This is a genomic window from Streptomyces sp. NPDC002889, from assembly GCF_042888425.1.
In the GTDB taxonomy this organism is placed as follows: Bacteria; Actinomycetota; Actinomycetes; order Streptomycetales; family Streptomycetaceae; genus Streptomyces.
On sequence record NZ_JBIAPT010000010.1, the window covers coordinates 223,556 to 315,425 of the forward strand.

At 68.8% G+C, this 91,870-nt stretch carries 72 protein-coding genes, 10 pseudogenes and 1 riboswitch; of the genes and pseudogenes, 31 read left to right on the top strand and 51 right to left on the bottom strand.

Annotated elements, in window-relative coordinates:
• Window positions 1-381: 381 nt before the first annotated feature.
• From ACFYWI_RS17470 to ACFYWI_RS17480, 3 genes and pseudogenes are all read left to right on the top strand, one after another.
• Window positions 382-1,467: a zinc-dependent alcohol dehydrogenase family protein gene (locus tag ACFYWI_RS17470; protein WP_389232399.1), complete on the top strand. Its 1,086-nt coding sequence runs from the start codon at window positions 382-384 to the stop codon at window positions 1,465-1,467.
• Window positions 1,464-1,697: pseudogene (locus tag ACFYWI_RS17475) on the top strand (hypothetical protein); the annotation flags it as partial. The gene ACFYWI_RS17470 and the pseudogene ACFYWI_RS17475, both read left to right, overlap by 4 nt.
• Window positions 1,698-1,958: 261 nt before the next feature.
• On the top strand, window positions 1,959-2,834 hold the full coding sequence (locus tag ACFYWI_RS17480) for a universal stress protein (protein WP_389232640.1): 876 nt from the start codon (window positions 1,959-1,961) through the stop codon (window positions 2,832-2,834).
• Window positions 2,835-3,340: 506 nt separating this feature from the next.
• On the opposite strand, the gene ACFYWI_RS17485 is transcribed toward ACFYWI_RS17480, so the two are convergent.
• Both ACFYWI_RS17485 and ACFYWI_RS17490 read right to left on the bottom strand, forming a co-directional pair.
• On the bottom strand, window positions 3,341-4,330 hold the full coding sequence (locus ACFYWI_RS17485; protein WP_389232402.1) for an Acg family FMN-binding oxidoreductase: 990 nt from the start codon (window positions 4,328-4,330) through the stop codon (window positions 3,341-3,343).
• Between the two features lie 22 nt (window positions 4,331-4,352).
• Window positions 4,353-4,640 carry a universal stress protein gene (locus tag ACFYWI_RS17490; protein ID WP_389232405.1) on the bottom strand — a complete coding sequence of 96 codons (288 nt, stop codon included), beginning with the start codon at window positions 4,638-4,640 and terminating at the stop codon, window positions 4,353-4,355.
• A gap of 87 nt (window positions 4,641-4,727) precedes the next feature.
• Here ACFYWI_RS17490 and ACFYWI_RS17495 point away from each other — a divergent pair.
• Window positions 4,728-5,053, top strand: a pseudogene (locus ACFYWI_RS17495) (IS701 family transposase); the annotation flags it as partial.
• Between the two features lie 62 nt (window positions 5,054-5,115).
• On the opposite strand, the gene ACFYWI_RS17500 reads toward ACFYWI_RS17495, so the two are convergent.
• Window positions 5,116-6,834, bottom strand: a complete 1,719-nt coding sequence (locus ACFYWI_RS17500) for a SulP family inorganic anion transporter (protein ID WP_389232408.1) — start codon at window positions 6,832-6,834, stop codon at window positions 5,116-5,118.
• Window positions 6,835-7,287: 453 nt separating this feature from the next.
• Complete coding sequence (locus ACFYWI_RS17505) at window positions 7,288-8,007, bottom strand: response regulator (RefSeq protein WP_389232411.1); 720 nt, start codon at window positions 8,005-8,007, stop codon at window positions 7,288-7,290.
• Between the two features lie 315 nt (window positions 8,008-8,322).
• Between ACFYWI_RS17505 and ACFYWI_RS17510 the strand changes: the two genes are divergently transcribed.
• Window positions 8,323-10,044 carry a GAF domain-containing protein gene (locus tag ACFYWI_RS17510; RefSeq protein ID WP_389232414.1) on the top strand — a complete coding sequence of 574 codons (1,722 nt, stop codon included), beginning with the start codon at window positions 8,323-8,325 and terminating at the stop codon, window positions 10,042-10,044.
• Window positions 10,045-10,076: 32 nt separating this feature from the next.
• Here ACFYWI_RS17510 and ACFYWI_RS17515 read toward each other — a convergent pair.
• A pseudogene (locus ACFYWI_RS17515) lies at window positions 10,077-10,534 on the bottom strand (pyridoxamine 5'-phosphate oxidase family protein).
• 323 nt (window positions 10,535-10,857) lie between these two features.
• Here ACFYWI_RS17515 and ppk2 point away from each other — a divergent pair.
• Window positions 10,858-11,679 carry a polyphosphate kinase 2 gene (gene ppk2, locus ACFYWI_RS17520; RefSeq protein ID WP_389232417.1) on the top strand — a complete coding sequence of 274 codons (822 nt, stop codon included), beginning with the start codon at window positions 10,858-10,860 and terminating at the stop codon, window positions 11,677-11,679.
• Between the two features lie 42 nt (window positions 11,680-11,721).
• Here the strand turns inward: ppk2 and ACFYWI_RS17525 are convergent.
• Together ACFYWI_RS17525 and ACFYWI_RS17530 are read right to left on the bottom strand one after the other, a co-directional pair.
• Window positions 11,722-11,875 (bottom strand): annotated as a pseudogene (locus tag ACFYWI_RS17525) (RNA-guided endonuclease TnpB family protein); the annotation flags it as partial.
• Window positions 11,876-11,954: 79 nt separating this feature from the next.
• Window positions 11,955-12,824 carry a universal stress protein gene (locus ACFYWI_RS17530; protein ID WP_389232420.1) on the bottom strand — a complete coding sequence of 290 codons (870 nt, stop codon included), beginning with the start codon at window positions 12,822-12,824 and terminating at the stop codon, window positions 11,955-11,957.
• 283 nt (window positions 12,825-13,107) lie between these two features.
• Between ACFYWI_RS17530 and ACFYWI_RS17535 the strand changes: the two genes are divergently transcribed.
• Window positions 13,108-13,980 carry a universal stress protein gene (locus ACFYWI_RS17535; protein ID WP_389232423.1) on the top strand — a complete coding sequence of 291 codons (873 nt, stop codon included), beginning with the start codon at window positions 13,108-13,110 and terminating at the stop codon, window positions 13,978-13,980.
• A 247-nt stretch (window positions 13,981-14,227) separates the two neighbouring features.
• Window positions 14,228-14,390 (top strand): annotated as a pseudogene (locus ACFYWI_RS17540) (pirin family protein); the annotation flags it as partial.
• Window positions 14,391-14,467: 77 nt separating this feature from the next.
• Here ACFYWI_RS17540 and ACFYWI_RS17545 read toward each other — a convergent pair.
• Window positions 14,468-15,244 carry an MBL fold metallo-hydrolase gene (locus tag ACFYWI_RS17545; RefSeq protein WP_389232426.1) on the bottom strand — a complete coding sequence of 259 codons (777 nt, stop codon included), beginning with the start codon at window positions 15,242-15,244 and terminating at the stop codon, window positions 14,468-14,470.
• An 89-nt stretch (window positions 15,245-15,333) separates the two neighbouring features.
• Here ACFYWI_RS17545 and ACFYWI_RS17550 point away from each other — a divergent pair, with 89 nt between their 5' ends.
• Window positions 15,334-15,933 (top strand): CGNR zinc finger domain-containing protein, encoded by a 600-nt coding sequence (locus ACFYWI_RS17550; RefSeq protein WP_389232429.1) that lies wholly within the window; start codon window positions 15,334-15,336, stop codon window positions 15,931-15,933.
• Between the two features lie 259 nt (window positions 15,934-16,192).
• Here ACFYWI_RS17550 and ACFYWI_RS17555 read toward each other — a convergent pair.
• Window positions 16,193-16,504 (bottom strand): annotated as a pseudogene (locus tag ACFYWI_RS17555) (transposase); the annotation flags it as partial.
• Between the two features lie 14 nt (window positions 16,505-16,518).
• Here ACFYWI_RS17555 and ACFYWI_RS17560 point away from each other — a divergent pair.
• Window positions 16,519-16,774: pseudogene (locus ACFYWI_RS17560) on the top strand (transposase); the annotation flags it as partial.
• 175 nt (window positions 16,775-16,949) lie between these two features.
• Here the strand turns inward: ACFYWI_RS17560 and ACFYWI_RS17565 are convergent.
• The 3 genes from ACFYWI_RS17565 to ACFYWI_RS17575 form a co-directional block, all read right to left on the bottom strand.
• Entirely contained in the window at window positions 16,950-18,746 is a 1,797-nt protein-coding gene (locus ACFYWI_RS17565) for an acyl-CoA dehydrogenase (RefSeq protein WP_389232432.1), read from the bottom strand.
• A gap of 62 nt (window positions 18,747-18,808) precedes the next feature.
• Entirely contained in the window at window positions 18,809-19,579 is a 771-nt protein-coding gene (locus ACFYWI_RS17570) for an SDR family oxidoreductase (RefSeq protein WP_389232435.1), read from the bottom strand.
• 1,063 nt (window positions 19,580-20,642) lie between these two features.
• Window positions 20,643-21,323, bottom strand: a complete 681-nt coding sequence (locus tag ACFYWI_RS17575; protein ID WP_389232438.1) for a TetR/AcrR family transcriptional regulator — start codon at window positions 21,321-21,323, stop codon at window positions 20,643-20,645.
• Between the two features lie 84 nt (window positions 21,324-21,407).
• Here ACFYWI_RS17575 and ACFYWI_RS17580 point away from each other — a divergent pair, with 84 nt between their 5' ends.
• Both ACFYWI_RS17580 and ACFYWI_RS17585 read left to right on the top strand, forming a co-directional pair.
• Window positions 21,408-22,649 carry a choice-of-anchor Q domain-containing protein gene (locus ACFYWI_RS17580; RefSeq protein ID WP_389232441.1) on the top strand — a complete coding sequence of 414 codons (1,242 nt, stop codon included), beginning with the start codon at window positions 21,408-21,410 and terminating at the stop codon, window positions 22,647-22,649.
• 547 nt (window positions 22,650-23,196) lie between these two features.
• The gene (locus tag ACFYWI_RS17585) at window positions 23,197-23,604 is read left to right on the top strand and encodes a RidA family protein (RefSeq protein WP_389232444.1); all 408 of its coding nucleotides are present in this window, start codon (window positions 23,197-23,199) and stop codon (window positions 23,602-23,604) included.
• A gap of 81 nt (window positions 23,605-23,685) precedes the next feature.
• Here ACFYWI_RS17585 and istB read toward each other — a convergent pair whose 3' ends face one another.
• The 4 genes and pseudogenes from istB to ACFYWI_RS17605 form a co-directional block, all read right to left on the bottom strand.
• Window positions 23,686-24,483 carry an IS21-like element helper ATPase IstB gene (gene istB / locus ACFYWI_RS17590; protein ID WP_389232448.1) on the bottom strand — a complete coding sequence of 266 codons (798 nt, stop codon included), beginning with the start codon at window positions 24,481-24,483 and terminating at the stop codon, window positions 23,686-23,688.
• Complete coding sequence (locus ACFYWI_RS17595; protein ID WP_389232643.1) at window positions 24,480-25,358, bottom strand: hypothetical protein; 879 nt, start codon at window positions 25,356-25,358, stop codon at window positions 24,480-24,482. Before ACFYWI_RS17595 ends, istB begins: the two co-directional genes overlap by 4 nt.
• Window positions 25,355-25,537 (bottom strand): hypothetical protein, encoded by a 183-nt coding sequence (locus tag ACFYWI_RS17600; protein ID WP_389232645.1) that lies wholly within the window; start codon window positions 25,535-25,537, stop codon window positions 25,355-25,357. Before ACFYWI_RS17600 ends, ACFYWI_RS17595 begins: the two co-directional genes overlap by 4 nt.
• Window positions 25,538-25,586: 49 nt before the next feature.
• Window positions 25,587-25,988: pseudogene (locus ACFYWI_RS17605) on the bottom strand (helix-turn-helix domain-containing protein); the annotation flags it as partial.
• Between the two features lie 361 nt (window positions 25,989-26,349).
• Here ACFYWI_RS17605 and ACFYWI_RS17610 point away from each other — a divergent pair.
• Complete coding sequence (locus ACFYWI_RS17610) at window positions 26,350-27,459, top strand: FAD-dependent monooxygenase (RefSeq protein ID WP_389232451.1); 1,110 nt, start codon at window positions 26,350-26,352, stop codon at window positions 27,457-27,459.
• 410 nt (window positions 27,460-27,869) lie between these two features.
• Here the strand turns inward: ACFYWI_RS17610 and ACFYWI_RS17615 are convergent, their stop codons facing one another.
• Window positions 27,870-28,133 (bottom strand): hypothetical protein, encoded by a 264-nt coding sequence (locus ACFYWI_RS17615; protein WP_389232454.1) that lies wholly within the window; start codon window positions 28,131-28,133, stop codon window positions 27,870-27,872.
• A 505-nt stretch (window positions 28,134-28,638) separates the two neighbouring features.
• On the opposite strand from ACFYWI_RS17615, the gene ACFYWI_RS17620 reads away from it, so the two are divergent.
• The 5 genes from ACFYWI_RS17620 (at window position 28,639) to ACFYWI_RS17640 (ending at window position 34,073) form a co-directional block, all read left to right on the top strand.
• Complete coding sequence (locus ACFYWI_RS17620) at window positions 28,639-29,352, top strand: alpha/beta hydrolase (RefSeq protein ID WP_389232457.1); 714 nt, start codon at window positions 28,639-28,641, stop codon at window positions 29,350-29,352.
• A gap of 147 nt (window positions 29,353-29,499) precedes the next feature.
• The gene (locus ACFYWI_RS17625; RefSeq protein ID WP_389232460.1) at window positions 29,500-30,126 is read left to right on the top strand and encodes a TetR/AcrR family transcriptional regulator; all 627 of its coding nucleotides are present in this window, start codon (window positions 29,500-29,502) and stop codon (window positions 30,124-30,126) included.
• Between the two features lie 265 nt (window positions 30,127-30,391).
• Entirely contained in the window at window positions 30,392-31,429 is a 1,038-nt protein-coding gene (locus ACFYWI_RS17630) for an AraC family transcriptional regulator (RefSeq protein WP_389232463.1), read from the top strand.
• Between the two features lie 100 nt (window positions 31,430-31,529).
• A complete protein-coding gene (locus ACFYWI_RS17635) occupies window positions 31,530-32,552 on the top strand; it encodes an aldo/keto reductase (RefSeq protein ID WP_389232466.1) in 1,023 nt (340 codons plus the stop codon).
• Window positions 32,553-33,578: 1,026 nt separating this feature from the next.
• Complete coding sequence (locus ACFYWI_RS17640) at window positions 33,579-34,073, top strand: sigma-70 family RNA polymerase sigma factor (protein ID WP_389232469.1); 495 nt, start codon at window positions 33,579-33,581, stop codon at window positions 34,071-34,073.
• A 692-nt stretch (window positions 34,074-34,765) separates the two neighbouring features.
• On the opposite strand, the gene ACFYWI_RS17645 is transcribed toward ACFYWI_RS17640, so the two are convergent.
• The 8 genes from ACFYWI_RS17645 to ACFYWI_RS17680 form a co-directional block, all read right to left on the bottom strand.
• The gene (locus ACFYWI_RS17645) at window positions 34,766-35,242 is read right to left on the bottom strand and encodes a C40 family peptidase (RefSeq protein WP_389232471.1); all 477 of its coding nucleotides are present in this window, start codon (window positions 35,240-35,242) and stop codon (window positions 34,766-34,768) included.
• A gap of 3 nt (window positions 35,243-35,245) precedes the next feature.
• Window positions 35,246-35,407: riboswitch (cyclic di-AMP (ydaO/yuaA leader) on the bottom strand.
• Window positions 35,408-36,199: 792 nt separating this feature from the next.
• Complete coding sequence (locus tag ACFYWI_RS17650) at window positions 36,200-37,171, bottom strand: SAM-dependent methyltransferase (RefSeq protein WP_389232475.1); 972 nt, start codon at window positions 37,169-37,171, stop codon at window positions 36,200-36,202.
• Window positions 37,172-37,670: 499 nt separating this feature from the next.
• Window positions 37,671-38,750, bottom strand: coding sequence for an ABC transporter ATP-binding protein (locus tag ACFYWI_RS17655; protein WP_389232478.1), 1,080 nt, complete (start codon window positions 38,748-38,750; stop codon window positions 37,671-37,673).
• A 1-nt stretch (window position 38,751) separates the two neighbouring features.
• Window positions 38,752-39,834, bottom strand: a complete 1,083-nt coding sequence (locus tag ACFYWI_RS17660; protein ID WP_389232482.1) for an ABC transporter ATP-binding protein — start codon at window positions 39,832-39,834, stop codon at window positions 38,752-38,754.
• Window positions 39,835-39,836: 2 nt separating this feature from the next.
• The gene (locus ACFYWI_RS17665; RefSeq protein WP_389232485.1) at window positions 39,837-40,646 is read right to left on the bottom strand and encodes a carbohydrate ABC transporter permease; all 810 of its coding nucleotides are present in this window, start codon (window positions 40,644-40,646) and stop codon (window positions 39,837-39,839) included.
• A gap of 32 nt (window positions 40,647-40,678) precedes the next feature.
• Entirely contained in the window at window positions 40,679-41,557 is an 879-nt protein-coding gene (locus ACFYWI_RS17670; protein ID WP_389232489.1) for a carbohydrate ABC transporter permease, read from the bottom strand.
• 80 nt (window positions 41,558-41,637) lie between these two features.
• Window positions 41,638-43,236 carry an extracellular solute-binding protein gene (locus tag ACFYWI_RS17675; protein ID WP_389232492.1) on the bottom strand — a complete coding sequence of 533 codons (1,599 nt, stop codon included), beginning with the start codon at window positions 43,234-43,236 and terminating at the stop codon, window positions 41,638-41,640.
• A gap of 17 nt (window positions 43,237-43,253) precedes the next feature.
• Window positions 43,254-44,279: an NAD(P)-dependent alcohol dehydrogenase gene (locus ACFYWI_RS17680; protein ID WP_389232495.1), complete on the bottom strand. Its 1,026-nt coding sequence runs from the start codon at window positions 44,277-44,279 to the stop codon at window positions 43,254-43,256.
• Between the two features lie 266 nt (window positions 44,280-44,545).
• On the opposite strand from ACFYWI_RS17680, the gene ACFYWI_RS17685 reads away from it, so the two are divergent.
• Window positions 44,546-46,237 (top strand): sigma-54-dependent Fis family transcriptional regulator, encoded by a 1,692-nt coding sequence (locus tag ACFYWI_RS17685; RefSeq protein ID WP_389232498.1) that lies wholly within the window; start codon window positions 44,546-44,548, stop codon window positions 46,235-46,237.
• 617 nt (window positions 46,238-46,854) lie between these two features.
• Here the strand turns inward: ACFYWI_RS17685 and ACFYWI_RS17690 are convergent.
• The gene (locus ACFYWI_RS17690) at window positions 46,855-47,046 is read right to left on the bottom strand and encodes a hypothetical protein (RefSeq protein ID WP_030931808.1); all 192 of its coding nucleotides are present in this window, start codon (window positions 47,044-47,046) and stop codon (window positions 46,855-46,857) included.
• A 163-nt stretch (window positions 47,047-47,209) separates the two neighbouring features.
• Between ACFYWI_RS17690 and ACFYWI_RS17695 the strand changes: the two genes are divergently transcribed.
• Window positions 47,210-48,343 (top strand): glutathione-independent formaldehyde dehydrogenase, encoded by a 1,134-nt coding sequence (locus ACFYWI_RS17695; RefSeq protein WP_389232501.1) that lies wholly within the window; start codon window positions 47,210-47,212, stop codon window positions 48,341-48,343.
• Here the strand turns inward: ACFYWI_RS17695 and ACFYWI_RS17700 are convergent.
• The 10 genes and pseudogenes from ACFYWI_RS17700 to ACFYWI_RS17745 all read right to left on the bottom strand — a co-directional run.
• Window positions 48,337-48,489, bottom strand: a pseudogene (locus ACFYWI_RS17700) (cation/H(+) antiporter); the annotation flags it as partial. The gene ACFYWI_RS17695 and the pseudogene ACFYWI_RS17700 overlap by 7 nt on opposite strands.
• A 140-nt stretch (window positions 48,490-48,629) precedes the next feature.
• Window positions 48,630-50,288 carry a cation acetate symporter gene (locus tag ACFYWI_RS17705; RefSeq protein ID WP_389232504.1) on the bottom strand — a complete coding sequence of 553 codons (1,659 nt, stop codon included), beginning with the start codon at window positions 50,286-50,288 and terminating at the stop codon, window positions 48,630-48,632.
• A complete protein-coding gene (locus ACFYWI_RS17710) occupies window positions 50,285-50,683 on the bottom strand; it encodes a DUF485 domain-containing protein (RefSeq protein ID WP_389232507.1) in 399 nt (132 codons plus the stop codon). The genes ACFYWI_RS17705 and ACFYWI_RS17710 overlap by 4 nt, the downstream gene beginning before the upstream one ends.
• Complete coding sequence (locus ACFYWI_RS17715; RefSeq protein WP_389232510.1) at window positions 50,680-51,021, bottom strand: hypothetical protein; 342 nt, start codon at window positions 51,019-51,021, stop codon at window positions 50,680-50,682. Before ACFYWI_RS17715 ends, ACFYWI_RS17710 begins: the two co-directional genes overlap by 4 nt.
• A gap of 49 nt (window positions 51,022-51,070) precedes the next feature.
• Complete coding sequence (locus ACFYWI_RS17720; protein ID WP_389232513.1) at window positions 51,071-52,717, bottom strand: long-chain fatty acid--CoA ligase; 1,647 nt, start codon at window positions 52,715-52,717, stop codon at window positions 51,071-51,073.
• Between the two features lie 38 nt (window positions 52,718-52,755).
• Window positions 52,756-54,051 carry an ABC transporter substrate-binding protein gene (locus ACFYWI_RS17725; RefSeq protein WP_389232516.1) on the bottom strand — a complete coding sequence of 432 codons (1,296 nt, stop codon included), beginning with the start codon at window positions 54,049-54,051 and terminating at the stop codon, window positions 52,756-52,758.
• 74 nt (window positions 54,052-54,125) lie between these two features.
• A complete protein-coding gene (locus ACFYWI_RS17730) occupies window positions 54,126-55,448 on the bottom strand; it encodes a branched-chain amino acid ABC transporter permease (RefSeq protein ID WP_389232519.1) in 1,323 nt (440 codons plus the stop codon).
• A complete protein-coding gene (locus tag ACFYWI_RS17735; RefSeq protein ID WP_389232522.1) occupies window positions 55,441-56,337 on the bottom strand; it encodes a branched-chain amino acid ABC transporter permease in 897 nt (298 codons plus the stop codon). Before ACFYWI_RS17735 ends, ACFYWI_RS17730 begins: the two co-directional genes overlap by 8 nt.
• A 1-nt stretch (window position 56,338) precedes the next feature.
• A complete protein-coding gene (locus tag ACFYWI_RS17740; RefSeq protein ID WP_389232525.1) occupies window positions 56,339-57,226 on the bottom strand; it encodes an ABC transporter ATP-binding protein in 888 nt (295 codons plus the stop codon).
• The gene (locus ACFYWI_RS17745) at window positions 57,226-58,059 is read right to left on the bottom strand and encodes an ABC transporter ATP-binding protein (protein WP_389232528.1); all 834 of its coding nucleotides are present in this window, start codon (window positions 58,057-58,059) and stop codon (window positions 57,226-57,228) included. Before ACFYWI_RS17745 ends, ACFYWI_RS17740 begins: the two co-directional genes overlap by 1 nt.
• 198 nt (window positions 58,060-58,257) lie before the next feature.
• On the opposite strand from ACFYWI_RS17745, the gene ACFYWI_RS17750 reads away from it, so the two are divergent.
• From ACFYWI_RS17750 to ACFYWI_RS17760, 3 genes are all read left to right on the top strand, one after another.
• The gene (locus ACFYWI_RS17750; RefSeq protein WP_389232531.1) at window positions 58,258-59,403 is read left to right on the top strand and encodes a GAF domain-containing protein; all 1,146 of its coding nucleotides are present in this window, start codon (window positions 58,258-58,260) and stop codon (window positions 59,401-59,403) included.
• Window positions 59,400-60,032: a response regulator gene (locus tag ACFYWI_RS17755; RefSeq protein WP_389232534.1), complete on the top strand. Its 633-nt coding sequence runs from the start codon at window positions 59,400-59,402 to the stop codon at window positions 60,030-60,032. Before ACFYWI_RS17750 ends, ACFYWI_RS17755 begins: the two co-directional genes overlap by 4 nt.
• A 1,024-nt stretch (window positions 60,033-61,056) precedes the next feature.
• On the top strand, window positions 61,057-64,839 hold the full coding sequence (locus ACFYWI_RS17760; RefSeq protein WP_389232537.1) for a DNRLRE domain-containing protein: 3,783 nt from the start codon (window positions 61,057-61,059) through the stop codon (window positions 64,837-64,839).
• 84 nt (window positions 64,840-64,923) lie between these two features.
• Here ACFYWI_RS17760 and ACFYWI_RS17765 read toward each other — a convergent pair whose 3' ends face one another.
• Window positions 64,924-65,550 (bottom strand): hypothetical protein, encoded by a 627-nt coding sequence (locus ACFYWI_RS17765; protein WP_389232540.1) that lies wholly within the window; start codon window positions 65,548-65,550, stop codon window positions 64,924-64,926.
• 116 nt (window positions 65,551-65,666) lie between these two features.
• Here ACFYWI_RS17765 and ACFYWI_RS17770 point away from each other — a divergent pair, with 116 nt between their 5' ends.
• The gene (locus tag ACFYWI_RS17770) at window positions 65,667-65,966 is read left to right on the top strand and encodes a hypothetical protein (protein ID WP_389232543.1); all 300 of its coding nucleotides are present in this window, start codon (window positions 65,667-65,669) and stop codon (window positions 65,964-65,966) included.
• 420 nt (window positions 65,967-66,386) lie between these two features.
• Entirely contained in the window at window positions 66,387-67,034 is a 648-nt protein-coding gene (locus ACFYWI_RS17775; RefSeq protein ID WP_389232546.1) for a TetR/AcrR family transcriptional regulator, read from the top strand.
• A gap of 180 nt (window positions 67,035-67,214) precedes the next feature.
• On the opposite strand, the gene ACFYWI_RS17780 is transcribed toward ACFYWI_RS17775, so the two are convergent.
• Complete coding sequence (locus ACFYWI_RS17780) at window positions 67,215-68,867, bottom strand: carboxylesterase/lipase family protein (protein WP_389232549.1); 1,653 nt, start codon at window positions 68,865-68,867, stop codon at window positions 67,215-67,217.
• Window positions 68,868-69,284: 417 nt separating this feature from the next.
• Between ACFYWI_RS17780 and ACFYWI_RS17785 the strand changes: the two genes are divergently transcribed.
• The 3 genes and pseudogenes from ACFYWI_RS17785 to ACFYWI_RS17795 all read left to right on the top strand — a co-directional run bounded on the left by ACFYWI_RS17785 (window position 69,285) and on the right by ACFYWI_RS17795 (window position 71,265).
• Window positions 69,285-70,541 (top strand): cytochrome P450, encoded by a 1,257-nt coding sequence (locus ACFYWI_RS17785; protein ID WP_389232552.1) that lies wholly within the window; start codon window positions 69,285-69,287, stop codon window positions 70,539-70,541.
• 30 nt (window positions 70,542-70,571) lie between these two features.
• A pseudogene (locus ACFYWI_RS17790) lies at window positions 70,572-70,823 on the top strand (hypothetical protein); the annotation flags it as partial.
• 229 nt (window positions 70,824-71,052) lie between these two features.
• A complete protein-coding gene (locus tag ACFYWI_RS17795; protein WP_389232648.1) occupies window positions 71,053-71,265 on the top strand; it encodes a hypothetical protein in 213 nt (70 codons plus the stop codon).
• A gap of 269 nt (window positions 71,266-71,534) precedes the next feature.
• Here ACFYWI_RS17795 and ACFYWI_RS17800 read toward each other — a convergent pair whose 3' ends face one another.
• From ACFYWI_RS17800 to ACFYWI_RS17825, 6 genes are all read right to left on the bottom strand, one after another.
• Window positions 71,535-75,035 carry an NB-ARC domain-containing protein gene (locus ACFYWI_RS17800; RefSeq protein WP_389232555.1) on the bottom strand — a complete coding sequence of 1,167 codons (3,501 nt, stop codon included), beginning with the start codon at window positions 75,033-75,035 and terminating at the stop codon, window positions 71,535-71,537.
• Window positions 75,036-75,274: 239 nt separating this feature from the next.
• On the bottom strand, window positions 75,275-75,616 hold the full coding sequence (locus ACFYWI_RS17805) for a CU044_2847 family protein (RefSeq protein WP_389232558.1): 342 nt from the start codon (window positions 75,614-75,616) through the stop codon (window positions 75,275-75,277).
• A 295-nt stretch (window positions 75,617-75,911) separates the two neighbouring features.
• The gene (locus ACFYWI_RS17810) at window positions 75,912-78,173 is read right to left on the bottom strand and encodes an ATP-binding cassette domain-containing protein (protein ID WP_389232561.1); all 2,262 of its coding nucleotides are present in this window, start codon (window positions 78,171-78,173) and stop codon (window positions 75,912-75,914) included.
• A gap of 72 nt (window positions 78,174-78,245) precedes the next feature.
• The gene (locus ACFYWI_RS17815) at window positions 78,246-79,013 is read right to left on the bottom strand and encodes an ABC transporter permease (RefSeq protein ID WP_389232564.1); all 768 of its coding nucleotides are present in this window, start codon (window positions 79,011-79,013) and stop codon (window positions 78,246-78,248) included.
• Window positions 79,003-79,986: an ATP-binding cassette domain-containing protein gene (locus tag ACFYWI_RS17820; protein ID WP_389232567.1), complete on the bottom strand. Its 984-nt coding sequence runs from the start codon at window positions 79,984-79,986 to the stop codon at window positions 79,003-79,005. Before ACFYWI_RS17820 ends, ACFYWI_RS17815 begins: the two co-directional genes overlap by 11 nt.
• A 79-nt stretch (window positions 79,987-80,065) precedes the next feature.
• Window positions 80,066-80,953 (bottom strand): siderophore-interacting protein, encoded by an 888-nt coding sequence (locus tag ACFYWI_RS17825; protein WP_389232570.1) that lies wholly within the window; start codon window positions 80,951-80,953, stop codon window positions 80,066-80,068.
• A 114-nt stretch (window positions 80,954-81,067) separates the two neighbouring features.
• Between ACFYWI_RS17825 and ACFYWI_RS17830 the strand changes: the two genes are divergently transcribed.
• From ACFYWI_RS17830 to ACFYWI_RS17840, 3 genes are all read left to right on the top strand, one after another.
• Entirely contained in the window at window positions 81,068-81,904 is an 837-nt protein-coding gene (locus ACFYWI_RS17830; protein WP_389232573.1) for a TetR/AcrR family transcriptional regulator, read from the top strand.
• Between the two features lie 228 nt (window positions 81,905-82,132).
• On the top strand, window positions 82,133-82,780 hold the full coding sequence (locus ACFYWI_RS17835; RefSeq protein ID WP_389232575.1) for an LmbU family transcriptional regulator: 648 nt from the start codon (window positions 82,133-82,135) through the stop codon (window positions 82,778-82,780).
• Between the two features lie 33 nt (window positions 82,781-82,813).
• Entirely contained in the window at window positions 82,814-83,029 is a 216-nt protein-coding gene (locus ACFYWI_RS17840) for a ferredoxin (RefSeq protein ID WP_389232578.1), read from the top strand.
• A 75-nt stretch (window positions 83,030-83,104) separates the two neighbouring features.
• Here ACFYWI_RS17840 and ACFYWI_RS17845 read toward each other — a convergent pair whose 3' ends face one another.
• The 7 genes from ACFYWI_RS17845 to ACFYWI_RS17875 all read right to left on the bottom strand — a co-directional run.
• On the bottom strand, window positions 83,105-84,397 hold the full coding sequence (locus tag ACFYWI_RS17845) for a cytochrome P450 (RefSeq protein WP_389232581.1): 1,293 nt from the start codon (window positions 84,395-84,397) through the stop codon (window positions 83,105-83,107).
• A gap of 26 nt (window positions 84,398-84,423) precedes the next feature.
• A complete protein-coding gene (locus ACFYWI_RS17850) occupies window positions 84,424-85,464 on the bottom strand; it encodes a methyltransferase (protein ID WP_389232584.1) in 1,041 nt (346 codons plus the stop codon).
• Between the two features lie 65 nt (window positions 85,465-85,529).
• Window positions 85,530-86,792 (bottom strand): kynureninase, encoded by a 1,263-nt coding sequence (gene kynU / locus ACFYWI_RS17855; RefSeq protein ID WP_389232587.1) that lies wholly within the window; start codon window positions 86,790-86,792, stop codon window positions 85,530-85,532.
• A 96-nt stretch (window positions 86,793-86,888) separates the two neighbouring features.
• The gene (locus ACFYWI_RS17860; RefSeq protein WP_389232590.1) at window positions 86,889-87,743 is read right to left on the bottom strand and encodes a tryptophan 2,3-dioxygenase; all 855 of its coding nucleotides are present in this window, start codon (window positions 87,741-87,743) and stop codon (window positions 86,889-86,891) included.
• On the bottom strand, window positions 87,740-88,651 hold the full coding sequence (locus tag ACFYWI_RS17865) for an alpha/beta hydrolase (RefSeq protein WP_389232593.1): 912 nt from the start codon (window positions 88,649-88,651) through the stop codon (window positions 87,740-87,742). Before ACFYWI_RS17865 ends, ACFYWI_RS17860 begins: the two co-directional genes overlap by 4 nt.
• 4 nt (window positions 88,652-88,655) lie before the next feature.
• On the bottom strand, window positions 88,656-89,288 hold the full coding sequence (locus ACFYWI_RS17870) for a DUF6875 domain-containing protein (RefSeq protein ID WP_389232596.1): 633 nt from the start codon (window positions 89,286-89,288) through the stop codon (window positions 88,656-88,658).
• 5 nt (window positions 89,289-89,293) lie between these two features.
• Window positions 89,294-91,870 (bottom strand): alpha/beta fold hydrolase (locus ACFYWI_RS17875; protein ID WP_389232599.1); only part of this gene is annotated, 2,577 nt, incomplete at its 5' end.

Consider the following 91,870-nt stretch of genomic DNA (forward strand, 5'->3'; position numbering starts at 1 on the left):
CCACCCCGTCACCTTTTCCACCGCGTACGTGAGGCGGTCGGCGACGCGGATGAGGTCAGTGCCGCTGACGGTGCCGGTGAGCGTAACCACGCCGTCGGTGACGTCCACTCGGATAGCGCGGTGGGAGACAGGGCCAGTTGCGGCGGCGCACGTCGGCGAGACCCTGGAAGGGTCCGCAGAGGACAGCACACGGGCGTGGTCGCTCTCGACGAGGCATGACGAGGCTTCCTCCGATGGAGTTGCGTTTTCATCGTCACATTCCGAGACGTTCCTCCGGAGGGGCCGACAGGCACCGGAAGAGGGCCGTCCGGCCCAAGCGGCCAGGCCCCCAGGGGGACAACCTGGGGTGAGGCAGGAGTGAACAGGGAGGAGGACAGCCTCATGAAGGCACTCGTCTTCCAGGAGCCGGGACAAACAGCATGGCAGGACGTACCGGACCCCGGTGTCACGGACGCCGGGGACGCGATCATCCGGGTGGATGCGGTCACGATCTGTGGCACCGACCTGCACATCATCAAGGGGGACGTCCCCGAAGTGACACCGGGACGGGTCCTCGGACACGAGGCCGTGGGCGAGGTCATGGAGGTGGGCGGCGACGTACGTACCGTGCGTCCGGGCGATCGTGTGCTGGTGTCGTGCATCGCCGCGTGCGGACGATGCCGCTTCTGCCGCGAGAACCGGTACGGGCAGTGCCGCGGGGGAGGCGGATGGGTTCTCGGGCACCTGATCGACGGCACTCAGGCCGAGTACGTCCGGGTGCCCTTCGCCGATCTCTCCGTGCACCCGCTGCCCAGCGCCGTCGACAGCTACGACGCGGTGCTGCTGGCCGACATCTTTCCCACGGCCTATGAGGTGGGCGTGCTGAACGGCCAGGTGCAGCCCGGCGACACGGTCGTCGTGGTGGGCGCCGGCCCGATCGGGCTCGCCACCATCGCGACCGCTCGTCTCTACACCCCTGGGCGGATCATTGCGGTCGACCTCGCAGACTCGCGGCTGGCCGCGGCCCGTTCCCTCGGCGCGGACGCCACGGTCAACGCGGCTGAGGGCCCGGAGCCTCTGGTGGAGGACCTCACCGAGGGGCTCGGTGCCGATGTGGTCGTCGAGGCGGTCGGTGTGCCGGAATCGTTCGAGATGTGCACGCGCATGGTGCGCCCGGGCGGTCGCGTCGCCAATATCGGTGTCCATGGCAAGCCCGCGGCCCTGCACCTCGAAGACCTGTGGATCAAGGACGTGACGATCACGACCGGGCTGGTCGACACCTACTCCACGCCCCTGCTTCTGCGCATGATGGCAGCAGGCAAGCTTCCGTCATCTTCTCTGGTCACGCACCGCTTCGAGCTCGGGCAGATGGAGGAGGCGTACGAGGTGTTCTCGCGCGCCGCCGCAACCGGCGCGCTCAAGGTGGTGCTCGGCGGCCCCCAGCACACCGCCGTCACGCTGCCCATCCAGCCACCTGAGGAACCGTGAGGACAATCCCGACGCCGGCTGCCCGATCACTCGCGCTGGCAGCGCCATGTCGGTCCGCGATCGCCCACAAGGTATGGCGGTACTGGCAGGCCAACGACGACACCGGATTCGTCCACGGCCCGGGCGCCGAACTATGGCTCCAGACCGCTCACTTCTGGGCCGGAGCCGCAACGTACGACACGACGCTGGGCCGCTACTTCATCCAGGGCGTCATGGACCCGGACGGGTACCACGGACAAGTACCCCGATGCGGCCGACCCGGGGCTGGACGAATACGCGTACACCGACGTGACCGCCGCATGGGTCATCGCCGGTGCTTTCGAGCTGGTGGAGCAGCTGCTTCCCGCACGCAGGGACGAGCTGCTCCACCAGCTGGGCATGGATCCCAGCCGGTCCTGCTGCTCCCCAGTCGGTGTGCGTACCGTGAAGTCACGGGTTGCGGCGGCAGGCGATGGCTGCCGCCAGAGCGCTCGTGGACCGGTGGAGGAGTCATGACATCTGCCAGCGACCATCTCCCGATCGTGTTCGGGGTCGACGCGATCGAACCTGCCGAGGCGGCCGTGGCCTGGGCCGCTGACGAAGCCGCCCGTCGCGGGGTACCTCTGCGGCTGGTGCATGCCGTGCTGCCGGTGGCCCATCATGTCCGTGGGGTGGAGGAGTCCGCACATCACAAGGCCTTGCGGCTGCTCGGGGACGAGGCGCTCGACAAGACGACAGTGCGCGCGCACGAACGGCAGCCGGGTATTGAGGTGACGACCCTCATCGCGGACGGCACTCCGGCCCAGGTTCTGGTCCGACAGTCTGCGCACGCCCGCCTGGTGGTCCTCGGCTCGCGCCGACTGGGCAGACTGGCGGGGGCTCTCAGCGCCTACTCCGCGACGCAGCCGGTCAGCGCGCTCGCCCGCTGCCCGGTGGTCGTGGTGCCGGAGGCGGAGCGGACTGTTGAGCAACCGCCCTGCCTGGTGGTGGGTGTCGACGGCAGCCGAGGGGCCGATGCCGCATTGGACCATGCGCTGGAGGCCTCTGCCGTGCGCGGCGCCTCGGTGCGTGCGGTCTGGGTGTGGCAGCCCCCGCTGCTGGGTTTTGCCGACGAGGGTACAGCCCTCGAGCTGTGCCACAGGCAGCTGCACGAGGCCACCGCTGGAAGGCTCGGTTCCTATCGCGACGTACCGCTGAGCCATGCGGTGTTGCCGGGGCATCCTGTGGAGGCATTGGCCGAGGCCGCCGAGCATGCGCTCGCCGTGGTCGTCGGCCGCAGGGGCAGGGAGGGTTTCACCGGCATGCGGCTGGGGTCCGTCCCGCACGGACTGCTGCACCGGGCCGTCTGCCCCGTGATCACTGTGCCACCGGCGGACGAGATGACCTGAGAACTGCCGCAACGACCGGAGCGGTATGTCCTGCCCGCGAGCCGCCCGGCGTCTGCGCCGGGTCCTCGTGCTCCGCCTGCCCAGGGGGCCACGTCCACCGCGGCCCTTTCGCGAGTCAGGCTTGAGAGGGAGACGGTCGGTTCTACGGGCGTGTCGGGTGGTCGTACATGACCAAGGCCGCACGCGCCGGAGTCGTCCGAATCGGCAACGATCATGCTGTCAAGCGATGGCGTCGTCGTCCCGAGCGCGCTGTGTCATTGAAACGCCGAGTGGATCTCCTACTGCCCGCTGCAGTCCCACGGACGCGGATGTTCCGAGATAGGTGACGAACTCACGGCGGGGCGCGCCATCAGTGACCTCGCCGGGCAGCTGATGCGGGTGGTGGACCGTGATCTGCAGGCGGTGAACCCCGAGGGGACGAGCGGACGGCCCGGCACCCGCGTACGGGTGACCGGAGGCGTCGACGTAGGCGGGCGGGCACGGCGACGGATGGGCAGGACTTTCTGTCACACGACGTCGAGGACATCGTCCACCGGCCGACGCGGCGTGCTGGGGCCCACGGGCCCGTATCCCAGGCGGATCACCATGTGCACGTGGCCCACCGCCGAGCTCGGGTCACGGACGGCCCATCGCAGCTCGGGCCACTCCAGTGCCTGCGACGTGAGGGAGGCGACCAGCCCGTCCTGGGTGGCCTGGAGAAGAACGCGTTCCATGGCCTCACCCGCCCTCAGCCAGTCCACCGGGCGGTCGGTGGTCGTGCCCAGCAGGGCGAGACGGGGCCACTTCTCGAATGTGGCCGTCTCGCGGCCCGGCAAGGTACGCCGCCCGGCGAAGTCCCGCACCGGAGCCGTGACGTCCCGTTGCCGGGGACCGAACGCCTCGGCGGGGATTCCCTCCCGCAGCGAGGCACCCTCATCGCTGCCCGTCTGTGTCCAGCGGGCCGTTTCCCCGCGGACGTCGGGGTCCAGCGCCTCACGGCCTTCGGCATCGTGGACAAGATCGAGCACCGCCTTCAAGTGCCAGGCGTCGGGAAAGGTCAGCCTGGCTCCTTCCAGCAACGCTGCACCACTCAGCCCGCCCATGACTGCTTCCGGAATCTCCTCGTCGGTGAAGGGGAACCGGCTGGTGTGCCGACGGCGGACAGCGGGATGAAGGAGAGCCAGGTCGTCGTCGGCAAAAAGCGGCCCTGAAAGGTCCACCGAGGCGAGCAACCAGGGATCGGCGGGGTCAGGGAGCAGCGTGGTGACCGGCTCCCAGCCGGCATGCGCTGCCGCCACCCGCAGGTTGAACAGGGCAGCGCCGCATCCGAGGTGGAGCGCACGGTTCGTCGGGTCCGCCTTCGGCATGGTGCACGTGGGATCGCCGCGTAGGTGCAGCGCCCCGCTGTCGCGCAGGAAGCGGAACTTCCACGGCTGTGCGTTGTGCATCGACGGAGCGGCCGTGGCGTCCTCGACCACGGCTCTCACGGAAGCCGTGTCGCGTGGAGCTGAAGGCACGACAACCTCCTGCAGGAAACGATCAAACGTGGGACACGACGGCCACCGGCGTGGCGCAGTGGTGCATCACCGCATGGGTGATGGAACCGACGTGCGCACCCACGGGGGAGCTTCGGATGCGTCGCCCGACGACCACCAGGCCCGCGTCGGCCGCTGCGGCCTCGTGCAGCAGCTGTGCGGCGGCCGGACCGACGACGGCCTTCTCCACCACTGTCACCCCGGGGTACCTCTGCCGCCACGGCAGCAGTGTGTCGCCGAGGTAGAGCGTCGGCGCGTAGTCGAAGACCAGGGGAAGCGTCCAGCCGTGCACGGCGTGGAGCGCGCGGCCACGTCGTGAGCCTCGTCGAACGCGAAGCCGAGCACAGCGTCGCGTTCCTCGCCGTGAAGCACCGCTTCCTACGTTCTGGCCCGGCGAAGCGTCAGCCGGCCCGATCAGATCTCCTACTGCATCGCCATTGCCCCACCGACACCACACTGGACGAGTTGATCCGCATCGCGGGCAGCCGGTGGGCCGTCGAGGAATGCTTCCGGACCGCCGAGAACGAATGCGGCCTCAACGAGTACCGGTCCGCCGCTCACCCGGCCGGTAGCGCCACATCACCCTCGCCGTGGCCGCCCACGCCTGTCCCACCGTCCTCCGCGCACGCGAGCTGGACGCCGGGAAAGCAGAAAACGGATCCTCCCAGCTCATCCCGCTCGGCCTCCCCGAGATCAGGCGGCTGATCACCCGCCTCGCCGACCGCACGTCGGCACCGACCGCCCATGACTGTGTCGGCCGTGAGGGTCTACGTGGGACGGTGGCGGTGCCACTCACGGTAGGCGGCCACCGCAGTGGGCAGGGTCGGGAAGATCAGGTCGGGTCCGACGGACTCGGTCAGCCCGTAGGCGTCGAGGTCGTCGCGCAGGTCCTGTTTGACCCGTGCCAGGGCGAACACGATTTCGCGCGCGGCCAGTTCGCGTCGCAGTGCATCGACGGCGTCCAGCGCGGTGATGTCCACTTCCACGTTGGCCTCGGTGTTGAGCACGAACCAGTTCACGGGACCCTTTTGCTCCGCCAAGGCGACCAGGGCGCGGCGCCGGAAGTCCTCGGCGTTGGCGAAGAACAGCGGAGAGTCGTAGCGGTAGACGAGCAGACCGGGAATGGTGCGGGCCTGCGGATAGTCGTCGATGTCGTGCATGCCGGCCACTCCGGGCACCAGGCCTTGGACGGCGTCGTGCGGGCGGGCCACGCGGGTCAAAAGTTCCCCCACCGACAGGCCGACAGCCACCAGCACCCCGTACAGAATGTCCAGGGCCAGCACCCCGCACAGACAGCCGAGCGCCAGCAGGAGTTCCCGGCGCCGGAAGGCGGCAAGGCGCCGGAAGCCCGCCAGGTCGATCATACGGACGGCGGCGTAGACGACGAGGGCGCCCAGCACGGCCACCGGAATGCCGGTCAGCAGCGGGCTGAGGAACAGCAGTACGGCAAGGACGGCCGCGCCTGCAGCGAGTGAGTACACCTGACTGCGGCCGCCCGCCGATTCGGCCAGCGCCGTACGGCTGGCGCTGCTGCTCACCGGGAAACCGTGCAGCACACTCGCACCGAGGTTCGCCGCGCCCAGGGCAAACAGCTCCTGGTCGGCGTCGAGCGGCCTGCCCTCGTCGCGGGCGGCAAAGGCGCGCGCGGTCAGGATCACATCGGTGTAGCCGACGAGGAGGAGGCCCAGGGCCGGCAGGAGCAGCGCCGACAGTTCGCCGAGGTCCGGCAGTTGAGGGTGAGGCAGCCCCGCCGGGACCTCGCCGATCACCGCGACACCGTGCTCCTCCAGACCGAATGCCGCCGCCGCGGTGCCGAGCACGACGGCCGCCAACGGGCCGGGAACGGCACGCAGGAAGCGCGGCGCGGCGAAGAGCAGAGCCAGGGTTGTGACGGCGACGATCACGGTTCCGGGCTGGGCCTCGGGTAGGTTCCGCACGAAGGACAGCAGCTGAGGGACGAAACCCGAGCCCGTCGTCCGTATGCCAGTGAGCTTGGGCAACTGATCCACGATCATGATCAGCGCCACGCCTGCCAGATAGCCGACCAGGACCGGCCGCGACAGAAGATCGGCGACGAAGCCTAACCTCGCCACCCACGCCACCAGGCACAGCAGCCCGACCGCGAGCGCGAGCGTGGCCGCCAGCGCGGCATACCGCTCAGGGTTGCCGGCGGCCAGCGGTCCGACCACGGTGGCGGTCATCAGAGCGGTCGTCGACTCGGGACCGACCGACAGCAGTCGCGACGAGCCGAGCAGCGCATACAGCACAAGCGCGGGCAAGATCGCCCACAGGCCGGCAACCGGCGGCAGTCCCGCCACGCTCGCGTATGCCATGACCTGCGGCACGAGATACGCCGCGACGGTCACTCCGGCCAGCAGGTCATCACGCAGCCAGGAGCGCTGGTAACGAGACAGCACTGCGATCCCGGGCGCGCCGGGCACCAGGCGACGCCACCACGAGTCGTGCGCTCGGGCGGGATGGGACATGGATCTCCTTCCGACGCCCCTTCAGGATCCGTGCGACGGTCTCGGGGCCACGGCCGACAGGCACGTGCCGCGGCGCCCGTCGCCATGATGCCTCTGGGCGCCGCTGCAAGTGGCATCCGGTGCGCGACCGACCCCAATGGACCCCGCACACAGTGCCGTTCAGCCGATGCATACGGGCCCTCGGCCCCCGGCGGAACTTGCCGCGCGCAGGGGATGACGTCCAAGGTAACTGCCTTACTGCCGCCGATCCCCGGCCCGCGGCGGCCAACGGCCAGCTGGTGCACAGACTGTGTGCCGCAGGTGCGGGATTCCTTTCGGAGCGCTCTACGACCGCTGGTGGTTGGCCTGCCCCACTGCCGGTGGCCGATGAAAGTCACTCTCAACCGGTCGCACCCCGAGCACCGGGAACGTGAGGGCTTCCACCCCTCCCACTCGCGGAGCGTTCGCCGTCGGCTACGCGTGTTCGCCGCGACTGCGACCGGGCGCGGGGGGCGCCGGGTGTCCGTGGGTTTGGGCTTGGGTGGCGATGACGGCGGCTTGAACGCGGCGTTCCACTCCAAGTTTGGCCAGGAGGCGGGAGATGTGGTTCTTGACGGTTTTCTCGGCGAGGTAGAGGCGTTGGCCGATCTGGCGGTTGGTCAGGCCTTCGCCAATGAGGTCGAGGATCTCGCGCTCGCGGTCGGTCAGTCCGGGCAGGGGTCCTGGTTCTGTTGCCTGTGCCTCGCCTCCGCGCAGCCGGGCCATCAGGCGTGTGGTGGCGCTCGGGTCGAGCATGGACTGCCCGGAGGCAACGGTGCGTACCGCTGCGACGAGGTCCGATCCGGTGATCTGTTTGAGCACGTACCCGGAGGCTCCGGCCATGATGGCGTCCAGGAGTGCTTCCTCGTCGTCGAAGGAGGTGAGCATCAGGCAGGCCAGTTCCGGCATGCGGGATCGGAGCTCGCGGCAGACACTGACGCCGTCCCCGTCCGGCAGCCGTACGTCCAGCACTGCGACGTCCGGGCGTAGTGCCGGCACACGGGCGAGCGCTTGCTCGACGGTGCCGGCCTCACCGATAACATCGAGGTCGGGTTCATCGTTGAGCAGGTCGTGCACGCCGCGCCGTACCACCTCGTGGTCGTCGAGCAGGAAGACGGTAGTGGGGGTCGTCTCGGTGGGCCGCTCGTCCGGCATGTTTGCTCCTCATCCTTGCCCCGGGACTCCTGGGGCGGAGCCGCTTTGACCTGTGCAGGGGGAGTCTGAGGTATGGGTGGCTCGGCGGCCAGGGCCGCAGGTCCTCATTTTCCGCGTACTGCCGGCGTATCGGCCCGGGTTGCTCACGGCCGCCGATGCCGGCGGCCGTGAGCTGGGGGCTGGGGGCTGGGGACGCTGGGGCGGGAGCGGTCGGCTCGGCTCGTTCTCGCCCTGCTGGGCCCGCTACCGTGGCATAGGCGGATCCGGGGGCCTGCCAGGAGTTCCCCGGCGGCTCGGTTCGGAGGAGAGCACGCGGTGTCGAGCGCCCAGGAAAGTGGTCAGGTGCGGTTGCCGCAGCTGAAGCTGGACGAGCTGCTTGAGGAGCTCCAGGCCCGGCTGGATGCGGCGCGCGGAACTCGGGACCGGGTGCACAGCCTGCTGGAGGCCGTGTTGTCGGTCGGCCGTGAGCTGGATCTGGAACAGGCGCTGCAGCGGATCGTCGAGGCAGCGGCAGCCTTGGTCGATGCCGAGTACGCGGCTCTGGGCGTGATCGGCCCGGACGGGCAGCGGCTGGTGCAGTTCCTCACCGTCGGCCTGAGCCAGGAAGAGATCGCCGCGATCGGCCCCTACCCGTCGGGAAAGGGCATCCTCGGCGAACTGATCCGCAACCCGGAGCTACTTCGGCTGCCCAAGCTCTCCGAACACTCCGCCTCTCATGGCTTCCCCGCCAACCATCCGCCGATGAACACCTTCCTGGGCGCACCGATCCGGGTGCGCGAGCAGGTGTTCGGCAACCTCTACCTGACCGAGAAGCGCGGCGGGGCGCAGTTCGACGCCGAGGACGAGACGGTGCTCTCCACCCTGGCAGTTGCCGCAGGGGTGGCGATCGACAATGCGCGGCTGTACGAGGAGTCCAGGCGGCGCGAGCGCTGGCTCCAGGCCAGCGCCGAGGTTACCCACGGCCTGCTGTCCGGCAGCCCCCGCAGCGAAGTGCTCGGCCTGATTGCCGAGCGCGCCAGGGACATCACCGGCGCGGAGCTGGCTGCGGTCGCGCTACCCGTCGGCGAGGGCGGCAGTCTGGCGGTAGAGCTGGCCATCGGGACCGACGCGGCCAAGCACCGCGGCCTGGTGCTGCCGGTCGAGGACAGTCTGACCGGCGCGGCATTCCGTGAGGGAGTTCCCGTCACCAGCCCGGACATCTCCAAGGACGCGCGGGCCTTCGCCGGGACACAGCAGTTCACCGGGATGGGGCCCGCGGTGGCCGTCCCCATTGGCACTGCCGCCGGGGTGCGTGGTGTTCTGCTCCTGGCCCGTGCCGTAGGACAACCGGACTTCGCCGCGCCGGAGACCGAACCTTTGCTGGGATTCGCCGGACAGGCGGCGGTGGCCATGGAGCTGGCCGAGCGGCAGCGTGACGCCGAGCAGATCGCCCTGCTCGAAGACCGCGACCGGATCGCCCGCGACCTGCACGACCTCGCCATCCAGCGGCTCTTCGCGACCGGAATGACGCTGCAGAGCGCGGCCCGCTTCATCGAACACGGCCAGGCCTCGGAACGGGTGTTACGAGCCGTCAGCGACCTCGACGAGACCATCAAGATCATCCGCTCGACAATCTTCAGCTTGCGCTCACGCGAGACCGGCGTCGGCCAGAACCTGCGCTCGCGCGCCGTCCAAGCGGTCGGACAAGCGGGCGGGCTGCTGGGTTTCGCACCAAGCCTGCGTATGGAAGGCCTGCTCGACACACAGGTCCCCAGGGAGATCGCCGACCACCTGGTGGCTGTCCTGGGTGAAGCGCTGACCAACATCACCCGGCACGCGCAGGCCACCCGCACCGATATCGTCCTCCGGGCCACCGCACACGAGGTCGTGCTGACCGTCTGCGACAACGGCGTAGGCATCCCGCCCGCAGGCCGCCGCAGCGGACTGCGCAACCTCGCCGAGCGAGCCGAACAGCTGGGCGGCGCGCTGGAACTGACCGGCCCGCCCGCCGGAGGTGCCACCCTGACGTGGCGGGTACCGCTGGTCGGCGCATCCTAGACGGGCAGGCTCAAGGGTGCAGCCATCGCGGATCAGATCACCTCGGCCTGAGGCGCTGCTTGTTGCCCGGGCGCAGGATCCCGCCGGCCGTCCAGCATGCGGCCCGTGACCAGCTCCGGCTCGATCCGGACAAGGACCGCCTCACCCGTCGGAACCCAGGAACGCGGAACGCACAGATGCGGGCGACCGACTTCGCCGGGATCGGCGACCAGCGCAGCGCGGCCCGTGACGACCACACTCCAGCCCGTGCGCGCCTCCTCGTCGAACTGGTCCACTTCGAAGGCGACCACGCTTTGTCCACGGCACCGGCCATCCGGGAGGCGGCCGAGGCGCGCAGGAGCACGGCTCGGCCGTCATCGAGGCAGAAGTTGACAGGCAAGACGGCAGGCAGCGCGTCCTCGGTGTAGACGATGCGACCCAGCGGCACCTGCGTCAGCAGGCGCAGACACTCCTGCCGGTCGAGCTCGCGGAATCCCTCGTATCGGTGCATCCGGCCATGGTGGATGCGCTCCCGCCGCCGTGGTAGGGCCAGTCGGCCCATCAACGGGCCGGCAAGTGGCAAGCACACCGCCGCACTGCGCAGGACACGTGGCCCCGCGGCGCAGCACCGAAGCGCCGAGGAGGTACGGAGGGCGCTGATCGAGTTCGACGCAGCTGGCCTCTCCCCGCCCCAGGGGGCGCAGTGTGCCGTTGGCAGCGGCGGGGTGGTCGGCGGACCGCCAGTGAGCCTCGATCGTCCTCGGCTCGTCGGCGCTCAACACTGAGCGGCCTGTCGCTCGACCCTGTGCGTAGATTCCTCCGTAACGTCGTTGCATGGCAGACAAGAAGGGCACCAGAGAGCCGGCGGCACTGCCGCGGTCGCTGTACGAGCGGGAGCTGCTCCGGCTGCAGACGGAGCTGGTGAAGCTTCAGGAGTGGGTGCGCGCCGAGGACGCCCGCCTCGTTGTGGTCTTCGAGGGACGCGATGCGGCGGGCAAGGGAAGCACCATCAAGCGGGTCGCGGAGCACCTCAATCCCCGGGTGGCACGGATCGTCGCGCTGCCGCAGCCCACCGAGCGCGAGCGCACCCAGTGGTATTTCCAGCGTTACGCCGAGCATCTTCCCGCTGCGGGCGAAATCGTGCTGTTCGACCGGAGTTGGTACAACCGTGCGGGTGTCGAGCGTGTGATGGGCTTCTGTACCAAGGAGGAGCATCAGCGGTTCCTCAACCAGTGCCCGATCTTCGAGCGGATGCTGGTCGAGGACGGGATCCTGCTGCGCAAGTACTGGTTCTCGGTGAGCGACGCGGTGCAGGAGCAGCGGTTCCGGCGCCGGTTGGAGGACCCCACGCGGCGTTGGAAGCTTTCCCCGATGGACCTGGAGTCGATCACTCGTTGGGAGGCGTACTCCCGGGCGAAGGACGAGATGTTCGTCCATACGGACATCGCGGAGGCGCCCTGGTACGTCGTCGAGAGCGACAACAAGCGCAGGGCGCGGCTCAATATGATCGCCCATCTGCTGTCCACGGTGCCGTACCGCTCGGTGTCGCCACCGGCTCTCGAACTGCCGCCACGGCCGCCTGCCACCGGATATCAGCGGCCGCCGCGCGACCTGCAGACCTACGTGCCCGACCATGCGGCAGGGCTCGGGGATTGAAGCGCTCTCCTCCCTTCGCAAGCTCCGGAAGGAGATTCCGCCCTACCTTGCGGTGGGAGGCTTGACGCGACGAGCGCGTCTGGCGACTGCTGCTTCCAGCAGCCGGGATGGCCACGAGGCCGATCCGGTACAGGTGCAAGATGTTCCGGGCTGCGTGGTGGTCGGCGTTGCCGAACCAGCCGCAATCGGGGTTCCTGCTGGCATGGACCGGGCTCGCGCGGGTATCGCACGGAGCGGTCCTGGGGAGCTCCGTCCTGGCACGGGCCGGGCGGTTCTCAGATGTGCGGCACTATTGCGACGGGGCAGGCGGCGTGGTGCAGAGCGGCATGAGCGACCGAGCCGATACGGGTACCGATGGGAGAGCGTCGTATCTGGCGGCCCAGCACGAGCAACTGGGCCTGGGAGGCGGCTGACAGCAACACCTGTCCCGCGCTTCCGATTTCCACGTGCTCGATCACCGGCACGGCGGGGAACTTCTCGCGCCAGGGAGCGAGCGCCTGCTCCAGCGCCTTCCTCTCAAACGGTTCCAGCCCTCCCGCCTCGTCGGCGAGGTGCATTGAACCCGGGCTGTACGCGAAGATGGGCGGCAGACTCCAGGCCCGCACGGCTCGCACGGCCGCGCCTTGTGCGGCAGCCGTCTCGAAGGCGAACTCCAGAACGGCGTCACTGTCCTCGGCCCCACCCTGCTGGCCGACGACGACTTCTCGGTCCGGCTTCGGCGCCTGTCCTTCGTGGGTCCGGACCGACACCACAGGGCATTTTGCGTTCGCGATCACTTGCTGACCGTAGGAGCCGAGCAGGAAACCGGTGAAGGCCCCGTGCCCGCGTGATCCGAGCACCAGCATGCGGGACCGCTCGGCCTCATCCAACAGAGCGGACACTGGTGTGTCCGGCACCACCTCGGAAGTCACCAACACGTCCGGGTACTGTCCGGCCACGCGTGTCTCGGCCTCCCGCAGCACGAAGTCGGCCGACTGGGCCTGTGCGTCCCTGTCCTGGACGATCGGTACGTCCAGGGGTTGCCAGAGCCAGGCGTGCACGATGTGGAGCAGCGCCTGGCGGAGCGTGGCTTCACGGGCCGCCCAGTCGGCCGCGGCCAGGCTTTCCGGGGATCCGTCCACTCCCACAGTGATGACTCGGATCATGGGCTGCCTCCATACGGGTTCTCGCGCCGGTCATTGAGCCGGCGCCGGTCTTTCCAGCATGGGTGGTCCGGGGCGGTGGGAGGAGGGCCGCCCGGCCCCACATGCGTACCCGTTCGGCCCCGTCGCCCGCCGCGGTGCTGCTGCATCACGGGCGTTCCCCCGGGCGCGCTGTCGGGAGGGCCGACCGTCGCCGGGCAGGGACGTATGGCCCCTCACGAAAGTCGGCGCGGGTCGGTCAACATGAGAGGCGTCGGCCCGCCCCCATTCCTGTCAGGAGCGAAGCATGTCCAGCACTGTCACCGTCGGCATTGACGGGTCCCGGGAAAGCCTGGCCGCCACGGTCTGGGCCGCCGACGAGGCGCTGAGCCGCGGACTGCCGCTGCGGCTGCTCAAGGTGTGGGGCAGCGACGACGACATCCGCTCCCGCCGTATCGACCTGGACACAGCACGCGTCTGGGGCGAGCGGTCGCTCCATACGGTGGAGAGGCGTCTGCGGCGCAGGCGCCCGGGCCTGCAAGTGGAAACGGCATGGATTTCCGGGGACCCGGCCGACGCCCTGTGCACTGCGGGGAACGACGCGGAACTGCTCGTGCTGGGTTCGCGCGGCCTGAGCGGTCTGACCGGCTACCTGGCCGGGTCCGTGTCACTTGCGGTGCTGTCCCGCATGCGGCGGCCTGGCGTGCTCGTCCGCCCGCAGGCCACCTCGGTGCCCAAGGAGCACGGCCCGGCCGGCGACATCGTGCTCGGGCTGGACCTGGCCCGACCGAGCGAGGAGATGCTGGAGTTCGCCTTCGCCGGCGCAGACCGGTACGGCTGCGCAGTGCGGGTGCTGTACAGCTGGGCGATGCCGCTGGTGCACGGACCCGACATGGCGGGCGCCTTGCCGCTGCTACGGGCCGAACTCGAGGAGGAGTGGCACCAAGCGCTTGACGGTGCCCTCGCGCCCTGGACGAAGAAGTACCCCGCCGTGCCTGTCATCCGGCAGTGCCAACAGGGGCGCCCGGCGCAGGATCTGGTCAAGGCCACCCACGAAGCCCGGCTGGTCGTCGTGGGGCGCAGGAACCGCCACTCACGGATCGGCACGCACATCGGTGCCGTCACCCATGCGGTTGTGCACCACTCGTCGGCTCCCATCGCGGTCGTACCGCACGACTGATGAACGAGCCGCATCAAGACCGTGCCCGAGACCCGGGAACCACCGAAGGCCGGATCGACCTGCCACAGGAGCTCCCCCGCACACCTCCAACTCCGCAATGGTGACGGTATGCCCGGGCCCTGAGACGCAGCGGGTAATGCCGAGCCATGGCCCTCAGGGAGCTATCCGGTCGCGAAAGCTGACCCTTTGCTGACGCCCTGAGGGCCCGATGGGCGCCTGACCTGGGGAAACATCGGAACTGCCTGACATGTGGTGGAATTTCGTGGGCCGTTCGCATGAGGAGACCGAACAGGTCCGCTCGGACTGGAGGACCGGCTCCCGCTTCGGCGAGGTGAAGGGGTACGACGGGGGCGCTAGCTGCTCCCGAACTCCCGCCGGTGGCGCTGAAACCGCGGGGTCGGGTGCGCTGATCTGGGGTTATGGGCATTGCTTCGCGTTGCCGAAAGGTGCGGGTGTCGGCCCCTTCGCCTGCCATGCCGGAGCTCGCTCAGTTCAGCTGGAGGCGGTCGGCCAGTCCCGCGGCGGTGAAGGCGGCCACCAGGTCGTCGCGACCTTCAGTGAAGTGGGCCCAACTGTCGAAGTGGACGGGGACGACCCGGCGCGCCCCGAGGAGCTGAGCGGCCTCGGCGGCCTGGGCGCTGTCGAGCACCACCGTCGAGTCGAAGATGGGCAGGCGCGGAGCACCTGCGAAGAGAACGGCGGTGTCAATCGGGCCGAACCGCTCGGCGATCTCCTTGACCAGGGCGAGCGAGGCGTTGTCGCCGCTGACGTACACCGTGGCCAGGTCGGCTGCGGTGAGGACGAAGCCCACGACCTCGCCCGATATCGGTTCGACCTCCTCGCGCGCCCCCGGGCCGTGTATGGCGGGCACGCCTGTCACGGTCACGGTGCCGCCGTCGGGACGGTCCAGCTCGACGGACTTCCAGTCCTCAAGACCCTTTGCGGCTGCGCCCAGGCGGCCCGCGCCGCTGGGGGTGGTGAGGGTGACGGGCACGTCGGCGAGGAGGGCCCGGCCGGAGTGATCGAGGTTGTCGGGGTGCTCGTCGTGGGAGAGCAGGACCACATCGATGCGGCCGAGGTCCTCGGGCGAGGCGGAAGAAGGCGCGGTCTTGGTCAGGACCAGGCCGGGGCCGAGGGGGTAGTCGCCGGGGGCGTCGAAGGTGGGGTCGGTCAGGAACCTCAGCCCGCCGTACTCGATGAGCGCGGTCGGGCCGCCGAAGACTCGGACGGGGATCTGCTCAGGGGGCGTGCCGGCAGCAGACATGCAAGAACACCTCACGGATCGCAAGCGGTTTATCCGTGAGGGACGTTAATTGCTTCTCACGGATGAATGCAAGCCGTACCATGAGAGTCATGGAGGAGACCGTGACCGCCGAGCCCGTGCTCCCGCCCGCACCGGGCGCGGAGCAGTACTGCGCCCTCGACTTCGCCAACAGCGCCGTCGCTCAGCCCGGCGGCCGGTTCCTCGACCTCCTCGGCACTCCCGCCGCCGCGAACCAGTGGCTCACCGAACACGACCTCGCCCCGGCCGGCGCCGGACTGCAGGAGACGTGCGCGGCGCAGCTGCGGACGCTGCGTGAGCAGATCAGGGCGCTACTTGCCTCCCGGGTGGACGGGCGCCCCGCCCCGCCGAGCGCTCTCGCAGCCGTCAACGGCGCCCTTTCCAGGGCTCCCGCGACCTCCCTGCTGTACTGGGACCCCACCCGCGGCCTATTCCGGGCCGACTCGCACCCGATCACCCACATCGTCGACCACGCCTTGGCCGCCCTCGCCGACAACGCCGCCGACCTGCTCACCGGCCCCGACGCAGAACGCCTCGCCGCCTGCGGCTCCAGCCCCTGCATCCGCTACCTGCTGCGCCACGGCCGCCGCCAATGGTGCTCCACCCGTTGCGGCGATCGCGTCCGCGCAGCCCGTGCCTACGCCCGGCGCACTCGACTCGAGTCGCCCTGAGACAGCTCGGTCTCCGGTCGAACCGGGCCCGGAGGTTCAGCTGTGCCCGTCCTCGAACGTCAGGGCGCCGAGTATCCGGGTGCGCATCTCGTCGTCCTCGGGGTGGGCAGTGCCGCCGACCTCTCTCAACGTCGTAGACGCGCGGGCCCTTGGCGCCGTCGCCGCAGGACAAGGTCTGCCAGGCGTCGGCCGGGCCCTGGTCAATGACCTCGTCGATGCGCCAGACGCCGGCCAAGGACTTGATCTGCTGGGACTTGGGGACTGCCACGACATAGCCCAGGCCGTGCTGTTCGAGCATGCGGCGGAAGGACCAGTCCTGCCCGTAGGCCTCATCCGCGGTCACCCAGCAGGCCGGCAGTCCGGCGGCGAGGCAGCGGCGCACGACACCGCGGGCGAGTTCGCCCTTGGTCTCGAAAGTCCGCTCGTCAGGGACCTTCGCGGCATGGCACCGCTCACGGTCCTTCGTCCAGCACTTGGGCAGGTAGAGCTCGCGGTCCACCAACGCCCGGCCGCGGGCGGTGGCGTAGGCGGCGAACACCCCGATCTGACAGTTGTCGATCTTCCCGGAGGTGCCGGTGTACCGAGCTGTTCCAACCGGTGGTTCCGGAGGCGCCGACGCGGCCGCAGGGAGGCGGCCGGCGTCGGCACGGTGACTGGCAGGTCCCTGGCTGCGATCGTGTTCGTTGCCACCTCGGGCTGCACGTGACAGCAGCTGCCGGCCGCGTCGTTCGGGCCGTCCGGAGCAACCGCTCACCGGCGTGTTACCGAGTGGTCGAAGGCGAGGGTGTGGGCGAAGCCGCACTGCCTGGTCCTTGAGGAGCTCGGATCCCACGGCGAGATGGGCGTGTCGGACTCATACAGCCAGCCATAGTCTGCGGCGGCCAGTAGTCGGTCCCAGTGATCGAGCACACCGTGTCCGTGTAGGGCGCACGTAGATGTAGCCGTACCCAGAGCCCCTGGGGCCGCCGATCTTACGAATGACCGGCTCAGACCCACGCTTGGAAGGTAGGACAAGCTCAGAAGGAGTCTGCGGGCATGTCGAGGGTGGTGCGGTCGAGGCTTTCCAGCAGCGCGAACTGCGCCTGCGTCCTGGGCAGTTCGTACCGGAAGAAGTACTGACCCGCCCGGCGCTTGCCCTCGTAGAAGGCGCCGCTGCGTCCGGCGGCGGCCAGCATCTGCTCCAGCCACATCCAGGCAACCACGACGTGCCCCACGGCCTCCAGATAGACCGAGGCGTTGGCGAGGGCGGTCTCGGCGTCCCCGGCCTCCCACAGGCGCCGCGTCACGGCGGCGACGCGGGCGACGGAGGCGTCCAGCTGCCGTCCGAAGCCGGCGACCTGGTCCTCCGCGGCCGCCGCGCGGGCGGTCGTCATGGAGATGGTCTCGATGAGCAGGCGGAGCCCCGCGCCGCCGTCCATGACGACCTTTCGGCCCAGCAGGTCGAGGCCGTGGACGCCGTGCGTCCCCTCATGGATGGGGTTGAGGCGGTTGTCCCGGTAGAACTGCTCGACGTTGTACTCGCGGGTGTAGCCGTAGCCGCCGTGGACCTGGATGGCAAGGTTGTTGGCCTCCAGGCACCACTGGGAAGGCCAGCTCTTGGCCATCGGGGTGAGCATGTCCAGCAGAAGCCCGGCCCTGGCCCGCTCGTCGGCCGTCGGGGCGGTGCGCTCGTCGTCCAGCAGCCGCCCGCAGTACAGGGTGAGAGCAAGCGCGCCTTCGACGTACGACTTCTGGGCGAGGAGCATGCGCCGGACATCGGGGTGCCCGACGATCGGAATCTGGGGGGTGGTGGCGTCCCTGGCCATGAGCGGGCGCCCCTGGGGCCGGGTGCGCGCGTAGTCCAGGGCGTGCAGGTAGCCGGTGTAACCGAGCGCTGTGGCACCGAGTCCGACACCGATGCGGGCCTCGTTCATCATGTGGAACATGTAGGACAGTCCGTGGTGGGGCTCCCCGACCAGGAAGCCGACGGCACCGGGGGCCCCGCCGGGCCGGAAGGCGCCCTCACCGAAGTTCAGCAGCGTGTTGGTCGTCCCTCGATACCCCATCTTGTGATTGAGGCCGGCCAGGGCGACGTCGTTGCGCTCGCCGAGCGTCCCGTCGGCCCCCACCAAAACCTTGGGGACGATGAAGAGCGACAGTCCCTTTACCCCGGGCGGGCCGCCGGGGATCCTGGCCAGGACCAGGTGGACGATGTTCTCCGTCAGTCCGTGGTCGCCACCCGAGATCCACATCTTGTTACCGAACAGGCGGTAGGTGCCGTCGTCGGCCTGTTCCGCGCGGGTGCGCACATCAGCCAGTGAGGAGCCCGCCTGTGGCTCCGACAGGCACATGGTCCCGGAGAAGCGGCCCTCGACCATCGGGCGGACATAGGTGTCGATCTGCCCGGGGGTGCCGTGGGCCAGCAGCAGGTTTGCGTTGCCGATGGTGAGGAGGGGGTAGGCGGCCGTTCCCACGTTGGCTGCCTGGAACCAGGCGAAGCAGGCGTTGGCCACCACGCTGGGCAACTGCATGCCGCCCACCTCGTGGTCCATGCCGCCGCCGATCAGCCCGGCGCCGGCGAAGACCTTCAGGGCCTCTTCGACTTCGGGGATGATGTGCACCCGCTCGCCGTCGAAGCGCGGCTCCTGGGTGTCGTTCTTCTTGTTGTGCGGGGCGAAGTGCCGGGCGGCGATCGTCTCGCTGAGGTCCAGTACCGCGTCGAAGGTTTCGCGCGAGTGGTCGGCGAAGCGGGGGCGGGCGGTCAGGGATTCAACGTCGAGCCACTCGTGCAGCAGGAAGTCGAGGTCTCGGCGGGAGAGCAGGAGGGAGGCCATGGTCCTCTTCTTCTCAGGTTCGGGTTGCTTGTGCGAGGGGGAGTGGAGCTGTTGCCGGCCGGTCAGACCGTGGTGCCGAGGCCGCCGTCGACGGGGATGACGGCGCCGGTGACGTAGGCGCCCGCACGGCTGGCCAGATAGACGGCGACGCCCGCCATGTCGTCCGGCCGCCCGATCCGGCGCAGCGGAGCCGCCTCCGCGATCGCCTCGCCCATGGCGTCCAGGGTCGCGGCCATCATCTTCGACTCGAAGGGGCCGGGCGCGATGGCGTTCACCGTGATGCCCTGTGGCCCGAGCTCCTTGGCCAGCACGCGGGTCAGGTGGTGCAGGCCCGCCTTGCTGGCCGCGTAGGAGTAGGCCGAGACCGGGCTGACGTGCAGGCCGTCGATGGATCCGACGTTGATGATCCGCGCAGGGTCCTCCGTCGAACCGCCGGCGCGCAGCTTCGGCAGGAGGGCTTGGGTGAGCAGGAAGGGGCTGCGCAGGTTGAGGTCCATCACCTTGTCCCAGCCGCTGACCGGGAACTCGTCCAGGGGCGCGCCCCAGGTGGCGCCGGCGTTGTTCACCAGGATGTGCAGCCGCTCCTCCCGCTCGCCGATGTCTTCGGCGAGTCGGTAGCACTCCTCCTCGCGCGACAGGTCGGCGGGCAGCGCGACCGCCTGGCCGGGACCGGAAAGCCCGCGCACGGCCTCCTCGCAGGCTTCCGCCTTGCGGGAGCTGACGTAGACCTTGGCTCCCGCTTCGACCAGGCCCCGGGCGATCATCAGGCCGATGCCACGGGAACCGCCGGTCACGAGGGCGGTTTTGCCGGAGAGGGAGAACAGTGAGATCACGGTGGACTCCTGAGGGGGAGGGGCACGGGCAGGCTGTTCCCGGCCCAGGCTAGATACTAAGCAGTCGCTTAGCTGCTGTTCAAGCCTTGCGCCCCACGGCACCCCATCCGTGCCTCCGCGCCTCGACTGTGGCGGAGTACACCGGCAGCGGATCCCTCGTCGTCGCCGACGGTGCCGCCCGCGCCTTCCACTGCCGGCTCGGCCTCACCCTCAAATCGACGAACTCATGCCCACCCACGCCGCGTGCGACCTGCCCAACGGCCTTCACCTCATGCTCGACACCCAGGACTTCGCTGCCGCGCCGGGGACATCAGTCGGCGACCGCCGACCGCAGGCGCTCCCGATGTGCCCGCGCCATGGTCATCAGCCCGGCGAGGGCGTCCCGGGTGCGTACGAGGTCGGCGATGCGCTCGTACTACCAGGGCGGCGACGCGGGGTACCTGACCTACCCCGCATACCAGTACACGGCCTGACACCGCCCCCGCGGCGTCCGGCCCCCGACGCATCCGGCGCCCCGGCGAACAGCCCTCCTCACCGCTTCAGAGGGCATCCAGGCCCACGGCGGAGGGGCAGGATGGTATCGCCGACGGCCTTGACCCCGCGAGCGCGGGCCACGCGGATCGGCTTCTGGTGGGCCTCGATGAGCTGACGTGCGGTCACGCGGTGTGCTGATCCCATGCAGAGGTCGCCCATCTCAGGGGACCCGGTCGTTCGCGCTCGTGTGGATGATCACCGTGTGTACGCCGGGGCGGTCGGTCGAGTACTTCGCGCCGGAAGCGGTCGGCCGCCTTGTCGACGTCAGATCACATCTCCTTTCTGCAGGTCACAGCGCTATGAGGTGCGCTCGTGATCTGGCCCTGGGGCCTGCGGGTTGCGCGGAGCTCCGCTCGTTGGTCAGGCCGTTCAGCATCGCCCTGGCGAAGGAGCTGTTGCCGTGGACGGTCGGCAGCCTCGTCGAAGAGAACTGACGGGCTGACACGACCCCGCGTGGCGCTTCACAGCGGCGGGCATCTTGAGGCGACCCGCACGGCGGTCGGCCTCCGGTGCTCACGCGCCTCCCGGCTCACCCTCCGGCGTCCTCTGCCGGATTGGCCACGCCCAGCAGGGCGAGGCAGATGTGCAGTACGGCGTCCTCCAGGGCGGGGACCTCGCCGATGCGCCCCTGGCGCAGGAGGCGGCAGACGGCTTCGTGTGTAGCGTCAGCCGCGGCCATGTAGGTCTCATGGGGGACACGGCGGTGACCGGGGATCCTGTTGTGCCAGGCGCGCATCGACTCGGCGAACCAGGAGCGGCAGGCGTCCTGGTGCTCCCGCGCCCGGCCGCCGGCCGCCGCCGTCTCCAGGAAGAACGCTTTGGCGAATTCGGGCTCTTCGGCGATCAGCCCGAGAAAGGCACGGATCGAGGCACGAAGCGTCGCCACAGGGGAGAGCGACTGCGTCGACGAGCGGGCAAACGACGCCTCAAGCCGCTTGACCATCAGCTCGCGGCCCGTCTCCGCAGCGGCGATGAAGCACTCCTCCTTGTCCGCGAACAGCTCGTAGAACGTCTTGCGGGACACGCCCGCCCGTGCCGTCACATCGGCCACGGTCGCGGTGATGTAGCCCTTTTCAGCAACCACGGCCGTCATCGCGTAGAGCAGCCGCTGGCGCTGCGAACCCGTCACACGCTCCCGTGCGAGCCCGTGCGGCCCGCGGGGAAGGTCGGTCAGGCTCGGCTGCAGCAGCGGCCGGATTGGCTCTCTCATGAGTGAGAAACAGTCTGGTACATGTTATAGACGCAAGCGTTTCTCACCCGACGTCATCTTACGAGGAAGCAGGAGCGCACCTTCATGAGGAAACCAACTTCCCTTTCGGCGCTCGCCGCCTTACTGGTGGCCCTCGCAGGGATCGTGGCCGCCGCCCCGACCTCTGAGCAAGCAGCCTCCGCGTCGGCGACCTTCACGGTCGACTCCACCGAAGACGCCGTGGATGCGGATGCGTCCGACGGCCTCTGCCGTACCGCCGGAGGCACCTGCACCCTGCGTGCGGCGGTCATGGCCGCAAACGCCCAGCCCGGCAGCACCATCGAGCTACCCGCCGCCCACTACCGGCTGACCATTCCCCCCAACCCCGACCAGCTCAACGGGCGCACCGCCGACCCGACCAAAGGCGACCTGAACATCCTCGAGCCGACCACCATCCGGGGGGCCGGCGCGCGGGAGACCATCATCGACGCCGACCACATCGACCGGGTCTTCCGCATGGGCGCCGACACGCAACTGTCCGACCTCACCATCACCGGAGGAGACGCCAAGCAGCGGGAGGTGCCCATCACCGACCCCGGCGGAGGCGGCATCGCCAACAGCAAGAACATGACGCTGCGCCGGGTAACGGTAACGGGGAACCGCGCCGGCTACGGAGGCGGCATCTTCAACATCCCCAACTCCCACCTGACGCTGATCGACAGCACCGTCAGCCGCAACACAGCGGGCGAGGCCGGAGGCATCCGGTTCGACGACACCGGCACCGTGGTCAATTCGACGATCGCGGACAACCGCGTGACCGACGACTGGGACCGGCCGGGCAGCCTGTCCGGATACGGCGGCGGCATCGACATACGCGGCACCGGCCTGGTGGACATCCGCAACTCCACGATCACCGGCAACACCGCCACCGACGGCGGCGGCGGGATCAACATCGCCCCCGCCTACCTGGACAGCCTGCCGGGACCCATTACCGACCCCGTCAATCTGCCGCTGGGTCACCTCGCCCTGAAGAACACCATCATCGCCGAGAACACCATCGGCCGGACCACCAGCGACTGCAAGAACGTCTTCGCCACCATCGAGTCACGGGGCAACAACCTCGACAGCGGAAACAACTGCCACCTCACGGCCGAAGGCGATCTCCCCAGCCGTGATCCCCACCTCGCACCCCTCGGCGAAAACGGCGGTCCGACAGACACCGTGGCCCTACTGCCCGGCAGCCCCGCCCTCGACGGCGGCGCTGACTGCCCCTCCACCGACCAGCGCGGCGTGCTGCGGCCTCAAGGCCCGGCGTGCGACATCGGAGCCTTCGAATACCGGCCCTGACCTCCGCCCCACACCTCGAGGACTCTCCGTGCGCGCAGAGTCCTTGAGGCGCGGATCTCCCGACAGAAGCGGCCGAGGTGTGACCGTGGGGCAACCTCGACGGTGCCGTCGTCGGGACCACCGTCCTTCCGCCGACGCGGCATGAGCGGTCGTCCGGCGCGCCGCCCGGAGACCCGGCGCGGGCCAGGCGCCCCGGGGAGGCGCTGCGGAGCGACCCCACGACGCTCCCAGCCTGTGGCGACCACTACTGGCTCGAGGCCACCCGGCTCGCCGAAGAGGTCTTCGCGCACCTCACCGCACCCGACGTGGTGATCCTCCTAAGACCGTCCTACATGGTGAGGTTGCGGAAGCGTTTGTATGGTTTCGTTGATGTCTAGGAACAGCGTTTGTCGACTGGTTCCGGAGTCAGTTGGTGATCATGCGGTTCGTGAATGTCGAGCAGAAGTGACGGCGTTCTCGCGGGGCGGCGAGAAAGGGAAGGCGGAAGCCAACTGGCCGTTGACAGGATGTCCGCGCTGAACCCCCGAGGGGAAAGGACCCCACGACCGTGGCTCGTGCCATCACTTTGATCCGCTCCACCGCCCTGTCCGACGTCGCCGAGTACGCCTACGCGGCCACGGCGCCCGCCGAGTCACGCCTGATCTTCCTTGCAGGGGCGTGTCCGCTGAACGATGACGGCTCCACAGCAGCGATCGGGGACTACGCGGGCCAAGCGGCGAAAGCCATCGAGAACATGCAGGCCGCTCTTACTGCCTCAGGCGCGTCACTCCAGGACGTCATTAGCACACGGGTTCTCGTCGCATCGGCCCGGCGGGAGGACCTGGTGGCTGCCTGGGAGGTTGTCCGGGACTCGTTCGCTGACCATGACGTCCCCAGCACGTTGATGGGCGTCACCGTGCTCGGTTACAAGGACCAACTCGTCGAGATCGAGGCCGTCGCCGCCGTGCTCGATTGAGACATCTTCCAAGGACACCGCAAACGCGGGATGGCCAGGCGTCCGCCAGGACGGCTGGCCATCGAGGAACGTAGGCTGCGGTCAGCCGGCCTTTGCAGGATCCTCGGCTCGGGCTCGGGTGCTGGCGAGGCGGTAGGAGTCGGTGCCGGTCTCGATAGTGGTGCCGTTGAAGGTGAGGCGGTCGACGATGGCCGCGCAGAGGCGGGGATCGGTGAAGGTCTTGGTCCAGCCCCCGAAGGACTCATTGGAGGCGATGGCGACGCTGTTCTTCTCCTCGCGCTCGGTCAGGACCTGGAAGAGGAGTTCAGCGCCGCGGCGGTCCAGTTCCATGTAGCCCAACTCGTCGATGCACAAAAGATCGACGCGGCCGTAGCGGGCGATGGTCTTGTTGAGCTGCTTCTCGTCGGCGGCCTCGACCAGCTCGTTCACCAGCTTCGTGGCGAGCGTGTAGCGGACTCGGTAGCCCTTTATGGCCGCCTCGGTGCCCAGGGCGATGAGCATGTGGGACTTGCCGGTGCCGGAGTCGCCGATCAGGCAGAGCGGCTGGCTCTTCTTGATCCATTCACAGCTGGCGAGTGTGTGGATGGTCGCCGCGTCGATGTTGGGGTTGGCGTCGAAGCCGAAGGCCCGCAGGGATTTCTCTCGCGGGAAGCCGGCCGCCTTGATCCGTCGTTCCGAGCGGCGGCGGGACCGGTCGTCGCACTCGGTCATCAGTAGTTCGGCAAGGAAGCCGCGGTAGGTCATCTGGTCCTTCATCGCCCGGTCGGCGATGTCGGAGAACTCGTTGCGGATCGAGGGCAGTCGCAGCATTCGGCAGGCGGTGTCGAGGGCGGCGTCGGCGGCCTGCTCGGTCAAGCCTCGCTGGCGGGGCAGGGTCACTGGGCTTCTCCCTCACGGTGGTCACCGCCGCTGATTCGGCGGTGGCGGAGCAATTGGTCATAGGGGGTCACCGACGGCAGCGGCCTAGTGTCCGCAGGAAGGTGCGCGAGCCGCCATTCATGCAGGGACGTCACCGTCGCCGGCGGGTTCCCGGAAATCATCTGGCCTGCCGCAGGGACGGGTTCGGTCTCGGCCTGGGCAGCCTTACGGGCCTCCAGGGCGACTGCGTCTGCGGTCATGGCTCCGGCTCGCAAGGCCGCGGCTAGGCCAGCGACGACATGCTCGTGAGGCAGGTGACGGCCCAGCAGGAGGACCTCGATCAGGGCCCGGGTGCCGTCCCGCTCACCGTGGATCTTGCGGGCCTGGTCCCACCAGGCGTCGTGGACCGGGGTGAATCTTCCTGCCGAGCGGGCCTGTTCGAGGGCTGTGGAGCCGGGGAAGGCGCCGGGTTTGCGGACCAGGACTTCCAGGTAGTGGTCCAGGTCCAGACGGACGGCACCCTTCGCGATCAGCCGCTCGTGCCGGGCCACTTCCACGTTCTGGTCGTAAACCACCAGATGGGAAGCGTGCAGCACGACGCGCACGCGTTTGCCGATCAGCCGGATCGGGACCGAGTAGCGGTTGGTGCGGACCGGGATCTGTCCGTAGCGGTCGACCCGCGGGGTGAAGAGCCGGCCCGTCTCGAACGGTTCCTCGGGCAACGGCATGAGCAGCGGCTGTTCGAGTGCGAAGTACTCCGCGACCGTCTTGGGCCTGGACCCGATGCGGCGGGCGTCGTCCTGCCGGTCCCACTGTTCGACCATTTCGTTCAGTTCGGCGAGAGAGGAGACTTCGGGGACGGGGACGAAGTGGTTGCGGCGGAAGTAGCCGATCATCCTTCGACGCCGCCCTTCTCGTGGGCGCCTTCGATTCCGGGTCGGCAGTAGAAGCTCTCGATGCCGAAGTGCGAGCGGAAGGCGATCCACCGGTCGGCCTCGACTCTTCCCCGGCTCTGCCCCAGCACCCTGGCGACGGCGGCTTTCAGATTGTCGTAGCGGACCTTGGTCCCCGGCACTCCGCCCAGAATCCGCAGTAGCCCAGTAGCGGTCGAGGACCGCGGCCGCGAAGGCGTTCTTGCTTCTGTAGTAGCTGTAGAAGGAGCCCTTCGGGACGCCGGCCGTATCGGTGACCTCTTTGATGCCCACCGCGTTGAAACCGCGAGCGTGGAAAAGGGCCAGTCCCGCGTCGAGGGGATTTTCGCGGACCAGCGGATTGGCAGGTCGAGGCACGTGCACAGCCGAACCGCCGGGACGGACCGGCTTGGGAGTGCGTGGGGTGAGGGGGCCGAGGCTGTCGGGTCGGCCACCGAGAGAACGCTGCAGCAGCGAATCGGCGGCATCGGTGGGTCCTCCATCCGCGGTGGGCCGAGTCCCCTCCTGGTGCACAGCACGGAAGCGCGTCAGGTCGCGCGAGTGGAGTTGGGCCCCACATCCACGCGGTAGCCGCCGGAACTGCGCGCCAGCCATCGTTAACGACGCCCATACGCTGCGAGCCTGGGTGGACAACCTGGAGGCGAACTGGTGCGCAGAGCCTTCGCCTCACCAGCCCCGGCAAGGCGCCTTGGTGTGGCGGCTGTACGTGGCCGCTTTCGGCACTCGGTTTTCGGACACAGCGCGGCGGGTGTCAACGGTGTCGGTCGTGAGGACGACGCCGGACGGCGTGTCCGGCATCCTGCTGGTCGGGCAGTCGTGATGCCGCTGGCGGTACCCCCTTGGCAGAGCTGGATGACAGGGGGAGCGCTTGGTGGCCCGCGGCCGTGAACCTGGCCGCTGAACGGGCCGTAGTGCACGACGTACCACCCAAGGCCACCACACTACGGAGATCCGAATGCCCACCCCCCTTGACGTCCTTGTGGTCGGAGCCGGCATCGCCGGCCTGGCGACCGCCACCGCTCTGCACCGCGAGGGAATGTCCGTCGACGTCATCGAGCTTTCCCCCGAGCGCCGTGCCACGGGAGCCGGGCTCTTCCTGCCCGGGAACAGTGTCCGCGCGCTGACCGCACTCGGGCTGGGGGACCACCTCACCGCGCTCGGAGCGCCCATGCCGGGGCAGCGGCTGATGGACCACCAGGGCCGCGTGCTGGCCGACATCGCCATGGCCGAGCTGTGGAGAGGCACGGCCCATTGTGTCGGCATCACCCGCGCCAACCTCCATGCGGCCCTGCACGACATCGTGCCGGTGCCCGTCCGCCACGGGGTCACCCTGGTCTCGCTGAAGCAGGCCGACGACGGTGTGCACGTTGAGTTCAGTGACGGCGGGACCGGCCGGTACGACGTGGTCGTGGGAGCGGACGGCATACGGTCGGACCTGCGGGAGTCGGTCGATCCGGCGACCGGTGCCCGCTACCTCGGGCAGGTCTGCTGGCGCTTCCTGGCCGACGCTCCCGACATCGACCGGTGGACCGTGTGGCTGGGCCGGGGAACGACCTTCCTGGCCTACCCCGTCGGCGGGGGCCGGGTGTGCTGCTACGCCGACGTGGCGGCCGCCTCACCCGAGGACCCGACCACACCCGCCGGTCTTCTTGGGCTTTTCTCCGGCTATGACCAGCGAGTACGGGACCTGCTGGCCACACCGACTGCCGGTGAGGCGTACTTCTCACCGGTGGAGGAGGTCAGCGGCGAGACATGGGCGCACGGACGCGTCGTGCTCGTCGGAGACGCCGCCCACGCCAGCTCGCCCAACATGGCCCAGGGCGTTGCCATGGCCGTCGAGGACGCTCAGGTCCTCGCCGAGGTGCTGGCCACCGGGGGAGACACCGGACACCTCCTGCAGCAGTACGTCCAGCGCAGGCTTCCGCGCACCCGGTGGGTGCAGCAGCAGACCCACCGGCGCGACCGGACCAGGTCCATGCCGCCCGCCGTTCGCAACATCGCGTTCCGCTACGGCGCCAAGGCCTTGTTCGAGCGCGGCTACGCCCCGCTGCGCGACCTGCCCTGACGCCGGCCTGCCGCCGCCTTGTCCGGGCACGGCGTCGTGCCCGGCCTCAGGAGGAGGCGGGCCCCGGCGGCGGGGAGCCGCGGCTGTGGCGGGGCGCGGGGGATGTCACGTTGTGTATCGGGCCGTTGGGGGAGATCGGCGCCGGGACCGGCGCCGTAGCGGGGGTGTCGGCTTCACCTTCGAGGCCGCAGCTACCTGTCTCGTTTCAGCCCGACCCGGCGTGACTACGTAAATGACCGCGCCACTGCAGTCGGTGCGCTCGGACGTTGTGTGCCTGCCGACGAAGAGGTGCAGATTTTGGGCGGCACCTTGCCGACGAATCAGATACTCCCCGGGAGACGTGCTGAAACTGCCGCTGGTCCGCCGTGTGACCGGGGACAGAGCAGCGGCTTCATGTATCTGGCAGTGCTTCACCCGACCTTCGCGCTGTTGTGCGGCTGCTCGTTTGCGGCTTCCGGGACGGTGGGCTGCGGCAAGGAAGCGGGATGACGCAGTGCTGTGAGGGCGAGGACCACCGCGGCGAGCATGATCGTGGTGCTGATCAAGCCGAGGCTGGACGGGCCCCGGGCCCCCAAAGCTGCTCCGCCGACCGCGCGGCCGATGCCCATCCCGAGGTACTGGGCGGAGGCGTTCAGGCCCAGCAGCAACGGCGTGGCGTGTGGGACGAGCTCCACGAGGAGCTTCAGGTGTGAGACGTACTGGGTAACAACGGTTCCGTTGCAGCTCCCTGGTCGGCCGTCAGATGTCTCTCCGATGGCGTGCCTTCGCTGGACGGGGCGTTGGACATCATGTCCAATCCGATCTAGCCTTGGCACTACTGAGGCTGCTGCGGGCATCGGGCAGCCCTCGGTAGGTGCTGCAACGGCGGCCAGCCCCCGTCCGGCTGCCGGATGCGCATCCACCATCACTGATACGGGGTCTCGCGAGGGCCGAGAAGGCGGAGGAAACGCGACGCTGCCGGGGGACTGTCTCAACGGTTCGAGGCAGCTGACGTCCTGTGCGTATGCCGGCCTGCGAGCCGGCGCCCAGAGTGCCGCTTGTCATGCACGGCGCCCACGCTCGCCTCGCCGATGGGGTGTGTGCCAGCGCTGCTTGTCCGAGCAGACTCGCGCTGCGGCTTCTTGGCGATCTGCAGCTCTCTGAAGTCACTGGTTTGCTGGAACAGCTAGGAGATTCGACTTGGTTACCACCGAAGCATCCCGTCCCACTCTGCTCCTGGTGCACGGAGCATGGCACGGCCCCTGGTGCTGGGAGAAGCTGGAGTCCGCGCTCGAGGCCGAGGGTTGGGCGACTCGAACGGTTGAACTGCCCAGTGCCGTGAGGCCGGAAGCCCCAACCACCGAACCGCTCCCCGGTATTCATGAAGATGCGCGGGCCGTCCTGGAGACCCTTGAAGGCATCGAGGGCCCCGTGGTGGTCGTCGGTCACTCCTACGGTGGCATTCCGGTAACCCAAGCCATCGCCGACGCCCCTAACGTCTCGCACACCATCTATCTGACGGCTTATCAACTGGACGTCGATGAGAGTCTGTTCGGCTTCCACGGTGCTCTTGAACCAGAGGAGCCGAAAGGCGTCATCCCGCCTCTGGAAAGGAGTGATACGGAGCTCTACGCCGATGTGTTGGAGGAGGAGACCGTGCGAGCGGTCCGGCAGCTCGTGCCGCAGAGTGTGAGATCGTTCAGCGAGCGGGTGACAAAGGCGGGGTGGCGAACCACGCCCTCCACGTACATCATCTGTGAGCAGGATGAGGCTCTGCCGCCCCAGGTGCAGGAGAAACTCGCTGCCCGAGCAAATGCCGTTCATCGGCTGAAAAGCAGTCACTCACCGTTCCTGTCGATGCCCGCAGAACTTGCTGCCCTTCTCGCGAACATCGCCCTCGGAGAAGCTGGGTAACTCCGGTTCGCCGTCCGGGACACGGTCGGCGACTACGGCACCTCTCGGGGCCCGTCCAACGCCCGACACCGGTTGCTGCCCGTTCGGAAGCGGATCTCGAACCAGGGGTCAGCGAAACCTGCGTCCGGACGCTCGTAGGATGGGTGCATGGCATCAACCACCCGACGGCCCTCCACTGCCGCTGAGCGGCGCGCCGCAGTGGAGAGGCGGATTCTGTCCGCGATCGGAGAATTGCTGCGCGACGGCAAGACCTACACCGAACTGGGGGTGGAGCAGATCGCGGCTGCCGGAGGAATCTCCCGCTCGGGGTTCTACCTTTACTTCCGCGACAAGGTGGATGTGCTCCTGCGGCTGAGTGCTTTCCTGAAGGCAGACAGTTTCGAGATTGCACAAGGCTGGCAGCCTTGCGGCCTCGGCGGCGGACTTGACGGGCTTGCCCACACGTATGAGCAACTGTTCAGGCACTACCGCAAGCACGCGGCGCTCCTGTCAGCGATCAACGAAGTGGCTGCATACGACCCTTCCGTACGTGAGTCGTGGACATCGACTCAAGACCAATTCATCGACAACACCATGAAGCTGCTGACCCAGGAGCAGTTGGCCGGTCGCACACCAGCTGATATCGATCCACTGTGTGCCGCCACGGTGATGGTGCGAGGCGGCGCACAGGTGATCGCCCAGCAGGTAGCCACAAGCGATGGCCATGATGATGCCTTGGTCGCCCGAGAGATGGCTTGCGGCTACTGGTATGGCCTCTTCCGGCGTCCTGAGTAGCGCCGCCGGTTACGCAGCAGGACGACGTTCCGGCGGATTGCCCTGGCGCCGGGGAGGTTGGGCGAGCCGTTGCAGAGCTTGCGCGCCGCCGCCCTGCCTCGACGGTCTCAGCCCTCGCCGGCCACCGCTTCAGCGGTGGCCGGCTCGTCGAAGCTCTCCGCTCGGGGAGTGGTGTGTTCCACCGGGCGTCTCGGAGCACGATTGAGCAGAAGGTGGGTCACATCGGGGCGGGAGCATGGGCAACCGCTCCGCTAGCGTGAATGACATGAAAACACCGGCTGAGCCGCTGTCCGATGTCCTCGCCTCGTTGAACGTCCGGACGGGATCGCTGTCCGGCCTGGAGGCGTGGGGCAGTTGGGCACTTCGCTTCGGCGTCCACGAGCACATCAAGATCGGGGCCGTACTTGACGGCTCCTGCTGGCTGGGTGTCGACGGAGCCGATCCGGTGCGCTTCGAGACCGGCGACTGCTTCCTGCTGGCAGCGCGTGAGTCGTTCGCGGTCTCCGGGGACCTGGACACGCCGTACCGCAGCGCGGAGGAGCTCTACAAGCGATCCGACAGCCGCATCGTGCGGCTCGGGGAGACGTGCAGCACTGCCGACCAGGAGCGGACCCTCATCGTCGGCGGCAGCGTCGACTTCCTCGACGCCACCGTCGCCCTGCTGCTCGGCGGCCTGCCACCCATGGTCGCCATCCGCGAGGGAACTGCCCAGGCGAAGGCGATCCAGCCGCTGCTCGGGATGTTCCTCGACGAGGTGAGCGCCGTGCGCCTGGGCACCTCCGTGATGTCGGAACGGCTCACCGAGATTCTGTTCATACAGGCGCTGCGGGCCGTCGTGGCGGGAGCGCATGCGACGGACGGGACGGCCCTGCCGGGCTGGCTCGGTGCCCTCCGCGATCCGCGTATCGGCCGTGTGGTGCTGATGATGCATCAGCAGGCCGGTCGCCCATGGACCGTCGCGACGCTCGGTGCTCAGGCGGGCATGTCCCGGGCGAGCTTCGCCGCCCGCTTCAAGGAACTGGTCGGGCTCCCGCCGCTCGTCTACCTCCAGCGCTGGCGGATTCTGGCCGCCGGCCGGGAGTTGCGCCGCGGCGAGCGGACCGTGGCCTCTGTGGCCTCCGAGTGGGGGTACTCGTCGGAGAGTGCGTTCAGCACCGCGTTCAAACGGATCACTGGCCTCTCGCCGGCGCAGTTCCGCAGCGCTCCGCCCGCAGCAGTGATCGCGAGGCTGGACGGTTGGCCGACAGCGCCCTTCCGCCTTGCGGCCGCCTTGGACGAACGCGCAGGTTCTCCAGACTCTTGATCATGGTCTGTCCGGCCGGCCGCCCGTAGCGTCGCAGACAGCCGTGCGGACGGCCGCAGCGCCGTCCACGACCAGGGCACGGATCATCGGAAGGCGGAACATGCAGTACGAGCAGCTTGGCGCCACGGGGGTTTTCGTGTCCCGGATCGCTTTGGGCACGATGACGTTCGGCGGGGCGGGGACGCCGCCGTGGAGCCTCGTAGGTGGTTTGGACGAGAAGGCCGCGGACGAGCTTGTGGGCCTGGCTCTCGACGCGGGTGTCAACCTCATCGACACCGCCGACATGTACGCGGCGGGCGAGTGCGAGGAGGTACTTGGCCGGGTGCTGGGCTCGAGGCGCCAGGACGTGCTGCTCGCCACCAAGCTCTTCGCACGCATGGGCAGCGGCCCCAACGACCTCGGCCTGTCCCGGCTGTGGGTCACCCGGGCGCTGGAGGACAGCCTGCGCCGGCTGCGTACCGATCATATCGACCTGTACCAGATCCACAGCTTCGATCCGCTGACCCCGGTGGAGGAGACGCTGGCCGCACTGGACGACGCCGTCCGGCAGGGCAAGATCCGCTATATCGGCGCGTCCAACCTGGCCGCGTGGCAGATGATGAAGTTCCTCGGCGCCTCGCAGTCGCGCGGGCTGGAGCGCTTCGTGTCCCAGCAGGTGTACTACTCGCTGGCCGGACGGGACATCGAGCGGGAGATCCTGCCGATGGCTGCGGACCAGAAGCTCGCCACGCTGGTGTGGAGCCCGCTCGCCGGCGGGTTCCTGTCCGGCACCTTCGACCGCAACGGCACCAGCGACGACACCGCGCGCCGCGCTCTCGCCGACTTCCCGCCCGTGAACCGGGAACGCGGCTGGGACATCGTGGACGCGCTGCGCGTCGTCGCCGCGCGCCACGGCGTGGGTGTGGCCCGCGTCGCCCTCGCCTGGGCACTCGCCCAACCGGGGATCACGAGCGTCATCGTCGGCGCGAAGCGCCCCGACCAGCTCACCGAAAACCTGGCCGCCGTCGACCTCGTACTCACCGACGAGGACCTGGCAGACCTGGACGCGACCAGCGCACAGCCCGACCCCTACCCCGACTGGATCCAGGGCGCGCCCGACGACCGCCTGCCGCTGCACTCGTGACCCGGCGCCGACCACGACCGGGATACGTCGGCAGTCGTCCGCACCCCGGTCGCGGTTCGCCCATCGTGGAGTGCCGCACCCGCAGTCAGGCCCGTGGGAAGGCAACGCGAGGTCGCCGTGTTTGCCGGAGCCGGGACGGCACGGCCTAACTGACTGAGCATCAGAAAGCAATGGTGCGTCGATCACACAGGAGCATGCGAGACGTCTCGGGCGCCCCGACGCAGACACCCTCGCGAGAGACGTTTCACGGCTGTCATACCCGTGCACCGATCCGCGGCCGTGCTCCGAGTGTCGCCAACCTGCCCCTGCGCTACCCCGTCGAGGACATCACCCTTTCCGACGGGAAAACCATCAGCAAGGGCGAAGCCATCCTCATCGCCTACGCCGCCGGCCGAGACCCCGACCATCACATCGCCGACGCCGCCGACTTCAGCATCATCCGCACCGCCCAGAGCCACGTGGCCTTCGGCCATGGCGTCCACCTCTACCTCGGGCGCCCCGCTCGCCCGCCTCGAGGCCCGCGCCGCCCTCGCGGCACTCTTCCAGCCGCAACCCATCGAATCGTTCATCGCCAACGGGCTGTGGACCCTGCCCGGTACACCTCAACAACCCGCAGGCCCTGAAATGATCACGACCCGTCTCGGTGTACGCCGCCGATGTGCGCGCCGAGTTGGTTCTGCGAGACCGACCCTCGCGACACGAAGCAGACGGTCGCCGCTTGCGGATCACCCGTCGGCGAACTCCTCTGTCACGCACCGCCGCCGGCAACACCCCGGCCGATGGTGCGCGCACCCTCCTCGACATCCTCGCCGGGGGCGTCTCCGGCTGCCACCTGCGCACCGTCCCGAGCCCGTTCGAGCGTCGGTGTCCCCTGAAAGGCTCGGTCGATCCATCATGTACACCACGTCGTCCTCGATCGATCTGAAGGAAGGCGAGAACCTGCCTGCGGGCGATTCGTCGTCCGGCGGCGTCGCAGAGCATGTTGCACGAGCCGGGCAGGCAGTCCCGGACAGAGGACAGGCCTTCATGCGAGTCATCAGTGCGGCGGAGGAAGCCGCCCTGCTGCGCTTCGCCAAGACACTCACCCTGGGTGACGTCCACAGCGCCGAGGATCTCGTCCAGGAGGCGCTGCTACGGGCCTGGCGGCACGCGGACCGGCTCATCTCCACCCAAGGACTGGCGCGACCCTGGCTCTTCACTGTCGTGCGGCGGCTGGCCATCGACGGTCTCCGGGCCCGTCGCGCGCGTCCGGTGGAGATGTGCCCGTGCGACCTGGAGTTGGACGTGGTGCCCGACGTCGGCGAGTGCACGCTCACGGCGCATGTGCTGAGGAAGGCGATGGCGGACCTGTCCCCGCACCACCGCGAGATACTGGTTCACCGGTACTACCTCGATCGCAGTGTCGAGGACACTGCGGTCGAATTGAAACTCCCGATCGGCACGGTGAAGTCCCGCACCAGCCACGCGTTGCGAGCACTGCGTCGAGTCTTGGTGTCCCAGGGAATACACGCACGTCGCTGAAGAACAGGGGAGCACGGGGGCTGCGTGCTCCAGCGCCTCGGAGAGGCCCCCTGAAGGGCGATGACACCCTTGCCTTACTGAACGTCAACCACAGCGAAGGGCCCCAACGACGCAGGTGCTGTCACTCGTGGTAACAAGTGTGCTGCTCCTGGCGGGTGTCGCGACGCCGAGCCGCGCCGTGGGCGACGGGCCCCTGGGGCGGTGCTGGGCGTGTTCGCCGCATCCTTCCTCGCGTTTGCTGGTCGGCTGGTCCTGGCAGGGAACCCATCGGGCCCCGCGCCCACGAGGTGCTGGTCGCCCAGCCCTGGCCGTCGGCGCGGCGGCTGTCGCTTCTTCGGTGACGAGCACGTCGACGGCTGCAGCCAGCTTCGCCGACCTCCCGTCCCCACGGAGCGGCGCAGCCGCCTCAGCGGAGAGCCACGTCGGCAATGACGAGTGTCCGTACGGCCTGCCAGGGCGTGCCTCGCATCCGGTACCGAACACCAATGGGGCGCGCGGTGGCGTCACCACGCGCCCCAGGAGCGGTTTGCGGTGGAGGGAGGTTGCTCCCGGAATGGGCACCCGACGCCTTGTAGACGGCAGGAAAGCCTGCCTGAAGTCGCCTGCGCACGACGGGGCGGCGCTCCGCCGCCTGTAAGCACCTCCCGCCGTGGTCCGCGGAGGGCCGCCCAGTGTGTGCGGCCGTGGGGCGGTCAGCGCACGCGGCTGTAGTGGACCGACTTCGACCAGATCCGTTCCAGCTTCACGACCGAACCTGTTTTCGGCGAGTGCCAGATCTTGTTGTTGCCGGCGTAGAGGCCCACGTGGTAGACGCGCCCGCCGGAGTGGAAGAAGACCAAGTCGCCCTTCTGACGGCTGGACGCCGATATATGACGGGTCTTGTTGTACTGCTGCTGCGCGGTTCGAGGCAGTGTCTTGCCGGCTTTTTTGTAGGAGTAGAGCGTCAGGCCGGAGCAGTCGAACCGGGACGGGCCCGCAGACCCGTACTTGTACGGGGCGCCCTTCTTCGAGGCCGCTACATTCAGTGCCTTGACGCCGTACGTGGGCGCCGCCTGGGCCTGGGACACGGCGCCGGGCGACAGCATCGTGCCGCCGAGAGCGGCGAGGGTGAGGGCCGAGACGGTACCGGCCCGAGACAGCAGAGACGGGACATGATTCTGCGCGGTCATGCGCAACCCTTCGTCATCCGCCTGTGAAGGATGACCTGTCGGGTTCGGGCTGGCGAAGTTACCCGGCCGCTGACGCGGCTTCACCCCAAGGGGCGGCCATGGTGCGCACGCCCCGTACTGCTGGGTCCTCCACTCCTGCCGATCCACAGTTGTCGACCAGACGTCCGGACGGCGGCAGGACTCGGCGTCCGCCCGAACCGCCTCGCCAGGGCGGCGAGGGCTTGTCGTCGTCCAGGATCCTGACTCATGCCGAAGTGAAATTTCGAATGGAAACTGCCTTTTGTGAGTCTCCTCACCCCTGATCATTTCGTGGGCTCAAGAAGCTTTTGGCGCGCGACAAGCGGCGGAATCTGATGTTCCGACAGCAGCTTCGGGACCGAACACAGTCCGCCCACCCGGGCGCCTGGTCTCCGCAGGCGGGCCGTGCGGAGACGGCGCATCAGTACCGGGTTCGAAGGGGCCGCGCCGACAAGAACCTTGCCTGGAGCAGGTACCTTCCCGCGCCTCCGAGCAATCCGCCTCCACAGCCTCAGCCTCAGTCCGACCCCCTGCCCCTGGCGGCCGGCACCGAACTGGTTCAGGCCGCCGACCGAGGCGTCTGCGCACCTCGGCCGCGAGGGCCAGGACGGCCTCGTGCGCCGCGTCTGCGGGCCGGCGGGGGCGAGAAGGGTGAAGCCGTCCGCGGCGCCCGCGTCGAACAGGGCCCACAGCCGGTCGGCCGTACCTGGGCTGCCGTCGACCGGCCAGTCGAGCAGGACAGCAATGTCGTCGGCGTCGCGTCCGGCCGCCCGGGCCTGATCACGTACGGACTCCCGGACGCGGGTGGGGTCCTGGCCGTCCTGTGCCGGGAGGATCAAACCCCCGGCTCCTCGGCCTCGCTGTGGGCACAGACCTCAAACCCAGCGAGCCGCAGTGCCGCATATGAGGAATCCCGGCCCCGGCAGTCGGGAGGGCAACTCACACCTTCTCGAAAACCATGCGCACGACCGTGAAGCGGCCCTCACGCATGAACCTGAGTGCGGTCCTCTGCTCCCTGATGATGTCGGACACCGCACTCTCACCGATGAGTTCCGCGCCACGGGCCCGGTTGGCCTCAGCCCGCTCCATCCAGCTCTCCACCGTGGAGATACCGTCGTTCGGGTCGTTGCGCGCCTCCACGACATGGAACAAACCCCGCCCTGCTTCGGTCAGTTCGGCCCGGGTCGGCAGGAAGCACTCGGGAAACACCTTCCGAGACGCGTGAAGACCCTCGCGTACATTCCTGACGCCTCCGTAGACGGCCTTGATGCCCAGGCGATCCCTCGCTTCGCGGCCCCCGCCATCAGAGGCCAATCGGTGGGGAGGCAGCACCAGGGAAGCAAGCCACCCACGGTCGTTCCAGGCATTGGCCTGCAACGACAAGCGTCCTGCCGGCCGCAGCCAGGAATGGCACCGCTGAAAGAACTCCCGATAACGGGCGACACGCCTCGTCCGCCACATGGTGTTCCCGGCGAAGTGCTCGATCGCTTCAATCGCAATGATGGCGTCGTACGGCCCGTCCGGCTGGTGATCGAACCAGTTCTCGGCCCGGACCTCGCAACCCGGCCAGTGCTGGTCACGTGCCCACGCAGCCTGGCCGGGACTCATCGTGATCCCTACTGCGCGCTTGACGTGATGGGTTTCCACCAAGCGGTGCAGGAGAGTGCCATACCCGCACCCAACATCGAGCACACGATCCACACCCGTGGCGCCGGCCGCCTCGGCATGGTAGTCGAGCTTACGCAGCTGAGCCGATTCGAGTGTGTCGCCCTCTTCCCACATGCCGTATGAGAAGACGAGTTCCGGTCCCAGCGTCAGCTGGTAGAAATCGCCGAGGACATCGTATTGATGAAGGATCGCCTTCGGCGACGTGCCCTTGTAGAAGGATCCCTTTTTAGCTCCGTGCGTCACGGTACCCACCCGTCCCAATCGGCAAGAAGGCCGGAAGGCCAGCGCCGACCACCCGTCCAGATAACCGTGCTCCTGGACAAAACAGGGAGCCACACACCCGGGAACAGACCTCAGCCCGCCCGATCGGCTGCACGCCTGCAAGGACCGAGGAAAGCCGCGCTCCCGCACATGTCGCCGAAGGTTCCGTTGATCCGCATCCCACGGGGCGTCGCCGGATGAACCGGCGACGCCCCGTGGGCGGACGGTCCTGCCCAGGGCCTCGCACGCGGCAGCCGGGCCGCATCGTCCGGAGCGGCGGTCGGAGTGGCACCTGGGGTCGGGTTCCGGTCTCCGTCGGTCCCGGCCTCGACCGGCAGATGACTCACCGACAAGCATCGAAGCCGAGCCGGATTCGGCCGTCCGCCGCGGTGACCGGCGTACGCACCGGCGTCAGAGCCGTCGAGGGTCGGCCGCCTCTCCTGCTCGACCGCACCTGACGTGCCGTCGGCAACAACACAATCTACGACTGGAGAACCAGGCGACCGTCCGCATAGGGGAGGGCCTTGGCGCGCGGAAGATGCACCAGGAACGCCTCCTCACCCGGAACACCGTCCTCCCGCGGCACCTTCGCCTTGAGGAGCCGGCCGGCCACCTCGATCTCGAACACGCGCTGCGGCCCGTGGTCCCGCACGCCCCGAAGCCTGGCGGGAAACGTATTGGGCCCGGGTTCCGTGACGATTTTGACGTACTCGGGCCGGATTCCCACCTGGACTTCGGTGGTGCCGGCCGGGATGTCCCACGCCACGGCAAGCGCCTGGCCGCCAAGGGTGAGGTTCCCGCGTGGCCCGTCCACCGCCAGGAAGTTCATCGCCGGGGAGCCGATGAAGTAGCCGACGTACGCTGACGAGGGGGCCTCGAAAAGCTGCTCCGGGGTGCCCTGCTGCATGGCCCGGCCGTCCTTCATGACCAGTACTTCCTGCGCAATGCTCATTGCTTCGTACTGGTCGTGGGTAACGTAGATCACCGTGGGCTGGAATTGCTCGGTGATTTCACGGATTCTGCGCCGCAGTGAATGCTTCAGCTGCGGATCGATGACGGTCAGCGGCTCGTCCATCAGCACAGCCGCCACGTCGTCGCGGACAAGACCACGGCCGAGCGAGATCAGCTGTTTGTCATCGGCGGTGAGCCGCCGGGCGGGCTGCTTGAGCCGATCGTCCAGGTCCAGCGCCTCGGCGACCTCGTGGACCTTGGCGTCGATCCTCGCCTTGTCCCAGCGACGGCACTGCAGAGGGAAGGCGAGGTTCTCGTACACCGTCATGGACTGGTAGATGACCGGAAACTGGAACACCTGGGCTATGTTGCGCGCCTTCGTGGGCAGGGCCGTGACGTCCACGCCGTCGAACAGGACCTGGCCCCGTGATGGTTTGACCAGCCCGGACAGGATGTTCAGCAGCGTGGTCTTGCCGCAACCCGACGGTCCGACCAGTGCGTAGGTCCTGCCGGCCTCGAATGTCAGCCTCAGTGGCTTGAGAGCCCACCGCTCCTCGTCGACACCCGGGGCGTAGCTGTGCCCGACGTCGACGATGTCCAACTGCGCCATTTCAACGCCCTTCTACTGAAGCGAGATCGTATGAAGGTGTCCGCACGAGCGTGCCCTTCTCGTCGAAGGCGAACAGCCGCTCAGGACGTAGCCGCAGTTTCACCAGATCCCCGAGAGCGACGTCATGGATGCCCTCGATCTGCACGACGAACGGGGTCTTGCCGACGGCCGCGTGGACGAAGGTCTCGGACCCGGAGATCTCGACGAAGGTGACCTCGCCCTCGACACCGGCGGAGGCCAGGCTGACGTCCGTTGCCCGCAGGCCGAACTGGTAGGCACCGTCGGGCAGGTCGGCGAGATGCGGGGATACGTGCGTGGCCTGGAAGCCGGCCACCGTGACCTGGCCGCCCTCGATCCGGCCCGTGAAGATGTTCATGGGAGGGTCGTTGATGATGGAGGCCACCGTGGTCGTCGCCGGGCGCTCGAAGACCTCCTGCGGAGGGCCGATCTGGAGGATCCGTCCCTCATGCATGACCAGCACCACGTCCCCCAGCATCATCGCCTCTGCGGGTTCGGTGGTCGTGTAGACCACTATCGTGTCGCCTTGGTCCGAGAAGAGAGACTTGAACTCGTCGCGCAACTGCTCGCGCAACTTGTAGTCCAGGTTCGCCAGTGGCTCGTCGAGCAGGAGAATGCCCGTGCGGCGCGCAAGGGCGCGAGCCACCGCGACTCGCTGCTGCTGTCCGCCGGAGAGCTGGGATGGTTTGCGCCGCTGCAGGTCGGTCAGGCCCACACTCGCCAGGCTGTTCCTGACACGTCGCTGAATCTCGTCCCGTGACAGCCCCGCCCGCCTGAGTGGAAAGGCCACGTTGTCGAATACGTTGAGATGTGGGTAGTTGATGAACTGCTGGTAGACCATGGCGGTGTCGCGCCGCCAGACCGGGGTCTTCAGAAAGTCGACTCCATCCCTGGTCAGGGAGCCGGAGTCCAGCCCCTGCAGACCGGCCAGCACCCGCAGCAGCGTCGTCTTTCCCGCCATCGTCCGGCCGATGACGGTGTGGAGCCGTCCCGGCAGAAAGGTCGCGGTCACCTCCTTGAGATGGTTCACGCCGTCGACGGACAGGCACAGATCAGTGGCACTCATGTTCATCGGACCGCTCCCGACAGGTTGCCTTTTGACAGATAGCGCTCCACCCAGAGCGCGAGAAGGATCAACGGCGCTACGCCGAAGAGGGCGGCGGCGGACAGGGTCCACCACGGCGGGATCGACGAGTTGAGGGCGACGACCGCCTGGGGCAGGGTCTGCACCTCTGTGAACGTCAGCCTGAAGGCGAAGAAGAAGTCGTTCCAGCCGAACACCGCACAGAACATCGCAGCGACGGTCAGCCCGGGCAGGGAGTTCGGCAGGATCGCACGCACGAAAGTCTGGAACGGGCCGCATCCGTCGAGCATGGCCATCTCGTCGATCTCACGCGGGATGCCGTTGAAGAAGTCCACCATCACCCAGACCGCTATCGGCAGCAGCAGGGCAACCGTCACGATGACCAGGCCCGCGATGCTGTCCAGGAGGCCCGCCCACTGCAGGAGGTAGAAGAAGGGGATCACCAGGACGACAGGCGGCATGATTCGTTGGGACACGAAGAAGAAGACGATGTCGCTGTTCTTGATGAAGCCGAGCTTGAACCGGTACCGGGACAACGCGTATGCGGCCAGGGAGCCGAGGACGAGGCTGATGGCCGAGGCGGCGATGGTGACGATGGCGCTGTTGATGAAAGGCTGCACCACATCGACACCACCGGCTCCACCGAAGATGTTGCGCCACCCGGAGCCGGTGGGTTCGTACTGGATCCATGGAAGGTAGGTGGCCCCACCCTGGACCCCGTTGGCGTCCTTGAAGCTGGTCGTCATGGCCCAGAAGAACGGTCCCGCGACGAAGCAGGCCCAGAGTGCGATCACGGTGTATTTGAATACGGGATAAAGGCGCGACCTCATGAGTCCCCCTTCAGCTTGAAGGCCCTGGTGAGCAAGGCGGCGACAACGGTGAGCGTGACGATCATCAGGACCAGATAGGTCAGGGACATAGCCCCGCTGTAGCCGGTCTGCTGATCCCGGAGCCCCTGGATGTAGAGGTAGTAGCCGGGAGTCTCCGTGGAGGAGCCGGGTCCCCCGGAGGTCAGCACGTAGACGCTGTCGGAGAGCTTGGACGCCTCGATCAGCCGGATGATGACGGCCGCGACCGACACCGGCGCCATGAGCGGGAAGGTCACCTTCCGGAAGGTGCGCCAGACGTCGGCGCCGTCGATCGCGGCGGCCATGAACGGTTCCTTGGGAAGGCTCAGGAGGCCGGCCAGCAGCAGCAGGAACATGAACGGGGTCCACTGCCAGACCTCGACGGTCATCAGCGCGACCAGCGCCGGCCCGGACTCGGTGAGCCAGGGAACCCTGGTCAGGCCCAGCGTCCCGAGCAGATCGTTCACAGGGCCCAGGGACTCGTGGAAGATCATCTGCCAGATGGCGGCCATCACTACGGGGGTGGTCATCATGGGGACGAGGAACAGCACCCGCCAGAAACGACGGCCCCGTACCTCACGCCAGACGAGCAGGGCCATCCCGAACCCGATGAGGTACTGGATCAGGACGGTGCCGCCCGCCAGCAGGATCAGGCGCATGATCGCGGCCCAGAAACGACTGTCGTGCAGCATCGTGGCGTAGTTGGCCCCACCGATGAAATCCATCTGAGGGCTGCTGACGTTCCAGCCGGAGAAGCTGACACGAATGGTGAACAGAAGCGGAAAAATGATGATGAGTGCCAGAGTGAGCAGTCCTGGGAGAAGGAACATGCTCTTGTGCCGGCGCAGGCCGTCCATGGTTCTCCTTGCGGCAGTGGGCGGGCGCCCCCGGGTGGCCGGCCGGCTTGGGCGGCCACCCGGGGCGTCCTGCTATCGGGTCAGGAGTTGTCCTCGAGTGCGACCACGTTTCGATAGGCGCTGCGGACCTTGTCCTTGCCGATCTGCTCGGTGATCTTGGACCATTCCTTGGCTACTTCGTCCAGCGCCTGCTGCGGAGCCTTCTGTCCCGCCAGCGCCGCGGCTACGCCGTTGGCCAGCGCGGACATATACGTACTGACACCCGGCACGCGCAGATCGAAGACGCGGTTGGTGCTCTTCTCCATGCCCGAGAGGGTCTGAACATACGACTTCGCGACCTCCGGGTCCCAGCCCTGCTTCTCCCAGAACGCCGCATCGAAGTGGGCGTTGCGGTAAGGGTTGACCCCGAAACGGCCGATGGTCAGGTCGAGGGCGGTGTTGGCCTCGTTGCTGAAGAAGCACAGATAGTCGAAGGCCATTTTCTGGTGGCGCGAGGCCTTGGTCACCGCCGAGGTCCATCCCCAGGTGAAGTACGGAGCCTGATTCGGCCTCTTGTCCCACGCCTTGGTGGTGCGGTTGTAGACCTCCGAGGATCCTGGCAACGGCGCCGCCTGGATCTTGTTGCGGATCCTGCTGTCCGCTTGCTGGGCCTGGATGAACGCGTCGTCCCATGAATAGGACATCAGTGCCTGGCCGCCTCCGAAGGAGAAGATCTCGTCTCCCAGACCGAAGTTGGCGCCACCGGGTGCCCAGGTCGACTTGGCCTTCACCATGTCGTCGAGGGCGCGGACGAAGCCGGGCGTGTTGATCAGCGGCTTCATGGTCTCCACGTCGAAGAAGACGCCGCCCTTGACGTCCGGGTGCTTCACATACGGCGTCGCACGGCTGATGAAAGCGGAGAACGTCAGGTCGTCACGCTTGGTCACCTCGGCGCTGCCGTAGTTGCGCTTGCCGTCGCCGTCGCGATCCTTGCCGCTGAAGAACGCGGCTGTCTCCTGGTATTCGGTCCATGTCTTCGGGGTTCTGAGTTCCTTGCCCGTGGCCGCTTTGTACTCCGCCTTCCGCTTCGGGTCGTTCAGCACATCGGTGCGGACCTTGAGGTAATGCCGGTCCCCGTCCACGGGGTACTGCACGACCTTCCCGTTCCAGGTCGCCACGTCCATGTAGGCCTTCGTGACGTCCTTCATCCCGGGGCTGTCCAGGTACTTCTGCGGCACCGGCGCCAAATAGGGTGCCATGTCCCCGATCCACAGGGAGGGGTAGAACATGACGTCGTACGCCGGCTGGCCCGCTTGCAAGGGCGTGAGGATCTTCTGGTGCAGCTCGCCGAAGGGAACGTTGACCACTTCCACCTCTGCCCCGGTGATCTCCTCGAACTGCTCGGCATGCAGCTGGGTCGGCTCGCCGATGACGGGGATGGCGTGGCTGATGATCTTCAGTGTCTGCCCGGAGTAGTCCTTACGGCTGATCGACTCGTAGCTGCAGGGTCCCGGGACGTCCTTGACCTTCGCCGTCGGGTAGTTCTTGCTGTACTTCCTGTAGCTGATCTCCGAACCCGGCTTGAACAGCGCCGGCTTGTCAGGCTTGCTCTCCACCGGGTCCTGACCGGTGCATCCCGTCGCGGTGAGAGCCACGACGGCAGCGGCGGCGACCACGGCCTTGTACGAACAGTTGCGCATGGAGCTGCTCCTTCGGCTCACGGGACCAAGATCGCTCGGCCGCGTACGGCACCGGTGGACAAGTCGTCGAGGGCGTCCCGGAAGGACGCGAGGGGGTACCGCTGGGTGTGCAGGCTGACCCGGCCCTGGGCCGCCAGGATCATCAGCTCGGAGAGGTCGTTGTATGACCCCACGAGGTTGCCGATGAAGTTGATCTCGGTGGAGATGACGTCGATCGTCGGCACGCCGAGGTGGCCGCCGTAGCCGATGACGTAGTAGTTGCCGTTGCGGCGCAGGCAGGCGACGCCCGTCTCGACGGCACCCCCCTCGCCGACGAAGTCCAAAACCGCCTCCGCCCCGTGCCCTCCGGTGAGTTCCAGGACGCGCTCGGTCTCACTCCCGTCCGCGACCAGCGTGTGTTCGGCACCCAGCTCCCTGGCCAGGACGAGGGCATCCGGGCTGCGGTCGATCACGATGATCTCGACCGGAGAAAGAGCCCGGAGCACTTGAATACCGATGTGCCCGAGGCCTCCGGCGCCGATCACTACTGCCCGGTCACCCGGTCGCAGAACCCGGGCCGCCTTGGCGGCAGCGTGGTACGCCGTGAGCCCGGCGTCGGCCAGGGCTGCCACCGAGGCCGGCTCAAGGGACGGGTCGAGTGCCACGACCGAGCGGGCGGTGGTCTTCAGATACTCCGCATACCCCCCGTCCGTGTCGATCCCCGGGAAGGCCGAGTTCATACAGTGCACGTCGTCGCCTGCTCTGCAGGCACGGCACAGACCGCAGGTCATGAGCGGGTGCAGGATGACCGGGTCGCCGACCTTGACGTGTGTGACGGCCTGCCCCACCTCCTGCACCCAGCCGGCGTTCTCATGACCGATGGTGTAGGGCAGGACAACCCCACTCTTGTTGCTCCACTGTCCTTCGAGGATGTGCAGATCGGTGCGGCAGACCCCTGCGCCCCCGACCTTCACGATCACATCCAGCGGACCGGTGATCTGCGGGTCCGGCACATCCACGAGCACTGGCGGCTCGTCGTACTCGATGACCTGCACGGCTTTCATGGCGCTCCCTGCGAATCGGCGGGTGGATGGTGCGCCGATTACACAGCCCGCCGCGCGCAGGCCGATGTCTCAGAAGCGGTCCGCGGATGTATCAATGTGATACAGGCCATAGGCGCGGCGTCATCGAGCTGCTCCAATCACTCCACAGAGGGATGAAGCGCGCGATACGGGAGTGTTAAATGCCCCGACGTCAACCTGGCAGCTCGCTGACAGCAGCCAGAGAGCTTTACCAGGAAGCCACCAAGGATCCGAGCGCCCGCTCGCTCGTGGTCGCCTCGTGGCAACGCTCGATCGAGTACGAAGTGAAGTCGGGCTGTATCGACGCGCCCTACTTCGAGAACCCCAATCTGGACAGCCCGCTCGCCAGAGCGGCGCTACCGATCCTGAACAGGCTGCACGAGCAGCTTGCCGACGACCCGGTGTCCACGATGGTCACAGACCGGAACGGCGTGGTGCTGTCCCGCATGGTCTCCCACGAGGCTCTGACGACGCGGCTGAACCGAGTGCAACTGGCCCCGGGCCACGTGTTCGCCGAGCGCTATGTGGGCACCAACGGCATCGGGACCGCGTTGGCCAGCGGCCGCCCGGTCCTGATCGCCGGCAGCGAGCACTACGTCGAGGCGCTGCGGGACTTCCACTGCGCGGCCGTGCCGATCCTGCATCCCATCCGGCGCACACTGCTGGGAGCCTTCAACCTGACAACGGTCAGTCAGGGTTCGGCCGGCATGCTCATGGCCTTGGCCCGCTCTGTGGCCGGCCAGATCGAAAGTGAGATTGCCGCTATCAGCTCGCGACGGGAGCGGGCCCTGTTCCAGGACTACATGGACGCGTGCTCCTCGGTACGCCCGGGACCCGTACTTGCCCTCAATCGTGAAGTCGTCATGATGAACGAGCAGCTGAGAGCGGCCGTGACAGGGCCGGATCACTACGCTCTGCTCGACCACGCACGTGAGATCGCCGACGATCCCCGGTTCGAAGGGACACGGAGCATCGCCCTCCCCTCCGGCCGCGTCGCCGAACTCCGGGTCAGCCGACGCGAGGACGGCGACGCGGGTGCCATCTTCCGAGTCCGGGTCATCGGACGTCCCCAGCCCGGACCGGTCATTTCCGATGGACCCACACGATCGAGCCTGGGGTTGGCCGGCTCCTCCCCGCAATGGCTGCGCGCGGTCGCCGAAGCCGAAGCGGCGTTCGTCGCCGGGTCCTGGCTTCATCTCGTGGGCGAAGCCGGCGCTGGAAAGAGAACGCTGGTCGAAGCCATCCACAGAGCCCACGGTGCCGGGCGCCGGCTCGAGATGGTGGAAGCGCCGCTGTCGGAGTCACCGCACGCCACCGAGCCCTGGCTGCGCAACGTCCGCGAGCTGCTGGCCCAACCGTCGATCGTGGTCGTCCTGCGCGATGTCCACCTGCTGGGCGACCAGCTGCGCCGGCAGCTGAGAAGCCTGCTGGCGCACCTCGACGGGACGGCCACCGGGGAACTGGTCATGACCAGCCAGCCGTCCATGGTCACGACCGACGACGAGCTCGACCGTCTGTGTGGCGCCTCGGTGGAGGTGCCGCCGCTACGTCATCGCTATGGAGACATCGAGCACCTGGTCCGGTTCTTCCTGCGCAAATACCGGCCGAGCGGAGAGAACAGCTGCTCCACGGATGCGCTCGTGATGCTGCAGCGTTGCCCCTGGCCGGAGAATGTCAGGCAGCTCGAGTCGGTGATCCGCGGCCTCGCACGGCGACCTTCCGGCCGAATCATCCAAGTAGAGGATCTCCCGCCGGAATGCCGGGTTTCGTCGCACAAGGTTCTGACCACCATCGAGGCGCTGGAACGGGATGCCATTCTGCGTGGGCTGATGGACCGCAACTCCAACGTCCAGCGCACCGCACAGGATCTCGGCATCTCCCGCGCCACCATGTACCGCAAGATGCGCCGTTACGGGATCGTCCCATCGAGCCTCACCTAGATGCGCTGCGCTGGATCTGCCGATCCTGACTGGTTGAGGGCACGGCGGGCATGTGGATCTCCCTGCGGTTGACCCGGCAGCGTGCCGTCGATCTGATGTGCAGCAGCTGGTGAACTTCCAGGTCCCGATACTGGCCCACCGGACAGCTAAGGCCTCTGACCTGCGGAAACAGGACTGGAGGGGGTATGCCTTTCAGCGTGCCGTCGTTGTCGACGACCGGGAGGCGTTTTACCTGAGGGCCATGATGCCGGCGGCCTGGGGCAACGTCGTGTCGGCGCGGCGGACGGTCCGGGGGCGTTCTGGGGGATCGAGACGTCCCTGGTTGTTGCGTGTGTCTCGGGCGGCGACCATTTCGAATGGCTGGGATTGTTCACTGGTACCCCAGCCGACGGCATACGTCGCGTTCACCAGTGCTGAAGAGAGCCGGCGTGTGCCGGGCGAGGTGAGCGAGCGGCCCGCGTCGGGCTCGGCGGGCGCGGCGCTCTCACGGCCCCATTCCGTGAGGCGCGCCCAGCCCGTGGGGAGCACGCGGACCCCACCGCTTCGGGCGTCATGGGCGTGATCGTGTCAGGGAGAGGCCGTGGGCGTCTGTGCAGATCACCTTTTGCGCGCCGGGCTCAGCGGTCGGCGATGTCCTCGCGGAGGCCGTCGGAGAACTCCCACCACGACAGCGGAAGCCAGTCGCCGTTGACAAAGGCATCGACAGTCGCGCCGCGACCGCGGACAGTCACCGTCGTTCCGGGTGGGTACGTGGTGCCCGAGAGGCCGGGCACTGGGACAAGCAGGGTCCCGAGTCGTTGTGCTGCCACTCCTCGTCCTCCCTTTCTCGGTACGACATCAGGTCGGACATTCCTCCCGAGATTACCGGGTTGTTTGTTGGCGTAGTCCGGAGAATCATGAGAGATGGGTCACGCGGAATAGCGGGCGGGGGGCGGAAATCGTACTGGGCATCGCCGAGCGGAGGTAGCAGCCATGAAGGCCGTCGTGTACAAGGGACCGTTCACCGTTGCGGTCGAAGATGTTGAAAAGCCCAAGATGCAGCATCCGAACGATGTGATCGTACGGATCACCTCCACCGCGATATGCGGATCCGATCTGCATATGTACGAGGGTCGTACCGCGGCTGAGCCCGGCATAGTCTTCGGCCACGAGAACATGGGAATCATCGAGGAAATCGGCCAAGGTGTCACCTCGCTCAAGGAGGGCGACCGCGTGGTCATGCCCTTCAATGTTGCCTGCGGGTTCTGCACCAATTGTGTCGAGGGATTCACCGGATTCTGTCAGACCGTCAATCCCGGCTTCGCGGGCGGCGCTTACGGCTATGTCGCCATGGGGCCCTGGCCGGGCGGCCAGGCGGAATACCTACGCGTTCCCTACGCCGACTTCAACTGCCTGAAGCTGCCGCCGGGAAACGAGCACGAGACCGATTTCATGCTGCTTGCCGACATCTTCCCCACCGGCTACCACGGCTGTGAACTCGCCCAGGTCCGCCCGGGTGAGAGCGTCGCCGTGTACGGCGGCGGGCCGGTCGGGCTCATGGCCGCCTACTCGGCCCTGCTGCGCGGCGCGAAGAAGGTGTTCGTCGTGGACCGGGTTCCCGAGCGGCTGGAGAAGGCCCGGGAGATCGGCGCGGTTCCGATCAACTTCGCCGAGGGTGACCCCGTGGAGCAGATCAAGGAGCAGACCGAGGGTGTCGGCACCGACAAGGGCGTGGACGCCGTCGGCTACCAGGCGATGGCGCACGGGACTGACCGCGAGGAACCGGCGACCGTCCTGAACTCGCTCGTCGGCACGGTCCGGGCCACCGGAGCGCTCGGCGTGCCCGGCCTCTACGTCCCGGCCGACCCCGGAGGCCCTGACGAGCAGGCCAAGCACGGCATGCTCCTCGTCTCGATCGGCAAGCTCTTCGAGAAGGGCCTGCGGATGGGTACGGGGCAGTGCAATGTGAAGCGCTACAACCGGTACCTGCGCGACATGATCATCGAAGGCCGGGCGAAGCCGAGCTTCGTCGTCTCGCATGAACTGCCCCTGGGCCAGGCGCCGTCGGCGTACGAGAAGTTCGACAAGCGGATCGAGGGCTACACGAAGGTCGTGCTGCACCCGTAGCGGTGGAGACGAACCACGAGCAGCCCCGCGACCACGTTCATGACGATGGTCAGCACTGCTGCGGCGGCGGCGACGGACGCGATGTCTCCTGGGGCGATGGCCGGCCCGAAGGCGAAGAAGCGCCCTGGAGGCGATGACGGGGTGCCCGGGACACGCCCGGGCACCCCCTTGGTCGCGGTGGAGCGCCCCCGGCGTCCTGCGCGCTGCCGCCGGGCCGCTGCGCGACCGCCTCTTCGTCGGAGCGCAGACCCGGCGCCCGTGCGGGAGTTCAGGGCTCAGGCGCCTCTCAGCGGGAGCCCCATCGGGGTGCCGGCTCCGGTCGGTCGGGCGGCGCTCCGGCAGCCGGCTCGTTCTCCGGGACGGCGCCGGCTCCTGCGAGGATGCGGACCTCGGCCTCGGTGAACTCCGCTCCGTCCACCTCCCTCGGGTCGAGGAGCGATCCAAGCCAGCCCAGCAGGAAGCCGAGAGGGATCGAGATCACGGCGGGGTTGCTGAGGGGGAAGAATGCGAAGTCCGCGTCCGGCAGCAGCGCGGTCGGACCTCCCGACACGGCAGGGGAGAGCAGCACCAGCCCCACCGACGCGAAGAGCCCCCCGTAGATGCTCCACAGCGCCCCTCTCGTTGTGAAGCCCTTCCAGTACATGCTGTAGAGGAGCGCGGGCAGGATCGCGGAACCCGCGACGGCGAAGGCGAGACCCACCAGGAACGAGATGTTCAGGCCCTGGGCGTACATGGACAGCACGGTCCCGACGAGACCGATGAGCAGCACCGAGCCCTTGGCGACCAGGAGTTCACTCCTTTGTGACGCCTTGCCGTTCCTGAACCCGACTTGGTAGAGGTCGTGCGCCAGCGCGGTCGAGGCAGCCAGGACAAGCCCGGCGACCACGGCCAGGACGGTGGTGAAGGCGACACAGGAGATGAGTGTGAGGAGGAACGCGCCTCCCAGGAACTCGGCAAGCAGCAGGGTGGCCGAATTACCCGAGGCGCTGTCCGCCGTGATGGTGTCCCGGCCCAGCACCGCCACGGCACCGAATCCCATCACCCCGGCCAGGAGACAGAACGCGAGCGTCAGGTAGGTCGCCCATTGGACCGATCCGCGTGCCGCGCGCGCGGTGGGCACCGCGCCGAGCCGCATGAGGAGATGCGGCAGTCCCGCTGCTCCCAGCAGAACCGCCAACTGCAGGCTCAGTGAGTCGAGTTTGCTGACGCTGTCGTCGCCGTAGCGCACACCGGGCTGGAGGAAGGCGTCCCCCAGGCCGCTGTTGTCCGCCGCCCGGTTCAGCAGGCCCGCGGGATTCCAGCTGAACTCCGACATGACCAGGAGAGCCAGACAGGCGCCCCCGCCCAGCAGGATGACGGCCTTCACCAACTGGACCATGGTGGCCGCCCGCATCCCGCCGATCACCACGTAGATGATCATCAGCATTCCGAGCGAGGCGACCATCACCTGCCGCGCGCCCTGTCCGTCCAGGCCCAGGATGGGCGCGGCCAGCGCCCCGGCGCCGACCAGCTGGGCGACGAGGTACACCAGGCAGATGACGAGCGTGGCGAACCCCGCGGCCAGGTGGACGGGCCGAGGGCGCAGGCGCCGTGCGAGGCTGTCGCCGATGGTGAACCGCCCAGTGCTGTGATACGGCTCGGCGACCAGCAGGAGCATCACGATCCAGGCGACGATCGGTCCCAGCAGGTAGGGGAGGCCGTCGTACCCCGTCAGCGCGATCACGCCCGGGGAGCCGAGCAGGGTCGCGGCCGACATGTAGTCACCGAACAGGGCGATGCCGTTCCGAGCCGGGGTCAGCCGGCCGTCGCTGATGTAGAAGTCGCCCGGAGTGGCCCGGTCCGTCGTGACCCAGATGGCCAGCAACAGCGTGCTGGCGACGAAGGCGGCGAAGACCACGAACACCGGGAACCCGTCGGAGCCGGCGAGTGGCAGAGCTGTGGTCACCGTATGTTCTCTCTCTTCTCGAAGCAGGTCCTCAGACGCCTGCCGTCAGGGTCGAGGAAGGTCCTGGCGTGCCGCGTGTACCACCCGACGGCCAAGACGGTGGTGAGGCACTGGATCAGGCTGAGGACGAGACCGATGTTCAGCGGTCCGGCCACTCGTACGGCCATGAAGCCCCGCGCTTCGCCGGCGAGCAGCGCGTTGAGCAGGTACAGCGCGACGACGGCGCCCGCGACGGCGAAGACCGGGCGCCGGCGTGCCGCCCGCAGTCGCTGCAGGCCCTGGTCGGTCTGGAGCTGCTCGAAGACGGACGTCGGTTCCCGCGGCGGGCCCGATTCCCACAGCGAATCCGGCTCCCGGGGTGTACCCGGTTCCCATGGCGGGCGCGGGGGGATCACGACGCCCCTTCCAGCGGCGCGGCGCTGCGGTCGGCGGCAGTGGACCGGCCCGTGGTCCGATGCGCCTCGCCGGTCCGGTCGCGGGCCAGGTCTTCCGCCATGCGAAGGGCCCACCTCCGGCGCACCTCGCTCATGCCGTCGCCCCTCGCTCCCGCCTGGCGCAGGGCTTCGGCGTACCGGCGACCGAGTGCGTCCGGCCCGTCGGGTTCCGAGACGGTCTCGGCGATGGCCTGTCGAAGTTCGGTGTCGGAGTACAGGGACTCATGGTCGAGTTGGCTCAGATACAGGGCGGACACCGGATACGGATCCTGTTCGGGATGCAGGGGAATGCGGCTCATTGCGTGTCCTGATCGGTCGGGACGGATGGTCCGTGGCTGGGGAGAAGGGCTATGTGATGACGTCCACCTCCAGCTCCCCGTCCGCGTACTGCTTGCGCACCGTCTTCTTGTCGAACTTGCCGACAGATGTCCTGGGCACTTCCTCGACCAGCGCCCAGCGCTCCGGGAGCTGCCATGCGGCGACCTTTCCGGCGAGGAAGCCACGCAACTCCCCAAAGGCGGCCGTGCTGCCGGGCCGGAGGACAACCGTGGCCAGGGGGCGCTCACCCCACTTGTCGTCCGGGACGCCGACGACACACGCCTCGGCCACACCCGGGTGCGCCATGAGGTGGTTCTCCAGTTCGACGGACGAGATCCACTCTCCGCCCGACTTGATCACGTCCTTGACCCGGTCGGTGAGCGTGAGGAAGCCGTCGGCGGCGATCGTGCCCACGTCACCGGTCCGCAGCCAGCCGTCGTGGAACTTCTCCGGGTCGTCGTCGAGGTAGTACGAGCCGGTGATCCACGGGCCGCGCACCTCCAGCTCGCCGACGCTACGGCCGTCCCAGGGCAGGACCGTCCCGTCGTGGCCGATGAGCCGGGCCTCCACCGGCGCCGGGAAGCGGCCCTGGGTGAGCCGGTAGCGCCAGGCGTCCTCGCCCTCCGCGCCTTCGGGTACGCGGGCCAGGGCGCCCAGCGGCGACACCTCGGTCATGCCCCAGGCGTGCAGCAGCCGGATGCCGAGCTCGTCCTCGTAGGTCTTCATCAGGGACGGCGGGCAGGAGGAGCCGCCCACGACGGCCTCCTGGAGGGAGGAGATGTCGGCCTCCGGGTGTTGGGCGACATGGTCGGCCAGGCCCTGCCACACCGTGGGCACACCGGCTCCCTTGTTGGGGCGGGAGGCGGCGACGAACTCCGCGAGGGGCCCGGGGGCCAGGAACCTGTCCGGCATGGCGAGCGAGGCGCCGGTCAGGAACGCCGCGTACGGCAGGCCCCAGGCCTGGGCGTGGAACTGCGGGACGATGGCGAGCAGGCGGTCGCGGGCGGAGATGCCCATGAGGTCCGGCAGGCTGATGCCCAGCGAGTGCAGGTACAGCGAACGGTGGCTGTACACCACGCCCTTGGGGTTACCCGTGGTGCCGGACGTGTAGCACATGCCTGCGGCCTGGTTCTCGTCCAGGTCCGGCCAGTCGTACGTGTCGGGCCGCTTCTCCAGCAGTCGGCCGTAGTCGTGTACGGCAGCCGGACCGTCGGGCAGGACCGAGGACTTCGCCTCGCCGTTGATGACGACGTGCCGCACGGTGCGCATGTCGGGCAGCAGCTCGGCGAAGACCGGCAGGAGGGAGGCATCGACGATGACCACCGTGTCCTCGGCGTGGTTGGCGATGTAGGTGAGCTGTTCCGGGAAAAGGCGGATGTTCAGGGGGTGGATCACAGCGCCCATGGCGGGTACGGCGAGGTATGCCTCCAGGTGCTCCTGGTTGTTCCACATGAACGTGGCCACTCGGTCGCCCGGCTGTACGCCGAGGCCGGCCAGCGCGTGGGCCAGCCTGGCGGCGTTGCGGCCGACCTGGGCGTAGGTGGCAGTCCTGATGCCGCCCTCGGTGGCCGTGATCACTTCACTGCCGCCGTGCAGGTTCATGCCGTTCTCCAGCAGCCTGCGGACGAGCAGCGGCACGTCCTGCATGGTGCTGGGGACGGTGGGACGGCTGGACATTTCCATGGTCATCTTCGGTCCCGTGTCGGTTTCGAGGGTCAGTGGCTGGGCCGGTAGGCGGTGCCGAGCCCTGTGGTGGACAGCTCCTTGACGACGGCCAGACCGCCATCGGCCCCTGCGTCGGGCTTGAGGATGTAGGTCGCGCGCGCGGGAATCTGCCCCGCCTTGCTGTAATCGAGGGGCGCGACCAGGCCGTTGGTGTCCATCTTCGAGAGGCTCCCCAGCGCCTTGAGCACGCCCTTGCGGGTGAGGTCACCGTTGTCGCAGGCCCGCTGGAGGATCTTGGCCATGACCTCGCTCTGGGCGTAGCCGTACATCACGTACGAGGACTGCGCCTCGCCCTTGAAGGCGCTGTCGAAGCTCTTGCGCACCTCGGCGGGCTTGGCAGCCCGGGAGGAGAAGGGCGCGATCGAGGTGACGACGAGCAGCTGCTTCTCCATGGCCGACTTGGCGGAGCCGCGCAGCAGGGCCGGGCTGAAGGACGGGTTGGAGCCGAGGAAGGTGGCGTCGTAGCCGGACGACTGGGCGACGGAGACCGCCGAGGCCGTCTGCGCGCCGGTGGTGGTGAGCAGCACCGCCTTCGCCCGGGCGTTCTTGGCAGAGGTCACCTGCGCGGTGAGGTCCGTGTCCGTGGGCTTGATCTTGTGTTCCTTGAGCTTCAGCCCGAGCTTTCTGGCCGCTGCCCGGCTGCCCTCCAGAGCGTTCTGCCCGTAGTCGCCCTCCAGGTAGATGTGGCTGACGACATCACCGCGCTTCAGCTTCTTGGTGTCGGCCAGGTGCTGGATGCCGTTGATCATCTCGATGTCGTAGGTGGCTCCCGTGATGACCACATACGGGTTGCTCAGCAGGCTGGAGGACCAGGACACAGCCATGGTGACCATCTCGTCGGATTCCAGCGTGGGCATCAGGGCGGCGATCATCGGCGAGCCCAGCAGCTCGTTGAGGGCCAGTACCTCGCCCTTGACCTGGGCATAGCCGGAGACCGCCTGCTGGGTGTTGTAGCCGTGGTCCTTGACGACGAACTCGACCTTCCGGCCGCACACGCCGCCCTTGCGGTTCTGCTCGTCCCAGAACAGCTTGCGGCCCTGCCCGCCGGCCTTGGAGGCGCCCGCGAAGACGCCGGTCTGGTCAGTGAGAACACCCAGCTTGATCGTCTTGTCGGTGACCCCCGGGCCGGTGGCGACCTTGCCCGCACCCGCCGCGGAGGAGTCGGTGCTCTCCGTCGCTTTGGTGGAACAGCCGGCGGTGACCAGGACGCCGAGCAGGACGGAGAGTGCGAGACCGCGCCTGGATCTGCGGTGGGTGCTGGAGGGGGACTGGGGGCGGTGCGACATGGTGTGGGGCCTTTCAGATCTTTCGAAGGTGTGCGAGACGAAGGGAAGGTGTGCGAGACATAGGGAGGGAGGGGCTACGGCGCGGTCGGGGATGGCTCCGTGCCGCCGGCGGAGACGGGGTCGGTGCCGTGCTCGCCGCCGTTCTGCCCGCGGCGCCCTCGCAGGCGTCGGCGCAGTGCCGCACCGCCGCCGGGTTCCAGCAGGACGATCAGAACGAGCGCAGCGCCGTAGACGAACTTCGCCAGCACCGCGGGGGTGAGGCCGCCGGCATCTGCTGCTCCGGAGCCTTGAAGCTGGGTCATGTACCGCTCCAGCACCGGCGGCAGGGAAGCGACGAACACCGCGCCGAACACGGCGCCGCCCGCGGAGCCCAGCCCGCCGATGACCACGATCGCCAGGTATTCGACCGACAGGGCCACGCCGAAGGTCTCGGGAATGATGCGGCGGAAGGCGAGGGCGAGCAGTACCCCGCCGAGGCCGGCGTACATGGAGGAGACGAGGAATGCGTATGCCTTGTAGCGGACGATGCTGACGCCCATGGCGGCGGAGGCCACCTCGTGGTCGCGGATGCCGCGCAGGGCGCGGCCCGTCCGGCTGCGGACCAGCAGGCGGTAGCAGATCAGCGATACCAGAAGCACCGCGAGGGCGAGGAACCACAGTCGCTCCTCCCGGTGGAAGGGCACACCCAGCACATACGTCGTCCGGCCGGGCAGATCCTCGAACGGGAAACCGAGGAAGGCGAAACCGGGCACGTCACGACCGTTCACGCCACCGGTCAGCGGCTTGGCGTTGACCAGGAGGTGCTGGCCGACGAAGACCAGACCCAGCGAGGCGATGCCCAGGTAGATGCCGCGCAGCCGGGCGGCGACCGGGCTGAAGAGCAGTCCGGCCGCCCCGGTCAGCGCCACGGCCAAAGCTGCCGAGAGTATCGGCGGAAGGCCGAGGCCGGAGTGGACCGCACTGCCTTCGGAGGCGAAGTACGTGTAGCCGTACGCGCCCAGCGCGACGAAGAAGGCGTGGCCGAGGGAAAGCATCCCGGCCTGGCCGAGAAGCAGGGTGAGGCCGATCGCCGCGACCGCGGTGGCCAGGACGAACAGGCCGAGCTGGAGCCAGAACGGGTCCAGGTAGAAGGGCGCTGCCAGCAGGGGGGCGATACCGGCGGCGATCAGCACCGGGCCGGCCCACGGCCGCCGGGAGCCGAACGGCCACAGCGTGCGGGGCATGCGGCCGTTCGCCGCCGGAGTACCCGGGCCACCGCCGGTGGCGGGCTCTGCCTCGGGGCCGTTCGGGACAGCTGCCTCCGAGGGGTCCGCGCCGGGTGCGCAGGGGCCGCTCGCGGGCGGTGCGGAAGACTCCGGCTCCGGCGGTGCCTGGATGGTCCGAGGGGCGTCAGACACGGTGCAGCTCCTTGGTTCCGAACAGGCCGGTGGGACGCGCCAGCAGCACCAGCACCATGACCAGGTAGGGCATGACGGTGTGGAAGCCCGTTCCGAGGAGGGACAGGTGCTCGGCGTAGCCCTGGGCGAGCGCTTCGGTGATGCCGACGAGCAGCCCTCCGGCGACGGCGCCGCCGACCGAGTCGAGACCGCCGATGATCGCTGCGGGGAAGGCGCGCAGGGCCACTGCCGCGGTGGCCGGTTCGAGGCCCGGCGAGGGGAAGACGGTGAGGAACAGTCCGGCCGCCGTGGCCAGCACCCCGGCGATCAGCCAGGACGTGGCGGAGATGCGGCTCCTGCGGATGCCCATCAGGGAAGCGGTCACCGGGTCCTCCGCGGTGGCGCGCATGGCGACGCCCCAGCGGGAGAACCTGAACCAGACCAGGAAGACGGTGATGAGCACGATTCCGGCGGTCAGGGCGGCGAGCCGTGTCTGAGGCACCGTCAGGCCCGCGACAGTGATCACGCCGTTTGCCCACGGGTCCCCCATGGGAAGCACATCGATGCCGATCCGGCGGGTCATCTCGGTCTGCACCAGGACGTCCACGCCGATCGTCATGATGCTCACGGCGAGCACCGACGCTCCGCCCATGCGTTGCACCAGCAGCCGTTCCACCACCAGGGCCAGCGTGACGGCGACGCCCACCCCCAGGAGGACGGCGACCGGGAACGGGAACCGGTCGACCGTGCTGAACCGGGACGTGAAGTACGCCCCGACCATCAGCAGCGCCGGATGGGCGAAGTTGACCACATGAGTGGCCTTGAAAACGACGACGAAGCCGAGGGCGAGGAGGGCGTACACCGTGCCCAGCGACATCCCGCTGATCAGCAGTTGGAGGAGGTTCTGCACGTCAGTTCTCCGACGGGGAGGCGGGGCGGTCCGGGCCGGACGCATCGGGTGGCCCGGCTGAGCCGGGGAGTGCTGTGGTGTCGTCACCGCTGCCGAGGTAGGCACGCAGGACCTCGGGGTCCTGCTGCACTTCCTGCGGGGTGCCGTCCGCTATGCGCTTGCCGAAGTCGAGGACGGTGACCCGGTCCGCGATGCCCATGACCAGACCCATGTCGTGCTCGACGAGCAGGATCGGGATGTCGAGGCTGTCGCGGATGTCGCGGATCAGCCGGGCGGTGCTTGCGGTCTCGTGGGCGTTCATACCGGCAGCCGGTTCGTCCAGCAGCAGGAGCGCGGGTTCGATGCAAAGGGCGCGGGCGATCTCCACCCGCTTCTGGTCGCCGTACGACAGTTCACCCGCGGATGCGTCGAGCAGTTCGCCGAGCCCGACGAAGTGCGCTATCTCCCGCACTCGCTTCCGATGAGCCGCCAGAGCCCGCATGGGCAGCCCCCGGCCGGTTCCCCACAGCGCCTGGGGCCGGAGCAGATGGTGGCGGCCGAGCAGCAGGTTCTCGGTGACCGAGGCACCGGGCAGCAGGGCGATGTTCTGGAAGGTACGGGCGACACCGAGCGCAGCGAGACGGTGCGGGCGCAGCCGGGTCAGCTCGGTGCCGTGGAAGCGGACGGAGCCGCTCACCGGGCGGTAGACGGCGGACAGGACGTTGAACAGTGTGGACTTGCCGGCGCCGTTCGGTCCGATGACCGCGTGGATGTGCCCGGGCCGCACCTCGAAGGAGACGTCGTCGAGTGCCTTGACGCCCGCGAACCGGACGGTCACCCCGTCCACCGCGAGCGCGGCCTCGCCGCCATCGGCGACCTTCGCCGCCGTGGCCGCGTCAGTGTGCCGCATCACAGCTCCCACCGCCCCAGGCGCGCCCCGGCGCCGGCCGGAGCCGGCGTCGCCTCGCAGTCCCCGGAGCCCGCCTCCCGCTCCGCCGTTTCTTCCTCGTCCGGCTCTGCTCGGATTCCGAGGTACAGGTCGCGGACCGACTGGTCCGCTGCGAGCTGGGTCGCCGTACCGGACAGGGTGACGGTGCCCAGCGTGAGCACGACGGCGTGTGAGGCGACGGACAGCGCCATGATGGCGTTCTGCTCGACGAGCAGAACGGTCGTGCCCTGCTCATTGATCTCCTTGAGTACCTCCCCGATGCGGCCCACCATGCGGGGGGCGAGGCCCAGGGACGGCTCGTCGACCAGCAGCATCCGCGGGCAGGCCATCAGCGCACGGCCGATGGCGAGCATCTGCTGCTGGCCCCCGGAGAGCAGGCCGGCCCGCTGGTCGCGCCGCTCGTGCAGCACGGGGAACAGTTCGTGGACCCGCCGGGCCGCCGCCGCCCGCCGTGCCCGGTCCTTCACCGTGAACGCGCCGGCCCTGAGATTCTCGGCCACGGTGAGGTGGGTGAAGACGCGGCGGCCCTCCGGGACGTGGACCAGGCCGTCCCCGGCGAGTGCGGCCGCCGGCCTGCCCACCACGGACCTGCCCTCGAACTCGATCGAGCCCTCGTCCACTGCTCCGCCGCAGGCGGCGAGCGTTCCCGAGACCGACCGCAGCAAGGTGGTCTTGCCCGCCCCGTTGCTGCCGAGGACGGCCACCACCGCCCCGGCCGGCACGTCCAACGACACCGCCTGCAAGGCGAGGACGGCCCCGCCGTAGCGCACTTTCAGATTGCGTACCTGGAGCATCAAGCCTCCGTCGCTTCCCTCGCCTGCTGTGGCGATTGGCGAGAGCTTGGGTTTCGCCGGGGGCAGCGGGTAGCTCCAGGGGGAGGTGTACCTTCAGAGGTCTCCATTCGGAGATGGACTCAGCCGCCGTCCCAGGTCACCATGTGTGCAGCGGAGCGAGCGGTTCGACAGGGTCCGCAGGGCGTGAGGCGACATACCATGACAGATCAGGCAGGCAAGGGACGGGAACGGCCCTTGCCGAACGGCCTGTTCGAGCTCACCGAGGGATACAGCCAGATCCTCGGCCTGCTCGACCAGTCCGTCGCCATGCACCGGGTCGTGGACGATGTGCCCGAGCTCAGCGGGGTCGATGTGGCTTGGGTGGGCGAACCGGACGGCGACGACCGGATCGTGCTCGGGCACACGGTGAACACCCGGACACCCGCGGTGAACGGCCTGGTCGTACCCTCCGGCTGCGGGCTCGGCGGCCAGGTCATGCTCCGGCGCCGGCCCCTGTGGGTCAGTGACTACCGCAGCTCCGACACCATCACCCATCACTTCAAGGCCCAGGCCGAGACGGAAGGGCTGGGCGCGATGATCGCTGTGCCCGTGATGCACGAAGGCCGGCTGTTCGGTGTCCTTTACGGCGCGAACCGGGAGACCACCCCGTTCAGCGACCGGACGACCCGGGCCCTGGAGCAGGCGGCGAGCCGGGCCGCGGCCGCCGCCGTCGTCGCGGAGCGGGCCCGCCATGCGGCCGAGGTAGCCGTGCACGAGGAACGACGTCGGCTCGCGTTGGAACTCCACGACACCATGGGGGCCATGCTGTTCTCCCTGGGGGCGGGCATCCGCACCCTGGCCGACGAGCTGCCGGACGAGGACAGCGTGCAGGCACGGCTCAGTGACCTGGAGGAGCAGGCCGCCCAAGCCGCTGCCGCGCTGCGCGTATCCCTCCATGCGCTGAACGCGCCACCGGAGCAGGTTGCCCTGGGAGTCGCGCTGCGCGGCGACTGCCGGGCTTTCCAGGAGCGCACCGGGGTCGTCGCCCGCCTCATCATCGTCACCGAGGTGCCGGTTCTCGCGCCGGCTCCGGTCAAGGCGCTGTCCTACGCGATACGGGAGGCGCTGCTGAATGTCGAGAAGCATGCGCGGGCCCGCTCCGTGGTGGTCAGCGTCTTCACTCTGTCCGGGGGAGTCTGCGTGACCATCGCCGATGACGGAGTCGGTCTGCCGCCGATGGGCGGGCGCTCCCACGGCCTCGGCCTGTCCGCCATGTCCGAGCGCCTGGAGCGGGTGGGCGGCAAGGTCCACGTCTTCCGCAACGAGGACGGCGGCGTCACCGTCCAGGCATGGGTGCCGGCGTGAACGAACCGACCGTACATGTGCTGGTTGTGGATGATCACCCCATCGTCCGCGACGGCGTCGCGCTGGCGCTGGGCAACGCCTCCTGGATCACCGTGGCGGGATACGCGAGCTCCGGCCGGGAAGCGGTCATCGAGGCGGAACGCCTGAAGCCTGATGTCGTGCTGCTCGATCTGCGCCTGCCGGACATGCTCGCCCCCGAGGTGATCCGGGCGCTGCGGACCCATGTCCCCGGTGTCAAGGTGGTCATCTTCACGGCTTACCCGGAGCACGCGGCTCTGGAGGAGGCGCTGGGCGCCGGAGCGCAGGCCGTGGTCGTCAAGGACGCCGAGCGATCGGATCTGGTGGACATCGTCCGCCGGGTCAACGCCGGGGAACGGGTTGTTCGGACCAGCCCGGACCATCTCCTCAATGTGCTGCTGGCCAGGAGGCTCAAAGAGAGCGGGCTGACCCGCCGCGAGTACGAGATCCTGCGCAGGGTGGCGATGGGCGAGACCAACCCGGAGATCGCGGACGTCCTGGGGCTGACGAGGAACACGGTCAAGACCTACCTCCAGCGAACGCTGGAGAAGCTGGGCGCGCGCAACCGTGTGGAGGCGCTGGCCCGCGCCAGCGAGCGAGGGATTCTCTAGGCCTCACGAACCACTTCTCGGCCACATGGCCCTGCTCACTGCTGACGTGCCGATGCTGACCTTTTGCCGACCATCCAACAGGGGAGTCAGGGACGAGGGAGCGGCCGTTCGGTCGGCAGGGCCTGGGGTGCCGACTACTCGCGCATTCCGGCCAGTTCGACCGGCCGTGTGCGCAGAGCCGTCAGCGCGGGCAGCACGGCGGCCACCGACGCCAGTACGGCACTCGCGGCGACCACGGCGCCGATCGCCCCCAGGCAACGACCAGCGGGGACCGGACGGCGAGCAGGCCCAGGGCGCCCCAGACGACCAGCAGAAAAAGGGGTTCTCGACCTGCACCGGGCTGGTGAACAACCCTATGGAGGTCACCCGCCTCGACGGAACCATCGGCCCCTGGCATCCGGGCCCGGGAGCAGGCTCTCAGAGATGCCGCTTTCGTATGCGTGGCCACTCTTTCGGTGACGCGGGGATTCGGAACGTCACGAGATCGTTCGGGGCAGTGTGATGGCGCACACCGACGGAATGATCGACAGCTTTATCGAGTACGTGACGAACTGTCACCCGGCAGAGCGGGAGAGGATCCCCTGGCAGGATCCGGCCGCACATGGTTCGCAGGACGATCTGCTTCGCACACCACGCTGAGATCTGACACCACTTGCGTCTCGCGCCGGCCGGTCAGTGAGCTGGGATGAAACACCCTACGGCGGGATCAAAAGCTCAGTAAGCAGGTGTAAATCTTCGCCCGTTGACCGCTCGCGTGTTTCCTTGAGCGAGGTTTTTACCGAACCGTCAACTCGCGGCGTACAACCCCGTCCAAACCGTGTTGATCATCACGTCCCCATTGGAGTGATTAACCAGTTGGTCGGCTTTATCCGGTGGTTCGAGCGACGTTGATCGCATAGGAATGCCTTGCGGCGGCATTGAGTGCGTGTCGCCATTCACCAACCAACCAGCCCCGCTCAGGGAAAACGTGAGTGGGGTGAGAGGGGTATTCGGCTTGTCCGGATTAGCAAGAAGAAAACGCGCCTTGTCCCGCATAGCCATTGGTACGGCGCTGCTTACCGCGGCACCGCTCGTCATCACCGGGACCACGGGTGCCGTAGCCGCCGAAGACGTCACGCCGGCTGCTGCTGCCCAGGTGAAGCAGCCAACTGCTGCGGAGATCGCCAAGGCGGACCTCGCGTGGGCGACCGAGCACAGCAAGGGAGGCATCCCATGGGCTCTCGCGAAGGCGAAGAGGACGGGAAAGAAGGTTCTCGTCCCGAACGAGACCACGGCCACCACCCTCACCCACGCCAACCCGGACGGGTCGCTCACCTCGGAGCTGACCTCGGGTCCAGCGCGGATGCAACGCGGCGGCACGTGGGTGGACGTGGATGCCACGCTGACCACCAACGCCGAGGGCGAGGTGGTTTCCAAGGCCCACCCCGGCAGCCTGAAGCTCGCCCCCGGAGGCGGCACCCCCGCTACCTCGCTGAGGGCGGCCGAGGACGCGTCCGGCCGGGACCTGGTGACCCTGGGCAGCGGCGACGGTCAGGTCACGCTGCAGTGGAAGGGCGGCCTGCCCACACCGCATCTGGACGGCACCACCGCCACCTATGAGGACGCTCTCCCCGGTGCCGATGTGGTGGTGGAGGCGACCCGGACGGGGTTCGAGCAGTTCGTCAACATCAACCAGCGGCCCGCCACCGACGGCTACAGCTACACCCTGCCGCTGAAGACCGAAGGCCTGGAAGCCGAGCCGCAGAAGGACGGCTCGGTGACGTTCACCGACCCGAAGACCGGCGAGAAGCGGGCTGTGATGCCCGCCCCGGTGATGTGGGACGCCACGGTGGACAAGGTCTCCGGGGAGCACACCAACCGACACCCGGTGGACATGAAGGTCGTGGACAAGGGCGACGGCGCGTTCGACCTCGTGGTCACCCCGGACGCCGACTTCCTGACCGACCCGGACACGAAGTACCCGGTGACCGTCGACCCCTCGACGTCGAACCTGTCGAATGTCTTCGACACCTATGTCCAGCAGGGCGAGACCGGCGACCTGTCCACGGACGTCGAGCTCGACTTGGGCAACCCCGGTACCACCAACAGCGATGGCACTCCACGCATCGCCCGGTCGTTCATCACCTGGAACACCGCGGCGTTCAGGGACGCGATCGTCACGAACGCCGACGTCTCCTTGTGGAACTTCCACTCCGGGAACACCGACTGCCGGCCGCAGGAATGGACGATCTGGGACACCAACGCCTCCTCCACCGCCTCACGGTGGACGAAGCAGCCCACCTGGAACCAGCAGTTCCACTCCTCCAACCAGACCAAGGGCAACCCGTCCTGCACGAACGCCCCCGACGGATGGATCACCGCGGACGTCACCACGCTCGTGCAGAGCTGGTCCTCCGCCCTGGACGGCAAGGGCTTCATGGGCCTGCGTGCCGCCACGGACGACGTCAAGGACTGGAAGCGCGTCAACAGCGCGAACGCCACCAGCAACCCGCCGAAGCTGACGGTCACTTGGAACTACCGTCCCGGTGACGGCACCGCGCAGCAGGCCGGCACCCCGTTCAAGTCCTACGCCGGTGTCTGGGCGGTGAACACCACCACGCCGACCCTGCGGGACAAGTTCACCGACACCGACGGTGACAAGGTCAACGGAACCTTCCAGATCTACGACGCGGCCACGAACAAGCCCATCACCACTCCGGCCGGGGACGGGGTGATCGTCTCCAGCTACGTCACCCCGGGCTCCTGGGCCTCGGTGAAGGTGCCGGCCGGGCAGCTGGTCGACGGCAAGACGTACAAGTTCCGCACCAACGCCTACGACGGCACCCACTACAACCTGAACTGGTCGCCCTGGCGGGAGTTCGTAGTGGACACCACCGCGCCAGGCGAGCCCACGAGTGTCTCGTCGGCGACCTACCCCGAGAACTGGGGCGGCGGCGGCGCAGGCGTCCAGGGCAGGTTCAACGTCGACACCGGCGTCACCGACGCCCGTGACGTGCAGTACCGCCTCGACCCGTTCGAGGACGACGCGGCGGACTCCGGCTGGTCCACCACTGCGACCACCACCACCGCCGCGACCACGAAGGCCGTCGCCGCGACGAACACCGCTGCGTTCACCGCGACACCGGCCGAGAACGGCAACCACGTGGTGCAGACCCGCAGCGTGGACCGCGCGGACAATGTCGGCCCGATCCGCGACTACGGCTTCACCGCGGGGAACCGGGACTACAACCGCAAGCAGAAGATCGACATCAAGCTGCCGAAGACGGACCCGGACGCCGCGCCCCCCGCGCTCACGGACGATCCACTGCCGGCGCCCGGATGGAAGCAGGGCTCGGCCAGCCGCACCTTCAACAAGGGCGGCATGGAGGTGACCGTCACCCCGAAGGCGCAGCGGTCCCTCGAAGGCACCCGGAAGGCAGCCAAGGAGGCTGCGACGCGGGCGCCCACCTACCCCGACCCGGTCGTCAAGGACTCGTGGTGCCAGCCGAGCCTGGCCGGTGAGGCCCAGAAGTCGCTGATGACGCGCAACGAAGCCTGCCTCTTCTTCGACCTCAGCTTCACGGCCAGGAGCAAGACCCTGCCCGGTGTCGACGACATCGAATACAGAGCCACCTTCGAGACCGCCTTCCAGATCAAGACCGACCCGCACACCAGCGACGTCAAGACCTGGATCCAGCTGAACCCCATCACCAACACGTTCCCCGCCCAGGACCGCGCCGTCCTGCTCGGTTCCGGTGACCCGGACGCCTGGATCTCCTCCATGTGCTACAGCGACGGCTGCAACGACGGGGCAGGCGGAAAGGACATCGACTTCTACGGAGAAACCAACTGGAAAGGCGGCATGAACGGCAACCAGCCCAACGACCCGCACATGATCACCGGCACCGCCGACCACAAGTGGAACGGCAAGGTCGACAACGCCTCCGGCACCCGCGACGTCGACCTCTCCAAGAGCATGCCGGTGTATTTCGCCGGCATGCCCGACACTGACGTGGAGCCGCCGCCCGCCCCGGACGGCAGGAAGCGTGAATGGCAGGACGCGACCGGCCCGTGGCGGTCCCCGGATCTCGTCGTGCGCTGCGACAAGGTCGACTCCAGCGGCGTCCCCGGCTGTGTGATGCCGCAGTACACACCGGAGTACAAGTTCAACACCGCCAAGTACACGGCCGCCGCGGCTCACGTCTGGATGGTGCAGAACAAGAGCAAGCCGTCCCAGGGGCTCGGCGCCACTCCGGAGAAGCCGCTGCACTACCACCCGTCTGCGAGCCGGGCGGAGAGCGGTTGGAACGCCGAGAAGGACTCTCGCAAGGTGATGTGCACCAAGTATCGGGGCAAGCGCGCCGCCGATGGTTGGGTGCCGACGAAGAACTTCGTCAACCACCCGAAGACGACGATGCACCAGGAACTCGTGGACAGCCCGTTCCCGGATACGATCTCGTGTGACGAGTTCCCGTTCGCCTCGACCTACGAGTCCCCGGGGCTGCCCGCCAACAAGGGCGGCAAGATGCCTGCCGGGGCGGACGGCGGCGGTGAGTGCATCCAGACCGTATCGGCCAAGACCGATGACGGCAGCGAACACCTGCTGGACGACACTCGCTACGACCCACCGACCTGGGACGAGAACTGCGGTCGCTCCTCGATGTCGACGTACATGAACTCGGGCGCAATGAGCCGCTTGGGTAATGAGTTCGCCCCGCAATTCCGGCTCCTCGACAAGGACCCGTACACCGTGGATGTCGGCGACGCATGGTTCAAGGCATGTGACACCTCCAAGGCTGCCCTCATCTGCGAGATGAAGAAGCCCTGACAGGCTGATCACCCTCCCGGCCCCAGCCCCGAACCGGCTGGGGCCGGGAGCCAACCGTCCTCAAGAGACCGGGTGGAACGACTCTCAGCCGTCCACAGAAGGAGAGTCAGGGTGTTCCCACACCAGACATCCCTTCACCACCCCAGGCAGCTCCGGCCATCTCTGACTCACGAACTGGCCACTGCCTGACTCCAGCGCCTCGGCAACCGCCTCGAGATAGGAACCGACAGAAGGAAACTCAGGTTTGGACATCTCGGGCCCGGAGTGCGCGGACCACTGCCCCTCACCGCCGCCTCCAGGCCCCCCGGAAGCGTCGACGTAGCGGCCCATCAGGGCCCCTTCCTGATCCTCACCCAGCCAGGCAACCCACGCCCTCCCCCAGTCGACATCAGGCCAATTGAACGACAGGCGAATCGCGGCGGCCTGCCTCGGGCTGAGGAAAACGCCACCGGGCAGGAACATGTCCGACCGAAGCTCGCCCTCCTCGTCCGCTTCAACCTCGACGTACTCCACGCCGCCACACACACGCCACAGGACTTTCAACTCATCGGGGAATCCGTGTCCCAGCCACTGCCGCAGCTGCTCCTCGTCGGTGCGGACCTCCTCGTCGGTAGCCGGCGGCAGCAGGCTCTGGTGGGAGACCGGCGCGTTCTTCTCCAGCCAGCAGGTAATACGCGCCCACACACGTTCAACATTCGCGTAGTCGGTCATGCCCCGAGCCTACGAAAAGGCGAACCCGTGTCCCACACAAAGGTCCAGGCGACCACGCGCTCCGCGATGCTGCTCGCCACGGCCAGCATCGTCACCGCCATCGTGGCCGCGCTGTTGTGAAGGTTCCGGCAGCGGTACTGGCCGCCCTTGTCCTGGCCGCCGGAATCCTCGCCGGTGTCGGCCGTCCCGGCGTACCCGAAGGCCCGCGCGAGCCACAGCCGGCCCAGACGCACCAGCCTGCGCCCGCTTCGGGCGGCGGTGAGGTGGACTGCGTCAAGCTCGCCGCCGAGCTGAAGGCCGAGCAGGCCGCGAAGACCGACGAGCCCGAGAAAAACGGCAGGGCGACGTTCGAGATGGTGGCTGTGCCGGAGGAGTGCAAGGACGAGCTCCGCACAGCAGGCGTCGACCGCCACTGAGCCCATTGGGCGAAGAGGTCGTCTCAACTGGGTCGACCCGGGCAACGCCCGGTTCGCACTGCGACCCGTCAGTCTCGCAACCTTCCACGAGGCCGGCGGTGAGCCGCCGTCGGAATCGCTCACCTCCCCGGGGTACGGATCCCTCAGCGAGTTTCTGGACACCGTGGCCCAAGCCCTCGTCCAAGGCACCGGCCCGTTGACGGCCGAGGCCATTCCTGGGTTTCACAGGGGTGCACTGGTGTGGGGGCCGTTGCCGGGCGACGGTGCTCCGTGGACGCGGCGCACCGGAGAAGGGCTCCACAGCCTGAGGGCAGCTTCCAGGTAGGCGGGATGCTGCGCGGGTCGAACCCGGGCCCGCTCACATGAGTAACGAGGCCCCGGACATTCTCCTCGGTCCCACGGCTGATCTAGAGTCGGCGCATGACGGAGGCATCGGCTCGGGACCGCGGCATGCGGTCCCACGACGCGATTCTCGGCACGGCAACTGAGCTGATGTCCCAGCACGGTTACGCCGCCACGTCCATATCGATGATCTCGGCCGCGTGCGGACTCCCCGCCAGTTCCATCTACTGGCACTTCGGCAGCAAGGACGGCATCTACGTCGCGGTGCTCCAACGCGCAAGAATCTCCTTGCTGGCGGCCCTGCCTCCGGTCGACGTACCCGGCGCGGATGTTGCGCAGCGGCTGGACGCCTTCCTCCGATCCGTCGGGGACAGCTTCCAACGCCACCCGCACAGCCTGAAGCTGCTGCTCGGCGTGGGCATGCTGCGGCAGGACGCCAGTACGTCGGCCCTGGCCGAACTGCGCCACTACCGGGACGCGTTGCTGGCGTGGGCCCAGGAGTCCCTGAGCGTCGTCTTCGGCCTGAGCCTTCGCCCCGAGGTGTCGGACGAACTCGCCCGCTTCACGCTCAGAACGGCGAGCGGAACCGCGGTGGCCCGTTGGTTCGAACCGGCCACGTCCCTCGAGATCGAGCCGCTGCGCATCGCGTTGATGGCCCTGGCGTCCCACCACGGCGTTTCCCTGACGGAGGCTCCCCCGGCGGCACGCGTCACGGACGTGTCGTGAACCGCTGGTTGTCGGTGAGGGAGGCCGGGACAGCTCACGGTGGCCGGAAGCACGGTCTGCCGAGGAGGTGGCGAGGCTGCGGGCCCGGGGCGGCTTCCCGCGGTGCGGGGGTGGAGGCCGCGCCGAAGGGGTCCACCCCCTGTGACGGGGGTGGACCAGACTCGCAGAGCATGCGCACCGTCAGGAGGTGGCGTCCGGCTGCCAGAACGCGCAGTGGTGGTCGGCAGCGAAACCGGTGGTGGGAGCGGTGCGGTCCGGAGCCAGAACCTGGATGCGGTCACGGTCGGCGGTGTATCGCGGCCAGATGGGGGCGCCGGGCCCGTTGGGGTTGCCGGTGGCGACGAAGCGGGCCCAGTACCCGGTCATCGTGACGGACAGCCGGCGCTGTGCCGCAGTGGTGAGTGGCAGGGCGTCCATCGGGAACAGATAGGCCAGTTCCGAGGCGTGGAAGGCGCCCTGCGGGGTGTGCGGCGCCGGGATGAACGGTGGTGCCTGGGGATCGTCGAACTCATAGGCGTAGACGGGGACCCGGCCGCTGTACAGGCGGCCGTCGGCACGCGCCGGGCAGGCGAATCGCTGGTCGGTGCCGACGGCGGAATAGGCCAGGTTCGGGGAGGGGTGGGCGGACGCCGGATACGTGTCGAGAACGGCGGCAGCCCGGTCAGGGTGCTGCAGCCTGATCAAGGCGGCATAGGTCTGGGGCGTGAGTGGCCCGCCGCCGAGCAGGTCCACGTTGAGCGCCGTGAAGTACCGGTACTCGTCATGGGTGCTGCCGTTCAGCGTCGGGACCGCGTTCACCCGGTCCTCGGCCCACGCCCGGTGCGGCGGGATCGGAAGGATGGGCGGTCCGGTGTTCGGTGTCCACAGGAACGCCGCCCCGGGGGCACCGCGGATGAGCTCCCCGGTGGGTACGGCGCGCAGGCAGGCCGGTACGCGGGACGGGTCGGTACAGCCGACCGACGCCGCGAAGCTCTGTCCCCTCCTCTCGGCGGCGGCCAGGGGGAGCGGGTTGAGAGCGTCGGCCGAGACGCAGTTGCCGCTCTGCTGGACGACCTGGTGGAACAGGCCCCGCGCGGTCGGTGAGGCGATGTGGAGGCAGCTGTCGATGGACCCGGCGGACTGGCCGCCGAGCGTGACCCTGCTCCGGTCCCCGCCGAACGCACCGATGTTGCGCTGTACCCAGCGCAGCGCGGCCTGCTGGTCCATGAGCCCGTAGTCGCCGGAGGCTTGGTGGGTGCTTTCGGCCGACAGAGCGGGGTGTGCGAGGAAACCGAGGGCTCCGAGACGGTAGTTGACGGTTACGACGACCAGACCCCGCGCGGCAAGCGCCGCTCCGTTGTAGTCGCTCCCGGCGCCGTAGGAGTTGCCGCCGCCGTGCAGCCACACCAGCACCGGCAGTGTCCTGCCCCCGGTACGGGGTGGGGTCCATACATTCAGATACAGGCAGTCCTCCGACGTACTGCCGGTGCGGTTGGATTCACCGGGAAGGACCGGCCCCCCGTCCGGGAGCAGTGTCAGCGGCAACTGGGGGCAGGGACTGGCCGGTGCGGTGGCGTCCCGCACGCCGGACCACGGCTCGGGTGGCCGGGGCGAGCGCCAGCGTAAGTCCCCCGTGGGGGAGGCGGCGAAGGGAATGCCCTGGAAGGCGCGGCCGCCTTCGGGCCGGACAGCGCCGCGGACCATGCCATGCGCGGTAGGTACGACCAGCGGGTCGTGTCCGGAGTCGGAGAAGGCCGCCGGAGGCGCGCCGACCGACAGCAGCAGTGCGGCGACGGTCGTCGCGACGGCGGTCACGGCTCGGGTAACGGGGCGGCGTACGCTGCGGAATCTCATCGGTCTCCTCTGTTCGGTTCCGTCCGCTTCTGCGAAGGAAGGCACAGCGGTGGACGTCCGGCTGCCGGCGCCGTCGCGGACCTGCGGTGAGCCGGGGAGGGGGAAGGGCGGACGAACGCAACCACCAGTCCGCTCATGTCGGGCCGATGTGCCTGTCGACGCCGTCCGGCCGAGAACGACCGCGCTCTTTCGGCGCCAACCACGTTGCTCTGTAGTGAGCGTTCCATCCAGGGGCGACGCTGTCCATACAACGGACGAGGAAACGACGGGACGAAGCAGGCCGAAGCACGGAGGTAAAGCCCAACTGCCCTGCTGCGTACGCTCCATGGACATCCGCACCCCCGTATGGAACGCTCACTACAGAGCCGAGAGTCCGATCCGGTCCGCAGTGTTCACCCGCCCCATGGGAGGAGCGCCGTGAGCGATCTCGTCATCCATCAGCTCCCTGCCGACATCGAACGACGGCGGGACCCCTACCCCTGGTTGGACCGGCTGCGTCGATCGGGGCCGGTGCAGCGTGTCGAGCTGCGAGGCGGGGGCCACGCCTGGCTGGTCACCCGCTACGACGACGTGTTGGCCGCCACCGCGCACCCCTCGCTCAGCAGCGACCCACGCACCCCCGGGAGCCCCGCGTCGCCCTCCGCCCGGCCGGGCGGGGACGGGCGGCGGCCGCCCAGCATGCTCACCACGGACCCGCCCGACCATACGCGGCTGCGTCAACTGGTCTCCCGTGCCTTCACCCCTCGGCGAGTGGCGGCGTTACGGCCGCGGGTGCAGCAGATTGCCGACGGCCTCCTCGACGCAGTGGCCCCGCTCGGCCGGGCCGACCTTATCGCCGACTTCGCCCTCCCGCTCCCGGTCGCGGTCATTTGTGAACTTCTCGGCGTACCCTTCGAGGACCGCGCTCGGTTCAGCCGGTGGTCGGCGGAGATGCTCAGCCCGCCCGTGGCCCCGGCGGTGGCCGCTGCAGCCGAGCAGGCACGGGCCGACCTCGGCGAGTACCTGTGCGGCCTCGTGGTACGCAAGCGCGCCGAACCCGCCGACGACCTGCTCACCGCACTCGCCGCCGCCGGTGAGGAGAACCGCCTGTCCGACGCGGAACTGGCCGGCACAGCAATCCTGCTGCTCGTCGCCGGCCACGAGACCACCGTCGGCCTCATCGGCACCGGCGCCCTCCTGCTCCTCCTCCATCCCGCCCAGCTGGACCGGCTTCGCCGGGAACCGGCCCTGCTGCCGTCGGCGGTCGAGGAGTTCCTCCGCTACGACGGGCCGGTCATGCTCGGCGTCGTACGCTACGCCCGCGAGGACCTGGAGCTGGCAGGCACCGCCATCGCCGCCGGTGAGACGGTGGTGCTCTCCACCGGCGCTGCCAACCGGGACCCGGGGCGGTTCGCCCGGCCGGAGGTCCTGGACGTCGCCCGCGCGCACAACCCGCACCTCGCCCTCGGGCACGGTCTCCACTACTGCCTGGGCGCGGCGCTCGCCCGTCTGGAGGGCGAGGTCGCGATCGGTACGCTTCTGCGCCGCCTGCCCGCTCTCGCGCTCGCCGTGGACGAGGAGCACCTGCGCTGGCGTCCCAGCGTCCTCCGAGGACTGGCCACGCTGCCCGTCACCTTCACTCCTGTGGCGTTCCCGGCCGACCGTGACGACCGCCCCCGTGTCGTCGAGCGGTGAGGCGCGGAGGACCACGCGGCATTTCTGCACATGGCACTTCCGAACACCACGGCAGTCGAAGCACCGTCGGCCGCACCGGCCCCGGGCCGACCACACCTTTCGGAGAGTCACACGAGAAGACGGACCGCTTTTCCGGCACTCGCCGCCTTGCCGCTGGCTTCAGGAGCGACCGTCGTCGCTCCGGCCCAGGCGGCGCCACCGCCCGCGCACCTCACGGTCGACTCCACGGCGGATGCCGTGGACGCGGACGCGTCCGACGGCCTCTGTCGCACCGCCGCGGGAACCTGCACCCTGCGTGCGGCGGTGATGGCCGCGAACGCCCTGCCCGGCAGCACCATCGAGCTGCCCGCCGGCCGCTACCGGCTGACCATCCCCCGAACCCCGCCTGCTCATCGGTTCGAACCCCGACCCGACCACGGGCGACCTGAACGTCGGCGCCCCGACCACCATCCGGGGTGCCGGGGCGCGGGAGACCGTCATCGACGCAGGCGGCATCGACCGGGTCTTCCGCATGAGCGCCGACACCCAGCTGTCCGATCTCACCATCACGGGCGGAGTGGCCAAGCAGCGGGAGGTGCCGATCACCGATCCCGGCGGAGGCGGCATCGCGAACGGCAAGAACACTCAGCGCGTCAGCTCTCGTGCCTGCCCCTCGTCGGTCAGCGTGATCGCGGCCTGCCCCGCCGCCGGCCATGATGCTGGACCATCCCCGCCCATGTGGTGACTTCTGGAGTCACCGCACTGGAAGAGGCCTTCCGAGTGGTTCAGGGAAGCGGCTGCTCAGACGGTGGTCGACGGGTGTGGAACGAGGAGTCGGCGGCGATGCATCGGGCCCGCCCCTGTGTCCGGCCTTCGGTCGCGCGTATGCCGGACACCGTGACGTGGTGGCCGGACACCGTGACGTGGTGCACGTGCGCGACGTGCTCAAGCCGCCCGCCCCTTGCGCTGCATCGAATGCGTCGTGCTGTGGGCTTCCGATGTGCCGTGCGGCCGTCAGGCCTCCAGGGCAGGCCGCTCGGCCGGTTCTGAGCCCATCTCCTTGTACACCCAGTGCTCGTGCTCGTACGCCTCGTTGCGAGTGGAGGAGTCGAGCAGGGAGCGGACCTCGTGCTGTGCCTCGACCGTGCCGAGTTCGCCTTCGTGGTGACGCGCCATGACGCCCCGGACGCGCTCCAGCTCGGTGTCTGTGGCGCTCTCGGTCCCCTCCGGCTGTGAGTCGGCGTCGGACGGTCCATTGAAAGGCGCCGGCACGGGCAGCGGTTCGGCATCGGTGTCGAAGAGCCGGGCCGCTGCCTGCCGTACGAGGACTTCGGTCCGCAGCAACGGGGGTGCGTCTGCGCCGGGGCCGCGGGCCATGCGTTCGGCGCGGTCGAGGACGAGCGAGGCCTGGTGGAACGAGTCCGCGGTGGCGTACTGGGCGCTCAGGTCGACCAACGCCTGCATGGCCCTGGGAAAGGATTCGTTGCGCTCCCACAGGGCCGCGGCGGTGTGTCGGAGGTGGACCGCGGTGGCCGGATCCTCGAGACGCTCGGCTGTGTTGGCCGCGTTGTTGTTCTCGTTTGCCGCGTTCGACAGGTTTCCGAGTTGCTCCCACATGTCTGCCGCGCGGCGGAAGAGGCCGAGCGCGGTGTCCCAGTGCCCGGCGTTGTCCTCGGCGAGTCCCCGCTCGTTGAGGGCCATCGCCCGGTACTCGGGAGTTCCCCACCGGTCCGCAAGGTCCAGCGCAGCCCGCCCCAACTGCAGGGCGAGATCGCTGTCGTCGGTTCGCCGGGCGATGCGGCAGTTGTTGATCGCGAGAGGGACGGCGGCGGCCGACCGGCCGGTGGTGGTGAGGATGGTGACGGCCCGCTCACCCGCGGACAGGGCCTCGGCCCACTTCTCCTGGTTCCAGAGGATCAGGCTGAGTTTGAACTCGGCCTGGGCGACGAGATCGGGCAGCTGAAACTCTCGGGCGATGAGGATGGCCTGTCGTGCTGCGTCGGCCGCGAGCCCGGCTGTCCGCTCGGAGCGCAGGGTTTCGGCGTTGAGCAGGCAGGCCTTGACCGCCTCTTCGGGCTGCCCGTGCCTCAGATGAAGGGCGATGCGTGTGTCGTTGATGCCGATGATGGCGTCGAGTTCCGCACGCGCCGTGTACAGGACGTGCAGTCCGAGTGCCAGCTGCGTGGCCAGGTCGAGCCAGTCGTTGTCCTGCGCGAGCTGCAGGGCGGTGTGGAAGCGGGTGGGATCGAGTTCGCCGGTCAGGAGCGCGCCGGACACCTGGTCGGTGATTTCTGCGAGGCGGGCGCACAGATACGCCACAAGGGCGTGCTGGAAGTCTCTTACGGTGGCAGGTGGTTCTTCTTCGTCCAGCCGTTCCACGGCGAAGAGCCGGACCAGGTCGAACAGTTTGAAAGTGGCCAGCAGACCCTCGACGGGCATACGGACGATCTCCTGCCGGGCCAGGCTGCGGTCCACCAGCCTGTTCAGCAGGAGCTCCTGTCTCAGCGCGGGGGCGGCGAGGCAGTGGCCGAGTTCCGCTCCGGTGACCGCGGCTCCGGGAGCCGCGGTGATGAGCCGGAAGACCCGGCGTGTGGCCGGGTCGAGGGCATCGTGGCTGAGCCGGATCGCCAATCGGACTGCGCGGTCGCCGTAGGCGAGGCCGTCCAGCCTTCCGGATTCCGTCTCCAGGAGCTGGACCAGGTAGGAGGGTGTGGGGCCGGACGGGTGTGCCAGGCGTGCGCCGATGATGCGGAGGGCAAGGGGCACGTCCCCGCACAGGTGGCCCAACTGATGGAGCATGGCCACCTCGTCGCCGGGGGGTTCGTGCCCCTCCAGACACCGAGTGAGGACCTCCACGGACGCGGCCCGAGCCAATGGGCCGACCTCGAAGACGAGCCCGGGATCGGCGTAGTCCTGGGCCCGGTCGCGTGAGGTGACGAGGACGGCGCAGCCGGCGGCTGCCTTGACGAACGGCCGCACATGGGCGGCGTCGCGCGCGTTGTCGAGTATCAGCAGGACGCGTCGGTCGTGCAGGTGCGCCGTGAAGGATGCGAAGAGCCGGGCGTCGTCCATCACCTCGGAGCCGAGCCTGACGCCCAGGGCCTCGGCGACGATGCGCACCACGGTACGGGCGTTGAGCGATGCGTCCGGGACCAGCCCGTTCAGGTCGACGTAGAACACCCCGCCTGGGAACGCGGGAGTCAGCGCGCGGGCGGCCTCGACGGCCACGACGGACGTGCCCACGCCAGGTTGTCCGCACAGGAACGCAGTCGCGGTCCCGTACCGCGTCATGCGCTGGTCGACCGCGCTCGCGATGCGTTGCACCAGATCCTCGCGGCCGGCGGTGCAGGGGTCCGCGCCCGGTAGACGGCACATTTGGACGGCGACGGCCATGAGCTCGGGGCGCCCCGGTGCCGGGCCGGTGGCGTACGCGGGAGGTTCTGAGGCCTGTAACCGGTCACCGGCGCCGCCCGCGTCCTCCGCGACCGGTTGGCGGGGAGTGGACAGGACTGCCTCCACCGAGGTGGAACGCGCGGGAGGCAGATAGCTCGTCAGGGCGTGCAGGAAGCCTGACAGAGGAACAGTCCCGGTGTCCTCGAGACCTTCCCGGAGGAAACGACGGCACGCCTCGGACAGCTCCGCGAACATGTCGCCCCGCAACTCTTCGGCGAGCGCTTTGCGGAAACTCCCCAGAAAGGCCCGGGCCGCATGTGCGGAAACCCCATCTTCGAGATGCGTGTGTGGCAGTGGCTCGGCCCACCGGAACAGCGCCTGCTCGTGCCCTGCGAGACGCGGCACGAGCACGCGTGCGTCCAAGCCGCGCAGCCGGAGTCTGCGACGGAACTCCTTGACCTCCAGTGCACCCCAAGCGCCGCCGCACACCCTGGAGATGAGCAACTCGACGATGTCCTCAAGGCGCCCCGCCCCCTGGAACGAGTCATCCAGCGCCGTGAGCACCATGGCCGCCTCACGCGCCGCTTCCCCGGGGCCGGTCAGGCCCGGCGCGGCGGGGGTGCTCCGGGCCGCGCCGTCGGCGTGGACCGCGGCGGAGGCTGACGCGGACAGCCGCGTGCTCACCTCATCATCGAGCACCAGTCGTCGGCGCACGCCGATGTTCCCGCGGCGCTCCAGAACATGGGTGAGGTCCTCTGTCCTGGCCACCCACACCCAGTCGCGCAGCCAGCCGTCGGCACTGTTGTAACGCGCCGACACCACACCGACCACCACGCCATCGCTCAGACGGGTCACGGGCGCGCCGCTCATACCGGGGACCAGGGACGAGGACGACAGCATGCCCAGCGCCACGCCGTCCCGTTCCGTCCATCCCCGCCAGGCGCCGGTGGCGTAGAGGAACCGGTAGTCGTGCCCGGGGTCGTCGACGGAGGCCACGCCGGTGACCACCACATCGGTGAGCAGGTCTACCGCGTCGGTGGGTGCCCAGCCGGTGACCGACTCCTCCAGTGGCTCCGCACGGCGCATCACGGCCACGTCTCGTACCGCGTCGAAGGCCGTCACCTGTGCTTCTGCGGAAGCCGACGATCCGTTCAGCGCGTCTGTCAGGACCCCGGAGCCCTGTCCGTCGCATCCCAAGTCGGCGAGCACATGCCAGGCCGTGACGAGAACGCCGGGTGCTACCTGGAAACATGTTCCAACGGGCATGCCACCCGGGCCCAGAACGCGCCCCAGGCTCCCCGGGACGCGAGAACGACGAAGCGAGCCCACCATCACGTCCCCCGCGGCGCCTGGTCGCCGTACTAGTCGTGTGTGTCCGCGGCCGGTGCCTGATAGGTCATCCTGACCACCAACGAAGCCTCTCCGGAGGCTCCGGCCACGATGACATTCCCCTGCGCCGAGAACTTCAGCCCGAACTCGACCTCCACCGCTGTGGGCCGCACCGCCCGCTCTCGCAGCCGTCCGATGGCCTGCGCGGCGGAGGTGGCGATCTCCACCACCGCGTCCTGCGCGTGATCGAAGGCCTCCACCACCTGCTGACCGGCTTCCTGCAGCCGTGACGTGGGCTCTGACCCGGGCTGGGGAACTGCCTCCACGAGCAGGTCAACGCCGCCCACCCGCACGGGAAGCAATCGGTTCGCCATGGGAACAACCTGCCACACAGCGGCACTTGGTGTCCCCGGAACGCCGCTGAAACCGCGGGGAAGGGTCCGCTGAACCGGGTGCGACCGGACTCTGCTTTGCCGACTCCACCGATGACCCATCAGATGGCATCGGATGCGGGGCTGTGCCTATGAGGGGGAGGGAGCCTGCCCGCAGCGTCCCGGAGGCAGCGCCGAGCGTCCGGACTTCGCGGGCACTGTGGCGGCGGGACTCCCGTCCTCCGTGGTGACGGCCCGCCCCGCCGAGGCGCGGCTACGGGCGGTCACCGCGAATGCGTCAGACGCCCGAGAGGTCCCGGCGGAGGTACTCGGCGGTGTGGGAGCCGGTGACCTTCAGAAGTTCGGCCGGGGTTCCCTCGTACAGGATTCGCCCGCCGCCGCTGCCGCCCTCGGGGCCGAGGTCGATGATCCAGTCGGCCCTCTTGACGACGTCGAGGTTGTGCTCGATGACGATCACGGTGTTGCCCTGGTCGACGAGGCGCTCGACGATGCCGAGGAGGCGGTGGGTGTCACACATGTGCAGGCCGGTGGTGGGCTCGTCCATCACGTAGACGCTGCCGACGCGGTGCAGGTCGGCCGCGAGCTTGAGGCGCTGGCACTCGCCGCCGGACAGGGTGCTGAGCGGCTGACCGAGGCGCAGGTAGTCCAGGCCGACCTCGTTCAGCGCGTGCAGTACCCGGCGGAGCTTGGGTTCGGTGAAGAAGTCCGCCGCCTCGGCCGTCGTCATCTCCAGTACGTCGCTGATCGACTGACCGCGCAGGCGGTAGCCGAGCACGTCGTCGGAAAAGCGACGGCCCTGGCAGGCCTCGCAGAGGGACTTGAGCGTCTCCATGAATGCCAGGTCGGTGTACAGCACGCCCAGCCCCTGGCAGTTCGGGCAGGCACCCTTGGAGTTCGCACTGAACAACGAGGCGCTGACCCCGTTGGCCTTGGCGAACAGCTTACGAATCGGGTCCAGCAGCCCGGTGTAGGTGGCGGTGTTGGACCGCCGGCTCCCCGTCACCGCGGACTGGTCGACCACGATCGCGTCGGGATACCGGCTCAGGAACTCGTCGTTGACCAGCGAGCTCTTGCCCGACCCGGCCACGCCGGTGACCACGGTCAGGACGCCGGTGGGGAAGCCGACCGTGACGTCCTTGAGGTTGTGGCTGTTCGCGCCGGCGACGGTGAGCCTTCCGGTGGGACGGCGGGGCTCGGCCTTCAGCGGCAGCGGGAGCCGGAGGTGACGGCCGGTGAGTGTGTCGGCATCGGCGAGGTCGGCGAAACTGCCTTCGAACACCACTTCGCCGCCCAGCGTTCCGGCCTTCGGGCCCATGTCGACGATGTGGTCAGCAAGGGCCATGACGTCCGGATCGTGCTCGACCACCAGCACGGTGTTGCCCTTGTCCCGTAACGCGACCAGGAGTTCCTTGAGCCTGTGCACATCCCGTGGGTGCAGGCCGACGCTCGGTTCGTCGAAGACGTACAGCATCTCGGTCAGGCTGCTGGAAAGGTGACGGACCATCTTGATCCGCTGCGACTCGCCGCCCGAGAGGGTGCGGGTCTCCCGTTCCAGGCTCAGGTACCCGAGACCGATGTCACTCAGGTGCCGCAGGCGGGCGATCAGGTCGTCCAGGACCGGTTTCACGTGGGGCAGGTCCAGCTCCGCCAGGACTGTCGTCAGACGTTCGGCCTCCATCGCGGTGAGGTCCGCGATGTGGTGGCCGGCGATCCGGCCGGCCAGGGCGGCGGGCGCGAGGCGGGTGCCGTCGCAGTCCCGACAGGGAGCCGAGCGCGCGAACCGCCGGAACACCTGGCGGCCCCGCTCGGACATGTCCTCCTTCTTGATGTAGACCCTGGTGAACTTGTCCGCCAGGCCCTCGTACCTGACGTTCAGCGTGTTGCCCTGCCAGACCAGGCGGAGCTTCTGCGGCAGCTCACCGTGCAGCAGCTGGTGCCACTCCGGCTCGGTGAAGTCGGCCAACGGCTTGTCGTTGTCGAAGAAGCCGGACTCCACGTAACTCAGCCAGTACCAGCTGTCGGTGGAGAAGTCGGGATGCAGCAGCGCGCCCCGGTTGAGGGACTTGGTGCGATCGACGAACGTGTCGAGGTCGAGCCGCACGACCGTGCCCAGACCTTCGCAGGTCGGGCACATGCCCTGTGGATCGTTGAACGAGAAGGCACTGGGCGGCAGGCCGGCGGGTTCGCCTGCGCGGGAGAACAGCAGCCGCAGCAGCGGGTTGATGTCGGTGATCGTGCCCACCGTGGAGCGCGGGTTGCCGCCCAGGCGCTTCTGGTCGATGACGACCGCGGCTGAGATGTTCTCGACGGTGTCCATGTCCGGACGGCCGTGGCCTGGCAGGAAGGTGCGGACGAACGCCGTGAAGGTCTCGTTGAGCTGGCGCTGCGCCTCGGCCGCGATGGTGCCGAAGACCAGGGAGGACTTGCCCGAGCCGGAGACGCCGGTAAAGACCGTCAGGCCCCGTTTCGGGATCTTCACCGAGACGTTCTTGAGGTTGTTCTCCCTGGCACCGGTCACCTTGATGGCGTCGGTACTCACATGTGCTCCTCGGATGGTACGGGCGGGGCTCCCCGGGGAGCGCCGGTCGTGGTCGGGCAGGGGACGTCGCCGTCAGGCGTTCTCCTTCTGGAACGTCCGCGTGCCCCATACCAGGGCCAGCGCGGTCATGAACAACAGGACGAGGGAACCCGTCAGTAGCTCCGACGAGCTCAAGTCGCCTCGGAACGCGGCGCGTTCGGCGTCGACCACGTGGGTCAGCGGGTTGATCCGGGCCAGGTTGTAGAGCCAGTCGGGGGCCATCTGCTCGGTGACCGGCAGCAGTACACCGGACAGCAGGAGCAGCGGCAGGAGCACGGCGTTCATCAGTGAGGGGAACGCGGCCTCGCTCTTGAGGACCATCGCCAGCGCGTACGATCCCGAGGACAGCGTGATGGCCAGCACCGCGGCGATCGCGAGGCTCAGCAGCATGCCGGACGCCGGCGCGTCGAGGTCGAAGACGAGCAGTGTCACGAGCACGATCAGCGCCGACTGTGCGGTGGCCTGGACGGCCTGAGCCAGGACCTTCCCGAACAGCAGGGCGGACCGGCTGGCCGGGGTGCCGCGGAAGCGGTCGACCACGCCGACCCGGTACTCGGTGAGCAGTCCGACACCGGCGAAGGAGCCGCTGAACAGCGCCGTCTGCACGATGAGCGCCGGAGTCAGCACCTCCCAGGCGTCGCCGGACGGGAAACCGGGGGTGTGGTCGACCACCGTCACCATGAGCGGCCCGAAGAGGAACAGGTACAGCAGCGGCTGCATGATCCCGATGATCAGCCAGGTGGGATTGCGCAGAGACAGCTTCATGTCCCTGATGAAGATCAGCCGGGTGTCACGCAGCATGGGTGGCCTCCATGGCCGGGGGCGTGGCCCCGCCGTCGCGCAGGGAGCGCCCGGTCAGGCTGAGGAACACATCGTCGAGGGTGGGCCGGTTGACCTTGACCGAGGTCATCGTGATCCCGCGGCTGTCGAGGGTGCGCAGCAGCTCCGGCAGCGCCGCGTCACCGCGGGGCACCCGGAACCGCACGGTGTCGGCGACGACGGTCACCTCGTGCGCGCCGGGCAGCCGCTCGGCGAGTTCGGCCGCCTCGGCGGTCCGGTCGGCGACCTCCACAGTGATTGCGTCACCGGCGACGCGGGCCTTGAGCTCGTCGGGGGTCCCCTCGGCGACGATCGCACCGTGGTCCGTCACCAGGATCCGGTCGCACAGTGCGTCGGCCTCGTCGAGGTAGTGGGTGGTGAGGAAGACGGTCATGCCCTGCTCGGCACGCATCCGGCGGACGTGGTCCCACAGGTTGGCCCGGCTCTGCGGATCCAGTCCGGTGGTGGGCTCGTCCAGAAAGACCAGCGCGGGCTCGTGTACGAGCCCGAGCGCGATGTCGAGCCGGCGGCGCTGGCCGCCGGAGAGCGTTTTGGTGGGGCGCTGGTCCAGGCCGGCCAGGTCGAGCCGCTCGGCCAGCAGCGCGCCGCGCCGCCGGGCCTCCGCCCGCGACAGGCCGTACAACCGTGCCTGCAGCTCGATTTCCTCCGCGACCCTGGACTCCGGCCAGGTGGAGCCGCCCTGGGCCACATAGCCGATTCGGCGGCGGACCCCATGAGGGTCCGTCAGCAGATCGCAGCCGGCCACGGTGGCCGTTCCACCGGTGGGGCGCAGCAGGGTGGTCAGCATCCGCAGGGTCGTGGTCTTGCCCGCCCCGTTGGGTCCGAGGAACCCGACCAGTTCCCCGGCCGACACATCGAAGTCAATGCCCTGCACGGCGTCGACGGTTCGGCCCCGGAGGGCGAACTGCCTGGCAAGACCCCGCACTGTGATCATGAGATCCTTCTCTCGTGCGTACCGCTGTTCGGTCGGATGACGGAAGGGGCCGGCCGGATGCCGGGCTCCTCCACACGGCTCATTCCGATCGGTCCCCGGCGGCTGCCTGGGCCTCGGCGAGCCGCTCCTGGGCCTCGGCCATGTCCTCCGCTGTCGGGGCGTCGTCCTGGGTCAGCTTGAACCGCCAGTACCCGCTGAAGTCGATCGACCGCTTGTCCAGTCCCCGCTCGTCGACCAGATGACGGCGCAGCGCCCGGACGGCGCCCGACTCGCCGGCCACCCAGGCGAACGGGCGGCCCGGGAGGAACTCGGCCTTGCGCACTGCGTCGACCAGCACGTTGCTCCGGCCGGCCGGGGTTCCCTCGCGGTGCAGCCAGCGGACGGTGACGTCGCCGTGGGTGTCGAAGGTCTGCCGCTCGGCGGCGTCGGCGACCTCGACGTAGGCCACGGCACGGGCTCCTTCGGGCAGCGCCTCGAGCAGGGTGCCGATGGCGGGCAGTGCGGTCTCGTCGCCGGCCAGCAGGAGCCAGTCGGAGTCCGCGATCGAGTTCGTCAGGGAGACCGGCCGGGAGTAGACCGCCGACGGTCCGACCATGCCGAGCTGGTCGCCGGTCCGGGCGGAGCCGGCCCAACTGGTGGCCGGGCCGGTATCCCCGTGGAGGACGAAGTCGATCTCGACCGTGTTCGATCCCGGCCGGCGTCGGCGGATGGTGAAGCTGCGCATCCAGGGCCGCTCGCTCTCCGGAATGGCCAGAAATGCCTGGTACCAGTTCGTCGCGTCGTCGCCCTGTTCCGGCAGGACGGGCAGGCGCTGGCCGGGCCGGGGGAAGCAGAGCTTGACCTGCTGGTCCGGCGCTCGGCCGACGGGGTCGTCGAGTTGGTCGGCGTCGAACGTCATGCGGGCCATACGCGGTGTGACCCGCGTGATGTCGGTGACCTGGATGAATGAGACAGGGAGCTCTGCCATCGAAAACCTTCCGAGAACGTAGGGCATCCCGAAGCGGGCCCGCGCCCACCTGATATATTTACATCGTAAGGAGATGCTTCGGCGAGGTTACTTTATGCCGTAAGGAGTTGCAAGGTGGTTGTTTTTGCCGGGCAGGGCGACGCCCGCCGCTCGATGGCTCTGCTCTGGCGCTCGGCCGATTTCAGGGGCACCAGAGCCATGCCCGGGCCCAAGCCCGGACTCGACGTCGACACGATCGTGGCCGCGGGCATCGCAGTGGCCGACGAGCACGGTATGGCGGCCCTTTCGATGCGGGCTGTGGGGGCGCGGCTCGAGCGGACCGCCATGTCGCTCTACACCTATGTGCCGAGCAAGGACGAACTGGTCGACCTCATGCACGACCGGGTGCTGGCCGAGCTGCCCACCGAGTACGACACCGGTGCGGGGTGGCGTGCTGCGATCACCGCCTGGGCCGACGACATGTGGGCGTTCTACCTGCGGCACCCGTGGGTGCTGCAGGTCTCCCAGGCCAGACCGGTCCTCGGGCCGGGCGAGTACGCACAGCTGGAGACGGTGGTGCGGATCCTGGGCGGGATCGGCCTGGAGCCGTTGAGGGTCCGCCGCCTCATCGCCGTGCTCTTCCAGTTCGTCCGGGGCATGGCCCGGGTCACCGCGGAGCACCGGCAGGCGGGTCCGGCGACCGGGGTGTCCGACGAGGAATGGTGGGCAGTGCGGTCCGCGCTGCTCATGGAGGTGGCGCCGGACTTCGCCGAGCGCTTCCCGGCGCTCGCGGCCCTGGAGTCGCACGCGACCGCCGCCGCCGAGGAGGAGTCCGGTGAGGCCGCGCCGTACATGGAGCGGGAGGCCGAAGAGGCGTTCCGGGTCGGCTTGGCATTGATCCTTGACGGTATCGACGCGGCCGTGCGGACCGGCGTCAGCAGTCCGGCCGACGATGCTCCGTCCACGCCGTGACAGCCAGGGCGTGGCGGGGCGGCGCGGGGCCCGCCGGAATCGCCGGTGCACGAAACGTGTCAACTAACGACGCCTTGTGCTCGAACCCGGTCGCAGTCTGACCGGAAATGCTCATTGACTGTGTTCCGGGCGGTGATCTACGGTTTTTTTGGCTGCTACCTTGCATGACTCTCGGCGGCCGACGACTGGTACGAGATTGTCAGTGCCTCATTTCCAGGAGAAAGACCCGTGCAGCACATCGCCCAGCACGACCAGCGTGACAGTCAATTACCAGTCGGCCGCAGAGCAGGCGACGCGGCCCTTCGCCGCAGAACCAACGGTAAGGATCGGATCCTGACCACCCGGGTCGGCCTGAAGATCCCGGCCACCCTGTCGTACGACCGGTGGGAGAAGGCCGGACTTCACATCTTCCAGATCGCCGATTCCTCCGCCTGGTGTCTGGGCGACTGGCTCGTGTACGGCCAGGAGCGCTACGCCGACCGTTATCGGACGGGAGTGCAGTCCGCAGGACTCGACTACCAGACACTGCGCAACTACGCCTGGGTGGCGCGGCACTTCGAGCTCTCGCGCCGGCGCGAGGCTCTCAGTTTCGGCCACCACGCGGAGGTCGTCTCCCTGCCTCCCGCAGAGGCGGACGCGTGGCTCGACCGAGCCGAGCAACACGGCTGGTCCAGGAACAAGCTCAGACTTCAGCTGCGGGAGAGCCGTCAGGGGAATCGGGCAGCCACGCCCGCACGTGCCAGCCTGCCCCAGATCAGCGCGCCCTGCGACCGCGTGGAGCGCTGGCGAGAGGCCGCGTCGAGAGTCGAACGCGACTTCGAGGAATGGATACTCGTGGCACTCGACCGCGCCGCCGCGCACGAGCTCGGTCACTGACGGCCTCCGCCCGACCACCGGAGACAGCCTTTCATGCAGATCAGCATCGATCACCATACCTGCATCGGGTCCGGGCAGTGCGTCCTGACGGCGCCCGGGGTGTTCACCCAGGACGACGACGGATACTCCGCGCTGGTACCGGGAGGAACTGAAACGGCGACGCATCAGCAGGTACAGGAGGCGGCGCTGTCCTGCCCGGTGCAGGCCATCGCTGCGACGGACGGCCCGCCCGCCGACCGAGCACCCTGACGGGCCACTTCCACGAGGCTCGCAGGACAGAGGGGCCGCCCGGCGCCGGGCGGCCCCTCTGTCCTGTGAGCGCGGTCAGGGCCGCAGCCGCAGCCGAAGCGAGTTCAGCCGCCAACTGCCCGGGAGCCGGGCGCGGTCCAGCTCCGCATTGCCGTCCGCCACCGCCATGTCCGGGTAGTGCTCCAGCAGCCTCGCGAACGCCACCTCGCCTTCCTGCCGGGCCAGCGTGGCGCCCAGGCAGTAGTGGATGCCGTGACCGAAGCCGACGTGGTTCTCGGCCTGCCCGTCCTGATGGCGCGTGATGTCCAGCCTGTCCGGGGCGGTGTAATGACGGGGGTCGAAGTTGGCCGACACCAGCACCAGTTGGATCGCGTCCCCGCGGGCCATGGGCGTGCCGGCGATCTCCAGGTCCTCGGTGGCGTAGCGCAGCCGCGCCACGTGCACCGACCCGCACCAGCGCATCAGCTCATGGACCGCCCGCGGCAGCAGCGACAGGTCCTTGCGGAGCAGCGCCAGCTGGTCGGGATGGGCGAGCAGCGCCGCGGTGCCGTTTCCGATCAAATGCGCACTCGTCTCGTGGCCGGCCAGCACCAGGGTGAGGATCATGGTGACCATCTCGATGTCACTGAACCGGTCGCCGTCGTCGTCCTGGGCACGGATCAGCGCGCTCAGCAGATCGTCCCCGAGCGCGGCGCGCCGCCGCTCGATCAGCGCGTGGCAGTACTCGATCATCACGGGGAACGAGTGGTGCAGCCGTTCAGGCCGCATCGACACCAGGTCGCCGCCCCACTCCCGCCACCGGTCGAGGTCGGCCGCCGGGATGCCGACCAGTTCACAGATCACCGTGATCGACAGCGGGTACGCGAAGTGCTCGAGGAGGTCGACCGTGCCGTCCTGCTCCCGGCCCGGGAGCTCGGACAGCAGCCGGTCGGCGATCCGCTCGATGTCCGGCCGTAGATCCAGAATCCGGCGGGCCGCGAACGCCCGGGTCACCAGGCGACGCAGCCTGGGATGGTCCGGTGGGTCGCTGTCCAGGATGGAGCCGAGCAGGTAGACCCGCAGGTGCTCGGGGACCCTGAGAAGCTCCATCATGCGCTCGCGCGGATCCGCGCCCCCCTCGCCCGGCACGTTGGAGGGGGTGTTGACGAACCTGGGGTCGCGCAGCGCCCTGCGGACATCGTCGAAACGGGTGATGAACCACACCGGGGTGCCGTCGACGAACCGGCCGCGGACCACGGGGGCCTGTTCGCGCAGGCGGCCGTAGCCGCCGAACGGATCCGCGAGCAGGGCGGGATCCATCATGTGCGGCCCGGCGGGGCACGTCGCGCCTTCGCCGTTCGGTGAGATGCCGTCGGAAGTGCGGGACATGGTCGGCTCCGGTTCTCGCTGGGGCGTCACTTGACCGCGCTGATCACGCCGTGCGGAGTCCACCGGCCGCCCGGCAGCCGCTCGGCCTTCACGAAGCCGGCCGCGGCGAACCACTCCTCGTACTGACCCCACGGGTAGATGGTGCTGCTCGCGGCGGGCAGGGTCGCGAAGTAGACGTTGTCGAGGGCCGCGTACAACGGGCCGTCGCCGCTGTCGTCGGACATGGCGTTGAAGACCAGCACCCGGCCGCCGTCGGGCAGGGCCGCGTAGGCCTTGCGCAACAGGCCCACGTTCTCCTCCGGCGACCAGATGACGAATTGGTTGGCGAAGAGCACGCAGTCGTGCCCCGACGGGTAGGCGTCGGCGAAGATGTCGGCCGCCCGTACGGAGATCCGGTCGGCAAGTTCGTGCTCGGCGATCTTGCGGCGGGCGATCTCCACCGTCCCGGGGAGGTCGAGGACGGTGAACTCGACCTCTGGGTTCGCCTGCGCCAGGGCGATGGCATTCACGCCGTCCCCACCGCCGACGTCGAGCACCCGGCGCACCCCGGTCAGGTCGGCCTTCTCCACCAGGACGGGGTTCGACAGACGGGACCAGGACCGCATGCAGCGGTAGAACAGCTGCTCCAGATCCGGATCCGCGGACAGCCGGTGGTACAGGTCCGTGCCGGTACCCTTGATCCGACGAAGGCCGACATTGGTGTTGGCGCGCAGCGACTCCGTGAAGTCCACCTCGGCGGGGCGGACGATCTGCTCCTCGTAGGCGATCAGGTCCTCGATGATCTCCCACGTTCCGTCCGCGAACATGCTCGTCAGGAGCTCGGCGTTGTGGTAGCCCTCGTCCTGACGGTCGGTCAGACCCAGGGCGGTGGTGCCCAGGAGCAGGATCTGCACCGGACGCTCCTCCAGGCCGAGCTCCCGCCCGATCTCCTGCGGGCTCAGGCCCGGCCGCCGCTGGAGCAACGGGAAGAGGCCGAGGTTGCGGCCCGCGTTGAGCATCTGGAAGGCCGAGGACCCGAACAGGATCCGGACCAGGCCATCGGTGGTGAGTGGGGACGTGGCTGCCATGGGAACTCCGTATCGGATGGGGTGGAGGGGACTCGGGGCTGGGGAGCACGGCGCCGGGTGGGCCGTCATGTCACCCGGGCCAGGCCGGCGGGCCGGGAGAGATAGGTCCGCCGGGCGGCGACCTCGCGGAGGCGGGCCATCGCGTCCCAGACCTCGGTGAACCGGGTGTAGAGCGGGGACGGGCCGATCCGTAGCCGGTCCGGGACCCGGTAGTCGCAGACGACCTTCGCCTCCGCGGCGAGCGTCTGGCAGATCTGCCAGGCGTCGGGATGGTGCAGCGACAGGTGCGACCCTCGCTGTTCCGGCGGGCGGGGCGAGGCCGACCGGAAGCCCAGCGGGGTCAGCCAGACGTTCGTCAGATCGTCCGCCAGCCGGCCCAGGAGCAGCCCCTTCGCCCGGATCCGCGCCACGCCGGCCTGCTCGACGAGGGTGAGGGCCGGATCGATCGCAGCCAGTGACAGCAGCGGCGGGGTGCTCACCAGGAACCGTTCGATCCCCGGCACCGGATCGTAGTCGGGGCCCATCTGGAACTGCTCCCGCTGCCCGAACCAGCCCCAGACCGGCTGCCGCAGCTCGGCCTGCAGCTCGCGGCGCACATAGAGATAGGCGGGCGAGCCAGGGCCGCCGTTGAGGTACTTGTAGGTGCAGCCGACGGCCAGTTCCGCGCCGGTCCCGGCGAGATCGACCGGGACGGCTCCGGCCGCATGCGACAGGTCCCACAGGACCCGGGCGCCGACCGTGCGGGCCAGTTCGTTCACCCTCGCCATGTCCAGCAGCGCGCCGCTGCGATAGGACACCAGCGACAGCACCACCAGTGCGACGTCCCGGTCCAGGGCGGAGCGAAGCAGGTCGAGGTCGAGGCCGCCGTCGAGGTCGGACGCGAGCCGGCACAGGCGCAGCCCGCGCTGCTCGGCGAGGCCCTGCACGACGTAACGGTTGGTCGGGAAGTCCTCGGCGTCCATCAGGACGGTGCCGCGCCCCGGCGCGGCGTCCAACGCGGCACCGGCCAGCTTGTACAGGTTGACCGAAGTCGAGTCCGAGACCACGATCTCGCCGGCGCGGGCGCCGAGCACATGCTCCGCGAGGCGGTCGCCGAGCCGGCCGCCCCAGTCGATCCAGCCCTGCCATGACCGCACCAGCCCGCCGCCCCAGCTCTCCTCGACCACCTCGCGCAATCGGTCCGGGGTGGCCGCGGGCAGCCGGCCCAGCGAGTTGCCGTCCAGGTAGATCAGCTCCGGATCGGCGATGACGAACCGCTCCCGGAACTCGGCCAGCGGATCGGCCGCGTCCAGTTCCTCGGCCGCCGCGCGAGGGATCCCGCCCTCCATCGGTCCTCCTTCTCTCATGTCGTGGGCGTGTTTCGTGTCCCCGGCGTCTTCCGCGTCGCCACCCGGTGGCCGGGAAGCCGTCACGAGCCGGGCGGGTCAGAGCGTCGAGCGCACCGACCACAGCTCAGGGAAGAAGCGGTGCTCGCTGATCCGGGCGAGCCAGGGCACGCCCTCGGTGCCGCCGGTGCCCGGCTTGGCGCCCAGCATCCGCTGCACGGTCACCAGGTGGGTGTAGCGCCAGCGGGCGAACTGGTCCGCGGTGTCCATGAGCGTCTCGGCGAGCAGATGCAGGTCGCGGTGGCGGATCGGATCCCGGTAGACCGCCCCCCAGGCTTCCTCGACCTCCGCACCGGCGTGATACGGCTGCGTGGCGTCGCGGGCCGGGGAGCCGTCCGTCGTGAGCAGCCCGCGGCGGGCCAGTAGCGCGAGCGCCTCGTCGTACAGGCTCGGCTCGCGCAGCTGGCTCAGCACCTCTTGGTACCCCGCCGTGCCGCGGTGCGGCTCCGCCATCACCGGGTTCTTGTTGCCGAGCAGGAACTCCAGCCGCCGGTAGCCGGCCGACTGGAAGCCGGAGGCGGACCCGAGGACGTCCCGGAACTCGGCGAATTCCACGGGCGACAGGACGGAGAAAGTCTCCCAGCACACCAGAAGGACCTGTTGCACCCGCGCCGACCGGCGCAGCGTCCACAGCGCGTCGTCGAGCCGGTCCTTCCGCAACTGGTCACGGGCGGTTGTGAGTTCCGTGTGCAGCAGCTTGAACAACAGCTCCTTGACCTGGCTCATGATGATGAAGCCCGGCTCGGTGTCCGCCGTACTGAGCGGGTGCTGCAGCGCCAGCAGCGTCTCCATCCGCGCGTAGTGCGCATACGGGGTGGTGCCCGGCGGAAACTCGGCGGACGGCCGGCTTCCGTCGGCGGAGAACGGACACCCGGTGCTCTGCTCGGTGGTCATGCGGTCGTTCCTCCCAATCCCATCAGCGCGAGGACCGCGTCGCCCAGCTCGGTGCCCCGGGTCCCCAGGTCGTAGGGGAGATCGAAGTGGTTCCGCCGCTCGGCGACGACATCCGACACGGCCGCCCGGGGGCGCAGCGCCGTCACCATCCGTTCGTGCTGGCGGACGTACTCGTCGGTTTCGTTGCCGCCGCGGGCGACCACCACCTCGGGCAGCCGCGGCGGCAACAGGTGGAGCGGGCTGTTGCGCCGCGCCCCGGCCTCGTCCAGCCGCAGTGCCTCGTTGACGTACGACAGCCGGACCGGCTCCAGGTCGTACATCCCGCTCAGCAGGACCGCCCCGGCGATCCGGCCGGAGACGTCCGGACCCTCGAACGGACCGGGCAACAAGGCCATGGCGGCCAGTTGCGCGCCGGCCGAGGTGCCGCACAGATGGAGCCGGTCCGGGGCGAACCCGAGCCGGTCGGCGTGCCGCAGCAGCCAGTCCACGCTGCGGCGCACCATCCCCGCCATCGCGTCCAGCCCGACCTGCGGTGCGAGCCCGTACTCCACCACGGCGACCGCCGCCCCCGCAGCCAGCAACGGCGGCGCCGGGAAGGCCGATTCGGCCCGGCCGAGCGCCTGCCAGTTCCCGCCGTGGACGAAGACCAGCAGCGGCGGGCGGCCTGGGCCCGTACCGGGGAAGTAGTCGAGCACCTCGGCGGAGTGCGGGCCGTAGGCGATTCCGGTGCGCGCCGGGTGGTTGCGGTGCGCGGTCTCGCTCAGCCTCTCGTACTCCTGGAGGTAGGTCCCCAGGCTGGGCACGCGGGAGCTCGGCGAGTACTGCCGGTCCAACGTGGCCTGGTCCATCCCCCGGTACACGGCGGCGCCGGTCATCGCACGCTCCCCGACCGCGGTTTCCTCGCGCATCCGCTCAGCCCCTCATGCCGTAGGTGGCACGGGCGCGTTCGTACACCTCGGTCAGCAGCGGGTCCACGCCCTGCGCCGAGTTGCGGTAGCGGACCCCGAAGCGGCTTGCGTATTCCTCGAACCACTCCCGCCGGTCCGCCAGGAACAGCACGTCGTGGATCGCCATCGAGCGCACGGCCACCATCGGCACCGAGGCGTGGCTGACCTCGAACGCCGGGTTGCGGGCCGCTTTCTCCCGGCACCTCTCGTGGAACTGGGCGATCATCAGCCCGCGGTGCACGCTCTCGGGCTTCAGCGCGGTGTGCGCCGCGTCCAGCAGATGCAGATGCTCGGGCGGCAGGTCCGGCATGACGAGCAGCAGCGAGCGTAGATTCGGGTTGCCGGCCTTCCAGTCGACCTCGCTGAACTCGTCGAGGCCGCAGCGGACGATCTCGTCGACGAGGGTCTGGCTCGGGGTAGGGCCCACCAGCCTGACCCTGATCTCCAGCGCGTCGGCACGCTGGGCCGGTTCGACGAACGGGCAGACCGGACCGGAGCGTCCGAGTTCGCTGTGCGGTTGGCGGATGTAGTCGCTCAGCCAGCCGTCGACGGCCTCTAAAGCCTTGTTCAGGTCGACGGAGAGCGCGTCGGTCAGCATGGTTGTCAGTCCTCGCAGAAAGTGGATGGGAGACGCGTGGGAGCGGCCGGGGCACGTTGCTCTTCGTCGGCGAGCTCGTGGAGCTTGGCCGACAGGATCTGACCGATCCGGGCCAGCGTGCCCGGCCGGGTCAGCATGGTTCCGTGCTCGCCGGAGACCACATGGGCCTCGACCGTCCCGAGGACGTACGGCTGCCAGGCCTCGGCGGTGACCGGTGGGTCCTGCTGCTCCGAGCAGGCGATCAGCAGCAGGTCGCCTTCAATTAGGCCGGGCCGGTAGTCGACGGTCAGGTGGGTGTTGTTCGCCGAGATCTCGGTGATCGTCGCGAGCCGCTCCTCCTCCAGGTTGGCAAGCACGCTGCCCTGGCGGCGCAGGATCTCCCGGGCCTTGACGAAGGTCATCTCCTCGCCGTCGTGTCGGTGGCTGCCGTCGTCGACGAGACCGACGTGGTAGAGCAGCATCACCCGGTCGTCGGGGGCGGGGACATCGGCATGGGTCAGCCCCTGCCAGTTCGGGATGACGTCGAGCACCGCGACCAGTGCCACCCGTTCGCCGCGTCGCTGGAACTCCGCGGCCAGCGCGTGCGCGCACAATCCGCCGAACGACCAGCCGGCCAAGTGGTACGGCCCGTGTGGTTGCACCGTCTGGATGTGGTCGGCGTAGTCCACCGCCATCTCCTCGATGCTCTTCGGCCGGGGTTCCGGGCGGGCCAGGCTGCGCGCCTGGATGCCGTAGAGCGGGTACTCGGGGCCGAGGTGCTTGATGAGCGCGCTGTACGACCAGCTGATGCCTCCGCCGGGGTGGATGCAGAACAGCGGCGGCCGGCTGCCCTGGGTGCGCAGCGGCAGCACCACCTCGTAGGAGCCGTCCGGATCGTCGATGTCCAGCCGGGCCGCGATCCCGCCCGGGGTCGGCGCCTCGAACAGGCTCCGCAGACCCAGCTCGACGCCGAAGGCAGCCCGCAGCCGGGCGATCAGCCGTGTGGCCAGCAGGGAGTGTCCGCCCAGGTCGAAGAAGTCCTCGTCCACGCCGACCACCGGCCGGCCGAGCACTTCCGCGAAAAGCTCGCAGACGACCTGCGCCTGCGGCGTGCCGGGAGCACGGCCGATGTCGGTCTGCTCGAGGCCGAGCGCGGGGAGCGCCGCGCGGTCGAGCTTGCCGTTGGCGGTGAGGGGGATCCGGTCGAGGGGGACGATGGCGGTGGGGTGCATGTAGTCGGGGAGGTGGCGGCGGGTGTGCTCGCGGAGGGCGGTGAGCAGGGCGCCGGTGCCTCGGCTGGTGACGGGGTTGGTGGTCCAGGCGGACAGCGGGGTACTGGGGCCGGCGGCGCCCGCGGATGTGTAGGCGCCGACGGGGACGGCGTCACCGAGATACCCGCGCTTGACGTAGGTGACGTCAACGGTGGCGGGGTGGTGCGTGTTCCAGCTGATCGCGGTCCAGTAGCCGTGTTCGTCGCCCAGGTGGTGGAAGACCTCGAGATCGACGTGCGGAGTGCGCGGACCGGTCGGGGACGTGCCGGTTTCGAGGGCGTGCTGTACGGCGAGGTCGTGCGCGATGCGCGAGTTCGGGACGCCGGTGACGCGCAGCCGGTCGGGCCGCTCGGTGCGCAGGTGATCGGTGAGGGCGCCGATGTCCTGGGGCCAGGGCTGGGTGGGGGCGCTGGTGAGGGGGTGGGGGGTGATGCCGGTCTTGTAGAGGGTGGCGTCGTAGCGGTAGCGGGTGAGCTCGTTGTGGGCGGTGCCGCGTTTGAGCTGGATGTCGGCGCCGGCGATGTCGGGGATGTGGTGGGCGAGGGCGGTGAAGTACTCGGGGTCGACGAGGAGTTCTTTTTCGAGGACGAGGCTGTGTTCGACGGCGCGGCGGATGGCTGCGGTGTCGGTCGGGTCGTCGGCGCGCGCCGTCAGGGCCGCGGTGGTGAAGGTTCGCAGGAGCCGGGGAGTGCGGATGTCGCCGACGAAAACGGCTCCGCCGGGGGCGAGCAGGCGGAATGCCTGTTCGATGACCTGTTCCAGGTATTCGGCGTTCGGGAAGTACTGGGCAACGGAGTTGAGGATCACCGTGTCGAAGTGCCCGTGCGGAAGGTCGCCGTGCTCGTGTGCGGCCTGCGTGCGCAGGGTGACGCGCCGGGCGAGCTCGGGATCGGTCTCGACGTGGCGCCGCAACGCCTCGACGACAGTCGGAGAGAAGTCCGTCCCCCAGTATTCTTCGCACTCGGGCGCCAGATGGGCGAGGAGCAGGCCGGTGCCGACACCTATCTCGAGGACCCGGCCGGGCTTGAGCGCCCTGATCCGCTCGACGGTGGCCTCGCGCCACTCCCGCATCTCGGACAGCGGGATCGGCCGGCCGTCGTAACTGCTGTTCCAACCGGAGAAGTCCTCGCCGAACTCGGAACCGGGCTCGGAGTACAGCGAGTTGTAGAGATCCTGCCACTCGCGGATCTGACTCCGCTCGTCCTCGTCGCTCGTCGGACCGGAAGTGTCGGCGACGACGTAGGCGATCAGGCGGGTGTTGCCGGGGTGGTCGTTGTGGAGGGTGACGGCGGCGTGGGTGATGTCGGGGTGGTCGGTGAGGACTTTTTCGAT

What these genes read in the sequence shown, in the direction of transcription:
- ACFYWI_RS17640 (WP_389232469.1), top strand. Translation starts at nt 33,579, where the DNA reads ATGCGAGTCATCAGTGCGGCGGAGGAAGCCGCCCTGCTGCGCTTCGCC.
- ACFYWI_RS17845 (WP_389232581.1), bottom strand. Translation starts at nt 84,397, where the DNA reads ATGTCCCGCACTTCCGACGGCATCTCACCGAACGGCGAAGGCGCGACG.
- ACFYWI_RS17655 (WP_389232478.1), bottom strand. Translation starts at nt 38,750, where the DNA reads ATGGCGCAGTTGGACATCGTCGACGTCGGGCACAGCTACGCCCCGGGT.
- ACFYWI_RS17535 (WP_389232423.1), top strand. Translation starts at nt 13,108, where the DNA reads ATGTCCAGCACTGTCACCGTCGGCATTGACGGGTCCCGGGAAAGCCTG.
- ACFYWI_RS17630 (WP_389232463.1), top strand. Translation starts at nt 30,392, where the DNA reads ATGAAAACACCGGCTGAGCCGCTGTCCGATGTCCTCGCCTCGTTGAAC.
- ACFYWI_RS17565 (WP_389232432.1), bottom strand. Translation starts at nt 18,746, where the DNA reads ATGGCCTCCCTCCTGCTCTCCCGCCGAGACCTCGACTTCCTGCTGCAC.
- ACFYWI_RS17780 (WP_389232549.1), bottom strand. Translation starts at nt 68,867, where the DNA reads ATGAGATTCCGCAGCGTACGCCGCCCCGTTACCCGAGCCGTGACCGCC.
- ppk2 (WP_389232417.1), top strand. Translation starts at nt 10,858, where the DNA reads ATGGCAGACAAGAAGGGCACCAGAGAGCCGGCGGCACTGCCGCGGTCG.
- ACFYWI_RS17550 (WP_389232429.1), top strand. Translation starts at nt 15,334, where the DNA reads ATGGAGGAGACCGTGACCGCCGAGCCCGTGCTCCCGCCCGCACCGGGC.
- ACFYWI_RS17805 (WP_389232558.1), bottom strand. Translation starts at nt 75,616, where the DNA reads ATGGCGAACCGATTGCTTCCCGTGCGGGTGGGCGGCGTTGACCTGCTC.
- ACFYWI_RS17675 (WP_389232492.1), bottom strand. Translation starts at nt 43,236, where the DNA reads ATGCGCAACTGTTCGTACAAGGCCGTGGTCGCCGCCGCTGCCGTCGTG.
- ACFYWI_RS17480 (WP_389232640.1), top strand. Translation starts at nt 1,959, where the DNA reads ATGACATCTGCCAGCGACCATCTCCCGATCGTGTTCGGGGTCGACGCG.
- ACFYWI_RS17715 (WP_389232510.1), bottom strand. Translation starts at nt 51,021, where the DNA reads ATGAGCCGCATTCCCCTGCATCCCGAACAGGATCCGTATCCGGTGTCC.
- ACFYWI_RS17850 (WP_389232584.1), bottom strand. Translation starts at nt 85,464, where the DNA reads ATGGCAGCCACGTCCCCACTCACCACCGATGGCCTGGTCCGGATCCTG.
- ACFYWI_RS17775 (WP_389232546.1), top strand. Translation starts at nt 66,387, where the DNA reads ATGACGGAGGCATCGGCTCGGGACCGCGGCATGCGGTCCCACGACGCG.
- ACFYWI_RS17505 (WP_389232411.1), bottom strand. Translation starts at nt 8,007, where the DNA reads ATGCCGGACGAGCGGCCCACCGAGACGACCCCCACTACCGTCTTCCTG.
- ACFYWI_RS17530 (WP_389232420.1), bottom strand. Translation starts at nt 12,824, where the DNA reads ATGATCCGAGTCATCACTGTGGGAGTGGACGGATCCCCGGAAAGCCTG.
- ACFYWI_RS17795 (WP_389232648.1), top strand. Translation starts at nt 71,053, where the DNA reads ATGAGCGCCGACACCCAGCTGTCCGATCTCACCATCACGGGCGGAGTG.
- ACFYWI_RS17815 (WP_389232564.1), bottom strand. Translation starts at nt 79,013, where the DNA reads ATGCTGCGTGACACCCGGCTGATCTTCATCAGGGACATGAAGCTGTCT.
- ACFYWI_RS17575 (WP_389232438.1), bottom strand. Translation starts at nt 21,323, where the DNA reads ATGAGAGAGCCAATCCGGCCGCTGCTGCAGCCGAGCCTGACCGACCTT.
- ACFYWI_RS17825 (WP_389232570.1), bottom strand. Translation starts at nt 80,953, where the DNA reads ATGGCAGAGCTCCCTGTCTCATTCATCCAGGTCACCGACATCACGCGG.
- ACFYWI_RS17595 (WP_389232643.1), bottom strand. Translation starts at nt 25,358, where the DNA reads ATGATCGGCTACTTCCGCCGCAACCACTTCGTCCCCGTCCCCGAAGTC.
- ACFYWI_RS17840 (WP_389232578.1), top strand. Translation starts at nt 82,814, where the DNA reads ATGCAGATCAGCATCGATCACCATACCTGCATCGGGTCCGGGCAGTGC.
- ACFYWI_RS17680 (WP_389232495.1), bottom strand. Translation starts at nt 44,279, where the DNA reads ATGAAAGCCGTGCAGGTCATCGAGTACGACGAGCCGCCAGTGCTCGTG.
- ACFYWI_RS17610 (WP_389232451.1), top strand. Translation starts at nt 26,350, where the DNA reads ATGCCCACCCCCCTTGACGTCCTTGTGGTCGGAGCCGGCATCGCCGGC.
- ACFYWI_RS17470 (WP_389232399.1), top strand. Translation starts at nt 382, where the DNA reads ATGAAGGCACTCGTCTTCCAGGAGCCGGGACAAACAGCATGGCAGGAC.
- ACFYWI_RS17870 (WP_389232596.1), bottom strand. Translation starts at nt 89,288, where the DNA reads ATGCTGACCGACGCGCTCTCCGTCGACCTGAACAAGGCTTTAGAGGCC.
- ACFYWI_RS17635 (WP_389232466.1), top strand. Translation starts at nt 31,530, where the DNA reads ATGCAGTACGAGCAGCTTGGCGCCACGGGGGTTTTCGTGTCCCGGATC.
- ACFYWI_RS17545 (WP_389232426.1), bottom strand. Translation starts at nt 15,244, where the DNA reads ATGTCTGCTGCCGGCACGCCCCCTGAGCAGATCCCCGTCCGAGTCTTC.
- ACFYWI_RS17740 (WP_389232525.1), bottom strand. Translation starts at nt 57,226, where the DNA reads ATGCGGCACACTGACGCGGCCACGGCGGCGAAGGTCGCCGATGGCGGC.
- ACFYWI_RS17720 (WP_389232513.1), bottom strand. Translation starts at nt 52,717, where the DNA reads ATGTCCAGCCGTCCCACCGTCCCCAGCACCATGCAGGACGTGCCGCTG.
- ACFYWI_RS17645 (WP_389232471.1), bottom strand. Translation starts at nt 35,242, where the DNA reads ATGACCGCGCAGAATCATGTCCCGTCTCTGCTGTCTCGGGCCGGTACC.
- ACFYWI_RS17865 (WP_389232593.1), bottom strand. Translation starts at nt 88,651, where the DNA reads ATGCGCGAGGAAACCGCGGTCGGGGAGCGTGCGATGACCGGCGCCGCC.
- ACFYWI_RS17750 (WP_389232531.1), top strand. Translation starts at nt 58,258, where the DNA reads ATGACAGATCAGGCAGGCAAGGGACGGGAACGGCCCTTGCCGAACGGC.
- ACFYWI_RS17695 (WP_389232501.1), top strand. Translation starts at nt 47,210, where the DNA reads ATGAAGGCCGTCGTGTACAAGGGACCGTTCACCGTTGCGGTCGAAGAT.
- ACFYWI_RS17670 (WP_389232489.1), bottom strand. Translation starts at nt 41,557, where the DNA reads ATGGACGGCCTGCGCCGGCACAAGAGCATGTTCCTTCTCCCAGGACTG.
- ACFYWI_RS17660 (WP_389232482.1), bottom strand. Translation starts at nt 39,834, where the DNA reads ATGAGTGCCACTGATCTGTGCCTGTCCGTCGACGGCGTGAACCATCTC.
- ACFYWI_RS17580 (WP_389232441.1), top strand. Translation starts at nt 21,408, where the DNA reads ATGAGGAAACCAACTTCCCTTTCGGCGCTCGCCGCCTTACTGGTGGCC.
- kynU (WP_389232587.1), bottom strand. Translation starts at nt 86,792, where the DNA reads ATGGAGGGCGGGATCCCTCGCGCGGCGGCCGAGGAACTGGACGCGGCC.
- ACFYWI_RS17500 (WP_389232408.1), bottom strand. Translation starts at nt 6,834, where the DNA reads ATGTCCCATCCCGCCCGAGCGCACGACTCGTGGTGGCGTCGCCTGGTG.
- ACFYWI_RS17860 (WP_389232590.1), bottom strand. Translation starts at nt 87,743, where the DNA reads ATGACCACCGAGCAGAGCACCGGGTGTCCGTTCTCCGCCGACGGAAGC.
- ACFYWI_RS17725 (WP_389232516.1), bottom strand. Translation starts at nt 54,051, where the DNA reads ATGTCGCACCGCCCCCAGTCCCCCTCCAGCACCCACCGCAGATCCAGG.
- ACFYWI_RS17625 (WP_389232460.1), top strand. Translation starts at nt 29,500, where the DNA reads ATGGCATCAACCACCCGACGGCCCTCCACTGCCGCTGAGCGGCGCGCC.
- ACFYWI_RS17745 (WP_389232528.1), bottom strand. Translation starts at nt 58,059, where the DNA reads ATGCTCCAGGTACGCAATCTGAAAGTGCGCTACGGCGGGGCCGTCCTC.
- ACFYWI_RS17765 (WP_389232540.1), bottom strand. Translation starts at nt 65,550, where the DNA reads ATGACCGACTACGCGAATGTTGAACGTGTGTGGGCGCGTATTACCTGC.
- ACFYWI_RS17820 (WP_389232567.1), bottom strand. Translation starts at nt 79,986, where the DNA reads ATGATCACAGTGCGGGGTCTTGCCAGGCAGTTCGCCCTCCGGGGCCGA.